The organism is Paenibacillus sp. J22P165 (assembly GCF_059692015.1).
The window spans coordinates 57,672-140,552 of sequence record NZ_JCAUAP010000016.1 but is presented as its reverse complement, the minus strand read 5'-3'; the positions used below and the strand labels follow the sequence as shown (position 1 = coordinate 140,552).

Sequence of the window (82,881 nt, the reverse complement as noted above, 5' to 3'; positions counted from 1 at the left end):
TCGACTTGCATGTATTAGGCACGCCGCCAGCGTTCGTCCTGAGCCAGGATCAAACTCTCCATAATAGAAAGATGACTTGCTCATTTGAAGCTAGCGAGATTTTGCAATCTCAATTGTAGTCACTTACGTGACTGAATTTGCTGATATACTTCATTCGTTTGTTCAGTTTTCAAGGAGCTTTATTGCGTTACCGTTTAAAGCGTTAATGTGTCGCTCTTGCGGTGACAAGAACATATATTATCAGGTTTCAAAATGAAATGCAAGCATCTTTTTAAATACATTATCTTACAGCCTTACAAAGCCTGTAGTTACTGCATTTCGGCGCCATATATCCTGCTTACCAACCAAATGAACGCCACCAATCCATTCTTCAATCCCGTTCAGACAAACGTGATCTTGCTTATCAGTAAGAATAAGTTTACCCAATTCTGTTATCTTTACTCTGTAATTTTCAAATTGCGGGGGCCAGGATTCATTGTATCTTGGCAACTTATCACCACCAAGCACTTGGACCAGTGGATATTCACAATGCCAGAGCCCATCCAGGATGCCAAAGAATTGCAAATCACCTAAGCCGTAATGGCTGAGCCGCTCAGTTAAGCTTTGGAATAAAGACAGGATCAATACCTCATCGTCCATGATCAGCTCAAGCGTCAGCTGCTGAATGGCTAACAAGCCATTTTGCATAGAAGGAAAGCGAGCTATATGGACCTCTAGGGCCTTTTTAAGGAAAGGAAGTGCCGATAGGTCTTCTTCTAATAAAGAGGCCATAGGCAAAGGCTCAGAAGCCGAGTAGGCTGTCCATAGTTTGCAGGCAAGGGCATGTTGCTCCTCACTCACAGGTAACTCAGTGCCATGCAGATGAAGGATTTGATCCACAGACAATTGCCCCAAGCCATAGAAAGGGTCTACGCCAGGGAATCGATCAATGCATATCAAGGATAATTGGAAGGACCGTTGAGTGAAGTTAGTAATTCTAGAAAGCAAATAACACAGCATCAATTGATCATATAAATCATGTTCAAACCATAGGACAACCTCGTCCACATCCGTGAGGGTATCTATCTTCGCTTCCTGCTGGATGGTCTGCGACTTGAAAGTGTCCTCCGGAATGCCGTAACGGTTACTCATATAAGATGCTCTCATAGATAAAAGGGCACTATCTGACATCTGCATGCCGATAGGTCCCTCATAGAGCGACTCGCGCCACACCAAAACCTCACCATCGATACCAGATTCTCGCAGCTTATCGCCAAATGCGTCTCCGTTAACGATATGCATGATCTTTTTGGGCATGGCGCTGTCACCTCTCTTCTATATAGATTAAGCTTCACCTAGCAGTTGCAAAAGCTCCTGCTCATCTTCAATGATTCGAATGCCTAGCTCCTGCGCCTTGGTCAGCTTACTGCCTGCGCTTTCGCCTGCGATTACGATGTCGGTCTTTTTGGAGACACTGCCGGTGATTTTGGCACCCATGGCTTCGAGCTTCTTCGCACATTCGTCTCGACCCATCGAGGAAAGTGTTCCTGTGAGGACGATCGTTTTGCCGAAGAACGGATTATCTTCGCTGGCCACGATGACCGGAGCTTCCTCTGCAACGGGGTTCACGCCTGCGGCTAACATTCGCTCAATGCTGGACACCATCACAGGGTCACGGAAGAACGAGTGAATGCTCTCCGCTACGATACCGCCCACGTCTGGAAGCGTAATGAGTTCCTCTGTCGTTGCTTCCATGATGCGCGAAAGGCTGCGATAGTGGTCGGCCAGCACTTTCGTGGTGGTTTTGCCCGAGTTCGGGATGCCAAGTGCATACAGGAAAGACGCGAGATCGCGGGACTTGCTCTTATCGAGGGCGCCGAGAAGATTGCGCGCCTTCTTCTCGCCGAAGCGATCGAGCTTGACGAGATCGTCGAATTGCAAGGTGTACAGATCCGCAGGATCGCGGACATCCAGCTCTTGATGCAGCTGTGAAGCGGTCATCTCGCTGAAAAATTCAATATCCATCGCATCGCGCGAAGCAAAATGCGCCATCCGGCCCACGAGCTGCGGACTGCAGCCGAGTTTGTTAAGACAGAAGAGATGCGCACCTCGCATCTCCAGCTCACTGCCACAAGACGGGCAATGCGTCGGAGCCACGATTTCCTCACCGTCATTCTCCTCGGTTACCTTACCGAGAATCTCTGGAATGACGTCATTCGAACGGCGGATGTAGACGAGGCTGCCTAGGGCGTGTTTGAGGTTTTTGCGCTCAATGTCGCCAACATTGTTGAGCGTACAGTTCTGTACGGTCACGCCTGCAAGATCGACAGCTTCTACGCGGGCTAGTGGTGTGATTTTGCCTGTGCGGCCGACTTCCCAAGATACACTTTGCAGGATGGTCGTCGCCTCTTCGGCTTCAAACTTGTAAGCAATCGCCCAACGAGGGAATTTCTCCGTATAGCCAAAGACTTCTCGCGTGCGCATATCCGTCAGCTTCACGACGCTTCCATCAATGAGGAAGTCGAAGCTGGATCGCTCTTCGGCAATGCGTTCGAGCTCGCTACTTACCTCTTCGATCGTAGAGAAGTACCGTGTGCGGTTACTCACTTTGAACAGATTATCACGCAAAAACTGAACCATATCCGCATGACTGTCAAATTGGAGGTCACTGCTGTAGCCCACATTATAGAAGAAAGCGTTCAGCTTGCGTTCTGCGGTTAATTTCGGGTTCTGATTACGCAGGGCTCCTGCTGCGGCATTTCGCGCGTTTTTGAGCGGATCTGCGGCCGTCTGGTTGTACGCTTCAAGGACAGACAGGAACATGACGCCTTCGCCTTGCACTTCAATCGTTCCTTGATCATAAGGAATCTCAAGTGGAATCGATTTAATCGTTTTGACTTGAGCTAAAATGCCCTCGCCAACTGTACCGTTTCCGCGTGTGGAGGCTTGAACCAATTGCCCTTGGTCATAGGTAAGGTTTAGTGTAAGCCCATCAAACTTAAGCTCTACCACGTAAGTTGGATCTGGTAGTGGTGTTTCTGGGTTTTTGCTATTGTAATCGGCAATCAGCTTAAGAACCCGTGCATGCCAAGTTGCTAAATCTTCGGCGTTTTGCGCTTTGTCCAGGCTCCAGAGACGTGCTAAATGACGGTGCGGTTCAAAGCCTTTGAGCAGATCTCCACCTACCCGATGGGTAGGTGAAGCAGGCAGGGTGACCCCTGTCTCCTGCTCTAGCTGTGATAATTTATCATAAAGCGCATCCCACTCCGCGTCCGAAATTGTGGGCTGATCCAGCGTATAGTAGTTATGGTTATGCTTGTTAATTTCTTGGATGAGGGTTTTCATTGCCGCGAGTTTATCGGTCATGGCGGGCTCTTCCTCTCTCAATGGGAATAGGGGTTTTCAAAGGCTAAGGCCCGCTCCTACACTTTCGTGATTGGAGCGAACTTCGCAAGCAGGCGCTTCAAGCCAACCGGCGCCGGGAAAGCAATTTGCAGCTCGGTGTCATCACCCAAGCCCTTCACGGACACGACGGTGCCGACGCCCCACTTGCCGTGCGACACGCGGTCGCTGGCTTTGTAGTCCGTCGAGCCGCCGCCTGTGGCAGGCTGCGGAGCCCGGAACGCAGCCGGTCTCGACGCGGCCGCAGGGCTTGGCGCAGCGGCGCCAGCAGAAGTGCCAGCGCTAGCGGCACTGCCCGTGCTTGGCCGTCCCCCGAAGGAGGACGGTGTGCCCCAGGCAGACGAGCCGGTGGTGCTGCCACCGCGGCTCGATGCAGCAGCGCTGCCGCTGCTGCCCCACGAGGAGCCTCCGACGGAACGGCCACCTCGGGAGAAGCCGCCGCTGGAGCCGCCAGCCGAGACGGTTTCCAGGAGTTCCTTTGGAATCTCCTGGAGGAATCTCGACGGCGCATTCGCGGCGGTACGGCCGAAGAGCGTGCGCATACGTGCGCACGTGAGGAACAGCTCTTGCTCGGCGCGCGTGATGCCGACATAGGCCAAACGGCGCTCCTCTTCGAGCTCTTCGTTATCGGCGAACGCACGGCTGTGCGGGAAGACGCCTTCTTCCATCCCGATGATGAACACAACCGGGAACTCTAGCCCTTTGGCGCTGTGCATCGTCATGAGAACGACAGCGTCCTGTTCTTCTTCGGGCTTGTCTTTATCCAGCGTATCGATATCTGCGATCAAAGCTAGGTCTGTAAGGAAGGAAATGAGAGATTTGTCCTCATTACGTTTCTCGAAGTCCATGGTCACGGACAGGAACTCTTCAATATTTTCAAGACGAGCCTTAGATTCAATGGTGTTCTCGCGCTGCATTTCTATACGGTACTGAGACATTTCAAGGATTTTCTCGGTCAGCTCGGTTACGGACAAGTAGTCTACCATGCGGTTGAGGTTATCCACCATTTCGCGGAAATCAGCAAGGGCATGTTTCGCCTTCGTATTGATCTCTAGAGAATCAACTTCCTCCAACATGGCAAAAAGAGAAATCCCTCTACGTCCAGCCATATCCGCCACTTTATCCAAGGTCGTACCGCCAACGCCTCTTTTCGGCACGTTCACGATTCGGTTCAAGGAGATATCATCGTTCGGGTTGGAGATCAGTCTCAAGTAAGCCAAAATATCCTTAATCTCTTTACGATCATAGAACTTAACCCCGCCCACGATGGTGTAGGCGATATCCGATTTAATCAAAATTTCCTCGATTACCCGGGACTGGGCGTTCGTACGGTAGAGGATCGCGTGATCGCCGAATCTTTTGCCATTCGACTTATTCTTATTGATTTCATTCGTAACGAAGTAACCTTCTTCATACTCGGTATCCGCTTGGTACAGTTTAATCCCGACGCCGCCTTCTTTATCTGTCCAAAGGTTCTTGGGCTTACGACCTGTGTTGTTTGCAATGACTTTATTTGCCGCCTGCAAGATATTCGAAGTCGAACGGTAATTCTGCTCCAAGAGAATCGACGTTGCATCTGGGTAATCCTGCTCGAAATTGAGGATGTTGCTAATATCCGCTCCACGCCAGCGATAAATGGACTGGTCACTGTCCCCAACGACGCAAATGCGTTTATGCTTGGACGCAATCATCTGACACAGCATATATTGCGCTCTGTTCGTATCCTGATACTCATCGACATGAATATATTGAAATTTATTTTGATAAAATTCCAGCACCTCTGGTACTTCTTTAAATAAATGAATCGTCGCCATAATCAAATCGTCGAAATCTAATGAGTTGTTGGCTCTTAGCTTTTTCTGATATAGGGTATAAATTTTGGAGGTAAGCCCGTCGAAGTAATCACCGATTTTGTCTTCAAATTGTTTAGGAGAGATAAGTTCGTTTTTAGCTGTGGAGATAGCTGCTTGGAATGTTTTGGGCTCGTATTTCTTCGTATCAATGTTGAGCTCTTTGCAGCAAGTTTTGATGACAGATAGTTGGTCACCAGAATCTAAAATCGTAAAGTTCGAGGAAAAGCCGATCCGATTGATGTCTTTACGCAGCATACGCACACACATGGAGTGAAACGTGGATACCCAAATATCACTGCCACTACCGCCAACCAACTTACCGACACGATCTTGCATCTCACGTGCCGCTTTGTTCGTAAAGGTTAGAGCCAAAATGTTCCACGGTGCCGCTTTGCGCGTACCAATGAGGTAAGCAATCCGATGCGTGAGCACGCGCGTCTTGCCGCTTCCCGCTCCAGCCATAATTAATAGAGGGCCATCCACGGCTTCAACAGCTTTGCGCTGCTGGGGGTTTAACTTTTTGACTGCTTCTAAAATATTGACAGTTTCATTCACGTTAGGGTTACCTTCCATTTCTATCAAAGTTCACATTCACGGTCTGAAGCGCCTGCTCCAAGTTACTATATATAATATTGCCGACCACAATGGTGTCTGCTGCTTCGGCTGCTTGTTGCGCTTTCTCTAGGGAGTCTATTCCCCCGCCGTATACTAATCGAGCATTCTCCAGCACCTGACGCGTCTTACGCACGAGTTCCATATCTCCAAAGGTACCACTGTATTCCAGATACACAATCGACATGTTAAAAAGCTTGTCCGCCATACGTGCATAAGCTGCTACGTCCTTGGCATCCAAGTCAGTTCGCGCTGAGGTCAGCTGAGCTGCCGTCGCATCTTTGTTCAATATAATGTAGCCTTCTGCTACAATTTCATCCCAATTCAGTAATGCCCCATATTCCTTCAGCGCCTCATGATGCTGTCCAACGATCCATTTCGGATCATCGGCATTCAGTACGACTGGTATTAAAAATAAATCAAACCCCGGCACGATAGCCTCTTGATTCGAAATCTCTAAGGCACAAGGCACCTCATATTGACGGATTCGTGATAACAAATCCACCGTATTATCGAATGTGACTCCTGAAGATCCTCCAACAAGAATTGCATCAGTACCCGATAAACAGAGCTGATCCAGCGCTTCATCCGAAATCTCCCGGTCGGGGTCGAGCTTAAATACATGCTTCCACTTGCGTATATCGACGATCAATTGTTTCCCTCCGATTAGGCGGCAGTTGTGCCATACTATCAACAGTCTATGCTACCCATTCTGGTGTGTCAAATGACAAAAGACGGGCTAATCGCCCGTCTTTTAGAGGAATATGCAACTGTACGTATCCGATCTTCACAGTAGCTTCATTTGCGCGATAATACGCACAAACGTTCGTTATTTGACGACGATATTAAGAATCTTCTCAATATTGAGGTCTTTGTGGTCATTTTGCTGCAACTCGAGTTTAATTTCATGTGTACCTGTTGTTAAATTCGTGAGGGTTAACGGACCTGTTTTACCAATCATTGCTTTTTGCTTCCCATCCACATACAGGTGGAGATGTCCTACGCCCAGTACGTTCGCTTTATCCATGTCATCCTCAGATAATTTGAAATTGGACGTTTGATACGTGATCGTAACATTCTTCCCATCGACCTTATAGTTAGCATCAATGGCAGGCTTCGCATTCGTCGTTGTTGTTGTCGTTTTCGCGCCTGTTCCTGTTCCTGTTTCAGTCTTCACTTGAACCGTTGTCGAGGTGCCTGCATCCTTCGCCCCTGTTGCTACGGACGGGATGACCTCATCTTTGGAACCGCACGCTGTTGTTAATGCTCCAAGTACCACTAAAGTAGCCGCACCATATACCCATGTTTTTTTCATCAGCTTTTGCACCCTTCTCCCTAAGTTTGGACATCCTATGTTCCTTATATATGTGTGCCAAGCCGTACTCATTCCTGATTTAGAAAAATAGTGGGACAAATTCTAAATTAAATGACTTTGTAGTCTTACAATAAAAAAGACACCCTGCCCAAGAGAGGACAGCGTGTCTTCGTAACCTTTGAATCATGATTAACCTTTGTTAGAAGTTATATTTATTACCTTCTTGCGACCTATTCAGGTAGGCGTTACCTTCCGTAGTCGAAGATGGCATACCTTGTTGTGTGCGTGAAACAATACGTGCCTGCGTAGGTCTACCTGTACTCGTCATGCCTGGATTCTCATTCGTATGGTTGGAAGAAGCCGCATACCCTTGAGAACCACGACCATAGCTGGATGGATCCTGACTTTGATCTTGGTAGCTCCGTGTGTGGGTTTGGTTATAAGATGAGGACTGATGCTGTGTCTGACTCGGTGTATATCCTTGACCTTGACCTCGACCTTGTTGATTGTTGTAAGCCGCATTCGGGTACTGGTTCGCATAATTAACAGGCTGGAACGATGGTCTTGCTGTTGGCGTTGGTGCTTGATGCACGGCCTCAGCTTGATTCTGTACGTGATTGGCTTGTCCCTGTTGCTGGCTGTACGGCTGTCTTTGTTGGTATTGTTGTTCAGTTTGGTGGGACTGTGATTGGTAAGATTGATATTGCTGGGATTGTGATTCTTCCTGCGACTGCGTCGCTTGTAAAGAACTTCGATCCTGTTGGGACTGGCTCATTGATGCAGCTGAGCTTACATGTTGCTGGACGATGGATTGAACTTGTAACGCCGTCTGACTCTGCTTCTGGATCTCTTGCTCAATCATCTGCTGCTCAGCCTGTTGAATTTGATAACCACCAAGACTCTGAATTTCTTGAAAAACAAGCGCTTGATCATCCAATGTTTTTTGCAATAAGGTTTCGAAGGTCTGTCGAATGCCAGGATTAGCTGCTTCCAATGCAGCCGTTGTATATTCACGCGCACTGCGCTTCAATTCAGACAAAACAAAATTGGCAAAGTCTAGATCTTCTAAATCGACTTGCTGCCCCTGGTGCTGTTGATGCGAATTTGACTGATACATGTGTCTTGCACCTCCTTGTATAGATTCGAATTAGTGGGTCATTCCGGACTGTTGTTGCAGAGCATTGATTAAGATGCTCATATTTTGCAATCGTTCTTGCGACAGATGAGACAAGGTTTGTTTCAATGACTGACTCTGGCTGTTCACCGCGCCTTGTACACAAAGCTTAGCTAACAATTCTTCATTCTTGAATGTATCCGTTAGATACGAAAGTTCTTTTCCTGAAATTGCTTGGTTCTCTGACGTGCTGTACATGTGCATGTGACCTCCTTTCCTCTCTTCTATTTTTCCCAAAAAATGCCGTTTTATGTCGGAATAACAAAAAAACTGCTTCCTCACAGTAAAATTCCTGTTGGAAGCAGTTTTTTAATTAGGAAGCAGGCTTTGCAGGTTTACCCGCATAAGCATCTGCTAACGCTTGAATATCCTCGGCTGTCAGCGAGTAGGCCCACTGCCCACCCTGCTTAGCTAGCCAGATTTGTTCTCCGCTCAATTTACCTTCGTAGACGTCGGTAACGTCTTTCCCATCTACCGTTAATGCAATCTCCAATTTAAGCTCTCCACCTGTAGTCGGCCTTTGAGCTGCCGCTTGCGGAAGTTCGCTGCTATGCAAGAAAATGAGCTGATCCAACAACGGACTCGCATCCGCACCTTTCAGCTCTTTATCTCCGAGCTTCCAGTTCGCATCCGCAGCGACTTTATCTTTATCTGTTTTGGAAAGGGACCAAGACTGGCCCTTCCAGGTCATCTTAACGCTCTGTACCTTATCGTTTTCTAGTTTAATTGGACTTGTATCGGCAAAATCAACCGGCGTTTTGTTCAATGATGTTAACGATTGATCACTGACTTGATAGACGGCAGGCGAACCTTCTACTTGTACGTAGGAGAACCCTTCAATCGGGAGTGCCGTCCCGACGAGCAAGCCCTGTTTGGAGCCATCCTTCAAGGTGATTTCATACGTCCCTACCGGCTTATCTAAGCCATATTCGGTTAGATTGGTTGCTTGATCCTCCACAAGCTTAGTGGACGACACCAACCCTAGCGCATCTAGCCAAGAGTCAACGAGATTCGAATTGGTCGGCGCAGCCGCTGGCTTTTGCATATCCCAACCATTGGTCGTACGGCTTAACTCAATCTGCCCCTCTTCTGTTTTCACCGAGACAGCCTTCACATCTTCTTGCTTCAGAGTCAAAAGGGACTTGGGTTCATCTTTCTTCTCTTGGAAGAAGTCTTTGCTCGAGGCGTACCAGAAACCACCGATGCAAATGACGACTAACAGAATGGTTGGAATAAACCTCTTCATCCTCTTCTCCTCCTCCACCAGATCAGGCCGCCAATAACGAGGAATAACAGTGGTAAGAACACGATAGTAATGAGGAAAATCGTATTCGCTTGGCTAGGTGTAATCATTGCTTGTTGGAACGCATCCCCTTGACGTGGACGGATCGTAATTTGATCTTTCTGTTCTTGCAGCCAGCCAATACTGTTCAAAGCAAAGTCCTTATTACCCTGATTTTGAATATCTTCATCCAACACGAATGTAGAACCACCTAAAATAACTGCTTTCGGCTTGTTATCTTTGTCTGAGATGGCGTAGCCCAAGTTCAAAGGTCCTTTGACATCCGTTGCATCTTGTTTCGTTTTGTTCTGTGCCAGCAAATTAATGTCTGTTTCACCGTAAGCTTTATCTGTTGTCGTTAACAACAAGGATTTCGTATAATCCGGCGCGCTTTCGTCTGCATTCAAACTGACAGCCAGCGACAGCATTGTAATTAAATTATTGCTCGATAATTTGTTGGTAATATCATGTGAACCGTACTCTGGAATAATCGTTAACGGGTCATACAAGGACGTCTGCTTCGTTTCAATCGCAATCGCATGCTGATCTTGAATACCATAGGTTTTCATGATGGCATCGATGTTTTTCCATTTCGTCGTCATATCCTTGTTGAAGCCCAGCGTGATATAAATTTTACCTTTACCCTTCAAATAGGTCTGAATGAGCTCTGCTTCTTTGTCGTTCAGATCGTTGGTCGGCCCAAGCAGCATGAGCATTTGCGCATCATCCGGGATTTTGCCATCCACGTACAGGTTAAGATCCTTCACGTCGTAGTTAGCAGCAGCTAAGCTGCTTTTGAAAATACTCATTGCTGATGCCGGATACTCTTGATGACCTGATAGGAGGTAAACCGTATGTTTCTCTGTAGATGTCAAGCTTTGAATCGCTTGTGTAAACTTCTCTTCACCTGAGAAGGTGTAGGAACCATCTTGTTGTCCTGCAAAAAGTTCATAGAAATTGATGTTTTGTTTTTTGGTGCCCATTTCGAATATAATCGTTCCGCCTTGGTCCACCCCATACTGCTTCGCCATCGAAGGCTGCTTCAGCATATCGTACTCATCGTACGTAATTTTACTGCTTTGCTTTTTGTACTCAGCCACCATATCCGTGACTTGACGGGTCACAAAATCGTTGCCATCCCCACTGTTTGTGAAGGCGATAACGTGAATATCCTGATTGAGATTTTTGAGTGCAGCGGTTGTTTGCTCTGAGAGCGTGAAATTTTTATTTTTCGTCAAATCGACCTGAAAGCCCTTAAGCGAGTGTAGGAAGATTGTCAGAATAATGAAAATGCCGATAACCGCGATTGATAGAACAGTCGCATTAGTTCCCCGTATCCACTTATTCATTCCGCTCACCTCCAACGCTTTCTTTCAAGGACTTGTATACAAAGAACCAGGAACACAGCTGTTAATGTGATGTAAAAGAGGATATCGCCGCCGTGGAAGACGCCTTTTTGCAGATTGCTCAAGTGACCGGTCAATGAGAATTGACCTACATAATCCTTCAATTTACCCGTCATACTGCTGCTAACCCAATCAAGCAGCCACAGCAACAGCAAAATAACAAAGCCTGTAATCCCTGCAACCATCTGATTATTCGACAAGCTGGATGCAAACAAGCCAATGGCCATCATCGCGCAGCCAAGCAGGAACATGCTCAGGTACGATAACCATGTGACAGGCATATCTAGTGTACCGAAGGAAGACATGATAAGTGGATATACCAAGGAGATCGCCACTAGACCAACTTGCACGATTAATGCGGACAAATATTTACCTAGCACGATTTCACTAATTCCTGCAGGTGATGTCAGGAGTAACTCATCTGTACCTTGACGGAACTCATCTGCAACAAGACGCATCGTGAGCAATGGAATGATGAACAAATAGATGAACGTGGTATTGCCCACAATGGAGCGCGCATCCACAATCGGCGGCTGTCCAGCCACGAAGTTCACGTAAAAGAAGAAACTCGACAACAGCACATAGAAGGCAAACGCCACATACGCAACTGGCGAAAAGAAATACATTTGCAGCTCTTTGGAGCAAATCGCCCAAATTCTACGCATCGGTGTCACCCTCCTCTTGGGATGTGCTGGTCGTGTCGGCAGGCTCGTCCGTCGTCAACTTGAGGAAGATATCCTCTAAGCTGAGGCTTTCCCGCTTCATCGCTAGGATCGGCAAGCCCGCGCCTGCAAGACGGAAGAATACCGCCTCGCGAATGTCTTCCGCACGATCTGCGGAGGTGACGAGGAGCTTCACGGACTCGGATGCTGCGTCTGTTGGGGCTGGAGCTGGAGCTTCGTCAAGCGAAGGTGCTGCCGATGCGGCTGGCGCTTCAGCTACGCCAACTGGTGCGTCTACCTCTTTGACTTCGCCGACGGACGGCAGGCTGCGCAGTTCGGTCAAGATCCGCTCTCGAGGTCCCTTGACCTCGAGCGACACCTCGAACGTCTCGCCCATCGTGCGGCCGAGATTCTCTGGCCGCTCGTCGAGTACGACGCGGCCTTGGTTAATGATAAGAACGCGGTTACAAATCGCGTTAATCTCAGGCAAAATGTGCGTGCTCAGCAGCACAGTGTGGTTCTCGCCCAGCTCATGGATGAGCTGGCGGATCTCGATGATCTGCTTCGGATCGAGGCCCGACGTGGGCTCGTCCAGAATGAGCAGATCCGGTTGGTGTAGGATCGCTTGCGCGAGTCCGAGGCGCTGCTTGTAGCCCTTGGAGAGGGAGCGAATGATTTGCTTCTCGCGACCTTGCAGTCCGAGCTTGTCGATGGCTTCGCCGACACGCATTTTTTGCTCGCGCGCAGGCACATCGCGCAGGTTCGCGATGAAGCGCAGATAGGACTGTACCGTCATCTCAGGGTACAGGGGCGGTGTTTCAGGCAAGTAACCGATCTTGCGGCGCGCCTTCTTCGGGTTATCGGCCATGGAGTGACCGTCCACCCATATTTGACCATGCGTTGGATTCAGGTAACCTGTAATCATGCGCATCGTCGTTGTTTTGCCAGCACCATTCGGCCCTAAGAAGCCGACGATTTCACCGCGCTGCATCGAGAAGTCGATGTTATGCACGCCGCGATCATTTCCGTACAGCTTGCTGACTTGTTTGACCTCTAGCATCCAAGATCCCCCATTTCTATGCGTTCGTATTATTCATCATCACTATACGGGCGGAACAATAAACCAACCTTAAACAAATCTGAAAAATAGATTAAAAAATTATGTCCAAATTGTGAACGACGTTTTGCCTATGTGATATACCCTGTTCATTCTCATTATCTCCACTATCCCCTTCACTCAGGCTACAATTCCAACTAAAACATTCAACAACATTCTCCTCTGAGCCAAAGGGATAGTGAGAATAGGCGGAGTGAACACAAAAAACCGTCAGCACACCTGTGCCGACGGTCCACTCTTAATAATTCAGTTTCAGCCTCCGTTAAGTAAGTCATGATTACCCTTTTACAGCGCCCGCTGTCAGTCCTTCAAAGAAATAATTGCGCATGAAAGCGAAAAACAAGATGGGAGGCACGACAGCAATCGTCAGCATCGCGAAGATGCCGCCTAAATCCGCCGCATGTGAACTTGTGAACGAATAGACGGCGAGCGGCAGTGTTCTTTTGACCTCTGAGGTGATGAATAAAAGCGGCATAAGAAAATCATTCCAAATGCCAATGGCGGAGATGACGATGAATGTGATGGACACCGGCTTCATAAGTGGAAACACCACGGTGCTGAATCTGCGGTAGTAGCCGCAGCCGTCGATCGTCGCCGCTTCATCCAGTTCACGCGGAATCGTCTTCACGAAGCCGCTGTACAGCAAAATGCCCATTGGTATGGCCTGCGCTGCGTAAATAAGAATTAATCCGAACGCTGAGTTAATCAATCCCAAGCTCTTAATGATGGTATATAGCGACACCAAGCTTGAGCCCACTGGAATCATCATCGCACTCAGAAAGAACAGATAGAGGAATCGGAACACCCGCTCCGCTCTCCGTCCAATTGCATAGCCAGCGAGCGAGGACACTACGACAGCTACAGCCATAGAGGCGGTGGTAATGAACACCGAATTCCATATGCCGTGAAGGACGAGCTTATTTTTAAATACATTCCCATAATTGGTCCAATATAATTGTTCAGGAATAAGCACAACCCGATTGATTTCAACCGTCGTTTTTAAGCTCGATACAAACACGTAGAGAACTGGCACGCTGATCACGATGACGACAATAGCTAGCAGCGTGATGCCCAACCATTTCATGACATGATCCATCCGAATCGCCATCAGTATTCAACCTCCCGTCTACCCGTGATTCTAAGCTGAAAGAGCGTTACGATGGCAATAAACAGAAAGAACACGATACCGATCGCGCTGGCGACCCCAAACCTTTGATATTGGAACGCACTTTCATAGATGGACATGACCACGGATTTCGACGAATTAGCGGGACCTCCATTTGTCATAACGAATGGCAATTCGAATACTTTCAAACCACCCGTAATTCCAATAAATAGATTCATCGTTACAAAAGGCATCAAGAGCGGAAGTGTGATCGAACGGAATTTGCGAAACATCACTGCACCGTCGAGCATGGCCGCTTCATGAATATCTTTCGGTATACTGTTCATTCCTGACAGGAAAATGACCATCCCCATACCTGTGTACTGCCAGAGGTTCACGACAATGAGTGTATTTTTGACGATAAGCGGATCTCCCAGCCAATCTCTCACCGTTGAGCCGAGACCCCATGCCTCCAAGAAGTGATTCAGCAAACCAGTGTATTGAAGCAATGAACTCCACGTGAGGCCCACAATAATCGGACTAATTACAGCCGGTATATAAATGAGGGTAACCGCAAGCTTGTTCCCTTTGAATTTCTGATGACAGATGACCGCAATGGTTAATTGAATGATCGAGCCGAATAGTATACTCAAGCACGAAAAATAAAGCGTATTATAGAAGACTTTTCGATTTTCTACTTCCATGAACACCTTTTTAAAATTGCTAAAGCCTACCCAATTAAACGTTTGACTGTAGCCATTCCAATCTGTCAGTGCGTAAATGAATGTCTGGATGAGTGGATAATAGACGAATACAAGAAATAGCACGAGGGCAGGGACGACGGATAAGACCGCATAAAGTAATTCCTTACGTTTAAAAAAAGGTAGGTTCATCGTTCAGCACTCCCAGATTATCCTGTGATAATAACGAAGGGCAGCATGGAATCGCGCATCCTGCCCCTCGCTATTTTTTCTATTTAATCGCTTGATCCTTCAGCTTCGCAAATTCTGCATCCACTCGCTTTAATTCTGAATCAACCGATTGCCCGGCCAATATGTTCTGATAGCTAGCCCATGTAATGCTGTCCCAGGCTGGCGGGAACGTTACTGAACCTGCTGTGAAATGGTATTCGACCTTGGACGCGTCATTCGCTAGATCCATCAACGGTTTTAATACAGCATCCACTTTGACATTCACACCTGGCAGCAATGTTGTCAGACCTTGGCTTTCCAGATATTTGGTCACATTCTCTTTCTCTAAGAAGAAGTTATATAGCTTCTTCGCTGCATCTGCATGCTTCGTTTTCGCATTGATACCAATGGAGCGGTCAGCGGCGCCAAGCAAGTGCAGCTTGCCGTTCACTGGCGCATAATTATAGACGAATGCACCTAACTCGAAATCGTTCTTATTCGCATTCTTGATCGGATCAAGCCCCGTCAACCATGGACCTTGCGGGATCATTGCCGCTTTACCGTCCACGAAGTACTGAACGCTCTGATCGTAGGTCAGTGTAAGACTCGGCTTCGCGACAATGCCATCACTCACCCATTTGCCGAATTCCGTAAAGGTGTTCTTGTAGAGGTCGGAAGGCTTCACTTCACCTTTGTATAAGGCATCATTATAATTTGGATATTTCCCGAAATTCTCCGCGTTACGGTAGGGGTCAAACATGATGCGGAACGGCCATCCGTCTTTGCCGCCAAACACGACTGGTTCTTTGCCGTCTGCCTTGATTTTAGCTGAAATGGCGTAGAACTCTGCTGGTGTGGTTGGAGGCTTAATGCCGAGCTTGTCAAAATACTTCTTATTATAGTAAATCGGCCATAGCTCACCCCCGCCGTTGACGAGGGAACCATACATTTTGCCATCCACGGTATAGTAACTCGACAATTCCTTCGACTGCTTCTGTATTGCAGTACCCGGCTCATTGGATACATCCATCAACCAGCCTTCTTTGACATAAGAAGCGTATTGCGCGGATTTCATAAACAAGTACACGTCAGGACCATCGCCAGCGAGGAATTTGGTTTTAAGCAATTGATCATATTTTTGCCCGTCGAGTACGGTATCTTCTACTTTGATGTTGGGGTATTTCTTCATGAATTCAGCCAAGATCGGTTTATCTTCGCCTTTCGACATCCACGATACGTATTTTAATGTAATCGGTGTAGAGTCGCTTCCACTCGTTGTCCCCGATGTGCTTGTCGAACTGCTGCTGCATGCCGTCAAGCTTACTGCCAGTGCGGATGCCAATAGCACGTAGATCGGCGTTCTCATCGTCATTTTCATTTGTAATCCCCCCGGAATAAAGTGTTGGAACTGGTTCTAGCCTCATCATACTATCGAGGCATTTTTCCAGATAGGCGTAAAATTCTCTGAAAAGGTGGAATCGCTTACGAACTTGTTGAAACACACTTCTCCTCCGTTGTTCATTCTCTCAATTCCTAGTAAGATGAGAAAATAACAACCTTAGGCAGGCAGGTGAATGCGCGCAATGAACTCTCCCTTAGCTCTCCTAACCGCTATCCGCAAACCATTTCGCAAGGAAATTCGATATAAGCTGCTCTCTATTCTCATCGTCTTGACGCTGCTTCCTGTTTCATTCTTTGGGCTCGTCTCTTACCGAATTTCGGCGGGCATTGTGGAAAGCGACTTCGTTCGCTACAAATCGCGCATCATCGATCAGATTGCGAACAATCTGGACGAGAACATCAGCTACTTAACCCGTCAATCTATGTATGTTTATCCTAATCTGCAGGACGTCCTGCAGGTGTTGACTACAGAAACCAACCAGATTAATCCGAATTACATGGAGTACTATAACCGTGTCTATGATTTTCTAAATACGCTGCTCCAAAGCAACGATCGCTTTGATTCTATTACATTGTTCTCAATGAACGGTGAAGCCAAATTTTTTGCGAATAAAAGAGGTATCGGCTCGCTCAATCTGTATACCGTACAGAACGACGAGTGGTTTACCCAAACTCTTGATCAGCACGGCGTCCCTCTCTTCCAAGAGCCCCATGTGAACGAGTTTCTAGCCGTTGGTCAAAACGAACGTCCCTTGGTCATTTCCGTTTCTCGTTCAATTCTCGATATTACCTCACCTGGCAATCAACCAAAGGGCGTTCTCGTGATCGATCAGAACATGGAGCGTATTCAACAGTTATTTACCAATACGGAAACGGATGCTGAGGAAACTGTTCTGGTTCTCGGCAAAAACGGACAGATGATCTACGCCAACCGATCCGTCAGTGACGGACTCATCACTCACTTAAATCAAAGTCTAAACGCAGGACCATCGACCTCAAGTTCAATAAACGCAAACGTCGAAGGAACCGAATCCATCGTTACCTATCGCATCTCGCCGCAAAACCAGTGGAAAGTTGTGTCCATTTTACCTGTAAGCGCTTTAAAAAAGAAAAGTGCTTACTTGAAACAAAGCACACTCTTCCTGTCCTTAGTCCTCATGCTGCTGGCGCTGCTCATGTCCTTCTTATTTTCGCAATGGATTACGAAACCCTTAAAAAAACTGATGCGCTCCTTCCGCTCCTTCCAGCACGGTGATTTCTCTACGCGCATTCAACTGCATAGAGAAGACGAGCTGGGCATGATTGGCGAGACCTTCAACACGATGGTTGCTGAGCTCAAGGATTTAATTGAAACGAAGTACGAGCTCACGATCTTGCGTAATGAGTCGGAACTAAAGGCGCTGCAAAACCAGATTAATCCGCACTTTCTATACAATACCCTGTCCTCTATTAAAGCTGTTAGCGACAAAAAAGACTCGGTCAACGCCTCCATCATGGTCCAGCATCTAGCCGATATGTTCCGGTACAACTTGAGTAAAGGCGACTTTATTGTACCTTTTTACAAAGAGCTCGAGTATATCCAAAGTTATTTATTTCTACAAGAGCGCCGCTTCTCCGACCGATTTACGGTCCATTATGATATCGATGAACGATTGCTCGAGGTACCGATTCTTCGTCTAACTCTGCAGCCTTTTATTGAAAATGCGATCTATCATGGGCTGGAACTCAAAAGAGATCAAGGTGAGATTCGGATTTCGGGACAAATTTTTGAAGAGCAATGCTTCATCTCTATCTACGATAACGGATTAGGCATGGAAGAAGCTCAATTGGATGCGATTAACCGGAATCTGGAGAACAACTCGCTTCAGCCTGCTGAAACACCGGGAGGAAGCGAACGTATTGGCATGACGAACGTGCATACGAGGATCCAGTATTTTTTCGGCCCGGCCTACGGCATTAAGCTGTCTAGCAAGCTTGGTTCACATACGATGGTCAAAATCACCCTACCTTATAGACAAAAGGATTGAATCTCATGAATATTTTGGTCATTGATGACGAGGCATTGGTACGAGAATCCGTTGTGATGCAGCTTCGCAACTTTCATGTTGGGATGGTTGCAGAAGCAAAAGACGGCATCGAGGGACTAGATATGTTGCGACAAGGCGACTTTCAATTGGTGATCGCTGATATCCGAATGCCAGGTATGGACGGATTAACACTCATGTCCACTGCGAAGCAGCAGGAGTTAACGCCAGCATTTGTGTTTATAAGCGGTTACGATCTCTTCTCCTATGCGAAGCAAGCCGTACAACTCGGTGCCATTGACTATCTGCTGAAGCCAATCAAAGAAGGGGAGCTGCTCGACGCTGTAAATAGCGTTCGGCAATCGTTGCGGTCCCGCGAGCAGCAGCAAGAGTCTCTATCTAAAATGGAAGTGATTGCCCATCACGGTATTCAGTCGATGCGCAAGCAATTTTTCAGATCTCTGACTCGAGATGATTCCTTCGGAGAGCCGTATTTGCAACGCAAATTTCAGGAGTTGGAGATTCATTTTGCCCATCGGCTGTTCTGTGTAGTGTGCCTTAGTGTAGATCATTACGCCAAGCTTTCGCACGAGCTTAACTTAAGAGATCGCGAGCTGATCAAATTTTCCGTGGAAAATATTACTTCGGAAGCGTTGCACGCGCAACAAATCGTGCACTATCCTTTCGATACTGAAGATGGTATTGGTTTCGTGTTGAATTATAGCGGAAATCTCGCGGAGGAAGGTCAGACGGAGCTGAAGCGAGTCGGCGAGGAGCTTTGCAAATGTATCGAACGGTACACGAAGCAGACGGTTACGGTAGGTATCGGTACTAGCATTCGTGAGTTAAGCCAACTTAAGATTTCTTATGAAGCGTCTCAGAAAGCAATTCTTCAGCGACTTATTCGAGGCGGCAACCACGTATTCATAGCGGGGATAGGGCATTTGAAGAGCGAACAGACAGTCGGTTCTATCCCTCTAAAATGCGACAAAGATCTATTGGTAGCTTTTGAGCGGAAACAGCCTGAGCTAGCCCTCGCATCCATCCAAGATTTGTTGAAACCCTATCATAACACGCCATCGTTCGCTGTCGACGCTGCTCATTTTACACGTCTCAACTTTCAACTGATTCTTGTCATTTTTAAGCATTTGAGGCAGGTGGGTCTTCAACCTGAGGAGGTGCTTGGCGAGGAGTTTTTGCTTTCTCAAGAGGTGAATGCGTGCGACAGCGTGGATCATGTTGTAGAGTGGTTTAGCGGCAAGCTTAACCTAATCTTTGAAGCGTTCGCGGCTGCGGCTGCGACAGAACCATCGTCTAAGAACGGCAGTAGCAACCATGTGCTGATGGAGAAGGCGAAGCTGTATATTCGCCAGCATTATGGGGGTGATATCACGTTGGATAGCGTAGCGCAGCATGTCAATTTAAGCCCGTCTTATTTTAGTAAGCTATTTAAAGACGAAACTAGCGAAAACTTCCATACCTATGTGCTAGAACATCGGATGAATGTAGCCCGCGCCCTGTTGAAGGAAGGCGTTTATAAAGCGAATCAGGTGGCTGGTATGGTCGGGTTTCAGGACGAGAAGTATTTCTATAAGGTGTTTAAAAAGATGACTGGCTTTACCCCGAGTGAGTATCGTCAGTTGTGACATGTTGTGAAGTAGCTCAAGGCCATCCCTTCTGGGACGGCCTTTTCACTTTATCCTTTAAATATGTCGCGAATAGCCTCCAAATACCCGTATCCATGCTCAGTATCTGGCTCCAAATAGCTGCCCTCCGTCCACTCGTTCCACGAGTTGATGGTCAGAATCCGAGGCTCCGTATGCTGTTCGATAAATGTTTTGGCAAAGGATAGCGCCTCTTTGAACGCTTCCGGTGTATTATTCGTTAGAATTGGCGTGTGCGGATATCCGAGGAGATCATACACATCTGATTGAATTGTACGCGGACTGGCATCCCAACCCATAGAGACGTTCGGGAAGTAGGGCAGCTCATAATCCGATGTGAATTTCTCGAAATTTTGAATCGCAATGTCCCGGTACTCCGCGTAATCGCTTCCAGGGAAGTTCGGAATTTCATCGTGATGAATCCAGACGTAGGAGGTGATGCTGTCAAATCCGAGTTGACCTAGAAAACCATTCACATCAACAATTTTGTCCTCACCAGGCAGATTCGCAATGCCCCACACGACTGCATTAAGATGAAGCTCCCCTAGGCCGCTATGCCTCACTCGACTGCGAAAATCATCCAGAATCCGACGTACCTCAGATAGATTCCCACCCAGACCTTTCACCAAATTCATCAGTTCGTAAATTGAAAAATATAAGCCTCCATTAACGCGCCAATACGAGGGATGGTGAAAGTAATGTTCGATCATGTAGTCGGTCGCTTCAATAAATTGCCGCTCCGTGACCGTTCCTTCGGCAAGAATGGGATACGGCTTGTGCCGAGTTGCCGGCATAATCTCCAACCAATCATGGTTGGCCCACATTAACGAAAATTTGAGCCTGTCGTTATTGTCCGCTTTGAGAAACCCGCGTTCTAATGCCCCATGCAGGTAAGGCCCATTGTCATACCAATACCAATCAAAAATAAAGCTGTCGATGCCATAGTCGGCTGCCGCATCGATTTTGCGTGCCATAACTGCTGGATCTGCCTCATCCTCATAGCCCCAAAGCGGTACCTTGGGCTGCTGATGTCCTGGGAAACGCGGCGTTGCTCCTTTCATAAGAGCCCACTCGTTCCACCCTTTTCCATGTCTTCTCTCGTTAACATCGTCGATATGATAATTCGGGAAATAATAAACCGCTACTTCGGTTTTCGCTGATTGCTCTACAGTCATCGTGAACTTCCCCCTTCCTATTTCCTCCATTCTAGCTGGAAAAAAGGACGAAAGCTTTGGTCAATCCAACGATCGCATTTGTAAAATACAACACTCAAAGAACTCATTCCTGATACGTACGACGCAAGGAGGCGGCATAGTTTTTGGGAGACATCCCTTCTAGTTTTTTAAAAAGTTTACTGAAATAATGGATGTCTTCGTAACCGACCATGGCGGAAATTTTGCTGATCGAGTGGGTGCCCGCTTGCAACAATTCTTTGGCCTTCTCTATGCGTAGATGCGTGAGAAATTCCAGCGGGGTCCGCCCCGTTGCTTCTTTAAATAGCTTGCGGAAATAGTTCGGCGACAAGCTCCCAGCCTGTGACAACGCATGCAGCTCCAGCGGATCCGCATAGTGATTCTGCATATGGCGAATGGTTTCCGTGATCTCGGATCGGCGTGCAGATTGACTGCTAACCCCGTGGTCTGTAGCCAAGTCATTGACCATATGGCTTAGTATCAGCAGGAGCTGTGACCGCAGCAGAATGGGATAGCCTACTGGCTTCGAAGTAAACGTGTGAACCAAACGTTGAAAGATTTGGGTATAGGTTAAGAGGTCCGATACGCGCATACGATGCGGAAACCACACGTCGTCTAGTTCGAGCAAAGGACGCTCCGCGAGTTCTTCCTCGATAGGAATGTAATCCAAATTAAAATAATCCAAATTCACATAAACATCAATTGGGGAGAAATCCAACCGCTCCCCCATATACATCAGATCAAAATGAACAGCAAAATAACGAAACGATTTCCCCTTGGGCACAAAGTAAGAATGCCTCAAATGCGGCCTGATGAAGAGCAAATCTCCCGCTTCTAATGGATAAGTCTGATCTTCTAGTTGAAATACACACGTGCCCGAAGTAATTAGTATCATCTCATGATCGTAAATGATCCTAGGCGGTACACGATAGTCGTCCTCTCCTGCATCTTCATGTGCAAAACGAACGTATGGCGCTAGGTTTAGAAAATCAATCTTTTTAACAACCCCATTAGGCTCCATAAAGATGTACCTCGACCTCTCATTCAAAAATTGCTAACATCGTTCGATTGTAGTTGTTCAGTAGATCTATTATATCATTCTGCTTGGAGCTGTTAGTAAGAAAAACTCGGCATCCCTTGAAAAAGGAGTACCGAGTTCTTCACTTACCTGATCTATTCAGGCTGCCATATCTTAAAATTCCCGCTCAGGGCAAGCACGCTAAACGCGTACAAACAATTATCGTAATATCTTCTTACACCTGTACGAACTGGCGTTTGCCAAAATAGCTCGACACACGCTCTAGCATGAGCACCATCTGGCGCAGCAAGCGAGGCCATAGCATTAGTAGCTATGATACCCACGGGATGAAGTGCCTTCTCATCGAAAGGCGTGCCGTCGATCTGATACCGACGATAGTCTTCTGGTGATTTATCCGCGAAGAAAGACTGAATGCGATTTACCGTATCGGAATGCCACTGCGAACCGCCGCTCCACGCTGCGTCCAACCCGATATTAGCCGCTACACGATAGGAGTCGCTGAAGAAGTGACCGTAGCCGCGATCATCATTCGGTGTGCCGTCGTAATGCGCATACTCTGGCGCCAAGCCGGTCTCAGGATGGCAGGCGATCTGTAAATAAGCTCGACTAGCTTCCGCAGCCTCCGCCCAGAACGGCCGATCTTCTTCATAGGCCCATAAAGCAAACAGCTCATAAAAATGCGGCAGATGATAAGACGGATCCGAATATTCGCAGTTTGGAACAAACTTAATCAGCTTATTCTCTAGATTCCACATCGGCTTGCCAACGCCGTCTTCTCCTTTGTGAATACATGTCCGAAGCAACTCGCGTGCCTGCTCACTGTAGTTATAAGGTGCTGCACCATCGCCCCAGCGGTGTGAAGCAAAGAACAAGGATAAGGCAAAATATTCTTCTCCATCCGGCGCTGGACCGTTTGACCGCTTGGAGCCATCCGTGTTGCACGACCATGCGAAATAGCCCGCATTGTCACCCTCAGTCATCAACATGTTCGTATGTGTCCACTTCCAAATCCGATCAAAGACGATCTTCTGATTCAGTTGTACAGCGATCATCATGCCGTATGACATACCTTCGGTACGCACATCTAGGTTACCTGTATCCAACAAATAAGCGCCTGCATCGCCAGCCTCATAATAGATTCTGGTATCCTCATCACCGTGGAACAATTGGTTCCACATGTCGTCAAGCTTAGCCTGTACCGCCGCTTCCGAATACCCATACTCCGCAAATAAATTGCGGCAACTGCCTGTCGTCGATGCGTCAATGCTTTGCTTTTGCATATAAAATGCCTCCTAATTAGAAAACCCCCAAGACACGCAAGATGCCGGGGGTTAATCGCTAGTCTAGTCCGTCTAACCTTTTACACCGCCAACGGTCATCCCTTTAACAAAGTACTTCTGCAAGAACGGATACACCATGATAATCGGGAGACTCACTACAATCGTCATGGTAGAACGAATCGATGTGGGTGTTACTGTAGCTGCCCCAGAGTTCGCACTGCTAGCAAAAATGTCAGCTGCCGTTTGCGACGTTTGTGTATTCGTGTTCTGCAATATTTTCATCAACTCGTACTGCAGCGTACTTAAATTCTCATTCGAAGAATTGTACAAGAAGACGTCGAACCACGAGTTCCATTGACCTACCGCGCTAAATAAGGCAACTGTCGCCAATACTGGAACCACAAGTGGAAGAACAATCCGCATGAACATCGAGAAATCATTCGCGCCATCAATACGAGCTGCTTCCATAATCCCGTCAGGAAGCCCTTCGATAAACGAACGGATGATAATTAAGTTGAATACCCCGATCATGCCTGGAATGATATATACCCAGAAGCTTCCTAACATGCCAAGGTCCCGAACGAGCAGGTAGCCTGGAATGAGTCCCCCGCTGAAATACATCGTGAAAATAAAGGAAACCGTTACGAATTTGCGAAGCACGTATTCTTGACGTGACATCGTGTAGGCTACCATGGCCGAACAGAACACCGTAACCACAGTACCTATCACCGTTCTTAATACTGAAATGAAGAAAGCATGTACGATTGCGGCTTCGCTAAACACGTATTTAAAATTATCGAACGTCCACATGCGAGGAAACAGATAAATCCCTCCGCGGACCGCGTCATTCGCATCGTTCAACGCAACAGCTAGCGTATTAACAAAGGGATACAGCGTAACTACAACAAGTACGAACATAAACATGATATTGCAAATATCGAACAAGCGATCACCTATGTGCGTATTCCGCCGGATCGAACTTGCCTGTTGTGAAGCTTCCATAGCTGATACCTCCTTGTGAAGTGGTCCAAATAAACGATTAGAACAATCTGGCTTCACCGGCACGTTTAGCAATTTGATTCGCACTGATCAAGAAGATAAAACTAACGACGGTCTTGAAAATGCCTGCTGCTGTTGCCAATGAGAAATTGCCTAAGTTGATGCCGTAATTGAGTACGAAAATATCAAGATTTTCTGCATAATCTATGTTCATCCCATTTTTGAGTAAATATTGTGGTTCGAAACCAGACTCAAGAATGTGACCTAAATTCATAATTAGCAATATGATAATAACCGGTTTAATGCCTGGAAGCGTGATGTGCACAATGCGCTGAAATCTGTTGGCGCCATCCATTTCTGCCGACTCATACAAAGCCGGGTCAATCGTCGTCATCGCAGCTAGATAAATAATGGTGTTCCAACCGACATTTTTCCACACCTCGGATGCACCAAGAATTCCCCAGAAATATTCACCCTTACCGAGCCATAGAACGGGTTCGCTAATCACATGTAATTTTAATAAGACTTCATTAATGATCCCGCCATCGGTAGATAAGGCGCCGGATACGATACTTGCAGCAACAACCCAAGAAATAAAATGGGGCAAATAACTGATTGTCTGTACAAAGCGTTTGAAAATAACTTTACGCAATTCATTAAGTAGAATAGCTAGGGTAACCGCTGTAACAAAGCCTAATACGAGATTAATCGTGCTCATCGCTAACGTATTTCGCATGACGCGAAGGAAGCCCTCATCTTGAAAGAGAAATTTAAATTGATCGAATCCAACCCACGTTTGCTCAGAGAATTTTTTGGCCGGACGATATTTTTGAAAGGCCATAGACCAACCCCAAAGCGGTACATATTTGAAAATAAACAACCAAATGAGAAAAGGCAGCGACATGGCCATCAATACTTTTTGTTTACCTAGCTTACGAAAAAATAAGGCTAACCCTGTTGATTTCTCGGATAGCACTGGTCTGTCCGTTAGGGATTCTTTTGTAAGGCTCTCCATAGAAAATCACTCACTCCTTCATGCTTTTTATCTAAGTAGAAGGGACGCATGACACTATCCATACGCTCTAGTGCCCTGCATCCCCTTATTCGTTACGCATCTTCCTTATTTCGCCCAGTTGCCTGCAACGCGATCTTTAACAATCTTCGTTACAAATGCTTCATAGCCTTTGATATCAAGCTTGCTTGCTTGTGCCACATAGTCGCTCCAAGCCTTCTCGAACTTATCTGTGCCGCTTGCAAGAATCATTTCTGGATAAGCTTTCTTTTGAAGATCGCCCATTTTTTGTTCAAAAATTTGTTCAGGTGTGCCTTGTCCTTTATTGATACTCCATGCAGGGTACCACGGACGAGCATCTGGCTTACTAAACATGTCTGTAAAGACTTTCGCATTGTACGCTTTCAGAAGTGCACGATCACCATCTGTATAGTTCTTCTCAGCTACAGAAGGCTGCTTGTTCGGATCGAAAGCATTGTCGCCTTTTACGATAGAGAAGTTACCATAACGAGGCCAGTTGTACGCAAACATTTTCAAACCGAAATCTTCATAGAACTTAGGATCTTTAATTTTCGCGATTTCTTCATCCGTACGGAAGAACTTGCCTTTGTCATCCACTTCATACGTTTGACCTTTGATACCCCATTGTTGCAGGATTTGATTGTCTTCAGTCAGCATCGTGTCAAAGAATTTGATAATGCGAACAGGGTCTTTCGCGCTTTTGGAAATGGAGATACCACGATTGTTTACGAAGGAAGGTGGATCCAAGTATTGGTCCTTAACCCCTTTGTCAAACACGATTGGAAGTGCCACGTAACGCTTGTCATCTACGCCAGCTTTCGCCAAGTTATTACGCGCATCGCCCACTTGCCAGTCATATGCGAAGTAACCAAGTACACGGCCGGAAGTCAATTTCGCCAAATACTGATCTTTGTTCATCGTGAAGGATTCTTTATCGAACAAACCTGCTGTATTGACTTCATTGAGTTTTTTTACCCAACGTTTCGTCGTCGCTTCATCAATGGCATTGCTTTTCGCTTCATTTGTTTTCAAATCAATTAGTAAACCACCGTCATTCGGGTAGCCTGCTAAATGGAAAGCAGGGTTCGTAATCGTAAAGAAGTTCGTGTCATACGTCATGACGGAGAACCCGATGGTATCCTTGCCATCCACTTGTGGATGCTTGTCTTTATATGTCTTAATCGCATTGAAATATTCGTCAAGTGTTGTAAGCTTCGGATATCCAAGCTCCTTCAACACGCCGCGTTGAATCCAGAATGCGCCTTGGTCTACGTTCGGGTTAGCAGCAAAGCCTTGATTCGCACTGAAGGGAAGGTGATAAATCTTGCCATCCTTTTGCTTCATTTTGTCAAAATAAGGACCATATACGCGCTTAATGTTCGGACCGTATTTCTCAATTAACTCATCGAGCGGAATGAATGCACCAGCATCCATGAACTTATCAATTTCTCCTTCAGGCTGCACCACATCTGGGAACTCATTACCAGCAATCATGACACCGGACTTGGTCTTAGATTCGCCAACGAGATTCTCCACTTTAAAGTTAACGCCTGTTTGTTTTTCTAACTCTTTACCAATTGGGGTTTCATTCGTGTTCATATTCTTTCCTGCGTTAAACAAGAAATAGCTAAACGTAGCTGGTTTCATCTCTTCCTTAGCAGCGGTAGTGCCACTAGGATTACTAGGTGTTTTGGAAGTGGCTGGATCTGCTGAGTTTGAGCTGCTGCAAGCACTTAGCGAAAGCGCTAACAATGTGCCCATCGTGACTAATTTCAACTTCTTCATTCTTGTGAAACTCCCCTCTCAACACTATCTTGTAAGCACTTTCATTATATAAAACCGCTCTCAGCTTGATTACCCTGTAAAGTTTAGTATCTTCTTAGTAAAGCTTAGGTGATTGATCACTCTCATTCACTTGGACTGGGGTAGTAATCTTCACAATGGTGCCGACGCCATCCTCACTACTAATCTGAACATCAATGGCATTGCCATAATATAATTTCAGTCGCATAAAAGCATTCTTCATCCCGACGTGTTCACTCACATCTTCGCCGTTACCCATATAAGCGTTCAATAAATCGACCTTCTCCTTCGGCATCCCAATGCCGGTATCCGCAATCGTAAAACTCACCTGATCCCCACTTCTAGTCGCCTTCAATTCGATGGTGCCGTGGCCTTGCAAGGGCTCGATCCCGTGAAGACTAGCGTTCTCAATGAAGGGCAGCAAGGTCATTTTGGGAATTTTACAGCTATAGACGGACTCATCCACCTCGAAGTGATAGCTAAGCTTATCTCCAAATCGGTATTTTTGGATTTCCAGGAAACATAAAATCAAATCCAACTCATCACGGAACGTGACCCACTCCCCACCCCATTCCAGTGAACGGCGGAACATTTTGGCCATATTTTTAATAATTTTTGCCGTTTCATTTTCTTGCTTGATCAAGCTGCGCATACGAATCGTTTCCAACGCATTAAACAGAAAATGAGGATTAATCTGGCTCTGCAAAGCGTGCAGCTGCGATTGCCTTTGTTTCAGCTCCAGATCCTTCTTCTGAATATCCGCGATGTACACATCATCAATGAGGCTCTTGATTTGCACGGTCATTCGGTTGAATTCTCGCACCAATTGGCCGATTTCATCCTTCGTTTCCGGCTCATCAATGAGATCGAAATGCTGGTTTTTCACCTTTTTCATATGAACAAGAATACGAACTAGTCGTGTATGCAAGGAGGATGAGATCCAGACAATCACAAGTGTCGGCAGCAGGATGTTAAGTAGTGCCAAATAGACGACGAATTGCTTGGATTTACGCACGGCATCTAGGACATGTCCATCAGAAACGAGAACGATACGCCAATTTTTTAAATAGTTGGTGCTATAAGCGCGCTCCAATTGAATAGCATCCTTAGGGATCGCCACGCTGCGGAAGTTCGTTTTGCCCCGAATCCAATCCAGCTTCGCGTCCGTCGTATACTGAATATCCCCTTCAGCATTCAGCAGATATAGATTGCCCTGCAGCGCTTGATTGCTAAACATGACCTCGATGGCGTCCGGACTCATCTCAATTTTGAGTATTTTACTATAGGTGTTCGCGTTCACGAAATTGTTCATTTGACGGATGATGCTAAGCCCGCTGTACGAGCTCTCATTGTCAGCGCTTCGCATAACGAGGGGATAGGGTTGCCCTTCTGCATGCACCTTCTGTAGGCTACGATACCATTCTGAATCGCGAATAATATCCGTTAGCGGGTGTAAGCCGCCAGAGTCGATAATCGTTGGATTGTTGGTATACATCTGAATGCCTTTTATTTCGCTATATACCAAATTGTACTTATTAATGTTGGTTGCAAGCTGCGAGTTATACATGCGCACATAATCGATGGTTTCCGCGTAGGTTTGCTCCAGGGCATCATTTAAGAGAGCGTCTGTATAAAAGAAGGATGAAATTCCAACTGCATTATCGATCTTGGCACGAAATTCATCCTTCAATTTATCTAAATTCAGCGAGATATCTTCCGTTTTCTGCCGCTGAACATTGTGAGTCGTTACTTGATAGAAGATTACATTGGTCAATAATATCGGAATAAACACACTTAGAAAGTAAAGCATCAACAATTTGTTGCGTAAACGAACGTTATTTAGCTGGAATCGTCGTATTTTCATGGGAATGGCCGCCTTGTTTGGTCAGTAGTTTTTTGCGATATTCGGATGGAGGCATATCTTCCATTTTCTCAAATTGCGCAACAAAATAGTCCGCGTTGTTAAAGCCTACCCTCTCGGCAATTTCATAAATCCGCAAATCCGTTTGACGTAACAGCTTCTTGGCTTCGCCAATGCGGATCGACAGCAGAAACTCATTAAAATACTGGCCGTATGTTTTCTTGAACAGTTGCCCGACATACACCGGATTCATATAGAACTCAGCAGCAATGCTTTTGAGATTAATGTTCTCTTGGTAATGATGCTCAATATAGCTCTTAATCTTGTGGATGCTGCCCTTGGTCTGCTCTCCCCGCAGTTGTTCCATCATGCGAGAGCTCTCGATCATAAAGGAAATAAATAAGTCCTGCAGTTGGCCAAAAGATAGCGGTTGTGCATCCCAGCTTAGCATGGGCTTAAGATTAACGAGCAAATCCGTTGGTCCTTGCATCCCCTGCAAGGTTCCCAAGATGCGGTGCACATAGCGATCGATAATCGTGCGAATTGCATCTTTGGCTAGTGATTTCGTTTCAATTTCAGTAAAGAGCATCGCGATCGTCGTCTTAATCTTCTCGGTTTCTTGCTCTTCAACGGCTTCCTGAATACGGTGGAATAAGCCGACATCCGGCTCTGCATAACTTAGCTTCGTCTCTGAGGCTGTTTCATAGAAAAGAACATCCTTCATCCCCTTCACATACTTGTACTGCAGCAGCTCGTTTGCTGTCTGAATCGATGCGCTGAGCTGCTTCATATCTTTCACACTCGCGCCAAAATATAGCGTAACACCCGCTTGCAGCCGCTTGGCCAACAGATTCTGCAGCGCAGCGCCAAATTGCTCATAGCTGCCGCCATACAGCTTCAACGCATCAGAGCAAATGAGAAAAGCGCACTGCTGATTGCGCAGTTGAACAACAAAGTCGCTAGGTACATCGACTAATGTTTGCAAGGCCTGGGCGACAACGCTGACATTGTCCTTGATGAGGTAATCCGTCGCCTCTCCTTCTTCGGAGAGGCCTCGGTTCAATTCAACTATGCCATACCGCAACACGCTTCCTTTAGACAGACGAACCCGTTCGTCAAGCTCCATCACGGCTTTGGCCGATTGCTCGCCTCTACTTAGTTGTTCGAACAAGCCCCTTAAGGTGAGTCGGCCGCTTATCGCCTTCTGTAGACGCTCTTCCTTAATTTGCAGCGCTAACTTCCGTAACGTCTCTTCCAAATCCTCTTCCTCAATCGGCTTTAAAATATAGTCACTCACCCCAAAACGAATAGCAGATTGCGCATAGGAGAAGTCATTGTAACCGCTTAAAATAATAAACTTACAGGGACTAAGATTATGCAGTTTCACTTCTTCTATTAACTTCAAACCATCCATAACTGGCATACGAATGTCTGTGATGACAACATCAATGTCAGACTGCCTGGAAGTAAGGATTCGCAGTGCATCTTTTCCATTATCCGCTTCATGGCTGACACAGTAACCCAGGGTCTCCCAGTCGATTAGGCCGAGTAAACCTTTCCTGACATATTGCTCATCATCGACTAACATCACTTGCAGCTTCATGACTTTCACTCCTTGGTAACTAAAATGGAAAAGCGAGTCCAGTAGTTAGCCGGACTCGCAGGTATCTATACGAGCAATCTAGATGTTGTTTATTGTATCCCACTCTGTCATCATCTGACAACTATGGAGTCTAATGTCTTCTTCCTACTTCATAATCCGATGGAATGCCGTTTTCGGTGTCTGCTGGCAATCGAACAGGAAGGGCCAATTCTTCCTCCCTTTCACCGGGAAATGATCCAGCCATGTGTAATCATCTGCCGCTCCCCAGAAGGTAACTGCTGTAATACAGCTCTGGTACTCTTTGAACAGCTCAAAAATCTGCTCATATCGCTGCGCCTGCAGCTCTAACATTTCAGGGGTTGGTTCTGTGAGATCCGTTCGTCTGTCTGTGAATTCGAATACCGACAGATCTAACTCTGTTATTTGAAGCTGTACGCCAAGAGAAGCGTAGAGCTCAATCGCGGCGCGGATTTCCTCAATGGAAGGGCCATGAAGGTTCCAATGTCCCTGCATCCCGATACCATGAATCGGTACACCTTGATCTTGTAAGGATGATACAAGCGCAGCAATTTTATCACGCTTCACTGGGTTGGTTTCATTGTAATCATTGTAGAATAAGAGCGCATTAGGATCTGCTTGATGGGCAAAATGAAAAGCTTTCGCGATGTAATCTTCACCAATGATGTCCAGCCACTTGGATTTACGCAGCGTGATATCTGTTGTATCTTCAATCGCTTCATTCACAACATCCCATGCGTATATGTGGCCGCGGTAACGCTTCACCACTGTTTCAATATGCTGTTGCATCTGAGTCAATAGTTCTTCTCTCGTTGCTTGTGCTCCTGTAGGTCCCTCGAATACCCAGTCTGGTGTCTGATTGTGCCACACTAGCGTATGACCTCTTATCTTTTTCCCCTGAATGGTTGCAAAATCAACGATCGCATCTGCCGCCCCAAACGTATAGCGGTCTGGATCGGGGTGAATCTCAGCAAACTTCATTTCATTCTCTGCAGTTACACTATTATAATGCCGTTTGATGAGGTCGGCCTGCGTTGCAATGGTTTTGGCATTTACAGCTGCACCAATATCGAAGTACTGCTCAAACTTTTGATATAGGGAAGCTATTTGTATTTGGCTATCTTTCGTCATGTAAAATGACCTCCTCACAAAATAAAGCGCTTTCGCGAGTTATTATATCGTCTGCCTCGAACGTTTCATACCCTACGAAGTTTAGGTTATACCCAATAGATTAAAGGAGTTTTCTAGGTAGGACAGCACCTAGCGCCTCCCCCTATCAACACGACAAAAAACCGCCCCCCGACACTAATCGTCGTGAGGCGGCTAAGCGCACTAGGCGCAACTCTTTATTTGACCAAAGTACCCTTGGTTACACCCAACTGGTTCGTTGCCTTCAGTGAACGCCATACTTGCGTCCCACTGATTTGGCCATCGATTGCTTTGCGGTACAAATCAAGAATTTCCGTTACTTTCTCTGGCGTCTCTTCCAAGAACTCTACACGGAACGAACGGATGCCCAGATCCATGAAGTGGTTCAAATACTCGGCACCAGATTGATCTATCGCGTTGTACACCGTATTCCGGCAGCCTTCATCCACACGCACAGGATGCGACATTCCAACGCGATCCTGCAAGGATACACGCTTCTCCTCGCATGGACGACCACAGTTCGTAAAGTCCGTTCCCTCACTCAGGAACGTACAATATACACAGTGTTCGGTGTGGAACATCGGCATGTGCTGATGAATAACGACTTCCAGCTTGGAGGTCTCCGCGCGGCGAAGCAAGTCAACCATCTGCTGAATGTTCAAGTCATAGGAAGGCGTAACCTTTGAAAGCCCGGCAGCCAAGAACAGATCAGCAGCTTTATGATTGGCAATATTCAGTGAGAAGTCACCGATCAGCTGCGGTTGCGGTGCATCCGGATTCTCAAACCGGTGCTTCAAGAAATAATAGGCTGCGCCTGTATTTCGAATAAGAACCGCATCTGGTTTCAGCTTGAGTATATTGTTAAAATAGCCTGTTTCCCCTGGCATATGAATCCGTGGTGTCACGAGCGCGATCTTGCGCCCAGCAGCATGTACGGCTTCAACCGCAGCAGGAAACTGCTTAATAAATTCAAAATCAGCGTAGATTAAGCCAACGTCCGTCGTTGCAAGAACTGCCTTCACTTGCTCCAAGTTACGGCACAAAGCAGTCAACTCGACCGCGTTACGATCCGCGAGGGATAAAGCAGGTGCATTCACAGCGGTAACAGCCGCGTGATGCTCAGTCACAGCAGCAGGCACGTCGTCATACACGCCGACTTCGCGCTTGATGTACGCGCGCGGCTTCTGCCGCTCGTCTTCCATGAGCTCGACAGCCATGCGACGCATGCTGTTCAATTCACGCATCGGCACGATCAGCGCGCCGTCCAGCTGGACATCCAGCTCGGCAAGCTCATAGATCGTGCCGCCAAGGCGACCGAACTGCTCGGTGAAGAGCTGTTCGTCCATAGGTCTTTTTTCCGCTTGAACCAGCGGAAGTTCGGATTGTACGAAGACGGTGTGGCCACCGCGAACATCCGTCCACCAGCTCTTCAGCGTCTCGCCAAGGACGCCGGTCACTTTCACGCTTACCGGGAATGTACGGTAAGGCTTATCCGTTTCAAACGTCTGGCGCAGACGTTTGTCCAAAGCTGGATCGTTCGTCTTCCAGATACGATCGCCTACGTGCAAACGGCCAAGCTCTACATCATTGCGTCCCATGACGATTTCAATGATGCCACCCTCGGCTTCGCCTTCGAGTTTCTCACCCTTGCGGCGCAAATCATAGATGCGCCCGCCTTCTTCCTTCTTCGTCGGGTCCCCCGCGTCGAAGACAAGCCCGTCACCGCGCTTCAGCGGCGCCTCCAGCTCACAGATCACGGCATCGCGCAGAATCTGCTTGATACGGCCCACGAAAACCCCACGGCTCTTCGGAAACGTGCCGTCAACCAACTGCTTGTTGTTGGTCCCTTGCAGGAACCCAACCGTAAAACCACGTGAGAAGCTTTGCTGCAGCTCACGCACTTCCTCTTTCGATGGGCGCGCATCCTGCCCCTCGAAATAACGATCAATTGCCTTGCGATATTTGCTCACAACGTTAGCTACATATTCAGGGGTCTTCAGACGCCCTTCAATTTTAAAGGAACGAACACCCGCTTCGATCAGCTCAGGCACGATTTCAATCGCCGCCAAATCCTTCGGCGACAGCAAATACGTGACATCCCCCATCGGTTTTTGCTCACCATCCACCATCAAATCATACGGCAACCGGCAAGCCTGCGCGCACTCACCGCGGTTAGCGGAACGGCCTCCCCACATTTCGGAGGTCAGACACTGTCCCGAATAGGACACACAAAGAGCACCATGCACGAAGACTTCCATCGGAAGCTTCGCTTGATCGCCAATTTGTTTAATTTGTTTCAGGTTATTCTCACGACCCAGAACAACACGCTCGATATCGAACGGTTTTGTAAATTCAACAGCCTCTGGCGATGTAATCGTCATCTGCGTTGAACCGTGAATCGGGAAATCAGGGGAGATTTCACGAATCATTTTGACCAAACCTAAATCCTGCACGATCACGGCATCCACGCCTGCATCAACACACGCATCAATCAACTGCTTCGCATCATTCAACTCTTCCTCGAAGACGAGAATGTTAAACGTCAGGAAGCCTTGAACACCATATAGATGAAGGAACGACATAATATCCGGCAGCTCTGCCATCGTAAAGTTATGCGCTCTCGCTCTCGCATTAAATTTCTCCACACCAAAAAATACGGCATCCGCCCCATTGGCAACAGCCGCTCGCAAACAATCCCAATCCCCAGCAGGGGCCAATAATTCTACATCTTCTCTGCGTATCGTACGCATGGCAGCAAATCCTTTCAATATCAATCCTCGGGTAATCCTCAAAGTCTTCTCTTTAGTGTAACAGAAACGATAGGTAGGAATCTAGGGCAGGAGATAACTGCACACAAAGCCAATATCCGACAATGCTGCCATACAGCAATGCCTTTAGAAGTTAACAAACGTACCCATGAATGCTATAATGGCAAGGATAGTGACCTTTCTAGCAATCGAGGGATCCTTTTGAATTTGTCGAAAATTCGTGTGCTCCAATACCTGATAGGGCTAAGCCTCGGCTTATTGCTCATCGTGCTCTTGCTATTATTTTTACCAAAACATGTGGAAACTAAGGTTCTTTACGCAACAGGCGGGGATTCTTACGATACCGCAGCTTATAGTAATTTCCAACAAACCTTGCAAGCTGGTGTTCACATTGATAGAAAAAGCATCATTTCTCTCTCGGCTCGCCAACTGCGCTCCTATGACGCTTTGTATCTGGATCCTGCGCTAGCGCAAGATTCCACCTGGTCCAAGCAGAGGGATAAGCTTATGAGCTATGTGAAAAAGGGCGGACATCTTTTGTTGGAAAATGAGTTCAGCGACCGCTTTCCGCTAGATTTTCTTGGTGCTGAACAACTTGTTGATTTGAAAAAAGCGCCAATCGGCAACTTAGTTTTAAGCCCTCAGACCGTAGATTCGCTGACGCTTGGCTATCCACAGGTGTCTGTTAATTTACAGGGCATTCAGCAATCGTTTCAATTGTTTACACAAAGCTATCTCAAGCATAATGGCATGGCCGATATGCCTGGATTTCATCTTGGATATGGCTTCAGTCCATCTACAGGGCAGTCCGTTGTCAACATGTATAAAGCATTCGAGTCGAAGCAGCCTGTCTCCCTTGTCTTGCACAATCGTGTAGGCAAAGGTGCCGTACTTATTAGCAGTAACTTATTGCCAAATCGCTACTTCCCTACGGGCTTTGATATGGCGAGCGGAGCGGATCCGAAGTTAGGCTTTGCCCAGTTCGCTGAGAAATACTTTATGACCAGCAAAGCAACACCAGGAACGACTTACTTTAATAAAAGAGCGCTCCCGATTGAGCCGTATTTTAACTTCGCTTTCGCGGCGGCGAATATGCAGTACCGCAGTGAGCTGCTCGCCTATGTCTCGAAGGAAACGCTCGGGTACAGCGTGAAGAAGAGCCTTGGTCCTTATGGACGGCCTGCGATGGCGTTTCAGAACCATTTTGAGGCGATGCCAGCTTTCGAGCAGAAAGACGGCATTGCTTGGGCGGAGAAGCTGAAAGAGTATAACGAGGTTCCCTCGTTTACACTCGTGCGCAACGCCTTCTACTGGGGTGAATGGCGCGAGAGCGTGACGGTGCAGCTCAACACAGGAACGAACGCGAAGCCGTCGTTCGTGGGTGAGTTGCCCGGCTCCGGCTACGCGAGCGGACTGCATGTGATGGCTGCCGGCATTCCATTGCGGCAAGCCACGTTCGGGCCATATCGCGATCTGCAAAGCGCGATTGAACTGCCTTACCGCGCGTACCCGGCCGCCGCGGATCTAAACGGCGACGGCCGCACCGACCTCGTCGTCGGCAGCGCGGATGGATTCGTGTATGTCTACACGAATCTTGGCAAGGATGAGGCGGCTTACGTCAGCGAGCCGCCTCCGAAGGGCATGGCGCTGCCCGACACGTTCAGCGCGCCTGCCCGGTTATTGCTGGAGAGCGGCGCACCGCTCCAGCTCAGCCCTTACAGTGCCGTTCACGCCGCCGACGTGAACCGGGATGGCCGCACGGACCTCGTCGTCGCAGACGAGTCCGGCAGGGTGTGGCAGCTGCCGCAGCTCGCGGGCGGCAGGTTCGGCAAGCCCGCGGCTGTGCTCGCGGGCGGGAAAGCGCTGCAGCTGCCCGGAGGGCCTGCAGCGCCAGCCGTCGCCGACGTGAACGGCGACGGCAAGCTCGACCTCGTCCTAGGCGCAGCCGATGGACGAGTGTGGCTGTACTGGGGCCGCAGCGCAGCGGCCCTTGATCTTGACCAAGGCAGCTCGCTATTCCCGCTGCCCAACCGCGCTACACACGCCGCACCTGCGGTGCGTGACCTCAACGGCGACGGCCGACCTGATCTCGTGGTTGGCAGCAGTGACGGGGACCTTCAAGTGTTCATCCATGAAGATGCTGGTTCTTGGACAGATGTAGGTCCCCTCGAGGGAACAACCTTGAACCAAGTCGGTAACCACGCGTTGGTGGCTGGGCATTATTCCGTTCCTTTATGGTTGGATCTCAATCACGATGGCAACGACGACCTCATCGTGGGTGGTATCGAATTCGGCTCTCCGGTATCGATCGATAACCCGCACTTTCCGTATAAAGCGGAGCTAAACGAGTTCATTGACTATGCTCAGAAGAATCATTTACAACTAAATCCGCATACTTTTGTGCATAATTTTAAAAGTGCTGATGACGAAAAAATAGAGTTCAACCTGCATCAACAAGCTTTCAAAAAGCTTGGCATTCCATGGTTACATCCAGGCACAAATCAGCACACCTGGCGGATTAATAATCAAGATCATGATCAGACGCTTCTTACCGAAAAAGAGCAAGGCATGTGGTACAACTTCGGCTTCTTACCTTCCGAATCACCTGTGCTCGCTCGTCCAGAATCGATCTGGTCGCTTCCTTTCCTTTTGCAAGATACGCAAGGAAAGACCGATGCAACCATGCTCATCCATGCACCAACACCGGTCTTACGACCAGCGGGTGACAATGCCAATATCGATGTATTCGAGTCGATGGTCAAACTGGATATGCCCATTGATTATTTTGAGCATATTGAATACCATTTCCCTGATCCTATCAAGGTTGCCAATTTAACCGAATTCGCTGAGTACTTTGACAAGCTTCGTACAAAGCATGATTATAACTTTATGTCGGAAACACAGATGGCCAAATCCTTCTTAACCGCTATGCAAAGCGATGTGAAGATCAACCAAACCTGGGGCTCCTACCTGTGGGATCGATTAAAGGACCTTCTCAGCGCAGGCAATCCCCACTTCCATGCCACATTCACACCTGAAACGTCAGGTGTTTCTCAATTAGCTGAAGAGTATGCGAATACGTTAGGCGTCATCATTGAAAAAGGGGACAAGCTCGCGCTATATTCCTTACAAAGTGATTCTGATGTCTACACTACAATTGAGAACAAGTTTTATCTTGGATTAGCGAAGAAGACTGAAATTCGCGTGGGCCCGACAACGCAACAGTTCCATGTTGTCCGTTCAAATGTCCCTTTCACCCTTTCGGGTGAAGGCAGCACCTATGAGTTGAAGCTTGAATCTGCAGGTTTACAGCAAGTGAAATTCTTTAGTACAAGTGAACTTAAGTTCAATCCTTCTGATGATGTTAAACTTACTTATGATGCACCAACCCACACGTACACACTGACCCGATACGGGGATGTGACGACACTTACTTTTACCGGTCCTGTCGCGCCTGCGCAGTAACTCTATTAGTATTTACTTTACTTACTTCATATTTGAATCAGGAGGCTTTCCCCATGTCTACTTTATTAGAAGAGCTAGAGCAGCATATTCGCGAGCGTTACGAAATTGCCGAGGACGATGATGATTTCGATGTTGATGTTCATTTGTTCGATTATGGGTTTATTGATTCCGTTGGGGCGACTGCACTTATCGCTCATATCGAGAAGACATACAATCTGCAAGTAACGAATCAGGATTTGATGCTCTACCCGATGAACACGGTGAGTGAAATTGCCGAATTTATTTCCAAGAAGACTGCGAGGTAAGGGATTCATGAGTACAGTTAAAATTCCACTTACAGGCCTAGCTGAAAGCCAGCATGGTCAAGTCAAATACGCATCAGCTTTCGCCGATGAGCATATTCAAGAAATCCTTTTAATCGATGGAGAAATCATCATAACCCATAACTCCCCTAACGGCGATGAAGGGATTACTGCACGCGTTGAGCGGCTGATTGAACGTTTCTCCCACGGTGATTTCGGATTTAAAGAAAATATTTTATTCGAAAATAAAGTCGACACGCCTTATGAAGGCGATATTATCGCTGAACTTGCTGAGCGTAAAGCGATTAAAGTGCTAGAGCCCGGCCTTTTCATCTTCCGTGAACCTTTCTCTAGCTTAATGCGTTTCCTTGACTACTCGTTCGTCAGTAAAATTGCGAGACGTTTCGAAGGTGTTCAAGAAGAACAATATCCTGCGGTTATCAATAGTCATACGTTGAACAAAACCAATCATTTCACTTCATTCCCTGAGCACATTCATTTCGTGACGCATCTGCGTGAGGATCTCGATGTCATCGAGGCGTTCTCCCAAACGATCCGTGAAGCTGGTGGTTGGGATCAAGAGAAGCCTTTGGCGCTGGATAACAACATGGTGAAGCCTAACTTCATGATGAACCCTTCTACGTGTTACCACTGCTATGAAGGACTTGAGAACGAAACTTTGGAAGGCGACGGCATTGTTGTGACGGCGATTGCGAAATGTCATCGTTTCGAGTCCAAAAACCATTCCGACTTCGGTCGCCTGCTCGACTTCTCGATGCGTGAAATTATTTTCGTCGGTAAGCCTGAGTTCGTGAAAGAGAATCGCTTAAAATCAATCGAGTATTTAAAAGAGCTGGCTGTTGAATGGCAAGTAGACAGCTTATTGGAAATCGCGAACGATCCGTTCTTCACGAACGATTTCCAAGTAAAAGCGTCTTTCCAACGTAACCAAGAGATGAAGTATGAACTTCGTCTGAACATTCCGCATGTGAAGAAGTCCATTGCATGTTCCTCTGTCAATTTCCATAGTAATACATTCGGTAACGCTTTTAATATCAAAATGGGCAAACGTAACGCTGTCACAGGCTGCGTAGGCTTCGGTATCGAGCGCTGGGCGTTCGCGTTCTTGGCGCAATATGGCCTCGATGAGGCGCAATGGCCTGCCACGTTCCGTGAGCAGTACCACGCTTGGCAAGAGAAGGCTTTGTAAGTTCAATTACCCCAGGGTGCTCGTCTTCTATGAACGAGTCCTTGGGTTTTCATTTTAACCACTACGAAGATAATGAGTGATTCTATTGAAAGCAACCGCTGCTTTTCTCAAAAAAAATAGCTTTGCACTCGGCCTTTTGCTCGCCATCGTCGTCTCCGACCTACTCATTTCTTGGTGGAACCCGATGGCGTCTTCACGCCGTTTTTACAAAAACGACTTCACCAAAACGCTTTACCACCATAGCTGGTCCCATTCGGGTCCGGTTTTCTTCGGTAATTCGGCCGTTACGGGTGCTTATATCGAAGAGAAGTCTGACGCCCATTTGGTTGAGATGGGGCTTTCCTACGGGAAGCTAACTGACTTGAAGGGCATTCTAAAGAACGACCTCTACCAGGTCAAGGACGAGCTTGTCATTGGGATCGACGTGCATACGATGCTCGACCCTCTCGAAACAGATCCGACCTATCAGTGGTTCAAACCTTGGTACCAGCCTTATGTGTATACATACCGCGATTACTTCCGTGATTCGGGTGTGGAGTTTGCTCGCAATTTAAGCAAAGGTAGTCTGACTTACGAGCCGCGCTGGATTGATAAGGAATTGTACCCAGGCCGCAAGGACGACGCAACGTTAAAGCTTAAATGGGACGACTACGACAAACGGTTCGGCGCCATGACCTTGAAGGATTTTCAAGACAATCTGGATGCCCTGCAGTGGGTAATCCAGTATGCGGACGAGCATGAGCTCGCGCTGCGTGTGATTTGGATGCCGTGGAACAAAGGCTACGCCGATCCTCCCTATGTCGCTTCACTGAAGGATGCGGTTAACGCCCAGCTAAAGGCTGCGAATATACCAACGCTTGATTTGATGCACACGTACGATCCGCGTTATTTCCATGACCTCGTTCACTTGAACCGTGAAGATGGTGCGCCGCTATTTACGAAGGAGGTTGACACATGGTTAAATTCCTTAGGAAAACCGTCGAAATCCTCATCTACCTCGTGATGCTTTACTTGGTTTTCATTTATTTTACCGGCAAGGGATTGTTCATCTACGAGAAGTTCTAAGATCTAGCAAGCGAGGAGTTCTTTAGCTATGTTTTATATGCACATGAACGCGATGGTCGCGATGAGTGGCATGATTGCCGTTCTGATGCTCACCCGCAAGTGGGCGGATAATAAGCGCATTTTGATGATCATATTCAGCTTGTGCTTTCTACTGTTATTTAGTAAGAAGCTCATGGTTTTCTATGCGGCTTTTACGATTATTAATTATTTCGGGTTTGTGTATCTGTGTCGAACGACGATTTGGCGGAAAGCGACCTTTATTTTCGGAATCGCCGCCAATATCATAGGTGTCTTTCTCGGTGTTCGTTTTTTCGTTATGGGTGTTTTCAGTTCACCCTTGTTCGACGCCATCATTTATTTAGGACTCATTTACAACGTTCTCAAAGTGATTGATTCGTACTATTTCGCTTATTTCTTTGGCAAAGATGGCGAAGTGCCGGCCATTGATTATGCCAACTATCTGTTGTTCATTCCTACCTTTACCTCTGGACCGATTCTGAAATTCCGAGATTTCATGGCCGACAGCAAAAAGCCCTACACGGTAGACGCCAAGCTCTTTGAGGACAGCGTTAAACGAATTATCTTAGGCTTATTTAAGAAAATTGTTGTCGTCACCTGGATGACTGGCATATTCGATCATGTTTTGAAGCAGGAGCTTCACACTTGGGAATCCTTGTTCTTGCTGATCTGGTTTTATGCACTCATCTACTTCGACTTCTCGGGCTACTCCGATATGGCGATTGGGTTTGGCCGCTTAATGGGGTATACAATGCCTGAGAACTTCAAGAAGCCTCTCTTCTCGCCTTCCATGACGCAGTTCTGGCGCAATTGGCATGCCACACTGGGCGATTTTTTCCGGGATCACATCTTTATGTTCTTCTCACGTAAAACGCCCTCTACGGGGCTCACAGCCAGCTTATCCATCCTAATCATGGTACTGATGGGTCTATGGCATGGCTTCACATGGTTGTACTTCCTTTACGGGCTGTACCACGGCATTATTATAGCCATTGAGAATATCTTCAAACTTACGACCGTGAATAAGAAAAAGGTATCTAAAGCATACTTCTACTTCCGCTGCTTTGTTACGCAGACACTGGTTACGTTCTCGGTCATTATTTACAGTTCCAACTACGATACCGTGCTTCGCATCTACAAAGGCTTGCTTCATTTTGCTGGTTGATAGTGGTATAATTTGAACTGATTGTTTTATCAATTATGGAGGTGTAATCGAATGAAGTTAGGCGTTTTTATGGTTCTTTTCGGTGGAAAACCTTTCGAGGAAGCGTTAGATTATATTGCTGCGAAAGGCTTGGACGCTGTTGAGATTGGTACCGGTGGCTACCCAGGCACTGCGCATTGCAACCCAGCAGAATTACTTGCTGATGCAGGAAAACTTAAAGCATTTAAACATGCGGTAGAGTCCCGCGGTTTGACGATTAGCGCACTGAGTGCACACGGTAACCCTCTTCACCCGCAAAAACACATCGCAAAAGAGTTTCACGATGCTATTATACAAACGATTGAACTGGCTGAACGCCTAGAAGTTCCTGTGGTTAACACGTTCTCAGGCTGCCCTGGTGACCATGAGGATGCCAAATATCCGAACTGGCCAGTAGCGCCTTGGCCGAACGATTTCCAAGAAATCTTGGACTGGCAGTGGACGAACAAAGTCATTCCTTACTGGAAAGAAACAGGTAAATTCGCTGCAGATCGCAATATCAAAATCGGTCTTGAGCTACACGGTGGTTTCTCTGTACATACGCCAGCTACGCTTCTTCGCCTTCGCGAAGCTGCAGGTGAAGCAATCGGCGCTAACCTAGATCCAAGTCACATGTGGTGGCAAGGGATTGACCCTGTTCAAGCGGTGCAAATCCTTGGACGTGCTAACGCAATCCATCACTTCCATGCGAAGGATACATCGCATGACTATAACAACACGAACCGTCATGGTGTGACGGACATGCAGTCCTATACGAACATGCTGGATCGTGCTTGGCAGTTCCGCTCCGTTGGTTTCGGTCATGATATGAAAGTATGGGCAGACATCATCTCCGCATTGCGTCTAGTTGGTTATGACTATGTCGTTAGTATCGAGCATGAAGACGGCTTGATGTCCGTTGACGAAGGCTTCTCCAAAGCCGTATCGAACCTACAACAAGTACTCATCAAGGAACCTCTTGGTGAAATGTGGTGGGTGTAAAATAACACAAAAAAAGCCCACAGGCTGCAGATCTAACGATCTAACGTCCTGTGGGCTTTTGTTTGGTTGCTTGTATGTACTACCAGCCTTTGATCATGATAACATCCATGAATCCGAATACGAGTAGAGCTACAGTTGCAAATCCGAGGGCAAACAAATTTCTTTTAGGGCTAATCAATTGTCGAATAACGGCAATTGCAATAACCACCGTGAAGATCAAAACATAGATATCAAAGCTTGTATACGTGCTCGTTGATGCTTCAGCTGCTTCTGCGAATAACATGGTGAAACCTCCTTATAGTAACTCGGTGCAAGGCACACGTCCTGCTATTTTAATACTATGTTAGCTCGATTGGACACGAGATGCAAGTAGTTGCATCGATGTGTAACAAGTTTGTCACCTTTTGTTTGGGATTTGGCCAATTTGACGAAGATCTTTAGGCAGATTTCTTTTATATCTCTTGTACGTATAAATTGTCCATCTGTGCGACTATTTATTACTCCGAACAACAAAGCCCGTACGGATAATTCCGTACGGGCTTGTTAACTTATTCTTGGATCTATTCTTATACGGCTAATGCATCACGGTGATCGTCATCTGCCGGAATTCCAGTAATTTTGGTGTCGGCTAGCTCTTTTTCCTGCCATGCTAGAAAACGGAAAGGATCAATTCCTAAAGCAGATACAATTTCCTGAAGCTCTAACGTCGGTTTCATCATTACTAGCCCCCACAACGTGAATTATATTAGAACTGCTATATCTCTCAATCATCAAGTTTATAGTTAGGTAGCGGGAGATGTTCACTGTTTCTTACTATTATTATAGGCCTACATCCTTAATCATGGATAGAGGGTTAAATTGTCGAAGCCTGTATCATTCAATTAAGTCTTAGCAAACTTTAGGCAAATTTACACTTGTATAAATTAAAAAGCTTGGAATTGGTTAACAAACACCACATTCCAAGCTTTATATTCGTTATCAGCTAACGGAGCCTTCGAGTACATCCAATCGCTTCGCATAGTCTTCTGAACGCACGCGATCCCGCTCCAGGATCGGCTTCAAGTATTGGCCGGTATACGACCCGGCCACCTTCACGACATCCTCTGGCGTTCCCGCCGCCACGATCAAGCCCCCGCGGTTACCACCTTCGGGTCCTAGATCGATAAGGTGGTCCGCCGTCTTAATGACATCGAGGTTATGCTCGATGACGAGAACCGTTTCACCGCTCTCCACGAGGCGGTGAAGAACTTTCAGGAGACGATCGATATCATGGATGTGGAGCCCCGTCGTGGGCTCATCCAGAATATAGATCGTCTTGCCTGTACTGCGGCGGTACAATTCCGCCGCGAGCTTCACACGCTGGGCTTCGCCGCCTGACAGCGTGGTTGCTGGTTGGCCAAGGGTCATGTAGCCTAGGCCAACATCCAGAAGTGTATTCAGCTTACGATGAATGCGCGGCAAGTTCTTGAAGAACTCGCAGCCGTCCTCAATCGTCATCTCCAACACTTCCGAAATGCTCTTGCCTTTGTACTTCACTTCCATCGTCTCACGATTATAACGTTTGCCTTTGCAAATCTCACACGGTACGTAAACGTCAGGCAGGAAGTGCATCTCAATCTTGATGATGCCATCGCCGCGACAAGCCTCACAACGACCGCCCTTCACGTTAAAGCTGAAGCGGCCTTTCTTATAGCCCCGTACCTTAGCTTCTGTCGTATTCGCGTACACATCACGAATATCATCGAATACGCCAGTGTACGTCGCAGGGTTGGAGCGCGGTGTCCGGCCAATTGGGGACTGATCAATGTCGATGACTTTATCGATATGCTCTAATCCGATAATTTCTTTATGTTCCCCAGGACGAACTTTTGCACCGTTCAAATCACGGGATAACGTTTTGAACAAAATTTCATTAATCAACGTACTCTTGCCTGAACCGGATACGCCAGTTACACAAGTGAATACCCCTAAAGGTACTTTGGCAGATACGTTGCGCAAATTATTCTCTTTGGCACCTTTCACTTCAATCCACTTGCCATTCGGTTTGCGTCGAACCGCAGGAATCGGAATGAACCGCTTGCCGCTCAAATACTGACCTGTTAAGGAATTGTCATCCTTCATCAGCTCTTCTGGCGTCCCTTGAGCAATAACCTGTCCACCGTGGATACCGGCACCAGGACCGATATCAATGATATAATCGGCTGCCATCATCGTGTCTTCATCATGCTCAACGACGATGAGTGTATTCCCTAGATCACGCATATGCTCCAGCGTCTGAATCAATCGTGTGTTATCCCGTTGGTGCAGCCCAATACTCGGCTCATCAAGGATGTACAAGACACCCATCAGACTTGAACCAATCTGTGTCGCCAAACGAATCCGCTGCGCCTCTCCACCAGACAAAGTGCCAGCCGCACGGTGCATCGTCAAATAATCAAGTCCGACATTCACCAGAAAGCCTAGACGCGCTCTAATCTCTTTCAGGATCAAATTCGAAATCGTCAACTCACGCTCATTCAGTTGCAGACCTTTAAACCACTCTTCCGCTTCCCCGATAGAAAGAGAAGTTGCGTGCGAGATGTTTTTACCGTTAATCGTTACAGCAAGTGTTTCAGGCCTCAAACGGTGCCCTTTACACTTCGGACAAGGCTTGGTGCTCATGTAGGTCTGGATATGCTCGCGAATACCCTCAGAGAAAGTATCCTTGAATCTGCGTTCCAAGTTACGAATAATACCTTCGAATGGCACTAACGCTTCCTTGGATGCGCCCATATCATTCTCGTAACGAAAACGGATTTTCTCGCCACCCGTTCCATACAGAATCACCTTCATTTGGTCGCTGCTAATTTCAGATACCGGTACATTGCGCGGGATCTTATAGTGCTCACAAACTGCCGCAAGAAACTGCGGATAGTAATTGGAGGTACTTCCTGCCCAGGCTTCAAATGCACCCTCTTCAATCGTCAGCTTGTTATCAGGCACGAGCAAGTCTGGATCCACGATCATCTGACTGCCTAATCCATCACAATCCGGGCAAGCACCGAATGGACTGTTAAATGAAAACATTCTCGGTGCAAGCTCTTCGACGCTGAATCCACACTCCGGACATGCCAAGTTCTGACTGAACAAGAGCTCTTCTTTCTCCATGACATCGACGATAACACGACCGTTCGCCAACTTCAGCGCAGTTTCTAAAGAATCTGCCAAACGTGTCTGTACATCATCTTTGACCACAATACGGTCAACGACCACATCAATGGTGTGCTTTTTATTTTTGTCGAGCTCAATTTTCTCGGAAAGTTCTACCGTTTCCCCGTTTACACGAACCCTCACAAACCCTTGCTTCTGAACATCCACAAATAGCTTCGCGTGCTCACCTTTGCGCCCAGAAATAAGTGGTGCTAGAATTTGAATCTTCGTACGCTCCGGGTACTCCATAATTCGGTCTACCATTTGTTCCACGGTTTGCGAAGTAATCTCGATACCATGGGTAGGACAGTGAGGCCGCCCAATGCGAGCAAACAACAATCTTAAATAATCGTAAATCTCCGTTACGGTTCCTACCGTGGAACGTGGGTTACGACTAGTGGTTTTCTGGTCGATAGATATAGCAGGCGATAATCCTTCGATGGAATCGACATCTGGTTTATCCATATTCCCAAGGAATTGACGCGCATAGGCAGATAAGGATTCAACGTATCTACGTTGCCCTTCTGCATAAATCGTATCAAAGGCCAGCGATGATTTCCCCGATCCACTTAAGCCCGTAAGTACAACGAACTTATCCCGTGGAATGGTGACATCAATATTTTTAAGATTGTGAGCTCTCGCTCCTTTAATAACGATCTGATCTCTAGACACAGAAACCCTTCCTCTCCTATGTGAAGCTGATGCCTCTACTAGGCATCAGCTTTCATTTCCATAATCGCGTCACGCAGCTGTGCCGCACGTTCGAACTGCAGGTTCTTCGCCGCTTCTTTCATCTCAACTTCTAAGCGCTCAATAAGGGATGCGCGATCTTTCTTCGACATCTTAGCACCCTTCACATCGGCCAGATAGTCTGACTTCTGTTCAGCGACTTTCGTCGCTTCAATGACATCGCGGATTTTCTTCGCAATCGTCTGCGGCGTAATACCCAATCGCTCATTGTTAGCTTCTTGCAGGGCTCGACGACGATTGGTCTCCGAGATCGCCTTCTCCATGGAATCGGTGATCTTATCCCCGTACATGATCACTCGGCCATCCGAGTTCCGCGCCGCTCGACCAATTGTTTGAATCAACGAACGCTCAGAACGCAGGAAACCTTCCTTATCTGCATCTAGAATAGCGACTAATGAAACCTCTGGTAAATCAAGACCCTCTCTCAGAAGGTTAATCCCGATCAATACATGGAAAGTCCCCAAGCGCAAGTCACGAAGAATCTGCATCCGCTCAAAAGTCTTAATATCCGAGTGCAAATAACGCACTTTAATGCCGATTTCCTTAAAGTAATCCGTCAAATCCTCCGACATCTTCTTCGTTAAGGTGGTTACAAGTACGCGCTCGTCTTTGCGAACCCGGTCTTGAATTTCCGCGATGAGATCATCGATTTGACCTTTGGTTGGTCGAACCTCAATAATCGGATCCAACAACCCTGTTGGCCGAATAATTTGTTGAATCATGGTAGGGCAATGTTCTAACTCATAAGGTCCTGGCGTTGCTGAAATATATAAAATCTGACTAACTTTCTCTTCGAATTCCTCGAAGCGCAGCGGACGATTATCCAAAGCGGAAGGCAGCCTGAAGCCGTGATCAACTAATACATCTTTCCGTGCTTTATCCCCATTAAACATTGCGCGAATTTGCGGCAATGTCACATGGGATTCATCCACCATGAACAGCATGTCGTCTGGGAAATAATCCATCAACGTATACGGTGTTGCCCCTCGTTCACGGAATGTCAGCGGTCCTGAGTAATTCTCAATCCCTGAGCAGAAACCCATTTCTTCCATCATTTCCATATCGTAGCGCGTACGCTGCTCCAAACGCTGTGCTTCCAACAGCTTCCCTTGGTCTCTCAGCTCAGCAAGACGCTCTTCCAACTCGCGGGCAATGTTCACAAGCGCACGTTTCATCGTGTCCTCGTGCGTCACGAAGTGAGACGCTGGGAAAATGGCAATATGATCGCGCTGGCCGATAATTTCACCAGTAAGAACATTAATCTCCGTAATCCGCTCAATCTCATCGCCAAATAACTCTACTCGTACCGCATGTTCACTGTGTGAGGCCGGGAAAATCTCAACAACATCTCCACGCACACGGAACGTACCGCGAACAAAGTTCAGATCATTGCGTTGATATTGAATGTCTACAAGCCGGTGCAAAATTTCAGTACGCGACTTCTCCATCCCAACACGTAAAGAGAGCAATAAATTGCCATATTCGATGGGTGACCCTAAGCCATAAATACACGACACGCTGGCAACGACGATAACGTCGCGACGTTCGAATAAGGAGCTTGTCGCTGAGTGACGAAGCTTATCGATCTCTTCATTGATGCTGGAATCTTTCTCGATGTAAGTGTCGGAGGAGGCAATGTAGGCTTCGGGCTGGTAGTAGTCATAGTAACTGACGAAGTAGGATACGGCATTATGAGGAAAAAACTCTTTAAACTCGCTGCACAACTGTGCGGCTAAGGTTTTATTGTGAGCAATAATCAACGTTGGTCGGTTAAGTTTCGCTATTACTTGTGCAGCTGTGAATGTTTTCCCTGTTCCCGTTGCACCGAGCAGCGTCTGATGCTTGTTGCCTGCTTGTATGCTCTGGACGATCTCCTCAATAGCTTGAGGTTGGTCTCCTTGCGGAAGAAAATCTGATACAAGCTCAAATTTCTTAGAGCTCATGACGAGTTCGCTCATCCATTATCACCCTCATTGTCGAAATAAATCGAACTTTTATCCTATAAACTTTCCCATTCGACATTCCGATATAGAAGTCTATGGAACTTTCTCGTACATATATGAAGGATTGCAATAACTATCCAACATAAGAATGTTTGTTCTCGTTTTCTCATTATACTATTTTTACATCATGGATGCAAACTGCTTTATCTGTTTTAGCCTTTCACAAGGCGGCTTTCGCGTGTTTTGGAACCTATTCTTTTTATGCTAATTAGGAGTGGTACAGTCATGGATTTGACAACAGTTTTAGGTTTATTATTAGGTCTTGTAGGGTTAATCGGCGGGTATATGTGGGATGGCGGTCATATTAACTCATTAATCATCCCCAGCGCGATGCTAATCGTTTTCGGCGGAACCTTTGGTGCAGTTGCCGTCAGCTTCCCTGGCTCTATTTTAGCCAAAATCCCCAAAGCACTCGGCATTGCCTTTATGCAAGTCAAAAGAGATCCAGCAGCAACCATTAATGAAATTGTTGATATGGCCTCGGTCGCACGCAGAGAAGGTGTACTAGCCCTAGAGCAACGTGCTCAGGAGCACGAGAACCCGTTCCTCAAAGACGGATTGCTCATGGTCGTAGACGGAACAGACCCCGAACTGACTAGGCAAATTCTTGAGCTCGAAATGGACGCCATAGAACATCAAGTTAATAATATGTCGAAAGTATTCGAAGCTGGCGGCGGCTATGCGCCTACAATGGGGATTATCGGTACGGTTATGGGACTCATCCACGTTCTCGGTAATCTAGAAGAACCTTCATCCCTTGGCCCTGCCATTGCCGTTGCATTTACAGCTACTCTCTATGGTGTTATGAGCGCCAACTTAGTTTACTTGCCAATTGCTAACAAAATTAAAGTCCGCGGCAAAGAAATGGTCAATGAGATGGAATTGATGCTCGAGGGTATTCTTGCCCTGCAAGCTGGTGAAAACCCGCAATTGATTAAGAAAAAACTGAACTCCTTCCTCCATGATAAATCGAAAAAAGCCGTAGAGGAGGATGACCTGAATGGCGAGGCGCGGTAAGAGGCACGAAGAGCATGTTAATCATGAAAGATGGCTCATTACTTATGCTGACTTAATTACGCTTCTGCTCGTATTTTTCATTATTATGTATGCGATGAGTAAAGTGGATGTTCAAAAGTATGCCGTTTTGGCGCAAGCCTTAAACCTCCAATTTCAAAAAGCTGATTCCGTCTTAGATAAAAACCATGGCATCAACGGTCAAATGACTCCTAAACAAGGTGATGCGGATAGTAAAGATAAGGATTTAACAAATCGGAATCAGAATGACGAGAAAGAAGAGCATGACAAGACGAAGACTGAGGACAGTGAGAAAGAAAAGCGTGAGAAAGAACTGCAAGATCTTCTGAAGCAAATTCAGGCGTACATTAAGGATCAAAATTTAGAAGCGCAAGTATCCGCGAGCGACACGGAACGCGGTGTGGCCATTACACTCAATGACTTATTCCTATTTGATTTGGGAAAAGCCGATCTAAAAGCGCCATCATTCCCAATTCTGCAAAAGTTGGCTTCGTTGTTCCCGACCTTGAAGAGCAAGGTCAGCATTGAAGGTCATACGGATGATTTACCTCTTGCTCCAGGTTCTCCTTACCGAGATAATTGGGGGCTATCGTTTGCCCGCTCCCTCTCTGTGCTTCGCTATTTCAGCGACACGGCGAATCTAGACGACAACAAATTTATTGCCACTGCCTATGCGGATACAATGCCGCAAGTAGCTAACTCTTCGGATGCGAATCGCAGCAAAAATCGCCGCGTAGAAATCATCGTGTTACGAAACGATATCGCTCCAACTACGCCAACACATTAAGACCTCGTTACGTGGAGACATACAAGCCCTATTTTCACTGCAAAGTGGAGATAGGGCTTTATTATATACACTCTTGCAGCTAGGCCCCATTTTTCACAAAAAAAGAGCCGCCCTCACGGTAGATGACTCTACTCGGAGGACAACTCTTCTTACATGGACTTCGTCGATTTATTCGGCAATAGTCCCGTTAATTTATACCGCAGATAGCTGAACAGATGCATTGGACGCTGCTCCAAGAAGTACAGCACATCCTGATCCGGCGCCAGAAGAATACCCAGCTGGTGATGATCACCTGCGAAAATACCGCGCTTCAGAAAGCGAACTTCCCCTTGATCGTTCAAGACTTCCAATCGGCAGAAGGCAGAATTGAGGCCCATGGCTGCATGCAAATCTGTCTTCGTCTTGATTTTGTATCCATTGACCTTGTGAATGATCTCACCGACACTGATCCCTAATTCCTGAGCAGGACTGTTCGGTACAACCGATAGCACCATAAGCCCTCGCTCGGAGTGGATGTAGAAAGGCGTCTGCTTCGTTTCTAACCACTGATTATAGAGCAATAACCCTTCATGAAGAGCAATACTAAGGATCGCGCCTAACAGCACCAACGGCGTCCAATAGTGCGTAGCAACTGCTGCCCCAAGCAGGATGAGCCCATACAGGTACAGCAGGTTAGCACTAGAGCGCGCTTGTCGCTGCGGCAGCTTGGAGATGGTCAACTCCGTGAAGCCGATCATCGCAGGGAATGCGAGCATCGTCCAACCTGCGCTCAGATTAGAGGCAAACAACGTTTGCCAAGGGAAGCTCAGCTCGCTCCCGCCCGCCATTGGCACGAGGAGAAAAAGAGGAACTGGCCAGAAGCCTTGCAGCTGCTGCCCGCCAATCATTTGCCCGCGCTTCCCTTCAAGGAACAACGGAGTCGCCATACGCGCACCCTGGAAACCAACCAGCACGCCTTCCAAGAGATGCAGCACACCTACTATGACCAGCAAGGACGGGATATCCGCACTGGCTATCGTATTGAGAAGCGTATACGTCTCGCGTAACTGCTCAGTATTAGGGAACCAAGAGAAGATGACTTGAGCAATCCCTAGTATCCCTACTGCATAAGCTAAACACAAGAAGCGAATCCGGAATATCAGTAGCACAACAGTGATAATCCAAAGCACGATGACAACATCCAATTGCAGGTTCACACCTACGAAAAGAAGCAGTACCGAGGCTCCTAGTCCGCCTAACCAACCCCAAAGCACCACGCGCCATGTTTCGCTTAATAACGAGTGAAGACGTGTGTGAAACAGTTTTCGCTCTAATTGAATTTGCTTTCTGTAATGCAGAACAATAAAAAAAACACCTATATAATAGAAAGGATTCGTAAACAACTGCCCCATAGCCAGCAGCATTCTGTCCAATAATTGAAACCACACATCCATACGAATCTAGGCTCCTTGATAAAGAAATAGGAAGGCCGCCTAAGCAACCTTCCTACACTATTTCGACTGATAATGCTTATTTCCTGCCGCTCCGAACAATTTCCATTAACTAACGGTCCTTATTTCCCAAGCTGCTTCTGGATTTGGAAGACAGCTGCTTTCAATTGCGAGTCATTCTTCGGATCGCGAATTTGCTCTAAAATCGCTTTTTCGATTTTGCCCGCTGTGTCCGCATCAACTTCACCCGTTACCGGCAAGCCATTCGTCCGTTGGAATGCTTTGACTGCAAGCACTGTCTTTTCGCTGAAATAGCCATCTGTCCGCTCCGGATTGAAACCAATTCCAGCAAGCATCAGCTGCAAATTCTTCACATCATCGCTGTTGTTGTCTTGTTTCAGCACATCTTTCTTCGTCAGCGGTGCTGCTTTGAAGTAAGCTGGCTGTTCAATCGGAATATCTGGTGTAATGCCTTTTTTGTGAATCCAGTTACCATTTGGCGTTAGCCATTTGTAGACGGTCATCTTAATGTTGCTGCCATCGCCCATTTCCTTCTCGAACGTGACTTGAACCGTTCCTTTACCGTAGGACGTTTCACCAACAATTTTACTGCCTACCGCTTCCTGGAACGCACCTGCTAAAATCTCCGATGCACTGGCGCTTCCTTTATTGATTAACACCGTAACCGGATAATTCTTCCCTTTACCTGTGGAAGGTGTAGGCTCTCGCTTGCCGTCCCTGTTCTCCACTTGGAGGATAGATGCTCCGCTCTTCACGAAGGGATTCACGATATCAACAACGACGTTCAATAGACCGCCTGGATCGTTACGAACATCGATGACAAGGCCCTTCATCCCTTTAGCCTCAAGGTTCTTCAATTCTTCTGCAAAACGAACAGCCGTGTTCGAGGAGAACTGACGAATCTCTATTTTACCAATCTGATCTTGCATCATTTCGCCATAGACCGTTTCAACATCAATATTGTCGCGAACCACGATGACTTGAACCGGATCTCCTGTACCTTGACGAAGTAAATCCAACTTAGCTTGCGTACCCTTCGGTCCGCGGATTTTCATAACCGCTTGATTCAAGGTAAGCCCGTCCAATTTATCTCCGTTAACAGAAAGGACGACGTCTTTGGATTGAATGCCTGCCTTTTCTGCAGGTGAGCCCTTGATCGGTGATACGATGACGAATTTGCCATCCTCAAGCGATACCTCTGCCCCGATGCCTTGGAAAGAGGACGTGATGCTCTCATCGAACTGTTTCGCTTCCTTCTGATCCATATAAACGGAAAAAGGATCCTCCAATGATTCCAACATCCCATTAATCGCACCATTAACCAGTTGATCATGATCAGGTTGTTTCAAATACTTACTTTCAATAAGCTGAAACGTTGTTGCGATTTTGCTTAAATCCTTGCTCGAGAGACCGGACGAAGCCGATATGGAGGTGGCTGCACTTCCTGTTGTTTTCTCCTCCCGCCCCCAAGTGAAGGATGGATCTACAATGGTTAACGTAACAATACTGCTTGCAAACATTGCTAACAGAACAAATACAATGACCGTACGACCTTTAAATTGCAAACCGGTTCACCACCTTTTTTCCTAAAACCCTTTTTTGGACTGGCCTGTTACTAGTATATGACAAGCCCTTCCACTTTTATGAAAAAACCTCTTAGCGCAGGTACGGTTTAGGATCGACAGGCACTTCATTTTTCCTAACTTCAAAATGTAAATGATTGCCCGTAGACTGTCCTGTGGAGCCCACGCCAGCAATTTTCTGGCCGCGCTTCACGACGTCGCCTACCTTCACATAAATTCCATCGTTCATGATATGACCATATAACGTCCACAGACCATTCCCGTGATCCACGATGACACAGTTCCCATAACCGTTCATCCACGAAGCATAAATAACAGATCCATTCTCCGCAGCAAGGATTGGCGTACCTTTGGCCGTGCCTAAATCAATACCTTTATGATTCTCTGCCCGCCCTGTAACGGGATTAATCCGCGCTATGAAATCAGAGGTCATTGGTGCTTGTACAGTCAAGGGATAGCCAAGCTTGCCACCCGCATAAGTAAACGGTGATTTCGCATTCTGCGCTGCCCGCTTCTTCGCTTGCAAATCAGCCTCTTGCTTCGCCAACTGCGTAATCATTTTATCGCTTTCTTCCGAAATCTCCTCGAGCTCTCTCTCTTGCTTGGATAGGGAAGCAATCTTCACTTCCTTCGCCTTCTCCTTCGCTTGCAGATCATCTCTCAGCGCATCGGCCTCCGCATAAAGCCCCTTCACATTCTCAAGTTGCTTCTCGGTGTCTGCCTTTTTATGCATAACGGTTTCTTTATCTTTCATATTGGACTCTAGTATTTCTTTATCTTGATTAACAATAGATTTCAAAGCTTCGACCCGATTCAAAAAATCAGAAAAACTCGTTGCACTCAACACCACGTCCATATAGGAAACGAAGCCGTTCATATACATCAAGCGAACACGGGATTTCAGCATATTGTCGCGGCTTTCTACACGCGCCTCGGCTTCATCCAATTGCTTAGCACTTGTTTCCAGCGCCTCTGACACTTGATCGATTTGTTCATTCAATTGCGTCAACTTCTTACTAGCTTCGTTAACTTGTGAAACGAGAGCATTCATATCCTTCGTCGTCTGAGCCTTCTCTGATTGCACTTTTGTAATTTGACTTTCGGCGTTGTTAGCCTTCTGCTGAGCTTCTGCCTTCTGCTTCTTGAGCTGCGACAACTGTTGGTCAATCTTATCCGTTGCAGAAGCGGCATAGCTAGCGGCATGCGGGATGGCAAGCGATATCGCCATTCCCAATGTCAACACGACAGGTAGAATCTTCTTCTTCAAGCACGTAACCTCCCCATTTTCAAGCGTGTAATGCCCCCTGTATGGTTTGAATCTCTTACGTTCTGAGTCTAGGAATCTATGAATCTTTGAAAATGAGAAAACCGAAAGAAAAGATGAAAAAGGAGGCAGAGGAACGCTCTACCCCAGTTTCATTCAAGGTTTCCTTATACGCGAAGGAATTTGCGGACGGAAATGAGGGAACCCCATACCCCGATCACGATGCCCAGACCAATTAGAAGTACAGTCAGGGTTGGTGCAATATTTTCAAATGGTGTTAATTTAATCATCAATAAATTCAAATTCAATGAGCTCAAATTCAGCAATTTCCAATAACCTGCGAGAATTATCGCAGTTGGAACTGCCGAACCAATGAATCCAAGCAAGGCGCCCTCAATGAAAAATGGCCAACGAATAAAAGAATTCGTCGCACCCACGAGCTTCATAATCGAAATCTCGCGTTTTCTGGCTAAAATCGTAATTTTGATCGTATTCGCAATCAGGAATACCGCTGTAAAGGACAGCAATACAACGATACCAATACCAATCCAACGGGCAATCTTCGTCACTTTAAACAGTGCCTCAACGGTTCCTTTACCGTAATTCACCTTGTAAATAGGCTTAGGATCCTTACCAACGTTAAGTGCTGAGATCTGGTCAGCTACACTCGCCACATTTCGCGGATCATCCACTTCAATCGTGAACGCGTCGTTCAGCGGATTGTTATCCCCCTCGAAACCATCTAAGAGTGCCTTCCCACTATCACCTAACTTTTCGCGCAAATAGACAAGTCCTTCTTCCTTCGAAACGAATTTAATCGTTTTCACTTCCGAAATCGCTTGGATTTGCGTTTGAAGCGCTGTGATTTGATCCTGAGGCGTGTTAACCTCCAGGTATACGTTGATCTCAACCTGTTGCTCAATTTGTGTAGCTACATCGTTCACATTTAAGGTGATCAGTACGAAAATACCAAGAATAAATAAGGAAATCGCAATGGAGCTGATCGACGCGAACGTCATCCAACCATTTCGCACGACATTTTTCGTACCTTCTCGGAGATGTCGAGAAACAGTACTAATCTTCATAGCCATATTCCCCCCGTAGTTGATCGCGAGCAATAAGGCCATTCTCAATTGCTATTACGCGCTTACGCATCGTATTTACGATTTCTTTGTTATGCGTAGCCATGACGATGGTCGTACCTCGGAAATTAATTTCCTCCATCAATTTCATAATCCCCCATGATGTTTCAGGGTCCAAATTTCCTGTCGGTTCATCGGCGATAATGACGGAAGGACTGTTTATTATTGCCCGGGCAATGGCGACACGCTGTTGTTCACCACCGGATAACTGTGATGGGAGGGAGTTTGCTTTGTCCTTCAGCTTAACGAGCTCAAGAACTTCCATGGTGCGTTTCTTGATTTGCTTCTTAGGTGCCTCAATAACTTCCATGGCGAAAGCTATATTTTCAAATATCGATAATTTCGGAAGTAAGCGATAATCTTGGAAAATGACGCCGATATTTCGACGAACATAGGGAATTTTGCGTTGTTTGAGTTTTTCTAAGTTAAAACCATTCACGAAAATTTGACCTTTCGTTGGTCTTTCTTCTCTATACATCAACTTCATGAAAGTAGATTTACCTGCGCCTGAAGGTCCAACCACATAGACAAACTCATTGCGGTCCACTTTTACATTAATGCCTCTTAATGCATGAGTCCCGTTGGCGTATGTTTTCCATACGTCCTGCATTTCGATCACAATATCACATCCTAATTATATAGATAGCCTATATCCATTCGACACAAAAGCTGAAAATCCTTCTAAATCCTCTCGGAAATTCATGGGGAATACCGTCAGTATACCATGTATTGTACATATTTTAGCCGAATCAGGATTCTGTACTAAATTGGCAGCGAGATCGATACATATAGAGAGACAGGCCGTATCACATTCGTATGTAAAGGAGTGGCTCTTCATGACACGCTCATTACGATCATTCAGAAACCCCATCCTCTATTTCTCGGTCGCTCTTGGATTATTCATTACGTGCAGCACTGCACTCTACCTATACGGTTCTCAAACTACCTTACCTGCGAACGTCACGATTGCTGGTTGGCGCGTAGGCGGTATGTCTTATGAGACCTTTCAGTCTGAATCCGAGCAGCGTCTGAAGCGATTGTCCGCTTTCCCGGTTCTCCTCCATTCATCCTATCCTGAGATTCCCGCCAAAGAGCTTTCTCTTGGACAACTAGGCATCCGATATGACAAGAGCCTCCTCACACAATCCCTACAGCAATTATTGGGCGGATCTCTTTTCGAGCGAATCAAAGCGCGCTGGACCCTGCGAAACGCGAATATTCCATTGGCTGTCTCTGTAGATCCCGCACAACTTACGGCCACTGTCAAAGGAACGTGGAAAGAACTATATGCGAAGCAGCCTGTTGCCGCCAAGCGACTCCTTCAATCTCGCGATCAAGTCGTCTACGAACCCGAGCGAAATGTACTCCGAGTTGATACCGCGCATCTGCAGGAGCAGCTGCAAATCATCGCCCCTAGTCTTGGTACACTCACGCATACTGCACCACTTGGTCTCACTTTACCTGTGTACGAGCTGAGTCCGACCGTCACAATGGCAACCTTGAAGCAGCAAGGCATCGATGGCAAAATATCTGAATTCACGACCTCGTTCCCTTCATCCGGTGAAGGACGGGTCCACAACATACGAGTTACTGCCACTTCCATTCAGGATTACTTAATGGCTCCAGGTGATACTTTTGATTACAGTAAAATCATTCAACAGACAGAAACGAAATTCGGCTACAAGGAAGCGCCTGTTATTCTCAATGGCAGTCTTGTGCCTGGCATCGGCGGCGGCATTTGCCAAGTATCTACTACGCTTTATAATGCTGTTTTGCGCAGCGGTCTTGAAATCGTCGAACGACGCAATCACTCTCTCCCCGTCAGCTACGTTCCGCTTGGGCAGGATGCGACATTCGCAAGTGGTTATATCAATTTTAAATTCCGTAATAATACCAATAGCTATGTTTGGATTCGTACGATAACGACTGATTCGGCTGTGACTGTGAAGCTTTTTGGTCACCAAACGCCAGCTGTCACCTACGACATCGATTCCAAAATCGTAGAAACAATTCAACCCCCGATTAAATATGTGAACAATCCAAGCTTGAGCCCTGGCTTAGAACGTCCAATCAGCACAGGAAAAGTTGGATACAAGGTAGAAACCTATCGGACGAAACGAGAAAATGGAACTGTCGTGAGCAGAGAGTTAATCTCCAAGGATCAGTATTCACCTGTGCCTACTGTCATCGCAGCCAACCGTAAAGGTCTTCAAACAGAGGACCCTGCGCCAAAGCAACCAATGGTGGAAGATGGCGTAAGTACGCTTGCTGTACAATGATAACGAATAAATGTGATGAAATCATGAAGGTCATGTGACTGTAGTTACTACGTCATCATGACTTTTTTCTTTTATGATAAGACTATCGAAAGAGGATTGAAGGAGGCATAACGATGAGCAAAATAGATTATTTCAAAGAATTGAACTATCGCCTGCGCGGACTTCCTGAGAAGGAGCGCCAAAATATACTTAAAGTGTACGAAGAATTATTTCAAAAAGCCGTCGAAAATGGTAAGCACGAAGACGAGGTTTCACAGTCTCTTGGCTACCCGCGGGTTCCAAACTGGGATGCTCAAAAAGAGACCTCTCCTGTAAAAGAAGAAACTCCTAAGCGCCCAACGCCTGCCTTCGAGGCTGAAGAGTTGATAACAGAGGAAACACCTGAACACAGCGAGGAAAATCATCAAGATAGAGAGAGATCGCATGTCAAACAACCCGATCCTTTCATCGAACCCAAACGTCCTGTACAAGCTCCTGAAGCATGGGAGCCGCCTGCCTCTGCTTATACACAAACACAGACACCACAGTCGAATTATCCGCCTATGTACAGCAGCACCCCTTACCCGCCCCCTTATGCAACGGCTAGGCCGGAAACAGGGATTAAAGCGATTATCATTTCAATTATGCTCGGCTTCTTTAATCTCGTGTTCGTAGTAGGTCCTTGGCTTGGGGTATGCTGTGCGTTGATCGCTTTCTTTGTATCAGGCTTCGCCCTACTGGTCGCCCCAGTCATCGGAGTACTCACTAGCTTAGCGGGAACATCGGGAAGTGACTTCCAATTCATCTCATTTTCACTCCTTGCCTGCTTCGGCTTAGGGATTATTATTACGACTCTCAGCTCCTGGCTGCTTAAGCAGTTCTTCAAAATTAGCTGGAAGTACATCCAATTCAACGCCAAATTGATTAAGGGGGTTTAAGCCATGCAAACTAAAGTGAAATTTTTCTTAGTGACTGGCTTTATCTGCCTAGCGATAGGTTTGATTGGAGCAGCTGTGTCATTTCAGTCCTTAGATTTAGAGTCAGGCGTTTCCAACATAGATATCGAAAAGAAAATATCCTCAGCAAATATCGATACCCTCATTATTGAAAATGATATAACAGGCGTAACCTTCGTTCCTAGCAACTCCGATGAAATAAGCGTTCATCTCGTTGGTGCTGCGCGATCGGAAACCGCACAGAATTGTACAGTCGAGGCCACGACAGAAGGCACTAATACATGGCGGGTGGATGTGTGTACAAATAAAAAAACACATATTAACTTCGGCTTCGATATTGCCGAATTCAAAAGTTTATTCGGCGGTCAACGCCTTCGTCTACGGACAGAGGTCAGTCTACCCGATAAGCTGTACAAAGCCATCACCGTTAGCACAGACACAGGCAGCATCAATTTCAAGGAAGTGAAAGCAGAGAAGTTAACTGCTAGTGCAGATACCGGGAGCATAACGGTTGACCGCTACGAAGGAAAAACATTGAGTCTTCAAACAGACACAGGCAGTATCCATCTCAATGATGGGCAGGGCAACGTGAAACTCAAAACTGATACTGGCAGCATCACCGCTTCCCTTCGCGAGCTTGGAGATACCGTTACGATGGAGTCAGACACGGGTTCTGTTCGCTTACAGCTAAATCCTATACCTACGAATGCCTCCTTCGAACTGACTACGGATACAGGCAGTGCCAATCTGGATGTACCAGGTGTGAGCGAGCAACGATCAAGTCGCAACAATGTGAAAGGCTCAATCGGCAATGGCAGTAAAAAAGTAACGGTTCGTACTGACACAGGCTATGTTGAGGTTAAAGGTAGATAAAAAGAAAGAGCTCTTCTCGCGCATCCATCATGGGATGTCGGGAAGAGCTTTTTTCTGTGGAAAAGACTATTTGCTTTTCTCTAAAAAGTCATGCAACCACGCTTGCGACTCTGCCAGCACTTGCTCCGCGCGGCCAATCGCCTCGCTCACTTGATTGCTCGCTGTTCCGCCGAACACGTTACGCGCATTAACTACTTGTTCTGGTTGAAGTACGGCATAAATATCGGACTCGAATAGCTCGGAGAAGGTTTTGAACTCCTCGATGCTCATATCGAGCAAGTATTTTTTGTTCTGGATGCAATACAGGACGGTTTTACCGATGACTTCGTGCGCTTGACGGAAAGGAAGACCTTTGTTCACTAGGTAATCCGCAATATCCGTAGCGTTGGAGAAGTCTTGGTTCACGGCTTGGCGCATGCGCTCCGTGTTCACTTTCATCGTGGACACCATCGGTGCAAACAATTGCAGCGCTCCTTGCAGGGTACGAACTGTATCAAACATGCCTTCTTTGTCTTCCTGCATGTCTTTGTTGTATGCCAGCGGCAGCGACTTGAGTACGGTCATCAGACCGAACAAGTTGCCGTAGACGCGGCCTGTTTTGCCACGGACAAGCTCCGCTACGTCCGGGTTCTTCTTCTGCGGCATGATCGAGCTGCCGGTGCAGAACGCATCATCGAGTTCGATGAACGCGAACTCGGTCGAAGACCAGAGCACCATTTCCTCGCTGAAGCGAGAAAGGTGCATCATGATCATGGACGCGTTAGAGAGGAACTCCAGGATGAAATCGCGGTCGCTGACCGCATCCAAGGAGTTCTCGTACACGCGTCCGAACCCGAGCTGCTCCGCCACGAAATGGCGGTCGATCGGGAAGGTCGTGCCCGCGAGCGCGCCCGCGCCGAGCGGGAGCATGTCTACGCGCTTGTAGCTGTCCTGCAAGCGCTCGAGGTCACGCTGGAACATGCTGACGTAGGCCATCAGATGGTGCGCGAACAAGATTGGCTGCGCACGCTGCAGATGCGTATAACCAGGGATAATCGTATCCAGATTAGCCTTTGCTTTTTCAAGCAGGGCTTCTTGCAACTTGATCAGCAAGCCCACGAACTCAACCACGCGCTTGCGCAGGTAGAGATGCATGTCTGTCGCCACTTGATCGTTACGGCTGCGGCCCGTGTGCAGCTTACCGCCAACAGGACCGATCAGGTCGATCAAAGTCTTCTCGATATTCATGTGAATATCTTCGTTCTGAATTGTATACTCCAGCTCGCCGCGGCGAATCATACCCTGAACTTGCAGCAAGCCGTCTTTGATTTTTTCCACATCGTCAGCAGGCAAAATCCCGCATTTGCCTAGCATCGTCACGTGCGCCAAGCTGCCTTCGATATCTTCTTCGGCAAGCTCTTTGTCGAAAGTAATGGATGCTGTATATTCTTCGACCAATTGGTCGGTTTGTTTCGTGAAACGTCCACCCCAAAGCTTAGACACCGTGCATGACCCCTCTCGTATTACGCAGTTTTGAACACCTATGGACAAGCCCTTGGACAGCCCAAAGGCTTTCCACAAAGGGAAAGCCCACGGCTGAGGCTATTGAGATTGAATGTATTGCAATGAAATTACTTCTTCGCGTTTTGTTCCACGCCGGAACCCACTTTCAAGCGCAGCGCATTCAAGCGGATAAAGCCTGTTGCATCGCCTTGATCGTAAGCCTTCGTTGGATCAGCTTCCATTGTCGCGATATCCGGGTTGTAAAGGGATACTGGGCTTTTCACGCCAGCGCCGATTACGTTACCTTTGTACAATTTCAAACGAACTGTACCAGATACGTTCTTTTGGCTCTCGGACACAAGCGCTTGAATCGCCAAGCGCTCAGGTGCAAACCAGAAGCCATTATATACAAGAGATGCATATTTCGAGATTAAGGAATCACGAAGGTGCATAACGTCGCGGTCCATCGTGAGGGATTCCATTTTACGGTGAGCGGTGAAAAGAATCGTACCACCCGGAGTCTCGTACACGCCGCGGCTCTTCATGCCAACGAAACGGTTCTCAACCATGTCCACACGGCCAATACCGTGTTTGCCGCCAAGTTCGTTCAACGTTTCCATCACTTCAAGTGGGGAAAGCTGTGTGCCATTGATCGCTACGCAATCACCAGCTGCGAACTCAAGCTCGATGTATTCCGCTTGGTCTGGTGCATCTTCAGGGTCAACACTCAGCACGAACATATCTTTGTTGGATGTTGCTGATGGATCGAACCATGGATCTTCCAACATGCCACTCTCGAAGGAGATGTGCAACAAGTTGCGGTCTGTTGAATAAGGCTTCGCAGCAGATGCCGTTACTGGAATGTTATGCTTCTCTGCGTAAGCGATCATCTCTGCGCGGCCCGGGAACTGCTCGCGGAACTCTTCCAAACGCCAAGGAGCGATCACGGAAATCTCAGGCGCTAACGCCGCTGCTGTAAGCTCGAAACGCACTTGGTCATTCCCTTTGCCCGTAGCGCCGTGTGCAATTGCTGTTGCGCCTTCTGCGCGAGCGATCTCAACCATACGCTTCGCGATCAAAGGACGCGCGATGCTCGTGCCGAGCAAGTATTGCCCTTCATACAGAGCAGCCGCTTGGAACATCGGGTTGATGAAATCTTTCGCGAACTCAGCGCGAAGATCGTCGATGTAGATTTTGGATGCACCAGTTGCGAGTGCTTTTTCTTCCAAACCGTCTAGCTCATCTTTTTGCCCAATATCCGCTGTGAATGCAATGATTTCTGCGTCGTACGTTTCTTTTAACCATTTGAGGATAACTGATGTATCCAACCCGCCTGAATAGGCGAGTACGATTTTTTCCTTAGCCATGTCTACTCTTCGCTCCGTTTCTACTCTCACTAATTAGGATGAAATTTATATCATTGTCGCGGCCATAATGGCCTTTTGCGCATGAAGACGGTTCTCTGCTTGATCAAAAATAATGGAATGCGCGCCGTCAATGACGCCTTCGCTCACTTCTTCCCCGCGGTGGGCAGGCAAGCAGTGCATGAACAAGTAATCCTGCTTCGCATATTTCACCAAAGCTTCGTTGACTTGATAGTTTTTGAACGCGATTTCCCGTTCTTTTTGCTCCGCTTCTTGACCCATGCTCGCCCATACATCGGTGTAGATGATGTCAGCATTTTCAATCGCTTCGCGTGGATCGCGGGTAACGAGCAGGCTTCCGCCTGTTTCAGCCGCATTTTCTTTGGATTGACGGATCACTTCTTTATCGGACTCATAGCCTTCTGGAGAAGCCACAGCAAAATCCATTCCTAGCTTACTAGCGCCCATCATGAGGGAGTGAACCATGTTGTTGCCATCGCCGATATAGGCGACTTTGATGCCTTTTAAGCGGCCTTTTTTCTCCAAAACCGTCTGATAATCCGCCATAACTTGGCATGGGTGCGCATGGTCTGTTAAGCCGTTAATAACAGGCACCGTCGCTCCGCGCGCCAAATCGATCACCTTGCGGTGCTCGTAGGTACGAATCATAATCCCGTCCAAATAGCGGGACAACGTTTGAGCGGTATCCCATACCGTCTCTCCGCGACCCAGTTGCAGGTCATTTTTGCTCAAGAAAAGCGCTTGACCACCAAGTTGGTACATCCCTACTTCAAAGGAAACACGCGTACGCGTGGAGGATTTCTCAAAAATCATGCCCAACGTTTTACCCGCTAGTACGGCATGAGGCTCTCTTGCCTTCTGCTTACGCTTCAGCTCGATCGCATAGTGGATCAAATACTCGATTTCTTCCGGTGTATAATCAACCAAAGCTAGAAAATCCTTGCCCTTCAATTGGGCAGCCATTTCCTCTTGGACCGTGCTATTCATGTCATCCAACCTCTCTACATTGAACTTCGGTTAGACGCTGCTGATGGTGGATGCCTTCTGGGAGAGGACACCGCACACGACATCTAACGCTTGATCTAAATCTTCTTGCGGTATTGTTAACGCCGGTACCAAACGAATCACGTTAGGTCCTGCTGGAATGACCAACACGCCTTGCTTGTGGATTTCGCTAATGATTTCGGCACTTGGCTGTGTGCATTCAATGCCAATAAGTAGACCCACACCACGAATACTCTTGATTAGTGGATTGCCTGCTAATTTACTCTCTAGCTTCTTCACTGTGTACTCGCCCAGCTCGGCAGCACGTTCTGTCAATTGATTGTCGATGATCGTGCTTAGTGTCGCATGAGCCGCTGCAGTAGCAATTGGTGTGCCACCGAACGTGGAACCGTGACTGCCTGCGCTGAACGCTTCCGCCAAGTACCCTTTCGCCAGCATCGCACCGATCGGGAATCCACCGCCAAGACCTTTGGCCAATGTGAAAATATCCGGTTCAACGCCATAATGCTCATAGGCAAAAAGCTTACCTGTACGTCCTACGCCCGTCTGGATTTCATCCGCGATCAGGAGCAGATTGTGCTCTTTGCATAGTGCAGCCAATTGTTTCACGAACTCTGGATCAGCCGGCAATACGCCGCCTTCCCCTTGCACAAACTCCAACATCACGGCACACGTCTTGTCATTCACAAGGCTGCGTACAGACTCGATATCGTTATAATCGGCATAGACAAAACCTTCTGGAAGCGGTAGAAAGCCTTCCTTTACTTTGTCCTGACCTGTAGCTGTTAATGTAGCAATTGTACGCCCATGGAAGGACATGTTGAACGTAATAATCTCGTATTTCCCGTTGTTCAGCACTTTTTGGGAGTAACGACGGGCGATTTTGATCGCAGCCTCATTCGCTTCCGCCCCCGTGGAACAGAAAAACACCGCGTCCGCACAGCTGTTGTCCGTTAATAAACCAGCCAACTTTTCCTGATTCGGAATATGAAAAAGATTGCCCACATGCCACAGCTGATCCAACTGCTCAATCAACTTCTCTTTTACCACTTGTGGTGCATGCCCGAGTGCTGCAACCGCAATCCCGCTCATCATATCGATGTATTCCTTGCCTGTGTCATCCCACAGACGGCTGCCTTCACCTTTCACTAGCGTAATTGGATATCTGGCGTACGTTGGAAATAGCGAGCTTTTCCCTTGTTCTGTCATGTCCATTCCCTCCTAAAAGTTTTCGTTAGAAAACTAGCTTCGTAAGCTTATAAAATTAACGTACAATGCGCGTGCCGATGCCTTCGCCTTTCAGCACTTTACTTAACACGTTCGGTTCCGAACCGTTCACGATAACCACTTCTTGTACTTGCCCTTGTATACAAGCAATTGCTGCACGAACCTTAGGGATCATGCCGCCATAGATGTCGCCACTTGTAATCATTTCTTCAATTTGCGCAACGCTGACGACAGGAAGCACTTGCTTCTCGCCATCCACGACCTTCATAATGCCGGGCACATCGGTCACAACAACCATTTGTTCCACGCCAAGGTGAGAAGCTACAGCGCCAGCCGCCGTATCGGCGTTGATGTTATACCGTTGGCCGCCATCTGCGCCTAACCCAACCGGTGCGATAACCGGAATGTAGCCCATGCCCACGATACCTTGGATCAGCTCCGCATTCACTCTTGTTACATCGCCTACTAGGCCAACTTCGTGGCTGTTAGCAACGGGCTTCGCTTCGATCAAATGTCCATCCACACCGGACAACCCAAGTGCCTTGGCACCTGTTAATTGAATACGGCGTACGATTTCTTTATTGATTTGGCCGGATAGCACCATCTCTACAACGTCGAGGACTGCTTCAGAAGTTACCCTTAGTCCGTTCACGAAGCCAGACTCAATACCCAGTTTACCTAACGTTTCCGATATCGCAGGACCGCCACCGTGCACGATAACCGTAACGATGCCCTCTTCCTGAAGGTGCCGCATATCTTCGAAAAAGCTGGTAGGCAGCGCCGCAAGCGTGCTACCTCCACATTTCATCACAAAGCAATTGTTTTTCACTGCTCTTTTTCCTCCTTACGTCCGATATGCCGCATTAATGCGGACATAATCATAGGTCAAATCGCAGCCCCAGCCCGTTGCTTTGCCTTCGCCCATATGTAAATTCACATGAATTTGAATTGTGTCTGTTTTCAAATAAACCAATGCCGCTTCCTCGTCGAACTTCACCGGACGCGATTGTTCCAACACGGCGATATCGCCTAGACGAATATCGACCGTGTTCACGTTCACCGGCTGCCCGGAGTACCCGACAGCTGCAATAATCCGGCCCCAGTTCGCATCAGCGCCGTATACAGCAGACTTCACAAGGCTCGATCCGATGATCGATTTGACGATCTTACGCGCCGCATCGTCGCTCTCCGCACCGATAACCGTCGTCTCGATCAGCTTCGTTGCACCTTCGCCGTCGCGCGCAATTGCTTTGGCGAGGTATTCGCCAACGTATTGGAACCCAGCCGCGAAAGCTTCCCAATCCGGGTGACCCGGATGCAGGGAGTCGCCGCCGGCCAACCCGCTTGCCATCACCACGACCATGTCGTTGGTGCTTGTGTCTCCGTCAACGGTAATCATGTTGAACGTATTATCTGTAATCCTGCTCAGCAACAGCTGCAGGTATTCGCTCTCAATCGCGACGTCGGTTGTCATGAAACCGAGCATTGTCGCCATGTTCGGGTGAATCATCCCCGAACCTTTAGCCGCTCCGGCAATGTGAACTTCTTTGCCGCCAACAACAACACGGACGCACGTCATCTTCTGCACGAGATCCGTTGTCAGGATCGACTGGCAGAAGTCATCGCCGCCGTCCAGCTTTAACTTCGCAGGCAGCTGCTCGATGCCGCTCAGCACTTTGCCCATCGGCAGCAGCTCGCCGATCACGCCTGTGCTCGTTACGCCGACGTGGTGCTCTTCCACGCCAAGTGCCTTCGCACTTGCCGCGCGCATAGCGCGAGCATCGTCTTCGCCTTGCTGGCCGGTACACGCGTTCGCGTTACCGCTGTTCACGATCATCGCCTGCAGCTTGCCGCTGTGGGCGATGCTCTCTTGCGTCACGCGCAGTGGAGCCGCTTGGAACGCGTTCAGCGTGTACACGCCTGCCGCTGACGCTGGCACATCACACAGGATCGCGCCAAGATCATAGCGCTCAGTCTTCTTCAGTCCGCAGTGCAAACCGCCTGCACGAAAGCCTTTCGGTGTTGTTACAGTGCCCTCTGGCACGATAGTGAAGCTAACTTGTTCCGACATGGTCGTCTACTCACCTATCCTCATCTTCTAGTTATGGATATACCGGTGCGAACAACAACCCTGTCGTTTCGTCCCAGCCTTGCATAAGATTTAAATTCTGAATCGCTTGACCAGCAGCGCCCTTCACGACATTGTCGATGACCGACACAATCGTTACCCGCCCTGTACGCTCATCCACAGCGAAGCCGATATCACAGAAGTTCGAGCCTGTTACTTCTTTCGTTGACGGATATTTCCCTAGTGGGCGAATCCGTACGAACTTCCGGCCTTCATAGTACTGACGGTACTTCTCGACGAACTCCTCAGCTGTATGCTCACCCGTTAGCGTTGCATACATCGTCGCCATAATTCCACGAGTCATCGGTACGAGATGTGTCGTGAACGTCGTCACAACCGGTTTACCTGCAATGCGGCTTAGCGCTTGCTCGATTTCCGGGATGTGCTGATGTTTATTTATTTTGTAAGCCGATAAATTCTCATTCACTTCTGCATAGTGCACACCTAGACTAACACCGCGACCTGCACCAGAGACACCCGACTTGGCATCAATGATAATTGTCGATGGGTCAATCCATCCCGCTTCAACGGCAGGAATAAGACCTAGCAATGTCGCTGTTGGATAACAGCCTGGGTTGGCGATCAAATCGCTGCCCTTCACTTCGTCTCCGAACACTTCGGATAGACCATAAATCGAACGAGCCAGTGCTTCTTCAGAAGCGGCCGGTTTTTTGTACCATTTTTCATAGTCGCTAGCTGACTTCAATCTCAAATCGCCTGAAATATCAATCACCTTCAAGCCAGCTGCGATCAGTTTCGGCGATAGTCCTGCGCTCACACCAGCTGGTGTAGCTAAGAATACAACGTCCGCTTTTCCTGCGATCAGATCAACGTCCAGGACGTCGAGGATATCCACAATCACTTCCTGCAAGTGCGGAAAATGCTCCGCCAAAGGCGCTCCTGCATTCGATGTTGAAATCACGGATGTAATATGTACAAATGGATGTGCTTGCAAAAGACGAATTAATTCCGCACCACCATACCCTGTTGCTCCAATAATAGCCGCTCTAATGCTCTGACTCATCTCTACGCCCTCCCGATGTTCCGAAAATATATGTATCATTATACATTCGTATACATAATAATACAATGAATTTTTTTGCGTTCCGCGATTGCTAAAAATCGGTCTCCAGCAAGTAATTTCAAGGCTTTGGCAGACTTTGATTTGCGAATTTTATAATGACAGAATAGTCTGACTATATAAGTTTATATGCACATTATGCATCAAAATTACGCAAGTCGTGCATAAAGAATGTCGAATCTCTTTTAACTAGCCGCCAAAGGCCCATTCCTTCGCCATTATCCATTATCCCAAACTCTACGGTTAGAAGGCAAATAATGTTAGTACGCCTCAAGTTATGCACATCTGTGCACAGGCATTGTGTATAACTAGGATGATTGCACACAGTTTGCCAACAAGTTATCCACAAAAAAGACCATCAGGCTAATATTCTCCTGACAGTCTTCTCGCTTATCCACCATTTCTTACGCGTGTCGCTTAAAACCTTCACCCAATACTTCATTTGTTTCACTTAAAATCACAAAAGCCTGTGGATCCACGGATTGAACCAGTGTTTTCAGACGACTAACTTCATTTTGTTTCACAACGACCATCATCACCGTTCGCGACTCTCCTGTAAATCCGCCCGATCCACTCAACTCCGTTAGACCACGGTCCAAATCATACAAAATCGCCTTCCGAATAGCATCCGTATGATCCGAAATGATAAAGGCCACTTTGGCATAGTTGAAGCCGAGTTGCACAATATCAATGGTCTTGGTGGTGACGAATAAGCCGATCATGCCGTACAGCGCATTCTCTGGGGTAAACACTAGCGCAGAGCTGATGATAACGAGACCATCGAATATCGCAACGGAAAAGCCTAAGCTTAAGCCGGAGTATTTATGCAACATTTGAGCAGCTAAACCCAGTCCACCTGTGGATCCGCGGCCTTTGAAGACGATCCCCAAGCCCAAACCTACACCAATACCGCCATATACAGCAGCAAGCAATGGATTATGCGTCGGCACGCCTAAATGACTGGTAACGAGTACGCAGAACGGGAAAATGACCGAGCCTACAATGGCTTTAATTCCGAATTTCTTGCCGAGCAACCACAATGCTAATAACAAAATAGGAATATTCAGCGCCCACTGTGTGTACGCAGGATTTACGCTCGTGACTTCTTGTAAAATGGTGGAGATCCCCGAGACCCCGCCTGTTGCGATTTGGTTGGGGTTCAAAAAACTATTAAAACTCGCCGCCATAATCAGCGATCCGACAATAAGTAATATGTATTCAAAAGCAGTATGACTCGGACTTCCGATCTGTAAGCGCGGTTCTCTTCTGGACACGAATGGTCCTCCTTCGTTCGTTTACATGAAAAATCCTACACCCATCAGGTGTAGGATCAACGTTTATGACTCGATGCATGCATACGATCTTCAAATCAGATCTTATGACCTGCACAATGGGTGTAAGTGTTACTCCGGCTTACGAATTTGATGACGCAGATAGGCATCGATAAAAGCATCAAGGTCGCCGTCCATGACCGCTCCAATGTTCCCTGTCTCAGCTGCGGTTCTGTGATCCTTCACCATGCTGTAAGGGTGGAAGACATACGAACGAATCTGGCTGCCCCACGCAATATCCGACTGCTCGCCGCGAATCTCGGCTAGGTGCTTCAATTGCTCTTCGATCTTCCGCTCATAGAGCTTGGAGCGAAGCATTTTCATCGCTTTCTCGCGGTTCTTAATCTGCGAGCGCTCTTGCTGACAGCTCACCACAACGCCGGTCGGAATGTGCGTAATCCGCACAGCCGAGTCCGTGGTGTTAATGTGCTGACCGCCCGCGCCGCTTGCGCGGTACGTATCGATCTTGAGATCCTCGGAGCGGATCTCGCCTACGTCGGTGTCGTCTTCGATCTCTGGCATGACGTCACACGATGCAAAAGAGGTGTGACGACGGCCAGAGGCGTCGAACGGCGAGATGCGGACGAGACGATGCACGCCCTTCTCTGCCTTCAAATAACCGTAGGCGTTGAAGCCTGTGATCTGCAGCGTGACACTCTTCACGCCGGCTTCGTCGCCGGGCAAATAGTCGAGAACCTCGACTTTGTATCCCCGCTTCTCCGCCCAGCGGCGGTACATGCGCAGCAGCATCTCTGCCCAGTCCTGCGACTCGGTGCCGCCGGCGCCTGGATGCAGCTCCAGGATCGCATTCAGCCGGTCGTATGGCTGATTGAGCAGCAAACCAAGCTCGAAGGACTCGAGCTTCTTAACGAGCGCCGCGATGCCGGTTTCGATGTCTTTGACAAGAGCAGCATCGCTCTCTTCTTCTTCGAGTTCGACCATAACCTGAATGTCCTCGAACGTGTTTGTGAAGCCTTGGAACTCGTCCACGACACTCTTGATCACGTTGAGCTCAGCGATCGTCTTCTGGGCACGTTCATTATCGTCCCAGAAGTCTGGCGCGCCCATTTTTTCCTCAAAATCACCGATTGCTTCTAGCTTATGATCTAAGTCAAAGAGACCCCCGTAATTCGGTTAGTCGCTTTGCTGTTTCTCTTAAGTCTTGTTTCACTTCTGGTTCTAGCATGTCGTACACCTCGTTTATTCTGCTTGCATGTGCCTAGACAAGTTGTTTCGTCGCTTACTACATGCCTTGCCCGTGGCACTGCTTGAACTTCTTCCCACTGCCGCATGGGCATGGGTCGTTGCGTCCAATACGCTGCTCTTCATCGCGTACAAGCGGTTTTTTGCCGCCAGCTTCATTCTTCGTGTCTACAGCCTGACCTTCTGCTACCGCTTGGCGCTCCAAGTTGCTCTGTACATGTGCTTTCATGATGTACATTGCGACTTCTTCACGAATGTTGTCAATCATCTCTTGGAACATCTCGAAGCCTTCGAATTGGTACTCACGGAGTGGATCTGTACCGCCGTATGCACGTAAGTGAATACCTTGACGCAATTGATCCATCGCATCGATGTGATCCATCCATTTGCTGTCTACCGCACGCAGCGCTACAACTTTTTCAAATTCACGCATGAACTCTGCGCCAATTTCCGTTTCACGCTCATCGTAACGTTTGCTTACAAGCTCTTTGATTTGCTCAATAACCTCTTCTTGCTCTTTGCCCCACAAATTTTGATCTGTAATCTGAGCATCGTCATGCAGCAAGTTGTTATTTACAAAGTTCGCAACTTCTTGCAGTTCCCACTCTTCCGGAATCGTTTCTTCAGGACAGTGCGCTTTTACGATACGCTCGATCACAGCACTGATCATGCCCTCAATAACCTCACGGATATTCTCGGACTCCAGCAGCTCGCGGCGCTGTTTATATATAATCTCACGTTGTTGATTCATAACATCGTCATATTGAAGGACGACTTTACGCACGTCGAAGTTATTGCCCTCAACGCGTTTTTGCGCGGATTCTACAGCACGAGAGATCAATTTGCTCTCAATTGGCTGGTCCTCTTCCATTCCGAGGCGGTCCATCATGGCCATAATATTTTCAGCACCAAAACGTTTCATCAATTCGTCCTCTAAGGAGAGGTAGAACTGCGAAGAACCTGGGTCACCTTGACGTCCTGCACGTCCACGCAGCTGATTATCAATCCGTCTGCTCTCGTGACGTTCAGTACCTATAATATGCAAGCCGCCAGCATCATGTACGCCTTGACCAAGCATAATGTCCGTACCACGGCCTGCCATGTTCGTTGCAATGGTTACGGAACCTGGTTGACCTGCACGTGAAACGATTTCCGCTTCCTCAGCATGATACTTGGCATTCAATACTTTATGTTGAACACCTTTCTTCTTCAGCATCTCAGAAAGTCTCTCTGAGTTCTCAATGGATACAGTACCAACTAGTACTGGCTGATTTAGCTTATGGCGCTCTAAGATTTGTTCTACGACGGCTCTGAACTTACCGTTCTCTGACTTATAAACCACGTCCGGCAGATCCTTACGAATCATTGGGCGGTTCGTCGGTACGATAATAACTTCAAGCCCGTAAATTTTCTTCAACTCTTCCTCTTCCGTCTTCGCCGTCCCCGTCATCCCTGCAAGCTTGCGGTACATACGGAAATAGTTCTGGAACGTAATTGTAGCGAGTGTCATGCTCTCATTCTGAACTTTCAGCTGCTCTTTGGCCTCAATGGCTTGGTGCAACCCATCACTATAGCGACGGCCTGTCATGATACGGCCGGTAAATTCATCAACAATCATAACTTCTTCTTCTTGAACGACATAGTCCACGTCACGTTTCATAATGAAACGTGCTTTGAGCGCTTGGGTAATATGGTGGTTAATGTTTACGTTCTGATGATCGAATAAGTTCTCAATACCAAAAGCTCTCTCACCTTTCGCTACGCCTTCCTCTGTCAGCGCAACGGCACGCACTTTAATATCGATGGTGTAGTCTTCTTCTTCTTTCAGCGTCGATACAAAGCGATCGGCCGTAAAATACATATCCGTCGATTTCGCGGCTTGTCCCGAAATAATCAAAGGCGTTCTCGCTTCATCGACTAGGATGGAATCCACCTCATCGATAACCGCATAGTACAGCGGACGTTGAACCATCTGCTCTTTGTACAACACCATGTTGTCACGCAGGTAGTCAAATCCGTATTCGTTATTCGTTCCATACGTAATATCACAAGCATAAGCTGCTTGCTTCTCTTCATGAGACAAGTCGTGCAAGTTAACCCCAACCGTTAAGCCGAGGAACTCGTAAATTTGACCCATTTCGCCGCTATCCCGTTGTGCCAAGTAATCATTGACGGTTACAACGTGTACGCCTTTTCCAAGCAAAGCATTTAAATACACAGGAAGTGTTCCAACGAGTGTTTTCCCTTCCCCTGTTCTCATCTCTGCGATACGGCCTTCGTGCAGCACCATACCCCCGATAAGTTGAACGTCGTAATGACGTTTGCCTAACACACGGAGTCCAGCTTCCCTGACTACAGCAAAAGCTTCTGGCAACAAATCATCGATTTCTTCGCCTTTCTCAAGACGTTCTCTAAACTCGATTGTTTTCCCTTTTAACTCTTCATCGGTCAGCGGTTTAATGCTGGCTTCGAGCTCGTTGATGTAGTCAACGGCCTTAAGCATCCGTTTAATCTCCCGTTCATTGGAATCACCAAAAATTTTCTTCACTAGTCCTAGCATCGGTGAACCCCTTTCCATTGCGTTCGTATCCTTAAATTGTACCACTTATGACAGTCTTGTCGCAACAAACGTGCACTCTCTTCCACAGAAAACCTATAGAAATAGGACTTCAAAACCATACTTTTCGTATTTCTTAGTATGAAATGGAGACGCTACTAACATGCATGGCCGAGATGATGACTTCTAGCATTAAAGGAAAGAGCTTAATCCGATAACATCGAATTAAGCTCACTTGATCATTTTTGTATAGGAATGTTAATTGAATGTATTAGGCAATTTGTTTATGCATTACATCGCCGGTTCGATTAAACCGTACTTACCGTCGTCTCGTTTGTAGACTACATTAACTGTGTCTGTTTCCATGTTGGAGAAAACAAAGAAGTTATGGCCCACCATATTCATTTGGAGAATCGCTTCTTCTACGTCCATCGGCTTCAAATTGAAGCGTTTGTTACGTACAAGCTCGAAATCCTCTTCTTCCTCCATATAGGAAGCTGCTGCGACTTCTACTTTGAATAAATCACGTTTGCCGCCATCTTGACGAATTTTACGGTTCGTTTTCGTCTTGTGCTTACGAATTTGACGTTCTAATTTGTCCACAACCAAATCAATGGATGCGTACATGTCCGTGTTACGTTCTTCTGCACGCAGTAGCACGCCTGTTAGCGGGATGCTTACTTCGATGGCTTGAAGACCTTTAACCACACTTAGCTTTACTTGTACATCGGATGTAAGGGGAGCTTCAAAATACCTCTCAAGTCTATTCAACTTCTTGTCGACGTAGTCTCCGAGGGCTTCAGTAACTTCAAGGTGTTCTCCGCGAATGCTAATTTCCATAGTTAAACATCTCCCTTCCTACTTACATTATACTACATTCCACTCCAACTTCATAATTCCTTTAAATTCCGAGCCAATCTTTCTAGGCAAAATATAAAAAACACCCCAGAATGATTCCCCAGGGTGATCTTGTTCGTTGGTGTATGCAATGGCACTACACATGCCAAATAATTAAAGTCTGCTTACGTTTGCAGCTTGTGGTCCGCGCGCGCCTTCTACGATGTCAAACTCAACAGCTTGACCTTCGTCCAGCGTTTTGAAGCCTTCGGACTGAATCGCTGAGAAATGTACGAAAACATCTCCACCATCTTCGCGCTCGATGAAACCATAGCCTTTTTCTGCGTTAAACCATTTCACTTTACCTTGCATAACGTACACAATCCTTTCGTTTTAAAAAATATAAAATGAATAACTATAAAATGTAAACCCTTACATTTTGACTATAACACCGATTTGCTTGACCTGTCAATTTCTAACTTTATATAAATTTAATATTTCTGAAAATTCGTGTATTTACAATCCGTGGATAACTGCAGAATTTGTAGAATCCTGTCGTGACGGGCTTGTTTACATGTTATTAACAAAGTTATTCACAGGTTTATGCACATTGTCCACAGGTTAGTTAACATCTTTGAGTGGGACATTAAAAAAGCGTTGTGTCCAAGAATCACCCTTATTTAACTTTTTGTGCACCTTTCCTTCATCAACAAACACTACTTGATCTGATTCAACAACTTCCTTATAAATCGTTGCGTTAATACCAAGCACGGATCTGTTTCCTATCCTACTACTGCCGATAACAGACGAATAAGGGAGCAAACCTACTCCTCTACCTATCACAGGATAAACATCATTCTGTGCACCAACTGTACAGCCCTGCGAAGCAACGAAAAAGTCACCATAAACTGCTCTACCTAAGACTGTACCTACGGTATGAAGTAACAAAAAAATATCAGGAAGAGCTGTATTGTACATTGCACTAATCCCGTGAAGAGATTTATTTAAATAAAATAATTTATTGGCTATGATATCATTTTGTCTGTCAACCCAAGCCGTATTCGAAAGAAACCATAAAAAAACCGCGTATTGATCAGAGTGTAAATGATTCAAAAAGGGGTTTCCATTCTTACTGTATGCCGGCAAAGTTACATGCTGGAAACAAAATTGAGTTCTATCTATCGCCTTATCCATTATTGCATTCCATTCTTTTTGATCCAAAGCCATCTGATCCGGAAAGAAATGTTCTAACTGCTTCTGTACATACGATTTGAAGTCATTATATGGTAACGATAGTTCCATTATGGAATTATCCTTTCAGCCTGAAATTTCAGCGTTAATTGTTTGATTCTAGAAATAATATCGAGATGTTTAAAAGCAAACTCTTCTTTAATTTTGTGTACGGCAATGGGTGGAAATATGATTTCTGTCGCCTGTTGTTTAACGATTACTTCACACGATGTCAAAGAACGTATCGCATCAGTAACCTCTCCATTCGTGGTGTTAGTTCCACTGGCAATATTATAAATAATAGAAGAGCCGGTATGAGAGATTTTTATGAGCAATTCCACCACATCTTCAATGCATATATAGTCTTTTGCTGAACTTAGGGTGGTTAGCAAATTAATTTGTTGATCGTTTACAGCATCTTTAATTATGGAATAAAGAAAATTATCGGACTGAAAATCCTGACCGCACACATTTGATACTCTTGCAATTTTTACATTTCTAGCGGAGTTGAGGCATAAAGATTCTCCTAGTAGTTTAGACAATTGAAATAAGTCATCTGTTCGGACGGGATTTACGGTTAATTCCGAATCTTCAGACGCTTCCTTAGCGCCGTGGTACACTCTAGTTGAAGATACATACAGGAACGAATCAAACTGAGCTCTTTGTAATAACTCCGATAAGAAGCTCACATGAGCCATCACCGTATCATAAGGACGACTTCTAAAATCAGATGTCACCCCTGCACAATATATGACATGACCCAAAGACTTTTCAAAAACATCTGAACTCCCACGTTCAGGTTCATAGCAATCGTAATTAAGTTCATGTAACCTTTGCACCAAGTGCTTGCCAATAAAACCCTTTGATCCAATAACAGTTGTCTTCATGTACGTTCCCCAACTTTCTTAGCCGGGCTTCCTACATAAATTGAATACTCTTCAAGTTGACTATTAACTAGAGAATTTGCCCCTACAACACATCCTCTTCTCAAGATGGAGCCGTCTAAAATAACACAATTAGCACCGATCCATACATCGTCCTCGATTATTATTCCTCCTTTGCTAGGAAGGAATCTCTGCTCTCTTATCGTCAAATGCTTGTATTTATATTGATGATTTACTGGTGCTAACGTACAATTTGCAGCAATCATGACATCATTACCTAGTCTCACTCCATTACCTGAGTAGATAACAACGCCTGAGTTTATATAACAATCATCTCCAATGATGACATCACCCACTCCACCAGTAGGTTTAATCTTTACAAAGGAATCAATAGTCGTTCTATAGCCAACAATAATTTTAGTACCACGCACCGAATCCTCTATATCAGCGAGGCTTGACACGCGTGCCGAATCCGCAATAGTAATCATCACAAAGCCCCTCTACCATGAACTATAAACTTGATCCTTGCTGCTTATAATTGGATGTTCTATTTTCCAAGTTATATTAAATGCAGGGTCGTTCCAGCGAATACCTCTTGCGGATTCTGCGTGATAATACTCACCCATTTGATAAAGCACATCTGTATCATCCTCTAATGTTTGAAAGCCATGCGCAAATCCTTCAGGGATATAAAGCATGTTATGTTTCTGGGCTGTCAACACTACGCTTGTCCATGCCAAATAAGTGGGCGACTCCGTCCTCAGATCAATAATCACATCATATATGGCACCACGAGCTACGCTAACCAGCTTAGCTTCTTCAAACGGTGCAGACTGATAATGCATACCTCGTAAAGTACCTGCTTTGCTGTTATGCGATAAGTTACATTGTTTAAAATCCGTATGAATCCCATGCTTTCTAAAATCCTCTTTGCACCACGTTCGTGCAAAGAAACCACGTTCATCAATAATCGGCTCTAGTTCGATCATATATGCGCCATTTAATGAGGTCTGGTTAAAAATCATTCAATCCACCACCTTAACTTCGGGAATCCAAACAACAAACTTCCCCCCCCAATCACGAATATTGGCCATTTGCTTAATAATTTCGTCCTTCAGATTCCATGGCATGATAACAACATAATCAGGTTTAGTTTTCTGAATGTGCTCCGTGTCCAATACGGGGATAAGGGTCCCAGGTAAATATAAACCCTGTTTATTTGGATTGAGGTCCACAACATAATCAATCATATCCTTGCCAATTCCACAATAATTAAGGAGCGTATTCCCTTTTGCTGGGGCTCCATAACCTACAATTGTTTTACCAGTATTTTTAGTCTCCACAACAAACTGTAAAATATCACGCTTAATTTGTTTTACTCTCTCTGCAAAAGACGAATAAGTTTGAATACTACCCAGGCCCTTTTCAAACTCTAACAATTCCATCCGCTTAACATTAACGGAAACCGGCTTCGATACATCATTTTCATGTTTAGCATAGATACGGAGGGAACCTCCATGTGTGCTTAGTTCTTCAACATCAAATATTGTAAGCCCGTACTTGGAAAAAATCGATTTGACTGTCATAAAAGACAAATAGGAGAAGTGCTCATGATAGATGGTGTCAAACTGATTTTGTTCAATTAGCCTAAGAATATGTGGGAATTCCATTGTAATAACGCCCGAATCAGAAAGGACTAGCTTCATTCCTCTAACGAAATCATTCAGGTTCGGAACATGTGCGAGAACATTGTTTCCAATTAACAAATCAGCTTTCGTACCTTGCTTCACAAGACATGAAGCTAATTCAGATCCGAAAAATTCAGATATTACTTCTATACCTTTCTTGCGAGCTTCTTCTGCAACATTCTTTGCAGGTTCGATTCCAATTGAAGGAATTTGCTTCTCAACCATAAACTGCAGTAAGTAACCGTCGTTACAAGCAATCTCTATTACTTGTGAATCTTTGTCCAAACCAAACCTTTGGGTTACATTATCCGTATAATTACGTGCATGTTGGACCCAACTTTCTGAAAACGAACTAAAATAAACATAATCAGAAAATATCTCATTAGGCGACTCAAATTCTTCGAGTTGAACAAGAAAGCACTCTTCACAGACAAATGTATGAAGCGGATAAAAACTATTCCTTTTATGAATATTACTTTCATGAACAAACGAATTTGATAACGGAGACAACCCTAAATCTATAAATGATGTTCTTATCGTTGATTCGCAGAATCTGCATACTCTTTCCATACGTTATTCCCTTTTCCCTTCGTATGCTTCTATCTGCTGAAGCGTAAAATCTCTCATCGGTTGTTTTTGCTCACACTGCTTATACCAATCGATCGTCCACTTTAAGGTATCATGAGCATTTAATCTAGGTTTCCATTTTAATTTGTTTCGAGCTTTGGAACTATCCAATTTTAAAATTTGTGCTTCGTGGGGATGTTCCGCTTTATCATATTGCCACGTCATATCAGAACCCCAAAGCTTTAACGACATTTCAGCAATTTCTCCTACCGCCAGAATACTTTCTTCCCCAGGTCCAAAGTTCCAAGCTGTAGCATAATTGCTACCTTCTGAATACAGTTTTTCTGCTAGAGTTAAATACCCTTGAAGCGGTTCTAATACATGCTGCCATGGCCTAACTGCATAGGGATTTCTAATCTTGGGCAATCTCCCTACTAAAATAGAATCGATGAGATCTGGAATTAAACGATCCGTTGACCAATCCCCACCACCGATAACATTACCTGCTCTTACTGTTGCAACCTGTATTTCTCGCTCCGCAAGAAACGATTTGCGGAAAGATTCTGTAACCAACTCACTGCAAGCTTTACTAGAGCTGTAAGGATCATGACCACCCAATCTGTCCGTTTCACGATAAGGCCAATCCCACTCCAAATTTTCGTAACATTTATCCGTTGTTATATTTATAATGACTTTAATTGAATTGGATATCCGAGCAGCATTTAGAATATTAACTGTTCCCATTACATTTACTGCAAAAGTATCTATCGGATTCGTATAGGAGATTCTGACCAGAGGTTGAGCTGCTAAATGGAATACAATTTCTGGTTCATGCTCTCTAACTAATTGTTCTAACGCCATTCCATCTTTAATATCACCAATTTCTGAAATCATGTTTTGTCCAATAGCTGCGATATTAAACAAGTTATTAGATGTGGTAGGCTCTAAGGAATATCCAATCACCTGTGCCCCTAGTTTTTGAAGCCAGAGCGAGAGCCATCCGCCTTTAAAACCTGTATGTCCTGTTACAAGAACACGTTTATCCTTCCAAAAAGTCATGACTTCCACACTTTCCATGGAGCTTCATTAGCGTTCCATAATTCCTCAAGCCGCATTCTGTCTCGCAATGTATCCATTGGCAGCCAGAAACCCTCATGCTTAAAACCAGCCAAATTACCTGAGGAAGCTAATTGCTCAAGCGGGCCACGCTCCCAAATTGTTGCATCTCCATCAATCAAGTCAATGACTTCTGGATTTAAAACAAAATATCCGCCATTAATCCAGCTATCTTCTCCCTGTGGTTTTTCCCGGAAACGACGAATTGTGTGATCGTTCATTTCAACAGCACCATAACGACCTGGCGGATCAACAACAGTGAGAGTAGCCTGCATTTGATGTTTATAGTGAAATTCAATAAGCTCCGCAATATTCACATCACTAACTCCATCACCGTATGTGAAACAAAAAGGTTCATTTCCAATGTACTTCTGAACTCTTTTTAACCGGCCGCCGGTTTGTGTATCTTGTCCAGTATCAACGAGAGTAACTTTCCAAGGTTCGCTATAGTTATTATGGATTTCCATATTATTATCTTTCAGATCAAATGTCACATCAGATTGATGTAAATAATAATTAGCAAAATACTCTTTAATAACATAACCTTTGTATCCTAAACAAATAATAAATTCATTGATTCCATAATACGAGTAAGTTTTCATGATATGCCATAAGATTGGCTGCCCTCCAACTTCAACCATCGGTTTTGGTCTGAGGGTTGTCTCCTCACTTAATCTAGTTCCTAGGCCACCTGCAAGTATAACTGCTTTCATAGAAAGTACCTCACTGTTTCAAAGTAATTACAAGTGTATATGATTCAATCGAGATCTCACTTTTCAATTCAGACGATTGTTCAGGAAACACTTGCAGTAATTTGTTTACTATAGCTTCATCTTGTTGAGGCACGTTAGCAACTCTAAGTTGTTTAACAACTTGAAATCCATTTTGAGTTAAAAGTGCAATCAGACTCTTAATATTAAAGAATGTAGCAGAGCACTCCCCTTCGTTACAAATAACATTACCAAATAATAAATTTGCTAAAAAGGGGTAGTAGGAACCATTTTTAACCTTAACTATCAGTTGTCCACCGATACTTAATAACTCTCTAAATTGGTTTATCATAGTCCTAATATCACCAATAAACTCTAAACCATTTTCCACTAAGATATAGTCAAATTTATCCCCTTTAAAATAATCTGTTAAATGAGTTATCTGACCACATAGTGTTTGATCTGAGACCGTTCTTAAATCTAATAAGTACTTGGAATCCTCTGTAAAGTTAGTAATACTAACATCTGTATTGCCTGCTGCAACCAATTTATTTTTAAGTTGTAACGGAGTTCCCCCACATTTTGCATCGATCCCCAATACTTTAACTTGGCGATTACTTTTAATTAATGAAGCTGCTTCAACAATATTTATTGAAAACCCTGCATCCGTCCACGGATCAATTCCGGATTTTTCTATAAATATTTTCCTACTAATGCTAAGTGAGTTATTCTCCCTTTGGTCCACCCCTGTAGTAATAGAACCCGCATGGTACGTAAAAGTATCTCCTGAAAAAACAAGTTTATAGCCCGCCCTTCGAATCCGGAAGGCAATGTCATCATCAGCAAATTCCCCAAAGTAGAATGCAGGATCATAGTAACCTATTTGATTAAGAATTTTTGTTCTCACCATTAATACACAAGGGAGTAACCTGACTCTTTCCTCCCATTTGCTAGGATCGGAATGATTATAGGACTCAGCAAATTGTTGCATTTCTTCCTCGGTGGTAAAGGATGCTGTAATCGACTGCGCATTACTAATAATATTTGCCCCTGGAGATACGAACCCAATTTTCTCATCTGATTCTATACAAGCTAATAAATTATCCATCCAGTTCGTAGTAAAAATAAAATCGTTACACACACAAGCTGTATACGTACCCTCTGCAATCTTCATTCCTACATTAAATCCATTAACCGGACCTACATTTTGTTCTAAATGTATAATCTTAGCTTTAGGTAAACTTTCAAAGTATTCCTGTGTTCCATCACTAGACCCGTTATTAACGGTAATTAATTCATAATTGATATGCGATGTATATTTCAAAATACTTTCAATACACATTTTAGTGTAATCTAAATGATTATAGGCAAGTACAATAATACTAACAGTAGGACGAATTTCATTCACTTGCCATTTTAAAGAAACATTATGATCAATATCTTCTTTTAACAATGCAACTACTTCTTCAACATGCAGACGTAATGTTTCATCTTTCACATAGATCAAAGCACGTTTGTAATACTCGATTGCTAAGTGCGTTTTCTCTTGCGCCTGATATATATAAGCTAGATTATAAAGTAAATCAAAAGAACTAGGCTCCTTCTCCAGCCCAATATGAAGAATATCCTCTGCCTTTTCAAATTGATTCTCAGAAGCTAATATAACTGCTCTCATAGAGAGTAAATCAATATCATTTGGTATGGTTTTTTCCATTTGACGAATAGCTATTTTAGCATCATGTAAGAGATTTGATTCTATTAGTTGCTGAATATCATCCTTGGTGATCATAAGGTCTCTCCATTTCATTTATGTTCTTACAAAGCTACATAATAACTTACTACATAAATAATCTATCGTCATAATACGAGTCTAATATTAGCTGTTATATATTGGATGTCAACACTACTGATCTGTTGTGTAACCGTATAGCAGTACTTAAAAAATAAAGAAACCGTCCATTTCCCAGTTAGGATATGGCACGGCAACATGGAATTCAATGTAAATATTATAAACACCTCTACGTAACACAATTTCATTGTCTGTCTAGTACAATCCTACATATCCTATCAACATCTTGAAGTGAGAGCTCTTCAAATAAGGGCAAGGTAAGTACTCTTTCAGCAATATATCTTGCCACAGGAGTCTCATTTAAATTAAATCTTCCACTGTAACATTCAAAACTATTGGTAAGTGGATAAAAATATTTGCGTGCTACTATACCATCTTCAGCAAGCGCAGCATGAACCTCATCTCGTGTTCT

At 46.3% G+C, this 82,881-nt stretch carries 67 protein-coding genes and 1 rRNA gene (1 of these 68 cut by a window edge); 13 read left to right on the top strand and 55 right to left on the bottom strand.

Annotated elements, in window-relative coordinates; translation table 11 throughout:
* The 15 genes from AC58QM_RS30925 to AC58QM_RS30855 all read right to left on the bottom strand — a co-directional run.
* A 16S ribosomal RNA gene (locus AC58QM_RS30925) occupies positions 1–65 on the bottom strand; the annotation flags it as partial.
* A gap of 220 nt (positions 66–285) precedes the next feature.
* Positions 286–1,296 carry a DUF1835 domain-containing protein gene (locus tag AC58QM_RS30920; RefSeq protein WP_497288598.1) on the bottom strand — a complete coding sequence of 337 codons (1,011 nt, stop codon included), beginning with the start codon at positions 1,294–1,296 and terminating at the stop codon, positions 286–288.
* A 27-nt stretch (positions 1,297–1,323) separates the two neighbouring features.
* A complete protein-coding gene (gene ligA, locus AC58QM_RS30915; RefSeq protein ID WP_497288597.1) occupies positions 1,324–3,345 on the bottom strand; it encodes an NAD-dependent DNA ligase LigA in 2,022 nt (673 codons plus the stop codon).
* Between the two features lie 56 nt (positions 3,346–3,401).
* On the bottom strand, positions 3,402–5,789 hold the full coding sequence (gene pcrA, locus AC58QM_RS30910) for a DNA helicase PcrA (protein WP_497288596.1): 2,388 nt from the start codon (positions 5,787–5,789) through the stop codon (positions 3,402–3,404).
* A 7-nt stretch (positions 5,790–5,796) separates the two neighbouring features.
* On the bottom strand, positions 5,797–6,498 hold the full coding sequence (pcrB, locus tag AC58QM_RS30905) for a heptaprenylglyceryl phosphate synthase (protein ID WP_497288595.1): 702 nt from the start codon (positions 6,496–6,498) through the stop codon (positions 5,797–5,799).
* Positions 6,499–6,675: 177 nt separating this feature from the next.
* Positions 6,676–7,161 carry a DUF6130 family protein gene (locus AC58QM_RS30900; protein WP_310500990.1) on the bottom strand — a complete coding sequence of 162 codons (486 nt, stop codon included), beginning with the start codon at positions 7,159–7,161 and terminating at the stop codon, positions 6,676–6,678.
* Between the two features lie 199 nt (positions 7,162–7,360).
* Entirely contained in the window at positions 7,361–8,278 is a 918-nt protein-coding gene (locus tag AC58QM_RS30895; protein WP_497288594.1) for a spore coat protein, read from the bottom strand.
* Between the two features lie 30 nt (positions 8,279–8,308).
* Complete coding sequence (locus AC58QM_RS30890; protein WP_497288593.1) at positions 8,309–8,533, bottom strand: hypothetical protein; 225 nt, start codon at positions 8,531–8,533, stop codon at positions 8,309–8,311.
* 115 nt (positions 8,534–8,648) lie between these two features.
* Complete coding sequence (locus AC58QM_RS30885) at positions 8,649–9,581, bottom strand: DUF4340 domain-containing protein (RefSeq protein WP_497288592.1); 933 nt, start codon at positions 9,579–9,581, stop codon at positions 8,649–8,651.
* Positions 9,578–10,966 (bottom strand): GldG family protein, encoded by a 1,389-nt coding sequence (locus AC58QM_RS30880; RefSeq protein ID WP_497288591.1) that lies wholly within the window; start codon positions 10,964–10,966, stop codon positions 9,578–9,580. The genes AC58QM_RS30885 and AC58QM_RS30880 overlap by 4 nt, the downstream gene beginning before the upstream one ends.
* A 5-nt stretch (positions 10,967–10,971) precedes the next feature.
* Positions 10,972–11,688, bottom strand: coding sequence for an ABC transporter permease subunit (locus AC58QM_RS30875; protein WP_173117120.1), 717 nt, complete (start codon positions 11,686–11,688; stop codon positions 10,972–10,974).
* Positions 11,681–12,745, bottom strand: a complete 1,065-nt coding sequence (locus AC58QM_RS30870; protein WP_497288590.1) for an ABC transporter ATP-binding protein — start codon at positions 12,743–12,745, stop codon at positions 11,681–11,683. The genes AC58QM_RS30875 and AC58QM_RS30870 overlap by 8 nt, the downstream gene beginning before the upstream one ends.
* 334 nt (positions 12,746–13,079) lie before the next feature.
* Positions 13,080–13,910, bottom strand: a complete 831-nt coding sequence (locus AC58QM_RS30865) for a carbohydrate ABC transporter permease (RefSeq protein WP_497288589.1) — start codon at positions 13,908–13,910, stop codon at positions 13,080–13,082.
* Positions 13,910–14,800 (bottom strand): carbohydrate ABC transporter permease, encoded by an 891-nt coding sequence (locus tag AC58QM_RS30860; RefSeq protein ID WP_497288588.1) that lies wholly within the window; start codon positions 14,798–14,800, stop codon positions 13,910–13,912. Before AC58QM_RS30860 ends, AC58QM_RS30865 begins: the two co-directional genes overlap by 1 nt.
* A gap of 79 nt (positions 14,801–14,879) precedes the next feature.
* Positions 14,880–16,196 (bottom strand): ABC transporter substrate-binding protein, encoded by a 1,317-nt coding sequence (locus tag AC58QM_RS30855; RefSeq protein WP_497288587.1) that lies wholly within the window; start codon positions 16,194–16,196, stop codon positions 14,880–14,882.
* A gap of 196 nt (positions 16,197–16,392) precedes the next feature.
* On the opposite strand from AC58QM_RS30855, the gene AC58QM_RS30850 reads away from it, so the two are divergent.
* Both AC58QM_RS30850 and AC58QM_RS30845 read left to right on the top strand, forming a co-directional pair.
* Entirely contained in the window at positions 16,393–18,246 is a 1,854-nt protein-coding gene (locus AC58QM_RS30850; protein WP_497288586.1) for a cache domain-containing sensor histidine kinase, read from the top strand.
* Positions 18,247–18,251: 5 nt separating this feature from the next.
* A complete protein-coding gene (locus tag AC58QM_RS30845; protein ID WP_497288585.1) occupies positions 18,252–19,889 on the top strand; it encodes a response regulator in 1,638 nt (545 codons plus the stop codon).
* Positions 19,890–19,939: 50 nt separating this feature from the next.
* On the opposite strand, the gene AC58QM_RS30840 is transcribed toward AC58QM_RS30845, so the two are convergent.
* The 10 genes from AC58QM_RS30840 to AC58QM_RS30795 all read right to left on the bottom strand — a co-directional run bounded on the left by AC58QM_RS30840 (position 19,940) and on the right by AC58QM_RS30795 (position 34,635).
* Positions 19,940–21,082 (bottom strand): glycosyltransferase WbsX family protein, encoded by a 1,143-nt coding sequence (locus AC58QM_RS30840; protein WP_497288584.1) that lies wholly within the window; start codon positions 21,080–21,082, stop codon positions 19,940–19,942.
* Positions 21,083–21,185: 103 nt separating this feature from the next.
* On the bottom strand, positions 21,186–22,121 hold the full coding sequence (locus AC58QM_RS30835; protein WP_497288583.1) for an AraC family transcriptional regulator: 936 nt from the start codon (positions 22,119–22,121) through the stop codon (positions 21,186–21,188).
* Between the two features lie 152 nt (positions 22,122–22,273).
* Complete coding sequence (locus tag AC58QM_RS30830) at positions 22,274–23,419, bottom strand: family 8 glycosyl hydrolase (protein WP_497288582.1); 1,146 nt, start codon at positions 23,417–23,419, stop codon at positions 22,274–22,276.
* Between the two features lie 72 nt (positions 23,420–23,491).
* Positions 23,492–24,421, bottom strand: coding sequence for a carbohydrate ABC transporter permease (locus tag AC58QM_RS30825; RefSeq protein WP_497288581.1), 930 nt, complete (start codon positions 24,419–24,421; stop codon positions 23,492–23,494).
* A 37-nt stretch (positions 24,422–24,458) separates the two neighbouring features.
* Positions 24,459–25,433 carry an ABC transporter permease gene (locus AC58QM_RS30820; protein WP_497288580.1) on the bottom strand — a complete coding sequence of 325 codons (975 nt, stop codon included), beginning with the start codon at positions 25,431–25,433 and terminating at the stop codon, positions 24,459–24,461.
* A 105-nt stretch (positions 25,434–25,538) separates the two neighbouring features.
* Complete coding sequence (locus AC58QM_RS30815) at positions 25,539–27,236, bottom strand: ABC transporter substrate-binding protein (protein ID WP_497288579.1); 1,698 nt, start codon at positions 27,234–27,236, stop codon at positions 25,539–25,541.
* A 94-nt stretch (positions 27,237–27,330) separates the two neighbouring features.
* Positions 27,331–29,118, bottom strand: coding sequence for a sensor histidine kinase (locus tag AC58QM_RS30810; protein WP_497288578.1), 1,788 nt, complete (start codon positions 29,116–29,118; stop codon positions 27,331–27,333).
* Positions 29,090–30,718: a response regulator gene (locus tag AC58QM_RS30805; protein WP_497288577.1), complete on the bottom strand. Its 1,629-nt coding sequence runs from the start codon at positions 30,716–30,718 to the stop codon at positions 29,090–29,092. The genes AC58QM_RS30810 and AC58QM_RS30805 overlap by 29 nt, the downstream gene beginning before the upstream one ends.
* 144 nt (positions 30,719–30,862) lie before the next feature.
* Positions 30,863–31,867 carry an endo-1,4-beta-xylanase gene (locus AC58QM_RS30800; protein ID WP_497288576.1) on the bottom strand — a complete coding sequence of 335 codons (1,005 nt, stop codon included), beginning with the start codon at positions 31,865–31,867 and terminating at the stop codon, positions 30,863–30,865.
* Positions 31,868–32,082: 215 nt separating this feature from the next.
* Positions 32,083–34,635: a U32 family peptidase gene (locus AC58QM_RS30795; protein WP_497288575.1), complete on the bottom strand. Its 2,553-nt coding sequence runs from the start codon at positions 34,633–34,635 to the stop codon at positions 32,083–32,085.
* A 219-nt stretch (positions 34,636–34,854) separates the two neighbouring features.
* Between AC58QM_RS30795 and AC58QM_RS30790 the strand changes: the two genes are divergently transcribed.
* The 6 genes from AC58QM_RS30790 to AC58QM_RS30765 all read left to right on the top strand — a co-directional run bounded on the left by AC58QM_RS30790 (position 34,855) and on the right by AC58QM_RS30765 (position 42,898).
* Complete coding sequence (locus tag AC58QM_RS30790) at positions 34,855–38,118, top strand: FG-GAP repeat domain-containing protein (protein WP_497288574.1); 3,264 nt, start codon at positions 34,855–34,857, stop codon at positions 38,116–38,118.
* Positions 38,119–38,171: 53 nt separating this feature from the next.
* Positions 38,172–38,423 (top strand): acyl carrier protein, encoded by a 252-nt coding sequence (locus AC58QM_RS30785; RefSeq protein WP_497288573.1) that lies wholly within the window; start codon positions 38,172–38,174, stop codon positions 38,421–38,423.
* A 7-nt stretch (positions 38,424–38,430) separates the two neighbouring features.
* Entirely contained in the window at positions 38,431–39,630 is a 1,200-nt protein-coding gene (locus tag AC58QM_RS30780) for a class-II aminoacyl-tRNA synthetase family protein (RefSeq protein ID WP_497288572.1), read from the top strand.
* 85 nt (positions 39,631–39,715) lie between these two features.
* Positions 39,716–40,633 carry a hypothetical protein gene (locus tag AC58QM_RS30775; protein WP_497288571.1) on the top strand — a complete coding sequence of 306 codons (918 nt, stop codon included), beginning with the start codon at positions 39,716–39,718 and terminating at the stop codon, positions 40,631–40,633.
* Between the two features lie 90 nt (positions 40,634–40,723).
* On the top strand, positions 40,724–41,878 hold the full coding sequence (locus tag AC58QM_RS30770; protein ID WP_497288570.1) for an MBOAT family O-acyltransferase: 1,155 nt from the start codon (positions 40,724–40,726) through the stop codon (positions 41,876–41,878).
* A gap of 51 nt (positions 41,879–41,929) precedes the next feature.
* Positions 41,930–42,898, top strand: coding sequence for a sugar phosphate isomerase/epimerase family protein (locus AC58QM_RS30765; RefSeq protein ID WP_497288569.1), 969 nt, complete (start codon positions 41,930–41,932; stop codon positions 42,896–42,898).
* Positions 42,899–42,977: 79 nt separating this feature from the next.
* On the opposite strand, the gene AC58QM_RS30760 is transcribed toward AC58QM_RS30765, so the two are convergent.
* The 4 genes from AC58QM_RS30760 to uvrB all read right to left on the bottom strand — a co-directional run bounded on the left by AC58QM_RS30760 (position 42,978) and on the right by uvrB (position 48,795).
* Positions 42,978–43,181, bottom strand: a complete 204-nt coding sequence (locus AC58QM_RS30760) for a DUF2759 family protein (RefSeq protein WP_497288568.1) — start codon at positions 43,179–43,181, stop codon at positions 42,978–42,980.
* A 283-nt stretch (positions 43,182–43,464) separates the two neighbouring features.
* Positions 43,465–43,617 (bottom strand): hypothetical protein, encoded by a 153-nt coding sequence (locus AC58QM_RS30755; protein ID WP_497288567.1) that lies wholly within the window; start codon positions 43,615–43,617, stop codon positions 43,465–43,467.
* A 259-nt stretch (positions 43,618–43,876) separates the two neighbouring features.
* Positions 43,877–46,759 (bottom strand): excinuclease ABC subunit UvrA, encoded by a 2,883-nt coding sequence (uvrA, locus tag AC58QM_RS30750; protein ID WP_497288566.1) that lies wholly within the window; start codon positions 46,757–46,759, stop codon positions 43,877–43,879.
* 38 nt (positions 46,760–46,797) lie between these two features.
* Positions 46,798–48,795: an excinuclease ABC subunit UvrB gene (gene uvrB, locus AC58QM_RS30745; protein ID WP_497288565.1), complete on the bottom strand. Its 1,998-nt coding sequence runs from the start codon at positions 48,793–48,795 to the stop codon at positions 46,798–46,800.
* Between the two features lie 270 nt (positions 48,796–49,065).
* On the opposite strand from uvrB, the gene AC58QM_RS30740 reads away from it, so the two are divergent.
* Both AC58QM_RS30740 and AC58QM_RS30735 read left to right on the top strand, forming a co-directional pair.
* Positions 49,066–49,857 (top strand): flagellar motor protein, encoded by a 792-nt coding sequence (locus tag AC58QM_RS30740; RefSeq protein ID WP_497288564.1) that lies wholly within the window; start codon positions 49,066–49,068, stop codon positions 49,855–49,857.
* Positions 49,841–50,662, top strand: coding sequence for a flagellar motor protein MotB (locus AC58QM_RS30735; RefSeq protein WP_497288563.1), 822 nt, complete (start codon positions 49,841–49,843; stop codon positions 50,660–50,662). The genes AC58QM_RS30740 and AC58QM_RS30735 overlap by 17 nt, the downstream gene beginning before the upstream one ends.
* A 149-nt stretch (positions 50,663–50,811) precedes the next feature.
* Here AC58QM_RS30735 and AC58QM_RS30730 read toward each other — a convergent pair whose 3' ends face one another.
* From AC58QM_RS30730 to ftsE, 5 genes are all read right to left on the bottom strand, one after another.
* Positions 50,812–52,095 carry a serine protease gene (locus AC58QM_RS30730; RefSeq protein WP_497288562.1) on the bottom strand — a complete coding sequence of 428 codons (1,284 nt, stop codon included), beginning with the start codon at positions 52,093–52,095 and terminating at the stop codon, positions 50,812–50,814.
* Between the two features lie 119 nt (positions 52,096–52,214).
* Positions 52,215–53,678, bottom strand: coding sequence for a S41 family peptidase (locus AC58QM_RS30725; protein ID WP_497288561.1), 1,464 nt, complete (start codon positions 53,676–53,678; stop codon positions 52,215–52,217).
* Between the two features lie 91 nt (positions 53,679–53,769).
* Positions 53,770–54,963, bottom strand: a complete 1,194-nt coding sequence (locus AC58QM_RS30720) for a murein hydrolase activator EnvC family protein (RefSeq protein ID WP_497288560.1) — start codon at positions 54,961–54,963, stop codon at positions 53,770–53,772.
* Between the two features lie 164 nt (positions 54,964–55,127).
* Positions 55,128–56,045, bottom strand: coding sequence for a permease-like cell division protein FtsX (ftsX, locus tag AC58QM_RS30715; RefSeq protein ID WP_497288559.1), 918 nt, complete (start codon positions 56,043–56,045; stop codon positions 55,128–55,130).
* Positions 56,035–56,721 carry a cell division ATP-binding protein FtsE gene (gene ftsE, locus AC58QM_RS30710; protein ID WP_310501025.1) on the bottom strand — a complete coding sequence of 229 codons (687 nt, stop codon included), beginning with the start codon at positions 56,719–56,721 and terminating at the stop codon, positions 56,035–56,037. Before ftsE ends, ftsX begins: the two co-directional genes overlap by 11 nt.
* 217 nt (positions 56,722–56,938) lie before the next feature.
* Between ftsE and AC58QM_RS30705 the strand changes: the two genes are divergently transcribed.
* From AC58QM_RS30705 to AC58QM_RS30695, 3 genes are all read left to right on the top strand, one after another.
* Positions 56,939–58,381, top strand: coding sequence for a VanW family protein (locus tag AC58QM_RS30705; RefSeq protein WP_497288558.1), 1,443 nt, complete (start codon positions 56,939–56,941; stop codon positions 58,379–58,381).
* A 113-nt stretch (positions 58,382–58,494) separates the two neighbouring features.
* Positions 58,495–59,298, top strand: coding sequence for a DUF1700 domain-containing protein (locus tag AC58QM_RS30700; protein WP_497288557.1), 804 nt, complete (start codon positions 58,495–58,497; stop codon positions 59,296–59,298).
* Positions 59,299–59,301: 3 nt separating this feature from the next.
* Positions 59,302–60,189 (top strand): DUF4097 family beta strand repeat-containing protein, encoded by an 888-nt coding sequence (locus AC58QM_RS30695; protein ID WP_497288556.1) that lies wholly within the window; start codon positions 59,302–59,304, stop codon positions 60,187–60,189.
* A gap of 66 nt (positions 60,190–60,255) precedes the next feature.
* Here the strand turns inward: AC58QM_RS30695 and argH are convergent, their stop codons facing one another.
* The 21 genes from argH to AC58QM_RS30590 form a co-directional block, all read right to left on the bottom strand.
* Entirely contained in the window at positions 60,256–61,671 is a 1,416-nt protein-coding gene (gene argH, locus AC58QM_RS30690) for an argininosuccinate lyase (RefSeq protein ID WP_028556853.1), read from the bottom strand.
* Positions 61,672–61,799: 128 nt separating this feature from the next.
* Positions 61,800–63,038: an argininosuccinate synthase gene (locus tag AC58QM_RS30685; protein WP_057312757.1), complete on the bottom strand. Its 1,239-nt coding sequence runs from the start codon at positions 63,036–63,038 to the stop codon at positions 61,800–61,802.
* A 45-nt stretch (positions 63,039–63,083) separates the two neighbouring features.
* The gene (gene argF / locus AC58QM_RS30680) at positions 63,084–64,043 is read right to left on the bottom strand and encodes an ornithine carbamoyltransferase (protein WP_497288555.1); all 960 of its coding nucleotides are present in this window, start codon (positions 64,041–64,043) and stop codon (positions 63,084–63,086) included.
* Positions 64,044–64,073: 30 nt separating this feature from the next.
* Entirely contained in the window at positions 64,074–65,270 is a 1,197-nt protein-coding gene (gene argD, locus AC58QM_RS30675) for an acetylornithine transaminase (RefSeq protein ID WP_497288554.1), read from the bottom strand.
* A gap of 55 nt (positions 65,271–65,325) precedes the next feature.
* Positions 65,326–66,096 (bottom strand): acetylglutamate kinase, encoded by a 771-nt coding sequence (argB, locus tag AC58QM_RS30670; RefSeq protein WP_497288599.1) that lies wholly within the window; start codon positions 66,094–66,096, stop codon positions 65,326–65,328.
* A 36-nt stretch (positions 66,097–66,132) separates the two neighbouring features.
* The gene (gene argJ / locus AC58QM_RS30665) at positions 66,133–67,359 is read right to left on the bottom strand and encodes a bifunctional glutamate N-acetyltransferase/amino-acid acetyltransferase ArgJ (RefSeq protein ID WP_497288553.1); all 1,227 of its coding nucleotides are present in this window, start codon (positions 67,357–67,359) and stop codon (positions 66,133–66,135) included.
* A gap of 31 nt (positions 67,360–67,390) precedes the next feature.
* Positions 67,391–68,440, bottom strand: a complete 1,050-nt coding sequence (gene argC, locus AC58QM_RS30660) for an N-acetyl-gamma-glutamyl-phosphate reductase (protein WP_497288552.1) — start codon at positions 68,438–68,440, stop codon at positions 67,391–67,393.
* Positions 68,441–68,901: 461 nt separating this feature from the next.
* Positions 68,902–69,771, bottom strand: a complete 870-nt coding sequence (locus tag AC58QM_RS30655; RefSeq protein WP_310501033.1) for a YitT family protein — start codon at positions 69,769–69,771, stop codon at positions 68,902–68,904.
* A gap of 129 nt (positions 69,772–69,900) precedes the next feature.
* Positions 69,901–71,014 (bottom strand): peptide chain release factor 2 gene (gene prfB / locus AC58QM_RS30650; RefSeq protein WP_497288551.1). Its coding sequence is split into 2 segments (ribosomal slippage): positions 69,901–70,941 and positions 70,943–71,014, totalling 1,113 coding nucleotides; the frame shifts between segments, so codons are not numbered across the junction.
* A gap of 57 nt (positions 71,015–71,071) precedes the next feature.
* Positions 71,072–73,591, bottom strand: a complete 2,520-nt coding sequence (secA, locus tag AC58QM_RS30645; RefSeq protein ID WP_497288550.1) for a preprotein translocase subunit SecA — start codon at positions 73,589–73,591, stop codon at positions 71,072–71,074.
* A 288-nt stretch (positions 73,592–73,879) separates the two neighbouring features.
* The gene (gene hpf, locus AC58QM_RS30640) at positions 73,880–74,428 is read right to left on the bottom strand and encodes a ribosome hibernation-promoting factor, HPF/YfiA family (protein WP_056611526.1); all 549 of its coding nucleotides are present in this window, start codon (positions 74,426–74,428) and stop codon (positions 73,880–73,882) included.
* A gap of 171 nt (positions 74,429–74,599) precedes the next feature.
* Positions 74,600–74,797 (bottom strand): cold shock domain-containing protein, encoded by a 198-nt coding sequence (locus AC58QM_RS30635; RefSeq protein WP_028556842.1) that lies wholly within the window; start codon positions 74,795–74,797, stop codon positions 74,600–74,602.
* Positions 74,798–75,046: 249 nt separating this feature from the next.
* Positions 75,047–75,727: an LbetaH domain-containing protein gene (locus AC58QM_RS30630; RefSeq protein ID WP_497288549.1), complete on the bottom strand. Its 681-nt coding sequence runs from the start codon at positions 75,725–75,727 to the stop codon at positions 75,047–75,049.
* Positions 75,727–76,542 (bottom strand): NAD-dependent epimerase/dehydratase family protein, encoded by an 816-nt coding sequence (locus AC58QM_RS30625; protein WP_497288548.1) that lies wholly within the window; start codon positions 76,540–76,542, stop codon positions 75,727–75,729. The genes AC58QM_RS30630 and AC58QM_RS30625 overlap by 1 nt, the downstream gene beginning before the upstream one ends.
* Positions 76,539–77,027, bottom strand: a complete 489-nt coding sequence (locus AC58QM_RS30620; RefSeq protein WP_497288547.1) for an acyltransferase — start codon at positions 77,025–77,027, stop codon at positions 76,539–76,541. Before AC58QM_RS30620 ends, AC58QM_RS30625 begins: the two co-directional genes overlap by 4 nt.
* Positions 77,028–77,039: 12 nt before the next feature.
* A complete protein-coding gene (rfbC, locus tag AC58QM_RS30615; protein WP_497288546.1) occupies positions 77,040–77,564 on the bottom strand; it encodes a dTDP-4-dehydrorhamnose 3,5-epimerase in 525 nt (174 codons plus the stop codon).
* A complete protein-coding gene (locus tag AC58QM_RS30610) occupies positions 77,565–78,797 on the bottom strand; it encodes a methyltransferase domain-containing protein (protein ID WP_497288545.1) in 1,233 nt (410 codons plus the stop codon). It abuts the gene before it with no gap.
* A gap of 3 nt (positions 78,798–78,800) precedes the next feature.
* On the bottom strand, positions 78,801–79,853 hold the full coding sequence (rfbG, locus tag AC58QM_RS30605) for a CDP-glucose 4,6-dehydratase (RefSeq protein WP_497288544.1): 1,053 nt from the start codon (positions 79,851–79,853) through the stop codon (positions 78,801–78,803).
* Complete coding sequence (gene rfbF / locus AC58QM_RS30600; RefSeq protein WP_497288543.1) at positions 79,850–80,623, bottom strand: glucose-1-phosphate cytidylyltransferase; 774 nt, start codon at positions 80,621–80,623, stop codon at positions 79,850–79,852. Before rfbF ends, rfbG begins: the two co-directional genes overlap by 4 nt.
* A 10-nt stretch (positions 80,624–80,633) precedes the next feature.
* Complete coding sequence (locus AC58QM_RS30595) at positions 80,634–82,409, bottom strand: glycosyltransferase (protein WP_497288542.1); 1,776 nt, start codon at positions 82,407–82,409, stop codon at positions 80,634–80,636.
* Positions 82,410–82,653: 244 nt separating this feature from the next.
* On the bottom strand, positions 82,654–82,881 hold the final stretch of the coding sequence (locus AC58QM_RS30590) for a DegT/DnrJ/EryC1/StrS family aminotransferase (protein WP_497288541.1). The gene runs 873 nt beyond the window's last position; the window shows 228 of its 1,101 coding nt (coding positions 874–1,101); the start codon falls outside the window, past its right edge — the gene reads right to left on this strand; it ends in the stop codon at positions 82,654–82,656.

Bases quoted from the DNA above. Each gene is read 5' to 3' on its own strand.
- AC58QM_RS30920 (WP_497288598.1), bottom strand. From the start codon at position 1,296: ATGCCCAAAAAGATCATGCATATCGTTAACGGAGACGCATTTGGCGAT.
- ligA (WP_497288597.1), bottom strand. From the start codon at position 3,345: ATGACCGATAAACTCGCGGCAATGAAAACCCTCATCCAAGAAATTAAC.
- AC58QM_RS30900 (WP_310500990.1), bottom strand. From the start codon at position 7,161: ATGAAAAAAACATGGGTATATGGTGCGGCTACTTTAGTGGTACTTGGA.
- AC58QM_RS30895 (WP_497288594.1), bottom strand. From the start codon at position 8,278: ATGTATCAGTCAAATTCGCATCAACAGCACCAGGGGCAGCAAGTCGAT.
- AC58QM_RS30890 (WP_497288593.1), bottom strand. From the start codon at position 8,533: ATGTACAGCACGTCAGAGAACCAAGCAATTTCAGGAAAAGAACTTTCG.
- AC58QM_RS30885 (WP_497288592.1), bottom strand. From the start codon at position 9,581: ATGAAGAGGTTTATTCCAACCATTCTGTTAGTCGTCATTTGCATCGGT.
- AC58QM_RS30880 (WP_497288591.1), bottom strand. From the start codon at position 10,966: ATGAATAAGTGGATACGGGGAACTAATGCGACTGTTCTATCAATCGCG.
- AC58QM_RS30875 (WP_173117120.1), bottom strand. From the start codon at position 11,688: ATGCGTAGAATTTGGGCGATTTGCTCCAAAGAGCTGCAAATGTATTTC.
- AC58QM_RS30870 (WP_497288590.1), bottom strand. From the start codon at position 12,745: ATGCTAGAGGTCAAACAAGTCAGCAAGCTGTACGGAAATGATCGCGGC.
- AC58QM_RS30865 (WP_497288589.1), bottom strand. From the start codon at position 13,910: ATGGCGATTCGGATGGATCATGTCATGAAATGGTTGGGCATCACGCTG.
- AC58QM_RS30860 (WP_497288588.1), bottom strand. From the start codon at position 14,800: ATGAACCTACCTTTTTTTAAACGTAAGGAATTACTTTATGCGGTCTTA.
- AC58QM_RS30855 (WP_497288587.1), bottom strand. From the start codon at position 16,196: ATGAAAATGACGATGAGAACGCCGATCTACGTGCTATTGGCATCCGCA.
- AC58QM_RS30850 (WP_497288586.1), top strand. From the start codon at position 16,393: ATGCGCGCAATGAACTCTCCCTTAGCTCTCCTAACCGCTATCCGCAAA.
- AC58QM_RS30845 (WP_497288585.1), top strand. From the start codon at position 18,252: ATGAATATTTTGGTCATTGATGACGAGGCATTGGTACGAGAATCCGTT.
- AC58QM_RS30840 (WP_497288584.1), bottom strand. From the start codon at position 21,082: ATGACTGTAGAGCAATCAGCGAAAACCGAAGTAGCGGTTTATTATTTC.
- AC58QM_RS30835 (WP_497288583.1), bottom strand. From the start codon at position 22,121: ATGGAGCCTAATGGGGTTGTTAAAAAGATTGATTTTCTAAACCTAGCG.
- AC58QM_RS30830 (WP_497288582.1), bottom strand. From the start codon at position 23,419: ATGCAAAAGCAAAGCATTGACGCATCGACGACAGGCAGTTGCCGCAAT.
- AC58QM_RS30825 (WP_497288581.1), bottom strand. From the start codon at position 24,421: ATGGAAGCTTCACAACAGGCAAGTTCGATCCGGCGGAATACGCACATA.
- AC58QM_RS30820 (WP_497288580.1), bottom strand. From the start codon at position 25,433: ATGGAGAGCCTTACAAAAGAATCCCTAACGGACAGACCAGTGCTATCC.
- AC58QM_RS30815 (WP_497288579.1), bottom strand. From the start codon at position 27,236: ATGAAGAAGTTGAAATTAGTCACGATGGGCACATTGTTAGCGCTTTCG.
- AC58QM_RS30810 (WP_497288578.1), bottom strand. From the start codon at position 29,118: ATGAAAATACGACGATTCCAGCTAAATAACGTTCGTTTACGCAACAAA.
- AC58QM_RS30805 (WP_497288577.1), bottom strand. From the start codon at position 30,718: ATGAAGCTGCAAGTGATGTTAGTCGATGATGAGCAATATGTCAGGAAA.
- AC58QM_RS30800 (WP_497288576.1), bottom strand. From the start codon at position 31,867: ATGACGAAAGATAGCCAAATACAAATAGCTTCCCTATATCAAAAGTTT.
- AC58QM_RS30795 (WP_497288575.1), bottom strand. From the start codon at position 34,635: ATGCGTACGATACGCAGAGAAGATGTAGAATTATTGGCCCCTGCTGGG.
- AC58QM_RS30785 (WP_497288573.1), top strand. From the start codon at position 38,172: ATGTCTACTTTATTAGAAGAGCTAGAGCAGCATATTCGCGAGCGTTAC.
- AC58QM_RS30780 (WP_497288572.1), top strand. From the start codon at position 38,431: ATGAGTACAGTTAAAATTCCACTTACAGGCCTAGCTGAAAGCCAGCAT.
- AC58QM_RS30770 (WP_497288570.1), top strand. From the start codon at position 40,724: ATGTTTTATATGCACATGAACGCGATGGTCGCGATGAGTGGCATGATT.
- AC58QM_RS30765 (WP_497288569.1), top strand. From the start codon at position 41,930: ATGAAGTTAGGCGTTTTTATGGTTCTTTTCGGTGGAAAACCTTTCGAG.
- AC58QM_RS30760 (WP_497288568.1), bottom strand. From the start codon at position 43,181: ATGTTATTCGCAGAAGCAGCTGAAGCATCAACGAGCACGTATACAAGC.
- AC58QM_RS30755 (WP_497288567.1), bottom strand. From the start codon at position 43,617: ATGATGAAACCGACGTTAGAGCTTCAGGAAATTGTATCTGCTTTAGGA.
- uvrB (WP_497288565.1), bottom strand. From the start codon at position 48,795: ATGAGCGAACTCGTCATGAGCTCTAAGAAATTTGAGCTTGTATCAGAT.
- AC58QM_RS30740 (WP_497288564.1), top strand. From the start codon at position 49,066: ATGGATTTGACAACAGTTTTAGGTTTATTATTAGGTCTTGTAGGGTTA.
- AC58QM_RS30735 (WP_497288563.1), top strand. From the start codon at position 49,841: ATGGCGAGGCGCGGTAAGAGGCACGAAGAGCATGTTAATCATGAAAGA.
- AC58QM_RS30730 (WP_497288562.1), bottom strand. From the start codon at position 52,095: ATGGATGTGTGGTTTCAATTATTGGACAGAATGCTGCTGGCTATGGGG.
- ftsX (WP_497288559.1), bottom strand. From the start codon at position 56,045: ATGAAGATTAGTACTGTTTCTCGACATCTCCGAGAAGGTACGAAAAAT.
- AC58QM_RS30705 (WP_497288558.1), top strand. From the start codon at position 56,939: ATGACACGCTCATTACGATCATTCAGAAACCCCATCCTCTATTTCTCG.
- AC58QM_RS30700 (WP_497288557.1), top strand. From the start codon at position 58,495: ATGAGCAAAATAGATTATTTCAAAGAATTGAACTATCGCCTGCGCGGA.
- AC58QM_RS30695 (WP_497288556.1), top strand. From the start codon at position 59,302: ATGCAAACTAAAGTGAAATTTTTCTTAGTGACTGGCTTTATCTGCCTA.
- AC58QM_RS30685 (WP_057312757.1), bottom strand. From the start codon at position 63,038: ATGGCTAAGGAAAAAATCGTACTCGCCTATTCAGGCGGGTTGGATACA.
- argF (WP_497288555.1), bottom strand. From the start codon at position 64,043: ATGAATAGCACGGTCCAAGAGGAAATGGCTGCCCAATTGAAGGGCAAG.
- argD (WP_497288554.1), bottom strand. From the start codon at position 65,270: ATGACAGAACAAGGGAAAAGCTCGCTATTTCCAACGTACGCCAGATAT.
- argB (WP_497288599.1), bottom strand. From the start codon at position 66,096: ATGAAATGTGGAGGTAGCACGCTTGCGGCGCTGCCTACCAGCTTTTTC.
- argJ (WP_497288553.1), bottom strand. From the start codon at position 67,359: ATGTCGGAACAAGTTAGCTTCACTATCGTGCCAGAGGGCACTGTAACA.
- argC (WP_497288552.1), bottom strand. From the start codon at position 68,440: ATGAGTCAGAGCATTAGAGCGGCTATTATTGGAGCAACAGGGTATGGT.
- secA (WP_497288550.1), bottom strand. From the start codon at position 73,591: ATGCTAGGACTAGTGAAGAAAATTTTTGGTGATTCCAATGAACGGGAG.
- hpf (WP_056611526.1), bottom strand. From the start codon at position 74,428: ATGGAAATTAGCATTCGCGGAGAACACCTTGAAGTTACTGAAGCCCTC.
- AC58QM_RS30635 (WP_028556842.1), bottom strand. From the start codon at position 74,797: ATGCAAGGTAAAGTGAAATGGTTTAACGCAGAAAAAGGCTATGGTTTC.
- AC58QM_RS30630 (WP_497288549.1), bottom strand. From the start codon at position 75,727: ATGGAACTATCGTTACCATATAATGACTTCAAATCGTATGTACAGAAG.
- AC58QM_RS30625 (WP_497288548.1), bottom strand. From the start codon at position 76,542: ATGAAGACAACTGTTATTGGATCAAAGGGTTTTATTGGCAAGCACTTG.
- AC58QM_RS30620 (WP_497288547.1), bottom strand. From the start codon at position 77,027: ATGATTACTATTGCGGATTCGGCACGCGTGTCAAGCCTCGCTGATATA.
- rfbC (WP_497288546.1), bottom strand. From the start codon at position 77,564: ATGATTTTTAACCAGACCTCATTAAATGGCGCATATATGATCGAACTA.
- AC58QM_RS30610 (WP_497288545.1), bottom strand. From the start codon at position 78,797: ATGGAAAGAGTATGCAGATTCTGCGAATCAACGATAAGAACATCATTT.
- rfbG (WP_497288544.1), bottom strand. From the start codon at position 79,853: ATGACTTTTTGGAAGGATAAACGTGTTCTTGTAACAGGACATACAGGT.
- rfbF (WP_497288543.1), bottom strand. From the start codon at position 80,623: ATGAAAGCAGTTATACTTGCAGGTGGCCTAGGAACTAGATTAAGTGAG.
- AC58QM_RS30595 (WP_497288542.1), bottom strand. From the start codon at position 82,409: ATGATCACCAAGGATGATATTCAGCAACTAATAGAATCAAATCTCTTA.